Below are 84464 nucleotides of genomic sequence, written 5' to 3' on the forward strand. Positions count from 1 at the left end.
ATGTATAGTGTGGGGTGGACGGTTTTTCTCCTTCCCAACAATATCACTACAGGTGGTGTTCCTGGTATTGCTTCTATAGTATATTTTGCATCAGGTTTCCCTGTTCAGTATACATATTTTGCAATAAATGCTTTCCTCCTGATGGCGTCTTTGTTTATTCTGGGATGGAAATTCAGCGTAAAGACCATCTTTGCTGTTTTGACTATGACCTTAGTTCTTCCAATTATTCAGAGCATGACAAGTGGTGTAAACTTACTTCATGATCAACCTTTCATGGCATGTGTTATCGGAGCTTCTTTCTGTGGAGGTGGAATAGGAGTTACATTCTCAGCAAATGGTAGTTCTGGAGGTACAGATATTATTGCAGCTATAGTAAACAAGTATCATGACATCACACTTGGACGCGTTATTCTTTTTACTGATATGATAATAATCCTATCCAGTTATTTCGCTCTTCATGACTGGGAGAAGGTAGTTTATGGTTTTGCTACTCTCTATATAAGCAGTTTTGTGCTAGACCAGGTTGTGAATAGTGCACGTCAGTCGGTGCAATTCTTTATAATATCAAACAAATATCAGGAAATAGGACATAGAATTAATAAGGATCTTCACCGTGGCGTTACCTTCATGGATGGAGTGGGATGCTATACAGGTTGTGATGTAAAAATGATGTTCGTTCTTGCCAAAAAGAGGGAGTCGACTACTATATTCCGTCTAATAAAAGATATTGATCCCAATGCTTTTGTATCACAGAGTGCCGTAATTGGTGTCTTTGGTGAGGGCTTTGATAGGATAAAGGTAAAATAATCATACTTTAAGAGGGAGTATTATTTACTGTAAAGCCTGCATTTTTGTGGTTTCATCCCATATAAAATGCAGGCTTTTTCTTTAATTATTTATTTTGAAAAATCACTATTCTACTGTTGCTTACCTATGCATTCTTCAAAATAAATGTCTGTCTTTATGTTTCTAATGCATCGTAGAGATATTCAACTCATTGCGATATTATTATTCCCTCTTGATTCTTCTCTTTCTGATTCTGTATGATATCTATTGTAACATTCATGAGAATGTTAAGTCAGAAATCTATTATCAGATTATCAAGTTCTGTAATCATCATTAGAAACTCACCTTGAGACCGGCAAAATAACATCTTGGTGATCCTGGACCATACATATAACCCGAATCACGTGTGGCTCCTTTGTCGAAGTCTTTTTGGAACTCATTCAAAATATTCTGAACTCCTGCATTAAGTTGAATACAGAGACCTGCGTCTAGGTCAAAATCGTAAGCCACCTTTGCACCGAGCTCGAAGAAAGATGGAGATTTTACCATTTCGTCGGCAGTGCCATTAACTTGTGACCATAGATGTGGTACATACATTCTACCTGTGTAATTGCCATTCAGTGAGAATGAGAGAACTTTTGATGGTGAGTAGCTAGCTGTAAAATATCCATATAGGTTAGGGGTACGTAGGATATCTTTAGTTGTTCTCTCGTCATCCGACAGTTTGTTATCTGCACTCCATTCCTCAGCCTCGTCATAACGACTTCTTTGGATTGTTATACCTGTCTGTAACTGGAAAGTATTTTTGTATGCTATATTAGCCTCTGCAGTTATACCATATACCTTTGCACCCGATCCGTTGCTTCTTGTCTGAATAAGATAACCGCTTCCGTTAGCATCCATAACAGGAGCCGAGAGTACAAATGGGTCATTCAGCTTTGTGTAAAATCCCTCTATAAGAAGATTTGTCTGAAATATACCTATCATATGATACATATCTACAGATGCATTTATACTATGTGATTTCTCTTCTTTAAGATTTTTTGCACGTTCAATTCTTAAAAGATCACCTCCGATATTACTTATATGAAGGTCCTCATCGAAAGCTTGTGGAGCTCGGAATCCTTCAGCATAGCTTAAGCGTATGTTGATATTTTCTAGTGGGTTATAGCGTAGGTTGGCACGTGGACTTAGTATAGCTTTCTTTGTGATACTGTTCTTGTCTAAGCGTCCTCCTAATAGAATACTCCACTTTTCATTCTTCCATTCACTTTGAAGATATGCACTCGAAATATTTATAATCTGGTCAGTAGGAGAAGGAGTATACTTTGCTATTAGTGCTTTCAGTACGTCACCGGTGGCGTTAGGATTCTCTTGTAGTGCCTTATCTCTATATCTCTCTGTATCTGTTCCCTTGTCGTGAAGAGCATCACGATTATATTCAAGTCCAGCTGTTATGCTGGCAGGCATGAATATTAACTTGTCTATGTTGCGTATATATTGAGCACCTATTACAGAAGTGAGGTCGGATGTCTTACCGTATGCACCATAATAGCTGTCACGTTTTATATCTTGTGCAGCTGCATATGCATTGAAATAATTCTTTTGGTCGGCTGAGAATATTGAGAATTTCACACCTCCTGTATTTATTGAGTGTTCTGTCTGCTCTACAACTCCATCCACTCCGGTGCCGTTAAGCTGAGGGTTTACAGCGATATGTGGTGCCAGGTCAAGTCGGCTACCACCTCTTCTGAACTCCTCTATGTGATGATATTCTAAAGATATTTTTGAGTATGTGCCTGTCTTATAGTAAGCATTCATACCTACTGTCTGATTCTTCATCTTCGATGACTCAGTAAAGCCGTCTCCATTGTAGTCCCAAGCAGACTTTTCACGGTTGAGGCCATAAATGTATGCCCCCATTTTATTATTGTCAGATACAAGTGAGAGGTTTAGTGATGTATTGTTGTCGAACGAGCTGCTTCCATCGATATTTGTAATTGAGTGAGCAACAGATCCTGAGTTACGCATAGGTTCCTTGGTGATTATGTTTACTGTTCCAGCTATTGCTGAAGAACCGAAAAGGGCAGAACCGCCACCTCTTACCACCTCTACACGTTCAATCATATTTGCAGGGATATGTTCAAGTCCGTAAACACCGGCAAGCGATGAGAATATAGGGCGTGAATCAATAAGTATCTGTGTATATTTACCATCCAAACCATTTATTCTTACCTGTGTGAATCCGCAGTTCTGACAGTCGTTTTCGACTCTTACTCCAGGTTGGAAGGTGAGTCCCTGTGATAATGTCTGAGAATTTGTAGTCTCAAAAAGTTTCGTACTGATAACCTTTACAAGAGTAGGGGCTACACGACGTGCAGTCTCGTTTCGGTTGGCAGATACCACTACTGCGTCAAGAGCGATTATATCCTCTTCCACCTGGAAATTTAGTTCATGCGTTACTCCTTTCTTACAGATTACCTTCTGACTTATGGTTTTGTATCCCACGGAAGATATCTCAATAGTGAACTCTCCTTCAGGAAGATTTTTAAGGAAATAGTGTCCTGTAAGGTCTGTCAGTGTACTAATTGTTGTATTCTTTACAGCGACAGTAACATAAGGCATATGCTCCTGAGTCTTCTTGTCGATGATGTGTCCTACTATATTAGCATCCGATTTGTTGATTGTCTCTTCTATTGGGTTATCTACTTTTGTTGCATAAGAGTATTGAGCAGGGAAAAAAGTGCATACTATTCCCAGCATCATTAGATATATTTTTTTCATGTTTAATATAAGATGTGATGTTATTAATCTCTTCAGACATAAGTCTGAAAATATGTCCCTTAATATTTAAGCATGAATTGGAGGGCTGCGAGGATTAATAGCATTGAAGGTAGCATGAATGATGAAATCCACTCTTTTATAGAGAAGTAACCCTATAAATATGAATAATGCTACTGGTAGTGCAAAAGATAATATTGAACCATCGCTCTCAATATTCGAGAGTATGGATATTGTTTTAAATTCTGTTGTTGAATGATGGTGAGGAGACTTAAATGGGTGAGAGTGGACAATAATAATATTATTTTCATTATGCATATGCAGAAATAGAGTCTTAGACCCAATGAATGCAATATAGATAATGGGGAGTAATAGTTTGATTATATTTATTGTCCGACTTTTCAAAATGATATATTTTCTTTATGAATAGGCTGGTAGCTTTATATCATGTTTATTTGTTTTTCTTAACCTTTGCAAAGGTAGAAAATAATATCTTATTTAGATTTGTTCTTAATAAGATTTGACGAATTAATAAAAAAACTCTATTGCCAGGAGATGAATATTTTGACAATAGAGTTGAATATATAGTTTATGATATTTTTATAATCCCAACTTCTTGCGTATGCTCCTTGGAATTGCATCCTTATGAACCATAATATAAATAGTCTTTGCTTTTACATAACTCTCGGACATATTCAGATAGCCTCCGAAGTCACTTCTGTCTGTTCCCCAAGAGTTCTTTGTTATATAATATTTTGTTCCGTTCTGATCTTTTGCAATGCCTGTTATATGCATAAGATGATCATCGGTAGTAACAAAAGATTGAAATCCTTTCTCTCTCACTTCAGGTGTAACATCTATTTCAGGGTATGGCTGTTTGAACTTGAAAGCATCTTCAGGTTTCATTTCATTACCAGCCTGTCCCAGTCTTGCTCTATCAGTCTTACTCATCTCTTCAACCTTTACTGTTGTAGGGTTTATAGCCACACCATTCTTATGAGAAAAGCCTTTTTCGCTTACGTCTCCATCCCAACATATTGTGTATCCATTTTTTAAAGCAGAGTCCATTACTTCCATCATCTCATTAAGTGGTAGGTTGTACATTCTCTCATGTTCCCAGTTATCTGGTACTTCTACAGCAAACTCACTATAAAATGGCTTATGTGTGAAACTTGTAAGTTCTATATAGTCGTCCATATTCAGTCCGAGTGAATTAGCAAATGTTTTTGGAGTGTACTCCTTTCCTTTATATTCAAATTTCTCAGGAACTTTGCCAAAGTAGATATCGAATATGCTATTAATTATTTTGTTGTATTCAGGACTTCTCTGTTTCATTTCAACAGCTTTATTGGCTGTTGATGTAATGTATTCTACCATCTCAAAATGGTTATGTATATCAGAATTATAGTTGATGCCATGGTAAACCTCTTCGGGTACTATGCCAACTTGCTTATATGCATTTTTCCATGTATGTGAAAGACTGCCCTCGCTTATATTTCCTTTGCCTCTGCGAAGGTAGTTGTCATCCAGCTGATTCATATATTTCTGTCTGACAATAAACATTTCCGATAGGTCATACTCTCCTTTACCAATTCTCATAAGTTCAGCTTCCATAAACGATGATGTAGCAAAACACCAGCATGTGCCCGAAGCAGCCTGATTCTTTACAGGTGTCACCTTATTATTGAATACTGTTGTGAATTTATAACCATCTTCTTGTGCTTCTACATTAACTGCTGATAAGAAAAGAAGTGCTGTGCAAAATAATTTTAAATATAATTTCATAATAAACTCTCTTATAATCTATTAAATACTAATTATGACTTTTTAATGAATTAATCACTTTTATTTGTAAAATCTGTTGTAAAATTATGTATAATATTTATTTTTAAGTTTAATTAGGCTATTGATTTTAGTTTTAATAGTATTTTTGCAAGACAAAAAACTATTTATGTAATTTAGTGGTATGATTAAGAGAAGTACTATAGAGACAGCACGGACGTTATCTAGTTTATATTATGCACTAAGCAAAGAAAGCCTATTGACTTTGTCGGACATCCTTGTCTACAAAAAATGTCGCAAAGGAGAGCGATTGATAGATGAAGGAGATGTCTGCAAAAATTTAATATTTATTGAGAAAGGCTTAGTTAGACAGTTTTATTACAAGAACGGCAAAGAGTTGACAGAACACATCAGCTATGAGAATGGAATAGTAATGAATATTGAGAGCCTATTCCAGCAAGAACCTTCACGCCTTATGATTGAGACTTTGGAAGCGTCTAATATTTGGTTAATTCCTTTAAATGATCTTGAGAGGATATCCGACTCTTTCGTAGATATACAAAGACTATATCGAACAATACTGAAATCGTCACTTATTGAATCACAGATTAAAGCCGATATACTTAGATTTGAACCAGCCAATGTAAGGTATCTTAAGCTGATGGAATATCATCCTGAAATACTTAAGAGAACCCCATTAGTATATGTCGCTTCTTTGTTGCAGATGACACCTGAGACACTTAGCCGTGTTCGCTCATCTCTGCTTTAATCAGAATTGGTAAATTAATCCAAGGCGAGTTTCGAAAGTCTTATAGCTTACATCTTCTTTATATGAGTAGTGACTTTTTCTCACGAAATATGAAGCTTCGATATTTGCTTTTATATTATTATTCAGATTAAGGTTTATCTGAGGGTTAATTATAGCCAACATTACATTACCTTTATCTCCCTGAGCATTCAGATAAAGAGGATTTGTTGTGTTCAAATCTTTATTTTCATAACCTTTCCATGTGAATATATTGAGTAATGATACGTTCAGAGAGAAGTTGCCATATCTGCCGAAGTCAATATCAGTATCGTTCTTAAGACTATATCCACTTCCCATATTATAGTTTCTGTCTATCACATTATAATAGTCACTAAGGCTTCCTCCAAGTAAAACAGCGCTGATATAAATACTCTGCTGAAGACCTAACATGCTGTTATATCTAGGTAATTTATAAATCATTCCAGGTCCTACACTTGCTGCCTCTGATATTTTATATGGTATGTTCTCTGAATTATGTAACACCGCTTCAGAATCATAATAGTTGAAGTGCTGGAAGATTCCGAATGATATATTCATCTCACTCGATTCCTTTACATTCGTTCCCCAAATGCGTCCCAAGAGATTAATCTTGTTTATCAATGGTTGATTCAAAGATAGACCTAATGATACATTTGCTGTGAAGTAGTCGTATGGGCTGTTGTCCTCTTTATCTAAAGGATCTCCATAAACAGCCTTCAGGTTGATGTATGGATTATATTCTCCTTTAAACATATGGTTGTCATCAGCCAGATATCTCATTCCAAATCCCATAGAAAATTTTACAGGTATCTTTTCGTAGTCATGGTATTTATAATATGAGTGTCTCACTCTCCACATATCTCCGTTAATCAATCTGTTCAATCCTCTTATCGGACAGATCAATGTACCTAGGAACTCTCTTAAAAATCTTTCTCCACCTCTTTTTGAATCGTTAAGTACCAACGATGACATACGATGGGTAAATTCACCGAGGGCAATGCCACCTAGCGTAGTAGCCATAAGGTCATTGATGGCTGCCGGCTCTCTTTCGGCGGTAAATTCCCACATAAGGCTACCGGCAAGAGAGTAGGGAGCAGATTCCCAAAATGACAGACCGTTACTACGCGCAGTATTGAAGTAGAGGCTTCCATGATAGGGATGAGCAAAAAGATTTGTCGAAAACTGGTCATTATCCCATACAAATCCATAATTTATGTTATGTCTTATGGTATTGATGGTTATCTTGGCAAAATTCTCATTCATTACATATCTATCGAAAGCCCAGACACCGAGATTTAATCCAAAAGTCTCTACTGCAGCCTTGAAAGGGTACTTTTTATTCATTTCAGGACTATTAAAGGCAAAAAGGCTGTCTCTATTCTCTGTTGTCAGTGAATATGTATTATTGCAACTGATAAAGAGAATAAGAGATAATAAGGATAATTTGAATTTCATATCAAATTTAATGGGTTGATAATACTATTATCAAAATAATACAACACCTAGTGAGAAGATAGGTTTCTTTTCGTAGAATTTATTCTCATCGTAATATCTAGTCATGCTATATCCACCTGAAGCAAAGATACTGATCTTCTTCTGTAGCCTATATTCAAGATTTACTTCTCCCTGGAGAGAATACATTCTCTTTGGAGTCTTTTCATTTTCATTGCTGAAACTTTCGATATGATAGAAACCTAAGTCTCCGCTTATCTCAAGATATTTTGCTATAGGGAAGTAGAGTCCGGTCTTGTAGAAAACAGCTCCTGAGAACTTATCATTAAGTCCCAAATATTGTGTTCCAACACCTATAATGCTGTATGTCTTCCTGTTCTTAAAGCGTGCAGCGATATTCATTTTACTGGTGTTACCAGTGAAAGCCATCAACTGTATTCTTGTCTTAGGGTTGACATTTACCAGTCCAATTTTATGAGTTGTTGAGTCTTTGCTGTAATTTACAACCCCAACCTGAAAGCCATTGCTTTTTCCTGTACTCATATTCAGAATTCCTATCTGAACACCGTCTATTCCACCTGCATAGTTACCTGGTGCAAGCTGTACTCCTTTAGTTCTGCCCTGACTTATATTGGTAATACCTGCCAACTGGAATGCTCCTCTTGTATTTACCGCAATATTTACCGCTCCTGCAAGTTGGAAACCTCTTAATGTATCAGCAGCAATGTTTGTAAGAACTGTTGCTTGCACTCCTCTTACCTCTACACCTACGTTACTTATAAGAGATAGTTGTGCTCCTTTATTCTCTTTTCCTGCAATGTTAAGTATTGATGCTACCTGAAGTCCGTTTAATCTGTTTGCAGTAGCGTTCATAAGACCTGCCAATGCTATTCCTTTTTGGCTTATGCCGGATACATTTGCAAGACCACCAATATGCAAACCATCCATCTCCTTTCCGGATACATTCATAAGACCACCTATAGCAAGTCCGTTGGATCTATTACCAACGATATTGGCAAAGAGAGATGCTTGCATACCATTTGCCTCTTTACCGGTCACATTGATAAGTCCGGTGACCATTACTCCATTTGCCTTGTTGCCTACAATGTTGGTTATGCCACTAAGCATAACACCATTGGCTCTGTTTCTAGTGATATTTACAAAACCAGATGCCTGGATTCCTGTCATATTGTTCTTTACAGCACTTGATATGACATTTAAGCCTATGCCTCTCTGATTATATAAATTAGAAATCAGACCTAAGTTAAAATAGGATGTTTTGACGCTATCTCTGTTTGATGAGATGTTAATAGCTATATTTGGCGCCTCTCTTTTTGACTTGTTTATCTGCTGTGCAAAAACAAAATTAGTGCTAACTGCAAGGCATGCAGTTAACACTAATGTATATCGTAACGAATTGATTCTCATAAGATGTCTTTTCGATTATCATATTTTTTGTTATAATTCCTGGTATAAGAAACGCTTAATGCTCTTTTTAGGAGTCTTTTCAAACTCTTCCGGATATATTCTAACTCTAGAAATCTGAGAGTAAGATGGAAGTTCTGAATTAAGAGCAACTCTATTTGTTTCCATTGCTGATTCTATATCTTCATCTTTCATACCATGTGCATATGCATCATCAAAATCAGGATATATTAATGCAGCAAGGCGACCGTCATGTTGCTGTATAACGATGCTTTCTGCAACATATGGCATATTATTTAGCTTATCCTCAATCTCCTCTGGGTATATATTCTGTCCTGATGATCCTAGTAGCATGTTCTTGCTTCTTCCTTTTATTGTAACGTTACCTTCTTCATCAATTACTCCAAGGTCACCTGTGTGCATCCATCCATCTTTGTCGATAACTTCAGCTGTAGCTTCAGGGTTCTTGTAGTAACCAAGCATTACATTAGGTCCTTTACATACTATTTCACCTACAATATTATGTGGATCCGGGCTGAGGACTTTTACTTCCATTCTCTTAACTGCCTTTCCACATGAACCTGGTTTGAATTCTTTCCAATCTTCATAACAGATGATAGGAGCGCACTCAGTCATACCATATCCCACTGTATAAGGGAACTCGATACTTCTTAGGAACTGCTCAATTTCCTGGTTGAATGCTGCACCACCTACGATAACTTCGTAGAACTCTCCTCCGAATGCATGAATCATCTGCTCACGTACAGCAGCTTTAATCTTGTCATTAATGATAGGTACTTTAAGAAGTATCTTCATTGTTGGAGTCTGTAACTTAGGAAGAATGTTTTTCTTGATAATCTTTTCAATAATCAATGGAACGGCAACAACCAAGTTAGGCTTAATCTCAGCAAATGCTTGGAAGATAATCTTAGGACTAGGCATTCTAGTCAAGAAGTAGATGTGGCATCCCACGCAGAATTCATAAATAAATTCGAAAGATAGGCCGTACATATGTGCCATAGGTAACATAGATACAAGCTTATTTCCTGGCTTAAGCTGTAGAACATCGAAAGCAAATTGTGTATTCGACCACAATGCTCTGTAAGGTATCATAACGCCCTTCGAATAACTTGTAGTGCCTGATGTGTAGTTGATGACTGCAAGAGTCTCAGGTTCGTCTTTCTTGTATTCCACATGTTCGCGTCTGAAATTCTTAGGGAATTTCTTTCCGAAGAGCTCATTAAGGTGATTACGGGCAAAATCAAGTTTATCGCTTCTAGATACTAATACAGAGTAGTCGTTCATAAGAACCACTCCCTCGATATTTGGCATCGCATTTTCATTAAGACCTTCCCAAACCATATCACCTACAAAGAGGAGTCTTGACTCAGAGTGGTTTACAATGTTATGAACGTTGTCCGGTTTGAATTCGTGAAGTATAGGTACAGCAATGGCGCCGTAGGTAAGTGTTGCAAGGAATGTAACACCCCAATGTGAACTGTTACGTCCGCAAATGGCTATTTTGTCGCCCTCTTTAATTCCACTTTGTTCAAAAATAATATGTATTTTCTCTATTTTTCTTGCTACATCTTTATACTGAAGTGTTGCCCCATTGTAGTCTGTCAAAGCATCCAAATCCCAGTTGTCTTTTATGCTTTGTTCAATAAAGGAGATAAAACTTTGCTCCATTTTGTTATAAATTTATTCTTTATAAATTATTGCACATTCTAGGTTAGAATGAGCAAAGATAAGACTTTCCATATGGTATACAAAAAAATAGAGTGATAAATTTATGCCCTATATCTTATATAACAACAATACTGCTGTTTAGACTAAAGAAAGAGTCATAAACAGCAGTATCGCTTATATTAAGAATGATTATTTCGAGCTGAAATACTTCATGAACTGCGTTCTTTCGAACGGATTAGCATTCTCATCAGCTTTCAAATTCATCAAACCTTTGAATTGACCAATATTCTCATAACCCTTGCTATCCATCCAAGATGACATATCTGCTATCATCTTATCTATCTCATCATTACCTTTCTTATATATCACACTGCACAGCTCAACGGCTGCAGCGCCGGCAAGGATAGATTTGATAATTGCTGCACCTGAGTTTACACCGCCTGAGATAGCAAAATCCTGCTTAGGCAATTCACCTGATGCTATAGCTGCCCATCTAAGACCATTAGAGAGTTCAGAACCATTACTGAACACATCTGCAGTGGTATATTCAAGTGTCTTGATATTTATATCGGCTTGGTAGAATCTGTTGAACAAAACTACACCTCCAGCACCATTAGCATGTAATTGGTTTATCAGGGCAATAGGGTTGGAGAGATTTGAAGCCAGTTTCACTATGACAGGAATAGATACACGCTTTTTCACAGTCGAAAGGATGTCAATATATCTCTGCTCCATAGTCCCATATCTATACTCTTTCTGAGTCTCTATAGACATAATGTTGAGCTCTATTGCATCTGCCCCTGCATCCTGCATGGTTTTTGCAAACTCAGACCATTCACCTTTGCTGAAACAGTTTATACTTGCTATTATTGGTATCTTACACAGGCTCTTGCACTCTTGTATCAGTTTTACATATTCACTCAATGCATTAGAGCGTACATAGGTCTTTAGATAGTCATCAGCTTCGGGATAATCGTATGATACAATATCTCCCGATTGCATCAAAATCTGTTCCTCAAAAATTGATTTCAGAACAACGGCACCAGCTCCGTGGAATTCAAGTTTCTGCACTTTCTCTGCAGTATCTGTCAGTCCCGAACTACTAATAATAATAGGATTGCGCAAGCTTAAGCCTGCAAAGGTTGTGTTAAGTATGCTCATTATTATAAGGGTTTAGTATATTCTTTCTCCAAAAATTTTGCTTCCTACTCTTACCATAGTGCTTCCTTCTTCAATAGCGATTTCGTAGTCGCCGGACATACCCATAGATATCTCCTTAAAAGATTCTTCATCTTTAAAATACTCCTCTTTAATCTCTTTGAAAAAGGTATGAAGTGAGTTAAACTCTTCTCTTATCTCTTTCTGATCATCACAATTCGTAGCCATTCCCATTACTCCGCATATTCTTATATTGTCAAGCTTCTTCCACTCTTCCTCGTTAAGCATGGTACGGCACTCATCAAAGGAGAATCCAAATTTGGTCTCCTCTTTTGCGATGTGTATCTGCAGTAGGCATGATATGGTACGGTTGACCTTTTTGGCATGTTTATCTATCTCCTTAAGTAGTGATAGAGAGTCTATAGCATGAATCATAGTGACATAAGGTGCCATATACTTTATCTTGTTACTTTGAAGATGACCTATAAAGTGCCATTCTATATCTTTGGGGAGCGTTTCATATTTTTGAGCCATTTCCTGCACTTTACTCTCGCCAAAAATGCGCTGTCCTGCCTCGTATGCCTCCATGATGGATTCATTCGGATGAAACTTTGATACAGCAACAAGTGTTACATCTTTTGTAATGCCTGCAAGTACCTCTTGTAAATTTGCTTTAATGCTCATTGTCTTATAAATTAATGTTATTCAGTTTTACCTGCATCAGGGAATTCTGGTTTTACATTTGGCTCTGCCTCATAAGGGTAGATATCCATAAGTTGTGTCTCTGCAACAGATGCTATAACATAATCGGCCATAGTACCTTTCATGCCCTCATCAAGTTTCTTAACTGCATCGCGAAGATCGGCTGACTGTACAAGAACAGTTGTCGATGTTTTCTTCTCAGCTCCGCTCTTCTCATCTAGAGTAATGAAGAAAAGCTTACATTTAAAATATCTGTCGGCAGCATCCTCTTCAGATTGGAAAATTTCGCTGTAATTTGCTCTTTTTATATCAGAAACCGTAAATTCTCCACTAATATAAGGTGTTATCTCTTCAATTATTCTAGCTTCTGCTTCAGTAAAACTAAGTGCATCTACAAGATATGGTTCAGTTACTTTCTTGTTTACTCCATTTTCCATCACCTTCTCGTAGCGAATTTTGCATTCAAACCATGTATGCATCATAATTGTTCAATATTATTTTGTCTACGGCAAAAATACCGTAGTCCACTTTGTTAGTAATTTTGATTTGTTAAATGCGAAGGTACAAAAAAGTTTTATAGAATTTTTCAGCAAAATCTATTTCTTCTTTAATTCTTTCAAACGAATCTGAGTCACCTCATCTATAACTTCCTTTGATAGTTTGGTAGTGTATGAGAAATTTAGGTTGTATTTTACTGCTAACTTCTTTTGTATCATATCAAGTTTTGAGAATTGTTTCAAGCTCACTTGTTGGAATTTTTCCGGTGTAGCATTAAGCATCTCTTTAGTGTATATCGCATTAATTGCTTTTACAGCATCTTTCCTGAACTCATCTTTGAATATCTTCTCCACCTCATCTTTTGGAAGGTTTTTTAATGAAGATATAGTATCTATTTCAGTGGTAGTAATGGCGCTAACCTGCTCTCGGGCCTTTTGCTCAGTTTTATGTCTCCTGTTTGTCTCTTCACGAAACTCATAGTTCTCTTTCCTCTCTGCTTCATCTTTCAGTGCAATATATCCAATGGACAGTAGTGCCAAAATTGCAAATACCTTAATAGCTATTGATGCTATATCAGCAATGTTTGTTCTTTTGAAATCTTTTCTGAGTTCATGAATATTGGCATACCTTTTCGACTGGTCAGCATTGGTAGCCTTGTTGATAATATGTCTTATCCAAGGGGTTACATTTGAGTAGCTGTATATGTATTCTATAATTTTGCCAATTGAATAGATATCGTTCTTCTCGTTTGGTACGTTGTCCTCATTGAAGAGAGCTGGGTCAGAATATATTCCGCTGAATGTACAATAAGATATATCCTTGCATATATAGCTGCTCAGAGGGTTGAAAAGTGTTACTATATGATTACCTTTTCTGACATACACAGTTGCCGGGTTGATGTTAAGATGAAGTGTCCCGTTCTCATGCATGTATGCAACAGCATCGATAATCTGATTGACAATATATGAACTCTCTTTTTTGTTGTTGATATTGAAAGAGGTTTCCAGTAATGCTTTATAGAGTGGAATAGCAGGAGAGTAGCTAAATGCTACATAATCACCAGATTCATCACTGTGGAGTCCTTCATAGTGTGGCAGGTTTCTGTGATTGAGCTCTTTCCCAAGTTTTATTTCATTATTAATGCAGTGTCTGTATTCTTTAATTGAATATAGATTACTGTTGCATCGGCGTAAGAAAAGTCTTTTGCCATCTTTGTCATTAATAATTAGTAGACTATCCGAAAAATTACCCATTTTTAATTAATTAGCGCATATTTGATACAAAAATATTATTTTTTTTATTACTATAAAGCATAATGATAAAATAGTCACCTATTTTTCGCTCTCTTTTTATTGTTTTGTTAATTCGTAAAGTCTATCTTTGCACTTCGGTTAAACAAATTTATTATTTATGCCCACAATCTCAATTCGGGGAAATGAAATGCCCGCTTCTCCTATTAGGAAATTGGCTCCATTGGCTGAGGAAGCGAAAAAAAATGGTGTCAAAGTTTATCACTTAAATATTGGTCAGCCAGACCTTCCTACACCACGAGCGGCCCTTGATGCGATACGAAATATTGATCGTACGGTTTTGGAATATAGCCCAAGTCAGGGTTATAGAAGTTACCGTGAGAAACTTGTCGGCTATTACAAGAAGTATGATATCAATCTTACTGCAGATGATATTATCATAACAACAGGTGGTTCTGAAGCTGTACTTTTTGCTTTCATGAGCTGTCTTAATCCTGGTGATGAAATTATTGTCCCAGAACCTGCTTATGCTAACTATATGGCATTTGCTATATCTGCAGGAGCTGTGATTCGAACAGTGACAACAACTATTGAGGAGGGTTTCTCTCTGCCTAAGGTTGAGAAGTTCGAGGAGCTTATTAACGAACGTACAAAAGCTATTCTTATATGTAATCCAAATAACCCTACTGGATATCTATATTCTCGCCGTGAGATGAATCAGATCAGAGATATGGTAAAGAAATATGATCTTTATCTCTTCTCGGATGAGGTTTATCGTGAGTTTATATATACCGGTTCTCCTTATATATCTGCTTGTCATCTTGAAGGAATCGAGAATAACGTTGTTCTTATCGACTCGGTATCTAAGCGTTATTCAGAATGTGGTATACGTATTGGTGCATTAATCACTAAAAACAAGGATGTACGTAATGCAGTCATGAAGTTCTGTCAGGCTCGTCTTAGTCCTCCACTTATTGGTCAGATTGCTGCTGAGGCTTCTCTCGATGAACCGGAAGAGTATGCTCGCGAGACATACGATGAGTATGTAGAGAGACGTAAATGCCTTATTGATGGACTGAACAGAATCCCGGGAGTCTATTCTCCAATTCCTATGGGTGCATTCTATACAGTAGCAAAACTTCCTGTTGATGATAGCGAGAAGTTCTGTGCATGGTGTCTTAAGGAGTTCAACTATGAGGGAGAGACTGTTATGATGGCTCCTGCTGCAGGTTTTTATACCACTCCGGGTGCCGGAAAGAATGAAGTGAGAATTGCATACGTTCTAAAGAAAGGGGATTTGATACGTGCTCTGTTCATTTTAAGGAAAGCTTTAGAGGCTTATCCTGGAAGAACTGATGAATAATATGAACTGGAGATTATTTGTTGCAAAACGAATTTATAACAGTAACGAGGGTAGGAAAGAGGTCTCTAAACCTGCTGTAAGAATCGCTATATCGGGTATAGCTGTGGGAATGGCTATAATGATTGTATCTATTGCAGTAGTAATAGGTTTCAAGAATGAAGTGCGCAATAAAGTTATCTCCCTCGGTTCGGATATCCATGTAGTCAATTTTGATGCTCAAAGAACTTATGAGTCTACTCCTATAGTTACATCCGACAGTCTGATGCAGGTTGTCAGAGATACTCATGGCGTAAAGCATGTTCAGCGTTATTCCACTAAGCCTGGAATGATAATGACCAATGATAACTTCCTTGGTATGGTGCTTAAAGGGGTGGGACAAGAGTACAAAACGGAGTATCTTAAAAGTCATCTCATTGCAGGAGAAGTTCCTCAATTCAGCAGTCTAAGAGCATCCAATGAAGTTGTTGTATCAAGTACTATTGCCGATAAGTTGAAATTATCTGTTGGTGATAAGATATATACATATTATATTGATGACAGTAATGTAAGGGCTCGTCGTTTTAAAGTTTCCGGTATATACCGTACAAATTTCTCTTCATTCGACAATATCTTTATTATTACAGACATTTACACGGTTAACAAGCTCTGTGGTTGGGAGAATACTCAATCTACCGGTCTTGAGGTGTCAGTAAAAGATTATTCCCAACTTGATGCCACAGCCGATAATATCCGTTCAAAGATAGATACGAATATGGATTATAATGGAGGTGTATACTTTACTCAGACTATTGAAGAGGTCTCTCCACAGATATTTGCATGGCTTAATCTGCTTGATACAAATGTTTGGGTGATATTGATTCTTATGATGGGTGTAGCAGGATTTACCATGATATCCGGATTGCTAATCATTATTCTTGAGCGTACTAATATGATAGGAGTGTTGAAAGCACTCGGAGCTACAGATGGAGCTATAAGAGGTATCTTCTTAAACTTCTCTATATTCCTCATCGGCAAAGGCTTGATATGGGGTAACATTGTCGGTTTCTCTTTATGCGGACTACAGTACTATTTTAAGATATTCAAACTTGATCCGTCAAACTATTATCTGGAATATGTGCCTATAGAGTTCAACTGGACCTACTATATTCTTCTTAATATTGCTGCGTTTGTCATTTCTGTCCTGATGCTTGTTGGTCCCTCTTATTTAATCTCAAGCATACATCCGGCGAAATCAATACGTTTTGAATAAAAGCTATTTATAATATATAAATGAAAAGCGCCATATCATTTGAATGATATGGCGCTTTTATTATATGTAGATATCTTATAGGCTATCTCCGAAGTCTTCACGGAACTTAGCAGCCAACTTCTCTTGCCAGTTGCCTACTGCCTGAAGACGACCAAAGAAGAAACGAAGAACTTCAGGTTCTTCTTCCCACTTCAAACCACCGATTAAATCGCGGTTGTCATACAACCATTTTACTCTGTCTGCGCAATATTTTATCTGAGAAAGAGTGAACACACGACGAGGACAAGCAAGACGCAACAGCTCAAGTTCTGCATAGTTCTCACTACCGTCAGGGTTACGTTGCTCTGATATAGAACCTCTCTCCATACCGCGTATACCACCGGCGATGTAAAGAGCAGTAGCCAAAGCTCCTGCAGGATATTGTTCATGAGGAATGTTTGGTAAGAACTTGGATGCGTTGATATGCGCTCCTAAACCACCTGCTGGTTTAACCATTGGAACTCCATAATCGTCTAACTCTTTAACGAGATATTCAATAAATAGTGGTCCTTGGTTGATAATCTCTTCATCCATACTTTCGTAAAGTCCCACAGCCATAGCTTCCATAGCGCGTACTTCCATACCTCCATATGTTAGGAATCCTTCATATAAAGGAATAAGAGTTTTCATCTTAAGGATTAATTTCTCATTGTTTGAAACAATTGCTCCACCTCTTGAGAATCCCATTTTGCGCGCAGAGAAATATATGATATCCATTGCATCAGAAATCTTACGTGTTATTTCTGCAATGCTCATATTTTTAGCTTCCTCTTCGCGAGTCTTTATGAAATAGAGGTTGTCTTGTAGTAATGATGCATCCAAAACAGACATTATACCATTTTCTTTGCAAATAGCTGCTACCTCTAACATATTTTCCATTGAAAGTGGTTGACCTCCAACAAGATTTGTTCCGGCTTCTATACGTACAAATGGGATATGTTCAGGACCTACCTCTTTAATCAGTTTCTTAAGACGTTTGATGTCAAAGTTTCCTTTAAAAGGTAGCAAGATATCTGGGTCTAATCCCTCTTCTGTTATAAGTTCCTCTACACGACCTCCTAAGCGAGTGATATGTGCTTTAGTGGTAGTAAAGTGGAAGTTCATTGGGATAACGTCTCCTTTCTTTACAAAAGTCTCTGCTAAGATATTTTCACAAGCACGACCTTGATGAGCAGGAAGAAAGTATTTTGTACCAAATACATCTTGAAGTGCTTTAAGAAGACGGTTACATGTTTCTGATCCTGCGTATGAGTCGTCAGCAATCATAGAAGCAGCAACTTGTCTGTCACTCATGGCATTAACTCCCGAATCGGTAAGCATATCCATGAATACATCTCTATTTTGCAATAAGAATGTGTTATTACCTGCTTCTGTAAGATTTTTTACTCGTTCCTCCACGTTTGGTAAGAACAATTTTTGTACTACACGTACTTTGTGCATCTCTAAAGGTACCTGCTGATCCTCCTTGTAGAATTTTACTACTGACATGATGTTTTTTGTTTATTAGATATAATGTTGTTAACTATTTGTAATGTATTGTATTGCCAAAGATATAAAAATGAATCTAAAACAAACAGAAAAGTTTCAGTTTTTATATTAAAAGGGTGGGAATGATAAATTCTTTGTATAAAAATCCAAGAAAATGGACCTTTGAGCTGATAAAAAATAGCTGTAAATCTAAATTTACAGCTATTTTTTGTAGTGCCTACGGGAATCGAACCCGTATGTCATGCGTGAGAGGCATGTATCCTAACCATTAGATGAAAGCACCATACTGGCGGAAGCTGGGGGATTCGAACCCCCGGTACGGTTACCCGTACGTCAGTTTAGCAAACTGGTGGTTTCAGCCACTCACCCAAACTTCCTTCCTTTGTAGCGTTATCTCTCAAACGCGGTGCAAATATAGAGCCAAAAAATGATTTGTGCAAGTCTTTACCTCACTTTTTACTAAAAGAATTTAGTGTCTTATTTTAACATTTTGATAATGAGCATATATAATATAAAAACTACTGAATAATAGATTGCTATTTTTTGCCCGCTTAGGTGAGGATACCTCTTTACCGCTATTTTGTCCACCTATTCATTAATCTGTTTATGTAAAATATTTAATTTTTGTTTCTATAATATAAATACTAGCTTTTGCGAAATAATTTCCAATGGAAAATTTGTTTGCATTGTATTAATATATATATATTTGTCAATAATTTCCATTAGAAAATATTAAAAGGCAAAAATAATGAAATACGTTGTAGTTGGTGGTGTAGCGGGTGGAGCAACCGCAGCAGCCAGATTGAGAAGAATTGACGAAAAAGTAGAAATCGTACTTTTTGAAAAGGGCGATTATATTTCGTATGCCAACTGTGGACTGCCATATTATATTGGTGGTGTTATAGAGGATAGGAGTAAGCTCTTTGTGCAGACCCCTCAGGCATTCTCGAAGCGATTCAACATAGATATACGGGTTGCATCTCAAGTTGTCTCTATAGATCGGGCAAACAAGAAGGTCTCCGTCAGAACAGCAGATGGTAAGGAGTATGAAGAGAGTTATGATAAGTTGCTTTTATCTCCGGGAGCAAAACCTTCTGTTCCACTTATACCTGGAATTGACAATGAGTTTATATTCACACTTCGTAATGTCTCTGATACAGATAAGATAAAGAATTATATCACAACACATGAAGTCAAGAATGCTGTAATCATTGGTGCAGGATTTATAGGCCTTGAAATGGCCGAAAATCTCCATGAGGCAGGTGCACATGTCTCAATTGTTGAGATGACTCCTCAGGTTATGGCTCCGATAGATTTTTCAATGGCATCAATTGTTCATCAGCACCTTATTGAGAAAGGAGTATCACTCTACTTGGAGAAGACAGTTGTAGGATTTACAAAGAGAGAAGGCGGCGGTGTAAAAGTGTTACTTAAATCAGGCGAGGTTATAGAAACCGATCTTGTTCTCTTGTCTATAGGTGTAAAACCCAACAACGAGTTAGCTGTAGCTGCAGGTCTCGAGATAGGTGGAACAAAGGGTATAAAGGTTAATGAATACCTTCAAACCTCCGATGAGGACATTTATGCTGTTGGTGATGCTATAGAGTTTCCACATCCATTGACCGGCAAACCATGGTTAAACTATTTAGCAGGTCCGGCAAATCGTCAGGCCAGAATAGTTGCCGACAACATGATTTATGGTAACAAGACTAAGTATGAAGGGGCAATAGGCACATCTATAGCGAAAGTATTCGATATGACAGTGGCAATTACCGGAATAGCAGCAAAGAGACTCGGATGCGACGGTATTGAATATATGTCTGCTACAGTACACCCTAACTCACATGCAGGATACTATCCGGATGCATTCCCACTAAGCCTTAAGCTTACATTCGATAAGAATAGTGGTAAGGTATATAGTGTTCAGGCTGTAGGATACGATGGTGTTGACAAGAGAATTGATGTTGCTTCTCAGATAATTAAAAGAGGTGGTACAATATACGATATTATTGAGATAGAGCAGGCATATGCGCCTCCATTCTCATCTGCTAAAGATCCTTTGGCGTTAGCCGGATATGTTGCGACAAATATACTCGAGAAGAGAATGAATCCACTTTATTGGAGGGAACTGCGTGATGCAGATATAAACACGGTTACACTTATTGATGTGCGTACAGCTGATGAATACGAAGTTGGACATATCGACGGTGCTATCAATATACCTGTTGATAGTATGCGTGAGAGAATGAGTGAAATCGATAGTAGCAAACCTATATGGTTATATTGTGGAGTAGGACTAAGAGGATATCTTGCTTCTAATATTTTATTACAGAATGGCTTCACCAATGTTAGAAACTTGGTTGGTGGATTGAAAACATATAAATCCTCTACTGCGGAACTTCCGGTTCCGGCAAACATATATAAAACATTTAAATATAGTGAAGAGAAGAGGTTTCAGATTGATAACCTCAGGGTAACAGAGTTGTATAAAGAGGACGGGGATGATGATAAAACAGCATCATCTATAAAGATTGATGCATGTGGATTATCATGCCCCGGCCCTTTAATGAAACTCAAAAAGAACATGGAGGTTCTTAAAAAAGGCGATATACTTGAGGTTACTGCTACCGATGCAGGTTTCCCTAGTGATGCTCGTTCATGGGCTGAGACAACAGGAAACGAGTTTATCTCTTCTTCTGAGAACGCAGGTAAATATGTTGTGAAATTGAAAAAAAATGAGACTATGAAGGTAGTAGAACAGCAGAGCAATGCTCAACTTGGCAAAACTTTTATTATGTTTAGTGATGATCTTGACAAAGCATTAGCTACTTTTGTATTAGCTAATGGTGCATCGGCTATCGGTGGTAAGGTTTCAATATTCTTTACATTCTGGGGATTGAACGTTATCAAGAAAGTTGAGAAACCAAAAAGTGAGCACGATATCTTTGGTAAGATGTTTGGTATGATGTTACCTTCAAGTTCTTTGCAACTGAAACTATCGAAGTTGAATATGTTCGGTATTGGTTCGCGTATGATGAGATATCTCATGAACAAGAAGAAGATTGATTCACTCGAGTCTCTACGTCAGCAGGCTATTGACAATGGAATAGAATTTATTGCTTGTCAGATGTCAATGGACGTGATGGGAGTAAACAGAGAGGAATTGCTCGACAACGTTGTCATTGGTGGAGTTGGAACATATATGAACCGTGCTGATAAGTCGAATATTAACTTGTTTATTTAATTAATGGAGAAAATAAAATCTTTGTGTGTTATGAGAGACCTTTTAAAAGCACTCTCTAAACTTGAGAATCAGCTTGTAGAAAAGCATGGGGTGTGTCTAAATGAGGCTATGGCCTTGTGCAGCCTTTATGACGGAACATTGAGCGCAAGCGGTATCTCTGAGATGATAGGACTTGCCCCTTCGCATACATCAAAAGTTATTCGTTCAATAGAGGAGAAAAAACTTATTAAACGAAGCTTGGGTAAACAAGACAAACGTACTATGTATTTTCACCTGACAGAGAGTGGTAATGATATTATTGCTAAGATTAAAGGCGATGGGATAGAAATTCCCGATTTCCTTGTTCCTCTGTTCAAGGAGTATAAAGAATAAGATTATTTAATAGTTTGATATCCTTAAGTTTAGAATCTATATTTTAAACTTGAGGATATTTGTTTTATGCTTTAGGATATTAATCCTAAGCCTTAGGATTAATATCCTAAAGCTTGGGATAAAGAAAAATAAAAGATTTTGGAGGAAACACCTACCATATAACTGTAAAACTGATTTATTATTTTACTGATAATGATGCCAGATAATCGTAATGTTCGCCCTCTTGTATGAGTTCTGTCTTGAATCCATATTGAGACGCGTAGAGGCTCAGAGTAGGGTAATCTATATAAAGCCAGTCAAACTCTTCTCCCTCGATATCCTTATATTTCATGCTATATCTTATCTCACCATAGTAGTCGCCTGCTATATCAATCAGATAACTGCCATCCTCATCTTCAAAGAGATATTTCAGATCGCTTGAGTCCATTATAATCTTTCCTTCCGGAGATAAAAGCTCTTTCATCCTATTGAAGAACAGCTCCATATTCTCAAGCTTTCCTATAATACCCGAACCATTCATAAGCATTAGTATTGTGTCGTAGTTCCCTACGAAAGCTTTATTGAATAGATTGGCATTAATAACAGTGTCAACACCTCTCTTTTCCATAATTTCGCATGAAATTGTGGAAATCTCTATTGCAGTCACATCCTTTCCCATCTCCTGAAGAGCAAGAGAGTGGCATCCGCTTCCGGCACCCACATCGAGAATCCTCCCCTGAGCAATCTGAAGCGCCTTTTGTTCAATAGGCGACATCTCTTTAAATGTTCTGAAAAGCTGTGCTACAGGTATCTCATCTTCATCAAAATCATCTGACATGACTCTAAGTTTGTATGCGCGTGATGTGTTGAAGTAATCAGCTATTGCGGCACCCATAGGGTCATTCTGTGGTGAAACGGTATTTTTAATCATATTATTAATGCTTCGTTTTATGTGGCAAAGATACTATTTTTATAATGAAATAATATAACCGACATCATCATAGGAGATAGGTGTGAAAACATTCGTTTCCCATACTTATGGGCAAATAGGACAAAACGCCCCCTTATCAGAAACATATAGTGACTTATCATTTTCTGCCAATATGATATATTTGTATCAAGAAAAACATGATTATGAATATAATAAAAAGAGTGAAAAACATTGTAGCAGCAATAATGCTTCTTGCTGCTCTATCATTAAATGCGCAAGGGTATAAAAACCCTATCATAAAAGGCTTTCATCCCGACCCAAGCGTATGTAGGGTTGACAGTGACTATTATCTTGTGACGAGCTCCTTTGAATATTTTCCCGGGGTTCCTATTTATCATAGCCGTGATATGGTAAACTGGGAGCAAATTGGCAATGTGTTGTCACGACGTTCACAACTTGAACTGTCAAAAAGTGGTGTATCCGGTGGAATATATGCTCCGACTATAAGATACAATGACGGTGTATTTTATATGATAACCACTAATGTAAGCAATAAAGGCAACTTTTTCGTCTATACCACAGATCCAAAAGGGGAGTGGTCTGAACCTGTCTGGCTTGAGCAGGGAGGAATAGATCCTTCATTATATTTTGAGGATGGAAAGTGTTATATGACAAGTAATCCTGATGATGCAATATGGCTCTGTGAGATAGACAAGAAGAGTGGCAAGAGACTATCTCCTTCTAAGAAGATATGGTCAGGAACAGGTGGCAGATATCCTGAGGCTCCTCATATATTTAAGAAAGAGGGATATTACTATCTATTGATTGCCGAGGGTGGTACTGAGTTCGGACATAAGGTAACCATAGCACGGAGTAAAAATATTTATGGTCCGTATGAGTCAAATCCTGGTAATCCTATAGTTACTCATTTCCGACAGATTGCTCAAGGCAATCCTATACAAGGAACAGGACATGCCGACTTGGTGCAAGCTCATGATGGTTCGTGGTGGATGGTGATGCTCGGTTTCAGAGTACAATCTGGTGCACATCATTTGCTAGGCCGTGAAACGTTTCTTGCCCCTGTTGAATGGAACTCAGAGGGGTGGCCGGTAGTAAACGGTAATGGCACTGTGAATATTGATATGAGCAATGTAAAAACTCTACCTCAGATAAAGATGGGTACAAGTAAAGACTGGGACTTCAATGACGACAAGCTTGGTGTTGAGTGGAACTACCTGAGAAATCCTGATTTCAGCAAATATTCGCTTACAGAACGTAAAGGTTCTCTACGTATCTATCCATCTTCTACATCTATTGATGAGTTAGGTTCTCCATCTTTTGTAGGCTATCGTCAGCAGGATATTAATTTCCAGGCTACCACATGTATGGTAGTAACCAATCCTGACGAGACCATGAGGTCGGGTATGACGATATATATGAATAACAGTGGGCATTATGATCTCTACCGACAGGGAAATAGTCTCATGCTAAGGTATCGCCTTGGATTGCTGTCACATGTGAAAAATATATGTCAGCTTAATGACTCTGTACTCTATCTTAAGGTTATAGGCAGTGATGCGAAATACAACTTTCTGTATAGTAAAGATGGGACAAACTATATTAAAGCTGGTGAGATGGATACACGCTTTCTGAGTAGCGAGACTCTCGGAGGTTTTACAGGAATATATATTGCTCTCTTTGCGGAATCGGATAAAAACGACTTAAAATTGAATGGTAATGTATCGGCATCTGAAAAGAGGATATCTAAATCATATGCAGACTTCGAATGGTTTAAGTATATGGAGCTAGTACCTGAGTTATCTCCTAAGATGTTCTCGGGAAACAACAACCCTTTGCTTGATTTTCATTTCACTGCCGATCCTACAGCAGTTGAGTATAATGGTCGCCTATATGTATATGCCACAAATGATCATCAGCAGTATCAGGGAGTTGGAAAAGATGGAAGGAACAGCTATGAGAAGATAAACTCGCTTGTGATGATGTCGACAGATGATATGGTTAATTGGACCTATCATGCTTGATTGATGTAAAATCTCTCGCTCCATGGATTATAGCCTCTTGGGCACCATCAATAACTTCCAGAAAGGAGAAAGATGGAAAGACACATTTCTATCTCTATTTCTCCAACAGTGGCTCAGGTACAGGAGTATTGACCTCAACATCACCTGTTGGTCCATGGAAATCCCCACTAAAGAAGAGTCTTGTTGATACATCAACACCTAAATTGGGTAACTGCTCTCATCCTTTTGATCCGGGAGTGGTGATAGATGATAAGGGAACAGGATGGCTCACTATAGGAGCTAAAGATGTACGTGTAGCAAAGCTGGGTAAGGATATGATAAGCATTGACCGACCTATATCCGTCATTAAGGCACCTTATCACTTTGAGGCAAATGAACTCAACTTTATCAATGGTACATATGTCTACACTTATAATACAGACTGGACTCCTCACAAGGATTGTTCACTAAAAGAGAATACTAGATGTACCATGGCATATATGACTAGTAAGACTCCTCTAATTACAGATAGTTGGGAGTTGAAACATGACTATTTCAGAAATCCTGGTGATCATGGAATGAATTACAGTAATAACCATACTCATCTGCATAAGTACAAAGGAAAGTGGTATCTATTCTATCACTCTATGACATTACAGAGCAGTTTCAATACAGACGGAGGTTTCCGCAATGTTTGTGTAGATGAGATAAATGTTGACGAGAATACTCCTTATATCTATGAAACCAAACCTACCATGCAAGGGGTGAACCAGATAAAGAGTGTCAACCCATACATGCTTCAGCAAGCGGAAACAGTGGCAGCTACTCAGGATATAGTGTTCTCACCTCAAGGTAGAGCAGGTAATATGATAGCAAAGGCTACTAAGGAGAGTGGAATGATTAAGGTACGTGGAGTAGAGTTCGATAAGAAGGTCAATAAATTTATTGCTCTGGTCTCGGGAAAAGGTGTTTTGAAAGTTAAAGCAGATAGTCCGCAAGGTGATACTTTGGCAGAGGTAATGGTTGACTCATCTGTAGAGAAGCAGGTTACTATTCCGACCAAATTTGTAAAAGGGAGGCATGATCTTTTTTTCATTCTAGATGGTAAGGAGCTCGCTTTTGACGAATGGAAATTTAAATAAATGCGTTTTTTTTCGTTACTAATTATAATAAATAGTATTGGATAAAGAAAGCCGGCTACTCATTTTAGAGTGGCCGGCTTATTATATTATTTAGCCCAAGGCATCCATTTGTTATAGTCAACATCCTTGAACTTCTCAGCTTTCATGACATTGGTATCAACATCCTTCTTTCCTAGCAGGAACTTATCTACAAAAGCTTCCACCTCGGGATATTGGGTTTTTGGCAGTTGACAATGCATATGTCCTCCTTCTATTGAGAACCCCATTCTGTCAGCTATGCCGAAAGCCTCCCACACCTTGCGTGCAGCATGACATGATACATAGTTTGATTCATCTGCTAGCCACTCATAGTCAGTGTTGCCAAGGACAAGCAGAGCACGTGGAGCAACCAATGCAGCAAGCTGATGGTGGTCGATAGGCAACTTGCTCACATTCTTCTCAGAGAAGCGTCGCATGCTCTCAAGGAACCATTGATAGTTTGTTCTTCCCAATGTCTCAACATTGCCCAAAGTTTCAGAGACGCGCCATGCGTCAACCCCGCCACCTCCGGGTTCCTGAGCAATGACAAGTGCAATGCGCTCATCAAATGCTCCTGCAAAGAGAGCCATTTTACCGGCGAAAGAGCATCCTGATATAGCTAAATGTTTCATATCTATTTTGCTCTTCTTGCCAATAATTTCAAGTGCATCAATTATTCTGCTTACTCCCCATGGCCAAGCACAATATGCTCCCATATCTATCTGATCAGGATATAGTTTGTTGATAGGCTCATTCCCACGTTTCTGTGTATGGGTCATAACTTGGGTGAAGTTGAATGTAATCTGTGCTATACCTCTAGACTCGAATATAGCTGGCGGAAGGCTACCTGTCCCCATTCCTATACCTATGATAGCGGGAAAAGGTCCTTCTCCTTTAGGATATTTGATAAATGATTTCAATCGCAGTGTCTCTCCGTTCTCTGTGATATCTACTATAAGAGTATCATTCTTAAGTTCAGCCTTTATCTGTTCCTTTTTCACTACAGGTTTCTTTCCAATCTCATAGTACTGAATGCGCTGCATAATCTCTGCTCTATGCTTTTCCCAATCCTTGAACTTGGTAGATCTTCCATTGCCATTTGCCCAAGCAAAAGGATCTGGCAGAGTTTCTATTGATGGTAGTTTTTCGAAAGATGGCTCCTGAGGTACCTTGTATGATGCTGCGCTGTTTTCGCAATCATAAACCAGAGGTATGTTCTTCTGTGCAGATGCCACCGATGCCAGCATGAAGCAGGCCATTGTTGATAATAATATTCTTTTCATATGTATTTAGATTTGTCTTTTTAGTTAAACAAATGCAAGTTAAGTAAAAAATATTGTTGTTGTTATTTTTTCTATTGCTTTTGTAATGTGATAGTTTTAGACTCTTTTTTTTACAGAGTGATTAATCGTAATTGTGAATTTTAAGTAAAATTGACAATTACAGATGGAAAACATACATAATAAAGAAATAATTCATAAATTTGGTGCACCTGATTAAAATCTATTATATGAAAACTAAATTATTATTGTTGTTTCTATTTTTTTCTACATTCAACCTATATCCTTCAAGTACTGATAAGAAGTTCTACAATATTAATGTGATGCATGGTGTCTCTCTCAGAGAGATGGCTTCTGTTTGTAAGGATAAGGATGGATTTATATGGGCCTCTTCAAAAACAGGAGTTATCAGAGTCAGTGACAGAAATTATAAAATATATCATCTTCCATTCAAATCATCCAATATTATTAACGTAAGGTTATCATGCGAGAACGGCATGCTTATAGCATTTACCAATAATGGTCAGATATTCCGGTACAACAAGCTCTACGATCGTTTCGATTTCTTTATGGATCTTCGTAAAGAGCTTGATGATCATTTTATCAGTATAGATTATATCATTATTGATAAAGACGGATCTTTTTGGATGAATACTTCGGCAGGTTTTTGTCACTATGATAAAAAGAGGCTGAAAAGGATGAATAGGAATAAGCTCTCCGTGAAGTGCATACGAAGATTCGATTCAGAAAATATATTTGTTGCTCAGCAGGAAAATATTTATCTTATGAATACCTCTACATTTAAGTTGAAGGAGCTTTTTAAATATGGCAGAAAGTTAAATGTGAGCAGCATCTTTTTTGATAAGAAAAAGAGAGTAATTTGGTTGGGTACTTCAACGGATGGTCTATTCTATTATGATATGGCTACAAAAAAGCTAAAGTCCGTAGAAGAATTCCCGAAGCAACCTGTAACTGTAATAACAGAGAGCCCTGATGCCACTTTGCTTATTGGCATTGATGGAAAAGGAATGTTGGAGATGGATAAAGAGAGCAAGTCTATACTTAAAATATTCAGAGAGGATGTAGATAACCCATATTCTTTACGTGGCAATGGTGTATACGATATCTTTTGCGACAATAACAGAAGGGTTTGGGTGGTGACCTATTCAGGAGGACTATCATATTTGGACTGGAACTCTACTCTAATAAATCAAATTTCACATCAGATTAATAATCCTAACTCTTTAGGTAATAATGATGTAAACAATATCATAGAGGATAGCAAAGGTGATATTTGGTTTGCTACCAACAATGGTATATATAGATGGAGAGTTGCCTCAGACAGGTGGGATAGCTACTATAAAAACAAAGAGAACCAGGCACAGGTATTTCAGACATTATGTGAGGATGATGAGAATAGAATTTGGGCCGGAACATACTCCTCAGGCTTTTATGTCCTTGATAGAGAGTCGGGTAGAGAACTGGCACAATATCCTAATAGTCAGACACCGAATTTAGCATCATGTAAATTTGTGATGAACTTGTACAAGGATAGTGATGGTGATATATGGATTGGTGGTGTGACTAATCTGATAAGCTATTCAAAGAGTAAGAAGGAGTTTCGTGTCTACTCACAACAACCTATGCGCTCGTTTATGGAGTTTGCACCTGGAAAGATCCTGTTGGGTTGTACCTACAGCCTTATTCTTCTTGATAAAGCCAGTGGTCATATAACATATCTCACAGAGTGTCTTGCACAGGATATAATTGTGAGAGGTGATGATATATGGGTGGCAACCGCCGGAGACGGTTTGCTGCACTATAACTATAAGACAAAAAACACCAATAGGATAACAATGGAGGCAGGACTTCCATCAAATTTTGTCAATAGTCTGACTTATGATAATGGATATATATGGCTTGGCACGGAGAATGGTCTATGTAAATACAATCCTAATGATAATTCTGTGAAGAGTTTCTATAATAATATGGCTTTTGCAGGTACATCATTCAATAACACAGCTGTATGTAAACTGAGAAATGGTGAACTTATTTGGGGTACAAACAACGGTGCTATTATGTTCAATCCTAACAAGCTAGGTAAATCACTGATAAAAGGAAAAATCTTCTATGAGAATATAACCATAGCAGGAAACTCTATACGTGAGAATAAAAAACTGCTTAACGGCATTCCTGTAAATGAGCAGACTGATTTATCATTTAAGTCAGATCAGAATACAATATCTCTTGATCTATTGGCACTAGGAGTATCTTCGGGTGAGGTGAAATTTTCATGGAAAATGGATGGACTTGATACTAAATATTCAAATCCATCAAACCAGCATATTATAACTTATACCAATATACCTAACGGTAGCTATAAGCTAATGATTAAGATGTATAATAATTCCCTCTCACAGGTTATCAGTGAACGTGAACTTAACATAACTGTAATTCCTCTTTTCTGGCAGACATGGTGGTTCCGGCTGATTTCGATTATCATATTTGCAGGTATAGCAATATTCCTCTTCAGGTTGTATATCATCCGACTTAAACAGATTCACAACGAAGACAAGATCAGATTTTTTACCAATACGGCTCATGACCTCAGAACGTCAATAACTCTTATTAATGCACCTATTCAGGAGTTGAATAAGGAGGAGGGATTATCGGGTAAGGGACACTACTATCTAACACTTGCAGTTGAACAGGCAGAACGTCTGTCGAATGTTGCCACACAACTGCTGGATTTCCAGAAAGTAGATGCTGGCAAAGGCCAACTTTTCCCTGTTATGGTTGATATAGTATCTCTAATTTTCAGAAGAAAGACGATGTTTTATTCTACTGCGATGAAGAAGAATATAACAATAAACTTTTCATCTAACAGGGAAGAATACTTTACTGCTGTAGATAAATTGAAGATAGAGAAGGTTATAGATAACCTATTGTCGAATGCAATAAAGTATTCATTTGATGATAGTAATATTGATATTAATATAGAGTGTACAGACTATTCGTGGAAGATGGAGGTTACCGATAATGGATTGGGTATATCCGAAAATGCTCAGAAGAGACTCTTCAAGGAGTTTTATCGAGGAGATAACAGCATAAATTCACATATGGTTGGTTCGGGTATAGGTCTTCTGTTGGTAAAGAACTATGTTATCATGCATGAAGGTACTGTATCACTTCGTAGCAAGGAGAATGAAGGGTCTAAGTTTACTATAACTATACCATATAAGGAGGTTTCTGATAAGGAGGCTGCCAACTCTACTGATTTTTCAGATGTCTTTTCCGAGAAAATCTTCACAAAATCAGCTGAGCCAATTAAGCAAGATGCCGGATTGAAGAGGACAAAATCAATATTAATTGTTGACGATAACTACGATTTGAGACAATTCTTAAAATACTCTTTAGAAGATGAATATAGGATATTGGATGCAGAAAATGGATTAACTGCATGGGAGCTTATTAAGAGTGAGTCACCCGATATTATTGTGTCGGATGTAATGATGCCTGAGATGGATGGCTTCGAGCTATGTAAGCTTATAAAGTCTACATTCGAGACATCTCATATACCGGTAATACTTTTGACTTCTCTCTGCGAGCGAAGTAATCAGCTTGAAGGACTTGGACTTGGTGCTGAGGATTATGTTACGAAACCTTTTGATGTATTACTTCTTAAGCAGAGAATTGAGACCATAATCCGAAATAGGGATATTGTAAGATCAAAAGCTATAGAACTTGTAAAGTCGGATGCTGATGAAGAGGAGAGGATATTGCCAAACCAACTCAACGATAACTTCGTTAAGATGGCTGTGGATGTTATAAAGGAGAATATCAATAACATAGATTTTGACAAAGATAGCTTTGCCAGGGAGATGAATGTCAGTCCTTCGCTTCTTTATAAGAAACTGAAATCGCTCACAGGACAGTCGCCTACGGACTTCATTAAGGATATCCGTATGAAACATGCCATGGACCTGCTTAAATCTAACAGATACTCTATTACTGAGGTTAGCGAGATGTGCGGATACAGTTCAATAAGCTATTTCAGTACCGTATTCAAAAAGAATTATGGTAAGTCACCTACAGAGGTCTTACCAACAGAGTAGATAAGATTGCCATTACTTGCCACTCCCTCTATGGTGAATCCATAATTGGTAGTGGCATCTGCTGCATAGAAACTGATGTGAGCTTTTCCATTTTCATCAGTTACAACAGATGGATTCCAATATATTGTAGTACGTAAATCAGGGGTTGTATTGCCTTTTTTAGCTTCTGTTTCGTATGTAGGAGAGTAGAACTCTACATATTGCTGATATCCTATTGGTGCTGCTACCTGCATATTCGAGTTTAGTCTGTTTCTCTGAACAAATCCCTTCTTTGTATTTATAATCAATGCCCCATTGGCAGCTGCAGAGCCGTAAAAAGCTGCAACAGATGTTGCCGGTGAGATGAACACCTCCTTAACATCCTCTACATTTATCCTCTGATAATCGAAGCTCTCCTCTGGTACATTATCCAAAATTACCATTGGAGTTTTTCCTCTGTATTGCACCTCATCACCTATTGTGCTGACTCCAGGGAGACGTCTGAGCAGATCGAATATGGAGACAAAGTGTCCCTCATTCACATCGTCCTCGGTAAGTACTTTTGATGTAAGTGGAGAGTAGAAAGGTGATTCACTGAATACTGTACTTTTCTTTTTGGCTGTAACAACAATCTCAGCCAGATTGTAAACTCTCATTCCATTCTCTATGGTGTATTTCTGATCCATCTTGGTAAGATAGCTCTCTTTAATTTTTGGCTCTTCGAAAGGCGGCAGAGAGAATAGTCGAGGCTGCGGGTACGATTTTAATGAATCCAACTCTATGAATACTTTTGAGGATCCTTTTTTGTTCTGTGCCTGCACAATGAAGTGTGAACCATTCGGATAATCCAGTTTATCAAAGAAAAATTTACCTTTTCCATCAACTTCTGCCATCTCTGTGCCTATAAGTGAATCCTTGACAGCCAAAAGTGATATCTTTCCTCCTTTTAGAGCAGAGAAATATCCATTCACCTTTCCGCTGATTTTCTCTCCAAGTTCAGGCTCATATCTCAGGCTATTAGTGTTGTTACCTTTAATTATTTCCGGAATGTTATATCTCCTCCATCCCTGAGTCATCATAAGCAGGTCGAGCAAAAAAGAAGAATTCTTATTATCATTCAGATAGGATAAAGGTGATTCAATATATCCCTTCAGCTCTGATGTGAGGAGCATAGAAGAGACAATATTTGATGTTGTATCCTGTTGTACATCTTTCATGTCGGTGACAGATATTGAGAAGTTGCCCTTTAAAGGAGAACCTGTGAAATCGGATAGGGCAATATCCATATCTATCTTATCACGTTTATTGTAGCTGTTCTTGTCAAATATAACAGATGCCTTTGCCAGACTCTGTTGAGGCAGTGAGAAGACCAGTCTTTCGCTATGTATGTTCCTATTACCATCAATGAGTAAAAAGTGTGTTATCCCGGCAGGGAAAAAATCCTCGTCGAAATCTAAAAAGTTACTGTTTGCATCCCATGGTTGTGCATAGAGCACCACTCCACGTATATGAGCGACCAACATCATTGATGGTGGTAATGTTGTCTCTTCGGATTTGGCTATGCTAACACGCAACTTCTTGTTTGTCCATGCAGTATTTATTGCTATTGCTTCAGGCTTAGCCATAGGCAGATCGAACTCAAGGCTTTTGCCGGAGTCGTCGATGCATATAGCATGGTAACGCTTTCCCTTTTCATAATGCATTCTGAAAATCCCATTCCAAGATGCAGTGTACTGAAGTTGGCACATTCTTGATTATTCTCATCCACGACGGTACCTTTTATCTCCTTCGACAAGCCATTAGTTCCTACAGCTTTGAATGCAATCTTTATATCGGTCGAGTATGGGGCATTACCTCCCTCAGGAAAGAAGTCCACCTGGAAAGGGCGTTCCTGTTGAGGTATCCTTACGTAGCTGTTTATTGGTTTCCCATCATAAAGTGTCTTTAGAAGGAACATTCGCGATGGATCAATCTCTTTCTTTCTAAAGCTGTATTGAGCTTTACCATCTATAAATGTAAGTGAGATGTTCTTTTTAAAGTCTGGAGATATTATAGAGTTTTCGGGTATTATGTTTGTGTTGTCTCCATTCTTGAGGTATTTTATTTCGGCTATGATATTCTTTTCATCAGAAGAGAACTTAACATTGTGTCTGACCAGTTTTGAGTTTGGGTCGGAAATAAATATCTTTTTATTGAAGAAATAGTCCTGTCCAATATTCTGCATGAACCAGGTATATGCTTCTAATGAGTAGTATCCTTGTGGTGAATTTTCCTCTATTCTGATGCTTCCATAAAAATATCCTTGTGAGTCGGGTCTTACCTTGACCCTTTCTAAAAGTTTGCCCGATGGACTTGTGAGTGTAACATATACATATCTGCTTGCATTTGCCTGTTTTAACAATAAAGCATCGACTAGATGTGCTCTGAACCACATTGTCTCACCCGACATATATATGTTTCTGTCTGTTTGCAGATATATTTTCTCTTGTGGAAAATTATATAGTTCCCTATTGAAATTATTGATAATAGTATCTGGTACTATTCCTTGAGCAGATAAGCTGTTCATGAATATAGTTGCCAGGAATAGTACCAGAATACTTTTTTTCATGGTATAGAAAGATAAATATTAATAATCGTATTTTCTATTCTCATCCATCCAGTCATTTATCAGACGGACTTGATCATCATTTTCTCTCTCTTTGTAGACAAATCCTCTAACCTTCTTTGTCTCACCATTCTCTTTGAATGTATACCATATGTCGTATACCTTCATCTCAGGATAATATTTACCACCTCCGCTTATGAGTTCAAATTGATCCCAAGTTTTTAGTGTTACTGAGTTATCCGAGTTGACTGTCATAGTGAAGCAATATTTTGGTCTGTAGTCAGTAGCGCCTTTAGACCACTCATTCTTCTGATGATACATACGCACTGTATTGCCATCTTTTACAGCCTGAAGAGTACGAGGTAACTTATATACTGTAGAGTCATTAGGATTATCCACAGACTTTATAATACCGTCCATATAGTATTGTCCTGAGTAGTTATTCATCAGGTTCAATCTGTATAGAACTACTGTATCCTCTTTTACTAGATCGAAAGCAGATGATTTATCAATTTTCAATGCAATCATATAAAGTGAGTCCACATGCAGTGTTGATGGATTGATTAATATAGGATATGTTCCATATGTATCACCCTTCTTAACAATTGCATTTTCTTGTGGAAAATTGTATATGCCTTCATGAAGAGCTCTGTACATGATATCGTCGGAACCACGTTCCTTTTTATTGTACTGCTCAATCATTGAAGGTACATTAAGAATTGAGATAGTGACATCCTGACTTGTAGGTTGTGATCCGCTTATTGCAATAGATGCATAAATTGTATCGTTCTCGTAACCTATATTTAGCTGTTTGTCAACAATCTTATCTTTTGCACCAACAAGGTATACAGACTCAGGCCACAAAGCCTCTTCCATAGGGATCTTGCTATCGCAACTTGCCATTAATACGGTAATCAATGTTGCCGAAAGTATAGCTATTTTTTTCATATCTTAAATTATTAGCTTTAGAATTAAATTACCATCCTGGGTTCTGTACCAGTTTACCATTCTTTCTAAGAGTACCTCTGTCGATAGGCCATAGATACATCTTGTTTGCGAACATACGTTTCATTGTCTTTTCAGTGTTCCATATTCTCTCAGTATAGAACTGTTCACGTTGTGCCTCTCTTGCACTTACATCAAGACCTCTGATAGGTTTGTTGTATTCATTGTAAGCGTCTTTCCAACGTCTCAAATCCCAGTATCTTTGTCCTTCGAATGCAAACTCGATCTTTCTCTCATGTTTGATAAGAGCTCTCATTGTCTCTTTATCAGATGCTTCTGCAGCAGTGATGCCTGGTTGTCCTGCACGATAGCGTATCTGGTTGAAGTACTTAACAATTTCATCAACATTTCTAGTGACTGATACATCACCTTCAGTGTATGGAGAATCCAATTCATTCAAAGCCTCTACATATCCTAATAGAACCTCAGCATAGCGAACGATAGGGTAGGTCTTTGCCTTCATCACACCATTCCAGAAGATACAGTCGTCCTGGTGAACATACTTCCTGTTTGTGTAACCGGTTCTGTTTCTGTTGTTGTTATTGTTCATATCTGATGCAGAACCTCCATAGTAGTAGTCAGCTTTATAGTTCTTAGTACCTGCAGAAGCACCATCTCTATGAGATGTAGTAGGCCATATACATGCATTGAAACCAATTGTTGCATAGAAACGTGGCTCACGACCGTCATCACGGTGTGCTCTGTCGCCTGATAGAGGATAATCAAGTGAGAATGTTTTATCCTGACCTACAGGTTTCCAAGATTTCTCTTCATCTGTAGCTTCGCTGAATGGTCTACCATCAGCCATACGATAGTCGTCAATCATATCAAGAGTGATACTGAATGAAGAGTTACCACCAAGTTTAGCCGGCATGATAAGACGGTAGTCACCATTTCCCTGCATAGAGTTTACACAGTAATAGATATACTCTTTTACAATATATGGCTGGTAAGTACCGTCGAACAGAGTTTTATATGATTTATAAGGGTCTATATTACCTGCACCATCAGGGAAGTTTGCACTTGACACATTAGCTGGGAGAGGTGATGTACCTGTTCCCTTGTCATTATTGATGATAGGTACAGTATGAAGAGCATACTTGTTCATATCAATGACTTTTTTGAATGAGACTGCAGCTTTTCCCCATTTGCTGTTGTCTTCAGTCTGAGAGATAAAGTTTCTACCCTGACTATCTTTCCAATCAGCGTAATAAGTGTTACCGTTGAATAGCGGACTTGCAGCATATAGCTGTGTGCGAGCCTTAAGAGCTAAAGCAGCACCTTTAGTTGGTAAATACTGCAATGATTCGATACGGTCAGATGGAAGATTCTCGGCAGCAAGTTCGAAATCTGAACAGATTTGCTCAACACACTCGTCGTATGTAGAGCGTTCAAGTGATGCAGAAGCTACGTCGGCGTCAGTATCATAAGGAGTCTCAGGAAGAATAACTACCGGTCCGTACAATCTTACAAGATAGAAATAGAAATAAGCTCTTAGGAAATATGCTCTTCCTTTGAAATCACGAGCTTCCATCTCAGTAAGTTCCAGATTTTTGGCAAGGTTTGTAAGGACAATGTTTGCTTTACGTATACCTTTATAGCACTGAGACCAAGGGTTATATCTAGTGTCTGTCTCTTTTACCTCATCATAAAGTATTACGTTACCTGGAAGTTCAAAAGGAATGATAGCTTCGTCAGTACCAAGTCCACTTGGCAATGTTGATGCATGTCCCCACTCACTACCAGTCAGTAAAGATTCATTTGGCAACAGATTTGATGCACCGTTAATATATTGTTCTGTTCTGGAACGTGACAAAAATATTGAGTCCAATGTTGTCTGATCGTACACATATTTCTCTATATCAAGATAATTTTCGCATGAGCTAAATGTGAATATAGAGCCAAATATAGCGGCTGAAAAGGCTAATTTGCCTAAAAGCCCTAATTTCTTTTTATTATTATCTGATTTAATCATAATTGATTTTCCCATTAGAATGAAAGATTAAGTTGCAGAGTATAGATTCTCTGTATTGGATATGAATTACCATTACTGATACCCTGGCTTGGATCAAGAAGTTTATCATTAGACCATAGAGCAAGGTTTTCACCTATCAAACTGAAAACAGCTTTCTGCATTCCAAGTCTCTTAAGAGTTTGTCCTTTAAGAGTATAAGATAGTTGAACATTCTTCAAACGAATGTAGCTACCATCCTGAAGCCAGAATGTAGAGTTTTTATTGTTATTACCACTGTTTCCGTAGTATAGACGTGGATATTTTGCGTTAGGATTTTCTGTTGAAGGGTCTCCTGAAATCTCTCTGGCAATCCAACGGTTTGCAGGGTCATTTACATCTGTTATAATATTACCTGTGTGCTGTCCTGCGAATGGTCTGAACATGTTATCACCTCTGAAGTATGTAACGCGGCTTACTCCTTCGAACAATACGCTGAGGTTGAAGCTCTTCCAGTTGAACTCTGTTGCAAAACCGTACTGGATTTGTGGAACAACAGAATATTTCAAAGGTACCTCATCATCGTAGTTGATTATACCGTCACCATTAACATCCTTATATTTGATATCACCAGGAAGGTAGCTACCGAAGTCCTGACGAGGACTATTCTGAATATCTGCCTTATCCTTAAACAGTCCAAGAGCTATAAGACCTCTGTTGATACCGCTCTGGTAGCCTACAGCTGATTGATAATCAAACTTTTTGATATCCTCTTCGTAGTTTGTAATCTCATTCATTGACTGAGTATAGTTCGCACGTACAGTAAGATATTTCTCATTATCACCAAGAGGTTGAGTATATGAGATGTGACCATCAGCACCCCAGCTCTTCATTTTACCAACGTTAGCCCAAGGAAGAGTTACAAGACCCATCTCTTCAGGTACGCTCTGACGTTGCTGGTAGATACCTGAACGGATATCTTTAAAGAAGTCGATAGTCATATCGAATCTCTCTTTGAAGAAACGTGTGTCGATACCGAAGTTATACTTTATAGCCTTTTCCCAACGTAGATTACTTGAACCAACTTGTGTCTCTGTTACACCGGCACCGTTATTCCAGATACCTGAACCACAGCTGTTGATTAGAGTCAGATATGGGAAACGTACAGAGTCATTCCAAGTAAGGCGGTCATTACCTACAACACCATAAGATGCTCTGAACTTCAAGTAGTTGATAAAGTTGTTTTTATCGCGGAAGAATTTGTACTGAGTAGGAGCCCATCCAACAGATACAGCTGGGAACCAACCGAATTTCTTTCCCTTCTCGAATGCCTCAGAACCTGTATAACCAACATTGAACTCAGCCATATAAGTATCATCATAAGAGTATGAGAAACGGCTTGCATAACTGTTATATCTCTTAGGAATAGCAGTAAGCAACTGAGTATATCTTGAAGATTCATAATCTTTCCAGTAAGCATTAACCAATGCACCAACACGATGTACTTTGTTGAATACACGGTCGTAGTTCAAACGAAACTCATAGTAGAATGTACGGTCGGTATATTTGTCGCTACCATAATATGGCTCAACAGCTTCAGAAACTTTCTCAAGATCAAGAGAACCGTCACGTTTACGACCATTAGCATAGTAGATAGCAGGCATCTTCTCACGTATCTGTGTATGTGAGCTGTTAGCATCAATATTAACCAATCCCATGATAGACAATCCAGGAGTAATAACTTTCAAATCCTGGTTAAGTTGCATTGTTATCTTGTTATTATTAGAAAATAACTTTCTGTATCCAGTCATATTAAGCAGTACGTATGGACTGATATTTGACTTGTCTGTTCCATAACCAGGAGCCTGGCCTGTTGTATACATAAGAGGTACAGTAACAGGAGTAAGGCTTGACTGAGCTTGCCACAAAAGTTGGCTGTCGTTTCCAAAACCTGGATAGTTCTGAGTTACCAATACTGTCTCTTCATTAAGAGAAAGAGTAGTAGTAGGAGTCACGTTTACGTCTACATTGGCACGGAAGTTGAACTTATTATAGTTAACGTTAGTGTCATATTTATTAAGGCCTTTATCTTGTTTGAAGATAGCATCTTTGGTTGTATAACCACCACTGATATAGTAACGAGCGATCTCACCACCACCCGATGCACTTAGGAAGTACTGTTGGTTCCATGTATAGTCTTTCAATATAACATTTCTCCAGTCAACATCTGGATGTAAGTTTGGATCAAGATGGTTTTTGTAAAGAGCAACGTCTACATCTGAGTAGATAGGAATACCACCACGAGTTACAGAAGCTTCGTTAGCAAGAGTTGCATAATCACCTGCAGATATGTATTCAGGCATACGTGGAGAGTAAGAGATACCGGCATTAGCTTTGAACTGAAGGTTCAATTTACCGGCTTTACCTTTTTTAGTTGTAACAAGTACAACACCGTTAGCACCACGGACACCATAAACAGCAGTAGAAGAGGCATCCTTTAAAATAGAGAAACTTTCAATATCTTCAGGATCAAGAGTATTAAGGTTACCCTCGATACCATCAATCAAAACCAAAGCACCCTGTCCGGCACCGAAAGTACTGATACCACGTATCCAGAATTCAGAGAAATCCTTACCTGGTTCACCTGTACGTGTCATTGAGATAACACCCGGTACACGACCTGCAAGCATATTTGTTACTGAAGCAGCAGGAGATTTAAGTGAAGAGAGGTCAACGCCGGTAATAGCACCTGTTACGTTAATCTTTTTCTGAACTTTACCGGATGCTGTGACAACGACTTCGTCCATAGTTGTTGCGTTTTCCTTCAGGACTATACGCATACGTTCGTTATTCTTATTTATCTGGAATGTCTGTGGACTATATCCAATATATGAAACGACCAGGGTCTGTTTTGCGCTAATTCCTGTTATTTTGAAATGTCCATCTAAGTCTGTGATGGCACCTTTCGAAGGCGCTTCTTTAATAGCCATGGATACACCGATAAGTGGTTCACCCTTTTCATCCATTACAATACCTGAAACATTGAACTGCTGTGCAAGTGCTGTAGTGAAAGATGTTATCCATACCATTAAAAGTAGTAATATATGTTTTGTTTTCATCTTTATCAATTTAATAGGTTATACTATATTACTCAATAGTCATCTTACGAATAGCACGTGAATTCTCTTCACCTATGAAGAAATTCTCTTCTGAGTCTATGGCAATTGCCAAAGGACAGTCGAAGAAACAATCAGTAGGGAAGCCGTTAACCTTTCCTGAACGGTCTGGTGTACCTGCTACTAGAGTGACTAATCTACCTTTAATCTTTACAATACAATGAGCATTTCTCAAGCATACATAAAGTTCACCATAGCTGTTTACAGCCATACCACAAGGTTGTTTCAATACAGCATCATTTAATCTGTCACCAAATGCAGAAGCCATCCATCCCGGCTTGAAACCTGCATAACGTTCAACCTGCCACTTATTATCGCTATCTTTCCATAACTTCAAGATACCGTTATCATCAGGATATGAAGCAAAGAAACACTTATCGAATTTGCTATAGGTCAAATAGTGTCTCCATTGACCGGTGTTAAGGCCATTGAATGCAGGAAAATCACCTTTATTTATTACTTTTTTGTAACTCTTATCAGAGATGTTGATCTCATAGAGACCATCTCCTGACATACAGTATAAAAGGTTATTATCTTCAGCATAAGTCAATGCTCCTTGGCTATCACCCTGGAATGGAACTGAAAGGCCAATAGAGTTCAATGTCCATCCATCTTCACGTGTTGCTGTGTATATAGCTCCACCGTTACGAGGCATTAATGCAATCTTGTTTCTAGAGTTATCTACAGCAATAGAGCCCATGTAACCTACATTAATAAGACGCATAACCATATTGTCATCGAAAGAGACAAAATATGTTCTGTCATTCCATCCTCCTACAACGAAGATCAGGTTATCCTGTTTTTTACCTCCTACAGCGACTAAGTTTGATGAATATTCAATTTTTGTCTCATCAAGAAGGCTTTGGTCTTTCCAACTGCCGCTCCAGTCATCCAATTTACCTACAACAGATTTTACAGATTGAGTCTGATAATATTTGAATTTTGCACTCTCAGATTCATAAGGTTGTCCGTCTACTTCTACAGTAATCTTGTTGAATCCCGGTTTCTGCTTTGGAATCAATCCATAAAGTTCTCTACCATCGCAGCTTACTAATACTGCTTTCTTATCACCGAAGAATACTTTAATCTTGCTTGTGTCACTAGGAAAATTACCTTTGATAATGAAATTATCATTGATTCTTCCCCAATCAGGAGTGATTGAGCTGAAAGCAACTTCTTTGCTTGAATCATAATAATCGCCTTTATCCGGCCATTTTTTTATCTCTTCATCAGCATTATTACACGATGAGAGTAGAAAACATGCGAAAAGGAAGAGAAAATTTAGCTTTTTTGTTTTCATAATATTAAGTTCTGGGGTTGATGTTTTTCATAATCAGAGCGTATCATACCACCCCTGTTATGTATAGATATGCTCCATGTTTGTTAAGGAAATGTATTAAGGGGGTCTATCTTAAATTACATTTCATAGAGATGAATGGGCAGACTTCATCCATCATTAATAATTTTGTTCATACATAATCAGATTAGATTTAACAAATGGTTATTGTGCGCATACATAAATAGTATGCCATCTTTTAATGACGATAAAAGTAAATACCAAGTGTAAAACCAATTTTATATAATAGATATATCTTTTTTGAATTTAGATATTAATGAGATTTTAACTATTTCGAATTCTGAAATCGTTGAAGAAAAATATATGTTCCTTATAAATAAGCAGACAAATAGTGTGTTGTAAATAGCTGATAAACAGTGGTGTAAAAATGCAATATCTAATATCTAAAATCATATATCTATAATTGAAAATGGCTGTGATTGTAGATGCTTATATTTGCATAACTTAAATTTAATCTGTCTTAATTTATTATTAAAAGAAAATGAAAAACACGCTAATTTGTATGTTATGTACTCTCTTCACTTTAAGTTTCTTCTCCTGTTCGGATGAGGATATAGTGAAGAAAGAGACTCCACCTGTAGTTATTGATGGGGTTGACAAATCAAAGCATCAGATTTATCTCTGTTTTGGTCAGTCTAACATGGAAGGTAATGCAGCTATTGAGCAAATAGATTTAGAAGGAGTAGATTCTCGTTTTAAAGTTATGTGTGCAACAACTTCCGACGAATCACACAACTCACGTAAAATGGGAGAGTGGTATACTGCAACTCCTCCACTCTGCAGATGGGAAACAGGTCTGACACCTGTTGACTATTTCGGTCGTAAACTTGTTGAGAATCTCCCTTCGGATGTAAAAGTGGGAGTGATAGTTGTAGCCATGGGTGGAAGCGGTATTGATGCTTTCGACAAGGATAACTACAAGAGTTATTATAACAGTGCCGATGCATGGCAGAAAGGACTTATGGATGCATATGGCGGTTCTCCTTATTCACGACTTGTAGAAATGGCAAAAAAGGCTCAGGAAACTGGAGTTATTAAAGGTATCCTTCTTCATCAGGGTGAAAGCAATAATATGCAACAGGATTGGCCTACAAAGGTTAAGAAGATACGCGATGATCTTATGAATGATCTCAAACTGTCAGCCGACAGCGTACCTTTGCTTGTTGGTGAGATGCTTGACAAGGACCAGGGAGGAGTATGCTGGGGTATGAATGAAATCATAGCAACAATTCCACAAAAAATAGATAATTCACATGTCATCTCATCGAAGGATTGTCCTGGTAGAGAGGATCATCTGCATTTCACAGCAGAGGGCTATAGTAAGATAGGTCGCCGTTATGCAGATCAGATGCTTACATTGTTGGGTATCCGTAAGTCAGACTTATCGCCATTGAAAGTGGTAGGACGTTACCTTAAAAATGAGGATGGTAAGATTGTCAATCTTCATGGTTTTGCACAGACATATAGCCCTTGGTTTAATGAGGAGGGTAGAATATGGAGCAACTATGATGTTGCAGCTTGTCTTAAATACAACCAGGGACTTATAGATCGTATACTTTCAGCAGGATGGAAGATGGATTTCGTACGTCTTCATATGGATCCGTACTGGTCTAATACACCTGGAGTGAGAGTAACAGGGGAGAATGATATATCAGCCTTCTCAATAGACCGCTTCAAGAAATATCTGGATGAAGTATTTATTCATATGGCTAAATATGCCAATTCAAAGGGTCTATATGTAGTTATGCGCCCACCGGGAGTGTGTCCTGAGAATATATATGTAGGAGATAAATATCAGAAATACCTTATAGATGTATGGAGTGTAGTAGCTCAGCATAAGGATTTGCAGAATAATCCGGGTATAATGTTTGAACTTGCCAATGAACCAGTAAAGATTCTGGGAAGAGATGGCAGCAGTACACTTACACGTGATGAAGAGTTCAGAGATATAACTGCATATTTTCAGACTATAGCAGATGCTATACGAACTAAAGGTGCAAAAAATATATTATGGATTCCCGGATTAGGATGGCAGTCTGAATATAGAGGATTTGCTAAATATCCTGTTACAGGAGATAATATAGGTTATGCAGTGCACGTTTATCCCGGATGGTTCAACAGTGGATCGGGATATGAGGCATTCCAAAGAGGATGGGATGAGCAGGTGAAACCGGCTGCCGATATTGCACCAATCATGGTTACTGAGATGGATTGGGCTCCAGAGAAGTATAACTCTTCATGGGGTAAGGCTTTAACAGGAGTAGTAGGAGGCGAAGGATTTGGTGCCAACTTCAAGTATATCACAGACAATGCTGGAAATGTAAGCTGGTTGCTCTTTACAGGACCAAATCTGTTGGCAAACTTCCAAAATATTCCGGGTATTCCTGGAGCATATACATTCCTTAATGACCCAGAAGCATGTCCATGGCCAATATACCACTGGTATAAGGATTATGCAGACAATAGCGGAGGAGTTATAAACAGTGCTTTAGATAAACTTGAGATAGTTGGTTTGACAAGTACCTCAATATCAATTCTTACAGGAGGTAGCCGTTCAATTATCCTTAAAGCCTATTATAAGAATGGAGCAGTAGATATAGTAACTTCAAAGGCAACATATACCAGCTCTGCTGCAACAGTTGCTACTGTTACCGATGGTAAGATAAAGGCTTTGAAAGATGGAGTGTCAACAATTACAATAAATTATCAGGGACCTCTTGGCGATAGTAAGTCGTTGACACTTAGTGTGACAGCTTCTACATTCCCACTTACAGCAGATGGATTTAATCCAAGTATCTGGGAAAAGGGTACCTTCAATGCTGCAACAAAAACTTTGGTGACAGGTCAGTATGGTTTCGGAGGGTGGCAATACTCAGAAGGAGTAAACCTCTCTTCATACAAACGTCTGGTAGTTGAACTTGGCAATGACAATACTTGTCAGGCATCATTCAGGCTATTTGACTCAAATAACTATTGGGGCAGCGCTGCAATGTACAGTTTTGGCTCTTCACGCACTCTGACTATAGACCTTCACACTATGGTAAGAGATTCTGATAAGAGCCCGGTAGATCCATCCCATCTCTATATCATAGGATTCTGGTCTACCGGTGGAAAAGATATTGTTATAAATAGCATAAGATTGGAAGAATAAAATATTTGATTCATGAAAAGAGATAAAATAATTGCTATTGCTATCGCACTGTTTCTAAATGCAGGAACGATAGCTGCTCAGGAGAGACTCTATCCCAATACATTCTCATTGGGTGATGTCACTCTTCTTGATGGACCGTTCAAACATGCACAAGAGTTGAACCTCAAGGTATTATTGAAGTATGATGTGGATCGTCTTCTGGCACCATATCTTAAAGAGGCAGGATTGCCAAAGAAAGCTGAATGCTTTCCAAACTGGTCAGGACTTGACGGACATGTAGCCGGACATTATCTATCTGCGATGGCAATGAACTACGCATCAACAGGTAATCAGGAGTGTAAAAAGCGCATGGATTACATGATTTCTGAGCTGAAACGTTGTCAGGACAAGAATGGTAATGGCTATCTGGGAGGTGTCCCTGATGGCATGCAGGTGTGGGAAGGAATCAAGAGTGGCCATCCTGAACAGATATGGAAACTGTGGGCACCATGGTATAATATCCATAAGATGTATGCCGGACTGCGTGATGCATGGCTTTACACCGGTAACGAGGAGGCACGTACAATGTTTCTGAAACTATGCGATTGGGCAATAACAATTATTTCCCCATTGAGTGATGCTCAGATGGAGGCTATGCTCGAAAATGAATTTGGTGGGATGAACGAGAGTTTTGCTGATGCTTATCAGATGACTAAAGATGAGAAGTATCTTATCGCAGCAAAACGTTTTTCTCATAGATGGTTACTTGACAGCATGGTTAAAGGGGTGGACAACCTAGATAACAAACATGCAAATACTCAGGTACCTAAGGTAATAGGTTACGGAAGGGTTGCTCAACTCGACAATAATGCAGATTATAAGAGAGCTGCAACGTTCTTCTGGGACTGTGTAGCTAACAGACGCTCACTCTCTTTCGGAGGAAATAGTCGCAGAGAGCATTTTCCCTCTAAAGATGATTGCATAAGCTATGTAGAGGATCGTCAAGGCCCTGAGACATGTAACACTTATAACATGTTGAAGCTTACAGAGGACCTTTTCCGTATGGATCCTAAGGCTGAATATGCAGAGTTCTATGAACGTGCACTATTTAATCATATACTCTCCTCTCAACATCCTGAACATGGAGGCTATGTATACTTTACATCGGCAAGACCATCTCATTATAGAGTATATTCAACTCCTAACTCAGCTATGTGGTGTTGTGTTGGAACAGGTATGGAGAACCATAGCAAATATGAGGAGTTTATCTATACACACTCTGGTGACTCACTATTTGTGAATCTATTCATCGCATCCAACGTGCAGTGGAAAGATAAGAATGTTTCATTAACACAGATGACGCAGTTCCCTGACCAGTCGACAAGTAGATTGATTGTTAATGTAAAGAAACCAACTCGCTTTAAGCTACTTATACGTCGTCCGTCATGGGTGAAGGGTGATATGAAGGTGATCTGCAATGGAAAAGATTATGCAGCAGGTGTAAAAGATCCTTCGTATATTGTTATCAATAGGATATGGAAAAATGGTGAGAGTGTGACATTAGATATGCCTATGGGTATATCTGTTGAGTCTCTTCCAAATGTTCCAAACTATCTTTCACTGAAATATGGTCCCATAGTACTTGCTTCACGTAATGGTACACAGGATCTTGTAGGTCTTAAAGCAGATGATAGCCGTTTCGGTCAGATAGCCGATGGCCCGCTGGTATCAATATTTGATGCTCCATATATGCGTGGTAGCCGTGAAGAGATTGAGAAGAAATTGAGTAATATCAAACCTGTAAAAGGTGAACCACTCTGTTTCACAGTGCCTGATCTTTTTGGAGGTGATAAGTTCTCGAATATGAAGCTCGAACCGTTTTTCCGTGTACACGACTGTAGATATTGCGTCTACTGGTTAAGTATGGACGATGATGCATACAACAAGTTCCAATCGGATATGCTAGCAAAGGAGAAAGCGAAGATGGAGCTGGACAGACGTACTATAGATCGTGTTGCTCCTGGTGAACAGCAGCCGGAGACTGACCATGCCATGAAAAATGAACGCTCATCAAGAGGATATTATGAAGGAGAACCTTGGCGTGATGCAAGTGGAGGAGGGTATTTCTCATATATGATGAATACCAACAATGAAGATAATCTATCATTAATGGTACGCTATTGGGGTAATGAGAATTCTGGAAACCGTACCTTTGATATTCTTATTGACGGAAAACTTCTTGTCACCGAGAATACAAAGAACAAATGGAGAAAGAATGAATTTGTAAATGTGGAATACACTATTCCTGCTGAGATGATTAAAGGTAAATCAAAGGTTGAAGTTAAATTCCAACCTAAAGATGATGCTGTTGCCGGCGGAATATTCTATGTGAGATTACTTAAAAAACAATTATAAACTCAAAAACAACAAGATGCGAAAACTATTATTTATTGCTGGTCTGTTCATGCCAATGTTGGCTTTGGCACAGACGGTAGCTACAACATCGTCACACAGTGTAACCAGTCCTGACGGTAAACTTGTAGTCAATGTAACCTCACAAGATGGTAAGCCATCTTACAACATTGTTTACGGAGGAGTAGAGTTTCTCGGGAAATCACCACTTGGCGTTAAGTGTGACCTTGGCGATTTTACAAGCAATATGACTCTTGAGAGTGAAAAAAGTGAGAAGTTGGATCAGAAATACACTGTACCTACTATTAAGAGCCGTAATGTTCACTATGTAGCCAACGAAACTATATATAAATTCACTCAGAACGGTAAACTAGTGTATGATATTCAGTTCCGTGTAAGCAATAATGATGTGGCATTCAGATATCATATCTATCCTCAGAAGAACAAACATTGCTGTGTGATTAATCAGGAGTTGACAGGATTTACATTGCCTGATGGTTCTACAACATTCCTTTGCCCTCAGAGCAAACCTATGCAGGGTTTTGGAAACTCATCTCCAAGTTATGAGACATCATATACTGTAGACGATGTGTTAGGAAAAAATGGTTGGGGTGAAGGCTACACTTTCCCATGCCTTTTCCGTAATGGAGATAAAGGATGGGTACTTATTTCAGAGACAGGTGTAAGCAGTAAATATTGTGCCAGCCGACTAATGGGAGGTAACGGCAATACATACTCTATAGGTTTCCCAAATCAAGGTGAGTGTAACGGAAATGGTACAGCAGCTCCTGGTCTTGCTCTTCCTGGCGATACTCCTTGGAGGACTATAACTATCGGCAAAACACTTGCTCCAATAGTTGAGACAACAGTACCTTTCGATGTTGTTGAACCTCTGTACGAAGCATCACAAGAGTATGTTTATGGTAAGGGAAGTTGGAGTTGGATTATCGGCATGGATTCAAGCTGTAACTTCGACGAACAGAAGAGATATGTAGACTTTTCGTCAGCTATGGGCTATCAGTCAGTTCTTGTTGATGCTCTATGGGATGTACAGATTGGAAAAGAGAAGATGGCTGAACTATCTAAGTATGCTAAGAGCAAGAATGTAGGACTTTTCCTATGGTACAACTCTAATGGCTATTGGAACTCAGCTCCTCAATCTCCACGTGGTATCATGGATAATGCAATAGAGAGAAAGAAAGAGATGAAATGGCTTAAGAGCATCGGCGTTAAGGGTTTGAAAGTTGATTTCTTCGGAGGTGACAAACAGATGATGATGCAGCTATATGAAGATATTCTTTCGGATGCAAATGAGTATGGGCTTATGGTAATATTCCACGGATGTACACTTCCAAGAGGCTGGGAACGTATGTATCCTAACTTTGTTGCTTCTGAGGCTGTGCTGGCAAGTGAGAATATGCATTTCGGCCAGGGCAGCTGTGATGCTGAGGCTTTCAATGTATGCCTTCACACATTTATACGCAACACAGTAGGAAGCATGGACTTTGGCGGCAGCACCTTGAATAAGTTCTATAATGCTAACAATGACCGTGGAACACGTCGTATGACATCCGATGTTTGTGCTTTGGCAACAGCTGTACTTTACCAGAGTGCAATGCAGCATTTCGCTATGGCTCCAAATAACCTTACAGATGCTCCTGCATGGGCTATTGACTTTATGAAACGAGTTCCAACACAGTGGGATGAGGTAAAATATATAGATGGCTATCCAGGCAAATATGTTGTAATGGCTCGCCGTTGTGGTGAAAAATGGTATATTGCAGCAGTTAATGCTCAGAAAGAGGCTTTGAATATCAAGGTTAAGCTACCTATGGTTGCTGCAGGAAGTGAGTATATGGAGTACACTGACAATGATAAGTTGGAAGGAACTGTTAAGAAAGTGAAGATGAACAAGAAGCAGGAGGTTAAACTCTATATTCCATGTAATGGTGCTTACTTGGCTGAGACGGCAGAATAATAAGGAACAACAATTTATATTATGAATAATTTTTTATCAAAAAGTATACTCGGCTTAGCTTTGGGAATTACAGCTACAGTTGGAGTAAATGCAGCAGGCACTTTAAAAGCTGACAAAAACAGTGCCGAGTTTTCAAAATTCATCTATCAAGGAAAAGATAGAGTTTATCAGGAGAACCCATTAAAGGAGGGAGAGTTTTATAATCCAATCCTTCAGGGATGCTATCCTGACCCAAGTATATGTCGCAAGGGCAACGATTACTATCTTGTAACATCCACATTTGCAATGTTCCCGGGTGTACCTATCTTCCATTCTACAGATCTTGTAAACTGGAAACAGATTGGTCACGTACTCGATCGTAAGTCACAACTCAAGGTTGAGGATTGTGGTATATCAGCAGGTATCTATGCACCGACTATCCGTTACAATGCAAACAATGATACATTCTATATGATTACTACACAGTTCTCAGGAGGTTTTGGTAATATCGTTGTTAAGACAAAAGATCCTATGAAGGGATGGAGTGATCCTATAAAGCTTGCTTTCAATGGTATTGACCCGGACATCTTCTTCGATGATAACGGTAAGGCATATATAGTACATAATGATGCTCCGGACAGAGGCAAGGAGTTGTATGAAGGCCATCGTGTAATTAAAATTTGGGAATACGATGTAGAGAAAGATTCTGTTATTCAGGGAACATCAAAGATTATCGTTGATGGTGGTGTAGACATTACAAAGAAACCTATCTGGATTGAGGCTCCTCACATGTATAAGAAGAATGGTAAATACTATCTTATGTGTGCTGAAGGTGGAACAGGAGATAACCATAGTGAGGTAGTATTCATCAGTGATTCACCAAAAGGCCCATTCAAACCTTGGAACAACAACCCAATACTTAGTCAGCGTCATCTTCCAACAGATCGCCCAAATAAAATTGACTGGGCAGGACATGCAGATATCGTTGAGGGACAGGATGGAAAATATTATGGAGTATTCTTAGGTATACGTCCTAACACAGCTAACATGGTGAATACAGGTCGTGAGACATTCATCCTTCCGGTTGACTGGAGCGGTACTTTCCCTGTATTCGAGAATGGTCTTATTCCTATGGAGTGCAAGATTAAAACACCGGCTGGTGTTGTGAACCATCAAGGTAAGGACGGATTCTTCCAGAATGGTAATTTCACATTTACAGAGAATTTCACCTCTGCTAATTTGGACTACCGTTGGGTCGGTCTTCGTACAGATCCTAAGGATATTGTTACTATAGGCAAGAAGGGTGGACTAAAGATGGTTACTTATGCATCAAACATTAAAGAAGTTAAGCCAATCTCTGCACTTTTCTATCGTCAGCAGCATGCACGTTTCTCAGCACAGACAACAGTTAACTTCAAGCCTAAGAGTGACAATGATCTTGCAGGACTGACATGTTATCAGAGCGAGCGATTCAACTATGTATTCGGTATTACCAAAGAGGGCAAGAAAGATATATTGATTCTTGCAAGAACAGAGAGAGGCAAGACAACAATAATCGCTAAGACAGAGGTTGATGTTAAGCAGCCAATCACACTCTATGTAGATGGTATGGACAATGATTATAAGTTCAACTACTCTGTTGGTGGTGAAGTTATGAACTTGGTGGAACTGTTTCAGGAGATATTCTCTCTACCAATAGAGCAGGAGGTTTCACCGGCGCAATGATAGGACTCTACACTACAAAAGGAAATACAATAAAATAGTTTAGTTCAAATTAATTTTGCCATTATAGGGGCTCTCTTAGAAATAGGAGAGTCCCTATTTTTTTGAGTGTTATTTTAGATACGAGTACAAAAATGTAGTATGCGATGAAGTCTAGATACTATTAATAATTTCTACTATTGTAGATTTCCCTAAACTATACAGAAGCTTACTATGGCTCACTTCGTAACATGGGGAATTTAACAAATTCTATTTCTTCTTGATTAATAATATTATCTTTGTCTCATGCAAAGAAAAGTGATGATCAATTATTTTTATAGTTCAGAAAAATGAATCATGATTCATTGTTCAACCGATCACGATTCATTGTTCAACCGATCATGATTCATTGTTCAACCGATCACGACATATTTAGCATCACAGATAATAGACCGATTTCTGAGCCCTCGCTATCTGGTATAAGTACTATTAGTAATTTCTACTATTTAGGATGAATACTATAAATTAAAGAATAATATTATGACCGTATGTGGTTAATGAATTAGAGAACTTATTCATTAACCACATTGTCGAAGTTCTCCTTTGCCCATTTAATCAAACTTTCAAGGCTCGGCATAAGACTTTTCCCAAGATCAGTCAGAGAATACTCTACACGCGGTGGAACTTCAGGGTAAAGTTTTCTATTCACTAAATTGTTCTTTTCAAGATTCTTTAATGTCTGTGAGAGCATCTTTTGAGAGCAGTCAGTCATGTTACGACGTAGCTCATTGAAACGCATCACTCCTCCATCACACATGTGCAAATGATATAATACAATTAATGACCACTTATCTCCGAACTTAGCAACTACGTGGCGTATCGGGCATGCGAGATATGCCAAATTCACTCTCTCTTCTTCTTTTGTTTGCATAATATATTGTTGTTTTCCATGTAAAGGTACTTTTTGTAATCAGGTTACTAAAAGTTACTAAGTTAACATTGGTTAATGTTGTAAGTTGTTTCTCTTTGTTTTTCAATAATTCCTACTTTTTGGTAACTATATAACACTTTTGTAACCTCTTGTAAACTATTATATTATCTTTAAATTTGCATTGTCGGAAATAAAGATGTGTTACTAAATAAAATAGAATAGTAATAGATCTATTAACTCCGAATTTTAAAGTAATCATCAATAACAGTTCATAAGAAATTAATATTATGAGTAATTTTAAGAAGACAACAGTAGATATGAGTGCGTCACGCACTGAACTACATGACTTGTTGAACCTTACTGGTTCAGAGGTATCTATAAACAACCTACCTGCTGGTGCAAAGGTCCCGTTCGTTCATATACATAAAAAGAATGAGGAGGTATATGGTGTTCTCGCCGGTAAAGGTTTTATGAATATAGATGGTGAAGATATCGCACTAAATGCAGGTGACTGGTTACGTGTGGATCCTTCGGCAAAGCGTCAGTTGCGTGCAGCAGAAGATAGCGCAATCACAGTGCTATGCATTCAGGCACAGGCAGGATCGCTGGCAGATTATTCACTAACTGATGGTGTAATAGTATGATGTTTGGATTTATGCCACTTTATACATATTGCTATAATAAAGAAAAACTCATCAACCGAAGTCGATGAGCTTTCTTTATATTGATAAATTTCCAATTATTAATGTAGGTTCAGCTATCCCTCTCTCTCCAACTCTTGCACCTCTTCTTCTGTCAGTTTACGGATATTACTGATATTTACCTTGATAGCCGGTATCTGTATGTTACCTCCAAGTTCGTTACCGATGCTGAAAGCAATGTATAGATCTTTGCCTTTGCGGCTTAATTTACCAACTCTTCCAAAGAAAGCGCTATCACTGTTTGTGTATACCACATGTTCATCTATGCAATAGTCGAAAGAGTCATATTCAAGTTCTCCTGAGCATATAGATGTGGCAAACATGAAGTTTGTCATAGCATTCTCATTTATGGTGACAGGTCTCATCTTGCCATCAAACTTGCTCTTCATTACCGCTCTTGATAAATTGGGAATACCATATTTAATATTCTTATCAATAATAGGAAGGTTGCTTATGGTTGTCTTTAAGAACAGATAACCATGACATAACAGTTTGATATGCTCTACACCATTTCTGTCCGTATACTTTCTTTTAGGCAGGAATGGGAAACATGGACGAGCTTCTCCTCTTCGTATAGCATCAGCCATATCTATATTCCAGTTGCATAGTATGTCATACCACTTTTCTTCATTAAATGTGCGCAATACCATCCATCTTGTCTTCTCACGATATAGTTTTTCCTCTTCTTTCTTCTCCGTTGGCTCTTTGTATGTGCCTTTAGGGACAGGAATAAATATATTAATATTTTCCAGGAGTTTTATGTAGAACTTGTCAATAGGAGCTTTCTGAACCTTTTGATAATAGCCTTTAAAATCTTTCATATGAAGATAATCTATAGAACACTCTTTAGCTTTAGAAGGTATGCTATTTGTAATTCTGATCTCTCCGTTGTAATTGTGTAAAATCATCTCTGTCTGTCTTATAATAAGGTCATCATATAAAACAGGTACGTTGTGATTGTCTCGTGAAAGCTTATATATATTGCTATCTTTTTCTTTTTCAAGGAAGTTAGTTATAGTATCAATATCAGTATTTACATAGAGAAATTGTACATAATTGCTAGCTAAAAATTGTAGGCAACTGGCAGGATATGTTTTATCAGAAAGATATACAAAAGATATGGAAGATTCAGTAAGCCTATGCTTTGCTTCTTCAATAAGTCCTTTGTTTCTTACTTTTAGCCTATACCAAGGTTGATTATCTGTGTTTTTACTAATCATGGAGCTTAAATAGGTTACAAAAAGTCTATTTTACTTTCCGTATGCAAATTTACTACATTCTTTTATGAACTTGAACATTATTATTCATTTTATTATGTTCTACAATCTATTTTGTAGTAAAATAGATGATTTTGAATATAAAAACTAACTGATATACTGATGCTTAAGATTAATAAGATTTTTTTAATAATAGGAATCAAACATAAAAATATGCCTTCTGTTTTTTTATATTTCTTGCGATTGCAGATATAAATAATATATCGGTTTGATTGAATGTCTGGTTGCTTTTTTATATCAATTCTGAAAATAAAGGTAAATAGACGGTCATGAAACATCTTTTATAATATAGAAAAAGAGAATGTAAAGTATGATTTTTTATTTTATTATCCAGTTTATTGCTTATAATGAGCTAGTTATTCAAAAAAAATATTTACTTTTATAAAAACTATTTGTACTATAATCTTATGTTACGTCTAATACTATTTCTTTCTTCGCTTTTGGTAAGCATAAACTTGTTCTCTTTTACTTCAGAGATAAAAACAATCAAATTAAACGATGGAGAGAAAATCTCTGCTCGTTTGGCTCTTCCTGATAGTAGAACAGATAAAATTATCATCTGCATTCATGGAACAGGGCCTAATACCTATCTCACCAAAAGAACAAACTTCAATTTCTATGATGAACTGGCAAAAGGGTTTTGTGAGAATGGGGTAGGGTTCTTTACATACAGCCGTCGTGGATGTAAGAATGGAAATGTTCCACCATATTTTACTGATGTAGACTCTTTACAATATTCTAAATATACTCCATTACAAGAGGTACAAGATGTGGAGTGTATGATAAAATCTATATTGAAAGACAAGAGGTTTAAAAATAGCAAGATAATACTCTATGGATTAAGTGAGGGGACAATAATTGCATCGATGATTGCTGAAAGGAAGAAAGTACGGGTCGATGCTATCTTACTACATGGATATTGTAATGAGAATCTGTTAGACATAATAAAATGGCAGAATGAGGGAAATAGTACAATGGTAACTATAAATCCTATATTCGATAAGGATGGAGATAAAGCTATCAGTAGGGCAGAGTATGAAAATAAAGATGAATTAGTTTCAAAGTATAGGAAAGCAATCTTTAAGGACATTGCTTTTGATAAATATGATGTCAACAAGGATAGTGTAATAAATATAATTGATATTACGAAGTTGCGTGCTCCTTTCCATGCCGAACTGTTGAAAAGGGTGAGTGATAATGACTGGATGTGGATAAGGACAAACTATTTCAATGTGACTCCTCAATGGTTTACTGAGCATTTTGCTATTGAGGCTAACAAGACAAGGCTATTGAGAGTGGATATTCCTATACATATATTCCATGGAACTGACGATGCTAATGTCCCGGTTGAAAGTGTATACGATTTACAGAAACGATTTGATATATGCCATAAAACCAACTTGACAATACATATTTTCGAAAAACATAGTCATGATCTTAATTTCTATGATATAATAACAAAGAAGGATTGGTCGCAGGGACATAAGGCAATATTTAAAGTGGCCGAAGAGTTGTAAAATGTTTTTGTGTAAAAGAAATTCATTCTACTCTTTTTTGATTACTATTCTACTTTTTTCTTTACTGAAGCATAAGTAATTTTCTACTTACATAATTTTCAGGAATATAAAATATGCATTACAATATTTATTGTAATCGCCTTATATCGTTATGTGAGCTCTATTAATTATAGGAATAAATGACTTTAATGCATTCAGATTATCTCTTATCTCAAATATTACACGATTACTGTCAATAAATACACAACTATTCATTAATCTACCAATAATTTTACGGCACAAATGGTATTTTTCATAAATAATATCAAGTGGTTAAAATTAAGTGTCTATCTGTTGTATCCTTTCTTTGCTCCATAAAAGCATTGAAAGGTGCAATAGATAAATTTGAAGAAATTATTAATAGTAAATTTATCTTATCATAATTAATTACATGAAACTAATCTGTCAAAATTCAAGAATAGTAGGAGCTACTATTTCTTTATTCTATTTCTTTATATTTTTTATTGCTTCTGCCCAGAATCAAGAGTTTGATAAGATTTATCAGAAGATTCCATTTAAAATGGATAAAATAAAGGCTCCGGCTATTCCGGATTATTCTGTTAGTATAGTTGACTTTGGAGCTAAAGCGGATGGTGTTACATTGAATACAAAGGCCATAAATGATGCGATTAAATCAGTTGCTCAAAAAGGAGGAGGAAGAGTTGTAATACCAGAGGATTATGGCTTACAGGACCTATTGAACTATTAAGTAATATTGAGCTCTATACTGAGAAAAACTCTTTGATCTTATTTACTACAGATCACTCACAGTATCCAATAGTTAGTACAATTTTTGAGGGGTTGGCAACATACAGATGTCAGTCGCCTATATATTCTCGTAATGCAAGTAACATTGCAATTACTGGATATGGAGTGTTTGACGGTAGCGGTGATAGCTGGCGTCCAGTTAAGAAGGATAAGATGACTGATGGTCAATGGAGAAATCTCCTGAAGAAAGGTGGAGTGGTTGACACCAATGGAAGGATATGGTATCCAAGTCAGAGTTCATATAAAGGTTCTTTAGCTACAACAGATTTTAATGTTCCAAAAGGAGTTAATACTGATGCGGAATGGGATAGTATTCGTGATTGGTTACGCCCGGTGCTTTTGAGTCTCATTGAATGTGACAAAGTACATATTGAGGGAGTTACTTTTAAAAATTCTCCAAGTTGGTGCATACATCCTTTAATGTGCAAAGATGTTGTAATAGATAAAGTTAAAGTGTTCAATCCATGGTACTCTCAGAACGGAGATGCATTGGACTTGGAGTCATGCAACAGAGTATTAGTAAGCAATTGTGTTTTCGACGCAGGTGATGATGCTATCTGTCTTAAATCCGGAAAAGATGAACAGGGAAGAAAAAGAGGTGTACCATGTCAGAATATTGTTGTAATAAATAATACTGTACTTCACGGACATGGTGGATTTGTTGTAGGCAGTGAGATGTCGGGCGGTGTAAAGAACATATTCGTAAGTAACTGCTCTTTCTTAGGTACAGATGTTGGTCTCAGATTCAAGAGTAACAGAGGAAGAGGTGGTGTTGTAGAGAATATCTTTATAGAAAATATCAATATGATAAACATCCCTAATGAAGCAATCTTATTCAACCTATACTATGGGGGAAAATCCAGAGAAGAGGAGGCTAATGATAGTACAGTGGAAGAATCTGCTGAAATCTATCCTGTTACAGAAGAGACTCCTTGTTTCAGAAATATAGATATAAAGGATGTGACCTGCTATGATGCCGGAAGAGCTATGCAATTTAAGGGACTTCCAGAGATGAGGATTGATAATGTAAAGATGGAAAACATTAATGTAATGAACTGTACTGATGGTATTGAATTGGATGAAGTGAGCAATGCTGATTTCAAGAATATCAATATAACTCTCAAAAAAGATGGCGAAAAGATGAACATACAAAATTGCAGCCGTATAAATATTAATGGGAGAGAGTACAATAAGATTGGCAAGAAAAACCTAATGATAGGTCTTTCAGATAAACAACGATAAGAGATAACTCTTATATTAACCTTCAGAAATAATATAATTTATCTACAAAATAATGAAAAGCACTTTTATATCAGCCTTACTATTAGCCATCTCTTTAGGGGCAAATGGTCAGAACTATGTTTCAAAAGTATGGGTGGCAGACCAAGGGAACGGTACATACAAGAATCCAATACTATATGCTGATTATTCAGATCCTGATGTATGCAAAGCAGGTAGTGACTATTATATGACTTCATCAAGTTTCAACTGTTTGCCAGGACTTCAGATTCTACATTCTAAAGATCTTGTAAACTGGGAGATTATTAATGCAGCAATACCAACAGCTTTAGATCCGGTAACTGATACAAATCCTCAGCATGGTAACAGAGTGTGGGCTCCAAGCATACGTTTTCACAATGGTGAGTTCTATATCTTCTGGGGTGATCCTGATCAGGGAGTGTTTATGACACATACATCTGATCCTGCTGGTAGATGGAGCAAACCGATTCTTGTGAAGGCGGCGAAAGGTATTATCGATACAACTCCACTATGGGATGAAGACGGTAGGGTATATCTAGTTCACGCATTAGCAGGAAGTAGAGCCGGCCTGAAGAGTGTAATTGCTATATGCGAGCTTAACGATAAGGCAGATTCAGCTATAACTGCATCAAGAATAGTTTTCGATGGTCATGAAGGAAATCCAACTTGTGAAGGACCAAAACTCTACAAGAAGGATGGATACTACTATATCTTCCTCCCTGCAGGAGGTGTGACTTTCGGTTGGCAACTTGTCCTTAGATCAAAAAATATTTATGGTCCTTACGAGAGCAAAACTGTAATGAGCCAGGGTAAAACAAATATTAACGGCCCTCACCAAGGTGGATGGGTTACTACTGACAAGGGTGAAGATTGGTTCATCAATTTCCAGGATAAAGGGGCATATGGTCGTGTTACTCATCTGCAACCAATGAAATGGGTAAACGGATGGCCTGTAATAGGCATTGATAAGGATGGAGATGGATGTGGTGAGCCTGTTACGTCATACAAAAAGCCAAATGTAGGAGCTAACTACAGCATCTGCACTCCTAAAGAGAGCGATGAGTTCAACTCAAACGATATGGGCGAACAGTGGCAATGGCATGGTAACATTGATGAAAAATGGGCTTTCTGGGATGCTTCGAAAGGAGTAGCACGACTATACTCTTTCCCTGTTCCTAAGAACTACAAGAATTTGTGGGATATATCAAATCTTCTTCTTCAGAAGACACCTGCTCCTAATTTCACTGCTACAACCAAGTTAACTTTCACTCCTACAACAAAATATAAAGGTGAGAGAACAGGTTTGGTAGTTATGGGAATGAATTATGGCACTTTGGCTTTGGAGAACAGAGAAGATGGCATCTATCTCTCTCAGATATCATGTATCAATGCAGATAAAGGAGAGAAAGAGAAAGAAAATGCATCTGTAAAAATAGAAAATGGTAAACCTGTCTACCTCAGAGTGAACTTCAAGAGTGAAGGCGATAAGGTGATGTGCAACTTCAGCTATAGCCTGGACAATAAGAAGTTTAATAAATTGGGTGTTCCTTTTCAGGCAAGAGAAGGTTTGTGGATAGGAGCTAAGGTGGGTATATTCTGTACTCGTCCTTCGATAACTATAAACGATGGCGGATGGAGTGATTTTGATTGGTTTAGAATTGATGAATAATTTATTATGAAAAAAAGATTTTACAATAGAGTTATTATACTTGCTCTCTTAATATTAATTCCTGCATTAGCTATATGTAAAGGCGGCAGTAAGATAGATAAAGAGTTCAAGAAAAGCATTAAAATAGAGAGGAGTATAAAACGTACAAGCTTCCCTGCGAAGAGTTATAACATTGAAGATTTCGGAGCAGTAAAGGAGAGCAAGGATAAGCCGGCTCATATTGCAATTAATAAGGCTATTGATCTGTGTAGCGAGAAAGGCGGAGGTTCAGTAATAATACCAAAAGGAATATATTACTGTGGTCCTATAACATTGAAAAGTAATGTAAACCTACATTTTGAAGATGGGGCTGTATTGAAATTCCTTACAGACCCAGATCTATATTTCCCAGCAGTGCTTACAAGATGGGAAGGACTGGATTGCTATAATACTCATCCGCTTATATATGCAAATGGTGAGACAAATATTGCAATAACAGGAAAAGGTATTATTGATGGTCAGGCAACTAATGATAATTGGTGGGCAATGTGCGGAGCTCCTGCTTACGGATGGAAACCGGGAATGATTGCACAGAGAAATGGTGGAAGAGAGAAGCTTCTAGCTTGGGCAGAGATGAAAGTACCTGTTGAAGAGAGAAGAATGGTTAAGGAGGATGGAATGAGACCACAACTTATCAATTTTATACGCTGCAACACAATCCTGATTCAAGGAGTTACATTGCTTAACTCTCCTTTTTGGGTTATACATCCACTATTCTGCAAAAATTTGATTGTAAGTGGAGTAGATATTTTCAACAGAGGACCTAATGGCGACGGCTGTGATCCTGAGTCATCATCCAACATTCTTATTGAAGGATGTAAATTTGATACAGGAGATGACTGTATAGCCATTAAATCCGGAAGAAATGAAGATGGTAGAAAATGGAAGGTGCCAAGTGAGAATATTGTTGTAAAAGATTGTCTGATGAAGAACGGACATGGAGGTCTGGTAATTGGTAGTGAGATTTCGGGTGGAGCTAAAAATATATTCATCGAGAATTGTAAAATGGACAGCCCTCAACTCGACAGAGTTGTAAGAATAAAGACCAGTACATGCCGCGGTGGAATAGTTGAGAAGGTTTATGCACGTAACATAGAGGTAGGTGAGTGTAAAGAGGCTGTATTGAGGATAAATTTAAGATATGAGGAAAGGGAGAGATGCAACAGAGGATTCACACCTATAGTTCGTGATGTTCATCTTGATAACATTACATGTCAGAAGAGCGAATATGGAATAAAGATTATTGGCCTCGATAAACCTGATTATGTATATAATATAAATGTAACAAATTGCAGCTTTAATAATGTGAAGAGTGGCGGAAATGATATCAAGGGAGCCAAAGATGTTAATATCAGCAACCTGTTAATCAACGGCAAACCTTCAAAATAGATAAGTGGTAAATTAATATTATAGCTCTCTTTACAACATATTTGTTGTATATACTTTGTATAACACTTAATTAAAATAATCATTATGATAACCTTGAGAAAAACACTTTTTTTGTTTTTTACTCTTTTTGTTGCAGGGAGCTCCTTTGCACAGAAAAGCAGTAACAAATTATGGTCCGTAAGAATGGCGGAATCAGAAATGAGCCGATACCCTCAGTCTTGGCAACTGGACTTTCAGACAAGATTGAAATGGGACTATTGTCATGGTCTTGAACTGCAGGCTTTTCTTGATTTATATGACGCATATAATGATAAGAAATACTTCGATTATGCAGTTTCTTATGCTGATACAATGGTCTGTGAAGACGGTAGCATTAAAACCTATACACTTAACGAATATAATATAGATAGACTTAACTCAGGTAAGATACTTTTCAGAATCTATGAGCAGACAAAAAATGATAAGTACAAAAAAGCTTTGGACCTGCTTCGCTTACAACTTGATACTCATCCGCGTAATGCTGACGGAGGATTGTGGCACAAGAAGATATACGAAAATCAGATGTGGCTCGACGGGCTCTATATGGGACAGCCTTTTTATGCAGAGTATTCATTACGTAATAACCGTGTAAATGATTATAAGGATATAATCAACCAGTTTGTTACTGTAGCTCGCCATACTTATGATGCAAAGAATGATGTTTATCGTCATGCTTGTGATGTTAGCCGCAGAGAAAGATGGGCAGACAAGGTAACAGGTCAGTCTCAGCACTGTTGGGGAAGAGCTTTAGGTTGGTATGGTATGGCATGTGTAGATGCACTTGATTTTATACCACAGCATGAAGTTGGACGTGATTCAGTCATCTCTATATTAAACAATATCGCAAGAATGATTAAGAATAGACAGGATAATAAATCCGGTGTTTGGTATCAGGTTATCGACAGAAGTGGAGACAAAGGAAATTATCTTGAATCATCTTGCTCTACAATGTTTGTTTATACACTTCTAAAAGCTATAAGAAAAGGGTATATCTCAAAAGAGTATCTTCCTGTTGCCGAAAAAGGATACAAAGGGATAATAAAAACCTTTATTCGTGAAGAGGAAAATGGAAATATAAAGATTATAAATGCCTGTGCTGTTGCCGGACTTGGAGGAAGCAGTTATAGAATGGGTGATTATAACTATTATATAAATGAGAAGATAAGAGAAAATGATGCAAAGGCAGTGGCTCCATTTATAATGGCTAGTCTTGAGTGGGAAAGATTAAACAAATAAACTGCACGATAATGAAGAAGATTATATTGCTGATTCTTTGTGCCATTCTATCAGTTCCGACTTTCGCAGATGGAGCTGATACTATTGTTGTTGCCAGAGACGGATCAGGAAAATTTCGCACTGTTCAGGAAGCTGTTGAGAGTGCTAGGGCATTTATGGACTATACTGTAACTATATTTGTCAAGAAGGGAGTATATAAAGAGAAAGTAATTGTTCCATCATGGCTTGAGAATATTGAAATAATAGGTGAGGATAGGGATAACACAATTATTACCTACGATGATCATGCCAACATCAATAAGATGGGGACATTCAGAACCTATACAGTAAAGGTTGAGGGAAATGGAATCACCTTTAGAAACATTACTATAGAGAACAATGCTGCTCAGTTAGGACAGGCTGTTGCACTTCATACTGAGGGTGACAGACTGAAATTTATTAATTGCCGTTTCCTTGGCAATCAGGATACTATATATACAGGTACTCCTAAGACAAGACTCTATTTCAAGGATTGTTATATAGAAGGAACTACAGATTTCATCTTTGGACCATCTACTGCTCTTTTCGATGATTGTGTAATTCATTGCAAGAGGAACTCATATATCACTGCCGCATCTACTCCTAAAGATGTGAAGTATGGATACATATTCAGAAAGTGCAAAATTACAGCTGCTGAAGGAGTCAATAAGGTATACCTTGGACGCCCTTGGCGTCCATATGCTTATACTCTCTTTATGGAGTGTGAGCTAGGCAATTTTATACTACCTGAAGGATGGCATAACTGGGGTAAGAAAGAGAATGAGCAGACAGCAAGATACCTTGAATATAAAAATTACGGTGCTGGTGCTGATAGAAAAGCAAGACATCAGTGGAGTCGTGAAATTAGCAAGAGTGAGATGAAGGATTTATCGATAGGCTCAATATTCTCAGTCAACGACAATTGGAATCCATTAAACTGATTTATTTCCATAATATAATGATTAGCTTTTTTCTGTCTAAATGATATGAAAAAAGGGAGTCTATGGTAAATTACTTAATACCATAGACTAAATATGCTATATTTAATGAAATATTTTAACGAAAGTTCAAAAATTCCACATAAAAGCCTAAAAAAACTACATCGAAAGAGTTCTATATCGATATTTTTGGAATAATTAATAAAGTTGACAGACTTAATTAAAACTATAAAAACACAGTTTATGGATCAAAAAGTATTATTTAGAAGATTAGCTTCAACACTTTTGTTAAGCTTGCTTTGCCTAATTTCTTTTGCTCAGGGACATAATGCTATCGGTATTATAAAAGATACTGCCGGCGAACCTATGATAGGTGTTAATGTCACTGTTAAAGGAACTACTAACGGAACCGTCACAGATCTGGATGGTAAATTTACAATTCAAAACGTACCAAATAATGCAACTCTGGTCGTTTCGTATATCGGATATTTAACTCAAAATGTCAGTTTTACGGGACAGAAGAACATTAATATCATCATGAAAGAGGATAACAAGACTCTTGATGAGGTAGTTGTTATCGGTTATGGTACAGTAAAGAGAAGAGATCTTACTGGTTCTGTTGCTTCTGTATCAGGCGAGAAGTTGGCTGCTAACCCTGTAGCTAACGTTGCTCAAGCATTGCAGGGACAACTTCCTGGTGTTTCTGTTATCTCTCAGGACGGTCGCCCTGGAGCTGCTATGTCAATCCGTGTACGTGGAGGTGGTTCAATAACTCAATCTAATGACCCTCTATTTATTGTTGACGGAGTTCAGGTAAGTAATATCAACGATATCCCTGCAGACAATATTGAGAGCATCGATGTACTGAAAGATGCAGCTTCAACTGCTATTTATGGTGCTCGTGGTGCTAACGGTGTTATCTTGGTTACTACTAAAGGTGGTCAGGAAGGTAAAGTTACTGTAAAATATAATGGTTACTTCCAGATCAAGGAGAACCCTGAAGTACTTGAAACTATGAGTGCATACGACCATGTATATACAACTTGGGCTTATGCAACTGCTTATGGTGAATCATACGGTGAAGGTATAGCTGAATATTACGGCTTAGGCTCAAAGTATGGTAACCACCTGAACGATTATAAAAATGTGACTGCACATAACTATATCAATGACCTTATGCAGTCTGCACAATCATGGAACCATGACCTTTCATTGAGTGGAGGTACTGATAAGACTAAGTTTTATGCCTCTTTAAACTATATGGATGATGAGGGTATCCGTGTTAAATCAGGTTTCAGCCGTTGGAATGCAAACTTCAAGATTACACAGAAGATTAATAAAGCATTGACATCTGACTTTGATATACGTTACTCAGAAACTAAGTTAGATGGAGCAAGCTTCGGTAATGCTACTTCTGCTTACACATACAGACCAATCGATGAACCATTAGGAACAGGTGAGTTTGGTTTGATGGGTAATGGTAGTGGTAACGTTGAATCTGTAAACAATCCGGTTAATGTTCTTAATAACAGTGATTATATCAGAAATAATTATCGTATCCATGGTAGAGGCGCTCTTACATGGAATGTAATTAAAGGTTTGATTGCAAAAACAGAACTTTCTCTTAACAGAAACTGGAGTGAGACAAAGACATGGAATCATGCATTGACAGAGAATGATTACAGCAATGCTAAATTAAAGAAGGGTGATGGCTACGGAGTACGTTGGGCTACAACTCTTAATTATGAAGTTCAAGGTTTAGGTGATGACAATAGCCTCTCTTTCCTTGTTGGTAACGAGATGCTTGCTTCAAAATCTAACTCTTCTGAAATATATGGTTATGCATACCCTTATTCCTTTAGTATGGAGGATGCATTTGGTATGATAAGCAATACTAATGCTGACAAGGATCATGGTAAGGATTATTTCTCAACTACGGTTGGTACTCCTAAAAAGACACTCTCTTGGTTCGGTCGTGCAAACTATTCATATAAAGGTAAATACCTGTTGACTGCTACTTTCCGTGCTGATGGATCTTCAAACTTCGCACCTAACCACCAGTGGGGTTACTTCCCTGCAGCTGCTGTGGCATGGCGTATCTCTGATGAGTCATTCCTAGAAGGTGCAAAAGATTGGTTGGACAATTTGAAACTTCGTGTATCTTATGGTACTTCAGGTGCTGATGAAATTTCTTCTTCTCTATGGAAAGAGACATGGACTACTAAACAGCAATTAATAGATGGAAATCAGGTTACTACATATATCCCTGGTGAGATGAAGGCTAATCCTGATTTGAAGTGGGAGACAACTATTTCACGTAATATAGGTCTTGATTTCGGTTTCTGGAATAATCGTCTTCGTGGTAGCATTGACTTGTACCGCAATTCAACAAAAGATATTCTTATGAAGGTTCCTACAGATGCTTCATCTGGTTATAGCTATCAGTTCCAGAATGTTGGTGAGACTACAAACAAGGGTCTTGAACTTGCTTTGGGTGCTGATCTTGTAAGATCTAAGGACTTTAACCTCGCATTAAACGTAACTTATAACTATAATAAGAATAATGTAGAAAAGCTTCTTGAAGGTGTTATGGCCGATACAAATACAGGATGGGGTTCAACAATGCGTAAACCAGCATACGACTATATCATCCGTGAAGGTAAGCCTGTTGGAACAATTCAAGGATTCAAAGCTATCGGATTCTATACTGTTGATGACTTCAATTACGAGAATGGTAAATATGTTTTGAAATCAGGTATTCCAGACAATAAACTTGTGAACTATCCAAATGGTGTCAATGTTTTGGCTCCTGCAGGACAGATTGCTATCCCTGGTGCAGTGAAATTTGCTAATGTTAATGGTGATGACGTAGTAGATGCAGGTGATGCAACTATTATCGGCGAATGTATGCCAAAACATACCGGTGGTTTCACATTAAGCGGTAACTGGAAATCAATAGACTTCTCTGCAGGCTTTACTTATCAGATTGGTGGAGATATCTATAATGCAAACTCTATGCACTCTATGATGGGTAATAAGGATACATCATTCGGCCAGAACCGTCTTGGTTTCATTGCAGATACATACAGATATTATGATGTTGATGCTAATGGTAACCTTGTATTTGTACCAGAACCTGCAGCACTTAGTGCACTGAATGCTAATGCTAAATATGCTACATTCTTCTGTGAATATGGTCTTACTACTTCAGAGTTTATTGAAGATGCTTCTTACCTCCGTCTTAACACACTTACATTGGGTTATACATTCCCTAAGTCTTTGATGAAGAAAGTCGGAATACAGAATGCACGTCTCTACTTTACAGGAAACAACCTATTATGCATTGATGGTTATTCTGGTATTGATCCTGATGTTAATACAGGAAAAGACGGTGTCAATGGATTCCCTACTCCAAGTTATGACTATCAATCTTATCCGAAAGCTAGGACATATACTTTCGGTGTTAATTTAACATTCTAAAAATGGAGGCAAACAGTATGAAAAAAATATTATATTCAACATTATGTATAGCAGCTCTGTTTACTGCTACTTCTTGTAACGACTATTTGGATGCAGAGTCTCCTTCTGTTGTTGATGCCGATTTTGTCTTCTCAAATGATGTAACAACACGTGCAGCACTTACCGGAGGATATTTCGACTGGAGAACAGTAGCCAATGGTCAGGTGTTTGGAGATGGTAACTTCTATGCTCTTGATGCTTGCGGTTCGGATATTGAACGTCATCCTGAGGGTTACAATAATCAGTTGCCACGTCATATACCGGAATCTTTCTATGAGAATGGTACAGCTATGAGTTCATACTATCCTGACTCATATCTTAACTATTTCAAAGATGATGATAAAAATGCATACAACATGCTATTTGGTGTTGTAGGTAAAGCCAATGCTGTTATTACTGCAATGGAGAACTCGAAGAACTTCGAATCTATAGAAAAAGCTACAACACCTACTGCTCTTAGCCAGATGTACGGTGAAGCTATTGCTCTTAAGGCAACAGTATATCGTGAACTTATTAAGTACTACGGTGATGTTCCTTATATCGATAAGTTCGGTGAGACTGCAAAGAACCTCTCTCCACGTGACTCAATATATGATGTACTTATAGCAAAACTTGAGAAGGTAGAGAACCTTATGTTCCCTATAGGATCTATTCCGGGAATTGAGGCTGCCAACAAGAGCTATTTCTCTAAAACTTATGTTCAGGGACTTATTGGCCGTTTGTGTCTTGAGGCAGGTGGATACCAGACTCGTCGTGACGATATTAAACCTGTAAGTGGTGCCGGAACTGCACTTACTATTGAGACTAAAGGCCAGGCTCATGATGGAGCAACTTACGGAAGACGTAGTGACTGGAAAGATCTTTATACTAAAGCTAAAGGTGCATATTCACGTCTGTTGGCAAATCCAGGAAGAGCAATATTCCATCCTACAGACCCTCGTGGTGCTAAAGATGGTAAGGGACGTGTACTTGGTAATCCATACCAATATTTCTTCCAGCAGATGCATGATGATGATTTAGCTTATGCTGATGAGTCTATATATGAATATCCACAACAGCAGGGTAACGATAGTGATGCACGTTCATATGCTCACGGACGTCCTTGTACCGGTAGTAACAACCAATACCCAAATAAGGCTTACGGTCAGGCTCGTATAAATCCTGCATACTACTATGGTATGTTCGATCCAAATGACATGCGTCGTGATGTAGCTGTAACTGTTACTGGTAGTGTGGGTGCTAAAGGTGTTGAGCAGATTTTGGCTTTCACTCCTGGTGCTCAGGCTAAGGGTGGTGGTCCTTCATTGAATAAATGGGATGAGAACCGTCAGAAAACTGTTTGGATTGCTAAACAACGTAATTCAGGTATCAATGGTCCATATATGCGTATCTCTGAAATCTATTTAGGATATGCTGAAGTTTGTGCTGCACTTGGTGACGATGCTACTGCAAAACAGTACTTGGTATCTATTCGTGAGCGTTCATTCCCTGCTGGAAAGGCTAATACAGATGCATTTATTACAAAATGCGGAAGCATGCTTGATGCAGTTATTGAAGAACGTGGCTTCGAATTTGCTGGTGAGGGCGACCGTCGTTTCACACTTATCCGTACAGGTATGCTTGCTGACAGAATCCAGAAAATTAAGGAACTTACTAAGAGTATGATGGATGGATTAGCTAAAGATGGATACTATAGATTCGATAATGGTAATGTTATCTCTTCATATATCTGGACTAAGAACGTAGATGCTAAAACTCAATATGGTTATAGATTAACAGCTCAGGCTCCTGATAACAGTGATCCTGTATTGTTCCCAGGTTGGAGAGGACAGAATGATGCTTGGGAATCTTATGGACTCGACTATAAGACAGATAAACCTCTTACAAACGTTGCTATAAAGGGTCTGTTTACTCCTGTAACAGAAGATGATGCAACAATGAAGGGCCAGGGTTATACAAAAGTTAGCTGGGGTGCTGACCTTTTGAAGAACAAAACAGAATATTATGATAATCTGTTCAAAGGTTTTGAACCGGGTAATTATGATAAAGCTCCTATCTATTTGATCGCACTTCCTCCTAACACAGTAGGTGCTGGTTATACAAATGGCTATGGATTCGGTAAATAAATAGATCTTTTAATGTTTTAGAGGCCGCAGGAGTGATCTTGCGGCTTCTTCTTTTTATAAAAAAGATAGGACTAATGTGAACTGAGATGTAGTAAGTTTATTCCGGAACCTAAATATTTTTGTGGCAGAATCATGTAACGTCAATCTGAATGTATTTTATGTTAGTTTCTGAACCTGAATATTGTTGTGGAGGTGAATTTCTCTCCGGGACGTAACGCTGTACTTGGGAACTGAGGCTTATTTGGACTGTCTGCAAAATGCATTGTTTCAAAGCAGATGGAGTTTCGTCTGACATATGTTATTCCCGATTTTCCAATTATTTTAGAATTATGTCCATTGGCAGTATATATGTGAAGACCTGGTTCCGTGGTATAAACTTCCATCACTCTTCCGCTTTTTTTATCTTTTATTCGTGCAGCCATCTTATCGATATCACCATTACTGTTCAATTTCCATGTATGATCATATCCGCCTGTAACTTTCAATTGTTGGTTATCATCATCTATATTATCACCAATATGATGCATACATCTGAAATCAAAAGGACTATTCTTAACTGATATCATTCTGCCGGTAACGCATTTATCATTATCATATTCAGCTATGCTGTCGCCGTAGACGAATAACTTCTGGTCGGTTATGCTCTTGTTAAGATCCCCTGATATATTGAAGAATGAATGGTTAGATGGGTTTAGGACTGTTGGTTTATCTGTTGTTGCCTCATAATTTATTATCAGCTCATTGCGTTCCGATAGTGTGTATGTGACAGAGATGTCTAAATTGCCCGGAAAGCCATTCTCTCCGTCAACAGATAGATAAGATAGCTTAACCGTGTTGCCATTGGTCTCTACAATATTCCACACTTTATCAGCAAAGCCTGGTGTTCCGCCATGAGCACAATGTCCATTTCCACCTGCTTGCAGTTTGTATTCGATACCGTCCAAAGTGAACTTCGCACCTAGTATTCGTCCGATATATCTTCCTACCAATGCTCCGAAGTTTTGTTTTATTTTCTGATAGTCCGCAATGCTGTCGAATCCGCATACTACATCTTCAAAATTTCCATTCCTGTCGGCTGCCATTATGGAGACAATTCTTGCTCCATAATTGGTAACATAAACCTTCATACCCTTACTGTTGGATATTTTAATGAGTGAGATATCCTTTCCATACAGTGAGGATTCAAAGTTTTTATGTTTAATATTCGATGGTATGTAGAGAGTATTCTGAGCATACGATGATGTAATGCATGAGAAGGCGAGTATGTATATTATTTTTTTCATCCCTGTAAAAATAAGACAGGTCATCCTAAATTAAATAAGATGACCTGTGGTTATAAAGCATCAAAATAGTTATTCCATGTTATTTCTTCAGAAAGTCGTGACGCATCGGACTGAATGTATCTATTAGAACACCAGGTTCAAGGCATACGCAACCATGAACAAGATCAGGAGTTTTGAATAGACAGTCGCCTTCACTTACAACCTTAGTAACTCCATCTATAGTAAATTCAAATTTACCACTAGCTACATAGGTACACTGACTTTGATAATGACTGTGTACTTTTCCGACAGCACCTTTTTCGAATTGAACCTTTACCATCATTAGTTGTCCGTCATATCCTAAGATTTGTCTTTTTACACCGTCACCAAGATCTTCCCAAGGAGTTTCCTTGCCAAAAATAAATGTAGCACTTCCAGTTCTTTTCATTTCTGTTTTCGTATTTGAGTTTTTGTCAGCTGTTTGAGCCTGTACATTTGTATAAGCAATCAAACTTAAAGCACATGCTGTAATGATTGATTTAATGTAATTCATTGTACTTATAACGTTTAAATTAAGTGATTCAAATATAGCTTATAAGAACAACAAAAAAGAATCATGGGACCTTATAATCTCAGTAATGCCAATTATTGCACTATTTCAAACAAAAAATACCATTAAATAGCCAATTTCTTCCGTCCAAAATAGGAGATATTATATTACTTTGCAACAAACCTAATTGGATACATAATGAAGCGTACACATCTTTTTTTATATCTTCTTTTGGCAATCATTCCAGAGTTTGCCTTCTCACAATCGTTATATAAGAATCCTATTCTTGGAGGCGATTATCCGGACCCTACAATACTTCGTGATGGTGATGATTATTATATGACACATTCTGCATTCGACTATCAGCCGGGACTTACCGTTTTCCACTCTAAGGATTTGGTTAATTGGACGCCAGTGAGTTATGCACTGAAAGAGTATTTAGGTTCAGTATGGGCTCCCGATATCTCAAAATACAAGGATAAGTACTATATCTATTTTACAGTTGCTTTCCCCGATAGAAGAAAGAACTTTGTTACCTACGCATCATCTCCTGAAGGACCATGGAGTGATCCTATAGATCTTAAGATAGGAAACATAGACCCATGTCATGTAGTTGGTGAAGATGGTAGCAGATGGCTCTTCATGAGTGCCGGAAAGAGGGTAAGGCTGACAGACGATGGACTTGCTATTGTTTCTGGAACAGAGGAAGTGGTATACAAAGGATGGGAATATCCTGAAGATTGGGTTACTGAAGGTTTTTGTCTAGAGGGTCCTAAAATAAAGAAGTTAGGTGAATACTATTACTATCTGAATGCTGAAGGTGGTACTGCAGGTCCTCCTACAAGTCATATGATTACTGTTGCCCGTTCCAAATCGTTAAACGGCCCATGGGAGAACTCTCCATACAACCCTTTAGTACATACGTATAATAAGGCGGATAGATGGTGGTCAAAAGGCCATGGCTCTATAATAGATACACCTTCCGGGAAACTTATGGTTGTATACCACTCTTACGAGAATGGTTTTTATAATTTGGGACGTCAGACATTGATGGAACCGGTATACCTTACTGAGGATGGTTGGTTGAAGAAATATGAAGATGTGGATATTGAGAAACCTATCAAAGCACCTCTGGCTATTGCAGATAATAAATCTGACAGATTAGCCAATCTAGATAAATTCCGTTTGGGTTATGAATGGAAATTCTATAAATCATTCGATGCAAGCAGAATATCTGTAGATAAAAACAGACTATCATTGAAGGCAAAAGGAGTTGACGTAGCATCTTCTGCTCCAATTATGTTTGTTGCAGGTTTGCATGCTTATGAGGTAGAAGCAGAGATAGAACTCTATGGTGATGTAACAGCAGGTATTGTGCTATATTACAATAGTGGCTTCTTTATGGGAACAGGTTTCAATAAAAATGCTCGTACCCGCTACCGTAAAGGTGATGAGAGAAGAGGAGGAAGACATGAAAATGCGACCAAAATGTGGCTTCGCATAAGGAATGATAACCATATTGTGACAGGCTCTTTCAGCTATGACGGTAAGAAATGGGAGAGAGAGACATGGGGTATGGATATCTCAGGATATAACCACAATACACTCTATGAGTTTCAAAGCGTGTTACCGGGTCTGTTTGTTTACGGAAATGGTAAAGCAGAGTTCAGCAATTTCAAGTTTACTCCTTTAGATTTATAGACATTAGAAATAACATATAAAACACAACAGCAGTTTACTGTTGACACATTATAATGATGGGCTGCATAATAAACTGCATAATAAACGTAACCATGAATCTTAAATCAAAATTAATCCTATTACCTCTTTTCATTGTACCTGTTGTCACCGTTTATGGTCAGACAAATAAAAAAGAGAATCAGGTTATTGCAACAATGAAAAGTGCTACAAGATATATGATGGATGTAGCAAGCTATAAGGGTGGATTCGTATGGAGCTACCTTCCTGATTGTTCAAGAAGTTGGGGAGAGTTGGAAGCAAAACGTACCATGGCATGGATTCAGCCTCCAGGTACACCGGCTGTAGGCCACCTTATGCTGGATGCTTATCATGCAACAAAGGATGAGTATTATTATGAAAGCGCAAAAAAATAGCCAATGCTTTGATATGGGGACAACTTCCATGTGGAGGATGGAACTATGTATTCGATTTTGCCGGAGAGGAGTCATTGAAAAACTGGTATGCAACAGTAGGCAAAAACGCATGGCGTCTTGAGGAGTTCCAGCACTACTATGGGAATGCAACTTTTGATGATGAAGGAACAATGCAGGCAGGTAAATTCTTACTTAGATTATATATAGAGAAATATGATCCGGCTTATCGTCAGCCATTGGAAAAGGTTATCGATTTTGTACTTAAGAGTCAATACCCAATCGGTGGATGGCCACAAAGATATCCTTTGATGTATGATCATCCTTTCAAAGGAAATGTAGACTACTCATCATTTATTACTCTAAATGACGGAGTTATTCCTGAAAATATAGATTTCCTTATTAATTGCTATAATTCCTTGGGAATTCATAGCCTTAAAGAACCGATTCTTCGTGCTCTTAATCTTATGATTGTCCTGCAGCAAGGTGCTCCTTATGCAGGATGGGCAGATCAATATTTTGTAACAGATCTCAAACCTGCTCATGCACGTACTTATGAACCAAGAAGTGTAAACACAGGTACAACTGCCAGAATGATAATGAAGATGATAGAGTATTACAAGCTTACTGCAGAGACCAAGTTTCTCTCTGGCATACCCGCTGCGATAAAATTTTTGGAATCAATGAAACTGCCTGACTCGGAAGTAGCAAAGTGGAAAAATAGACCTCGTAGCAGTGATTATATACTTGTTCCACGCTTTATAAATCCTGAGACAGGCAAACCTCTTTATGTACATCGCAATGGTAGTAATGTTTTTAATGGGTATTACTACACAGATCAGAATATCGAAGGTACAATAGCTCATTATAGCTCCGCTGCTTATATAAATGTAAATGATCTGAAGAAGGCTTATCAAGAGGCTCTCTCACTGCAGATAGAGGAGATTAAGAAGAATTCGCCTCTCATCAATAATGAAGGGTTTGAAATTGATAAATATTATTACTCATCGAGGAGTGGAAAAGATGAGAAATCTATAGATACAATCATTAAAAGTCTTAATAATAGCGGTTACTGGTTAACTCCGATAAAACAGATATCAAATGTTTACAAAGAGTATACAGATGGAATCGATGTAAAGAGCAGTGATAAGAAGTTTGCTGAAACAATGGTAGGTGATCAATTCGATACATCTCCTTATACAAGTGAAGAGCCAGTAATGGGAATATCGACAGCTACGTATAATAATAATATGACTCAACTTATTCAGTATCTGAAAAAATAGTTATGACTAGAAGAATAATATCTCTATTTATTTTTATGAATATCTCTTGTATAGGTGCTTTACATCTATACTCCCAAGAGGTAAAAAGATATGAAACTCAGAATGACATGCCTCTCTTTTATCAAAAGATGAAAGAGAGGCTTACCTATCCCTTGTCGTTTGACAAGAGTGATAAACCTTTTAAGCAGTGGAGGAAAGATGCAAGAGCTGTTTTGATGGAATGTATAAGTCCTTTGCCTCCTAAAGCAGCTTCTTACGATATGAAGGTAGTTGATGAAGAAAAGCGTAAAGGATATAAAGCACAAAAGGTGGAGTTCAACATATCTGATTATAGCAGAACTCCTGCCTATATCCTTATACCTGATGGTAAGGGACCTTTTCCTGCCATACTTTTACTTCACGATCATGGAGCACACTTCTCAATAGGAAAGGAGAAGATGATAAGACCTTTCAATACAGATTCATTGACTATTGCTGATGCTGATAACTGGTGCGACAAATGCTACGATGGTCAGTATGTTGGTGATTACCTTGCATCAAAAGGTTATGTAGTTATGTCTGTCGATGCTCTGTTCTGGGGTGAAAGAGGACGTAAGGAGGGAATACGATATGATTCTCAGCAGGCCTTGGCAGCAAATATGTTACAGTTAGGTATGTCATGGGGCGGATTGATAGTAGGTGACGACATTTCAAGTGCCGATTTTCTGGCATCTCTTTCATATGTCGATAGAAAAAGGGTTGGCTCTATGGGCTTCTCTATGGGAGCACACCGTTCCTGGATGCTTTCGGCAGCTTCGGATGTCGTCAAAGCTTCTGCATCTGTATGTTGGATGAATACAACCGACAGTCTGATGACATTGACCAACAACCAGAACAAAGGTGGTTCTGCATATTCAATGATTATACCGGGAATTAGAAATTATATGGACTATCCACATGTAGCATCAATTGCCGCTCCAAAGCCTACACTATTCATTAATGGTAAAAGAGATAAGCTTTTCCCGGTTAAGGGAGTAGAAGATGCCTTCATGACAATGCACAAAGTGTGGAATTCATGCGGAGCAAATGATAAGTTACAAACTCATATCCTTGATATTCCGCATTTCTGTAGCAAAGAGGTACAGAAGATGATACTTGATTTTTTTGATAACAATTTAAAATAAAATATATGAAGATTAGATATTCAATCCTTTTGATATTTTTCTTGGCTTTATCTTCTTTTAAGTCAGAAAAACGGATTACAGTATTCACAATTGGTGATTCAACCATGGCAAATAAGTCATTGAATGGTGATAACCAGGAGAGAGGATGGGCTCAGATGCTACCGGGTTTCTTTACAGAAGATATAGTGGTTGACAATCATGCCAAAAATGGTAGAAGTTCCAAGAGTTTTATTGACGAAGGATTGTGGGATGAGGTGCTAAAGCGTATCAAACCGGGTGACTATCTGTTTATCCAGTTCGGACATAATGATGAAAAACCTAAAGCTGACAGACATACTGAACCTGGTGGATCTTTCGATAAGAATCTTGAAAGATTTGTAAAAGAGGCTCGCGATAAGGGAGCTATACCGGTACTCTTCAATTCAATAGTAAGACGTCATTTTGCATCAGGAGACACTTTAACATTGACAGACAACTACAGAGGTAAAGATAATACAGTGTTGAATATAGCTGGAGGTGATACCCTTATTGATACTCATGGAAAGTATCTTGACTCTCCAAGAAACGTTGCAAAAAAGATGGGAGTAGCCTTTATTGATATGAACAAACTTACTCATGATTTTGTGGAGAAGATGGGCAATGAGGAGTCTAAGAAGTTATTTATGTGGATTCCTGAGGGAAAATATGTCTTCGCTCCACAAGGAAAGAAGGATAATACACATCTTAATATATATGGTGCCCGTAAGTTAGCTGCATTAGCTGCGAGAGCTATCGAGGAGAAAGTTCCTGCTCTAGGAAAGTATATACGTTATTATGATTTCGTGGTTGCTAAAGATGGAAGTGGTGACTTTTTCACCGTTCAGGATGCTATTGATGCCGTTCCTGATTTCAGTAAGAACAGAAGAATAACAATTCTTGTAAAGAAGGGTGTATACGATGAGAAATTAGTTATACCTGCTTCAAAGATCAATATCTCAATGATTGGTGAAGAGGGAACAGTGATAACTCATGATGACTATGCCTCAAAGAAGAATATATTCGGTGAAGAGATGTCTACTTCTGGTTCATCAACATGCTATATTTATGCCCCAGATTTCTATGCCGAGAATATAACATTCCGCAATGGTGCAGGAAGGGTAGGACAGGCTGTGGCTTGCTTCGTCAGTGGTGACAGAGCTCATTTTAAGAATTGCCGATTCATTGGCAACCAGGATACCCTCTATAATTATGGTAAGGATAGCCGACAGTATTATGAGAACTGCTATGTTGAAGGAACAGTAGATTTTATTTTTGGAAAGTCAACAGCTCTTTTCATGAACTGTACCATAAAAAGTCTGAGTAACGGTTATGTTACTGCCCCTGCTACTGAAAAGGGTAATAAGTATGGTTATGTATTTATTAATTGTGATTTAACATCGTCAGATGGTGTGGACAATGTCTTTCTTTCACGTCCTTGGCGCCCCTATGCACAGGCTGTATATATAAAGTGCAACATGGGTTCTCATATCTCTCCGCTAGGTTGGAATAACTGGAATAAGAAGGAGGCAGAAGAGACTGTTTTCTATGCTGAATACAAATGTGTTGGAAAGGGAGCTGAAACATCAAAGAGAGCAAGTTTTGGCAGACAACTAAACAGTGACAAGGAATACTCTCCTGAGAAAGTCCTTGCCGGAGAAGATAATTGGAATCCGTTAAAAAAATAGCAATTTGTTTTTGAATAGTAATAATAGATAATTTCTTTCTATATTTATGCTAGAAAACTATGAACTAAATACAATGAAGAGGAGACTTATCTGTTTATTATCGCTTATATCTTTTATAGGTTCTGCTATTGCTCAGCCAAATTCAATATTTACACATTATTCTTCTGAGGATGGACTTTCAGAAAACTCAATCATGAGCATGGCTCAGGATCAAAATGGCTTTCTGTGGTTTGCTACTTGGGATGGTGTTGATAAATTCGATGGATATGACTTTAAAGTTTATAAAACCAGAAAGGGAAATGATATAGGTTTATCTAACAATCGTATAGACCTTGTAAAAGTAGATAAATATAATTTTGTATGGCTTCTTACGTACGATAAAAGGGTATTCAGATTAGACAATAAGAAGGAACGTTTTCAGAAGATTACTTGTGAGACTGAGAATGGAGAGATGGATTGCATGGATATAAGGACTCTTCCAGGAGGTTCTGTATGGGCTTTGTCAGAGGGATATGGAGCTATTCGTGCTATAACTGATAAGAAGAATTACACCATCAAGTGGAAAGCATATGCCATAAATCAGAAAGATGGATATAAGTCGAGAGTAAGGGATATTATTGAGGATATTAAAGGTAATGAGTGGCTCATTACTGACAATGGATTATTGAAGATATGTAAGAAAAGTAATGGCGTAACCTATTATTTTGTTGAGAGGAAACATGTGAAAAAGGAGAACAAGCAATCCTTCTTCTCTAGTTGCATGACAAAAAATGAGATTTATTTTGGCTCAAGCAATGGTCGTGTGTGGAAGTACTCTATTAAAAATGATGAATTTACTCTTATTACTCTGCCATTAAAAGACAATATTATTGCAATAAACAGATTGAAAGATGGAAGTATTGTGTTCACATCTCCTTTCTCAGGATTTATTATAAGAGATACTAAATCTGGTCAGGATATTAAATATGACACCTCTTCATTAAAAGGATTCGAGAAAGATCAAATCCAATCAGTCTATGTAGATAAGCATGACGAGATATGGTTTGAACTCATAAGTAAAGGTAAGGTATCCCATTTTAATCCCTATAATAAAGTATTCAAGACAGAAAATATGTTTGTAGGGACAAAAGGAGCTGACAGGTCATATCCTTCATTTCATATTTGTGAGGATATAAATGATAATCTATGGGTACATCCTAACGGAGGTGGATTGGGATGGTTCGACAGAAAAGCCAATGTGCTCAGACCATTTTATAATGATCATAAGTCATCCGACTGTATGTTCTCAAACAAGATTCACTCCATGTTAGCCGATAAGCAGGGCAATCTTTGGATTAGTACACATTCAAAAGGTCTTGAAAAAATCTCTTTCTACAATTCACAGTTCAAAGTAAATAGTTTCTCAGGCAATAAATTCGATCTCAATGAAAATAGTGTCAGAATGCTGTTTCAGGATAATTTGGGAAGATTATGGGTAGGTAAGAGAAATAGTAAAATAGAATTGTATTCTGCCTCAAATGAATATATTGGATATTTAACAGAATCCGGAGCAATATCAAAGACCGGACCATGGATGGATGGAGTTGCCTATAATATTATTCAGGACAAAAAAGGTAGAATATGGATAGCTACAAAGGGACGAGGTCTGGTATTGCTTAATTATGTAGACAGAATGCAATATAGCGTTACCAGATTTGAGTTTGACAGTAATGACATCTATAGCTTGAGTCACAATAATGCTTATTCACTTTATGAGGATAGGAATGGAAGAATTTGGGTTGCTACCTTTGGTGGTGGATTGAATTACATTCAAGAGAATAGGGATGGTAAATGTATTTTTATAAACAGCCGAAATAACCTTAAAGGTTACCCAATAGATAAATGTTACAGAGTAAGACATATTACCTCTGACATGAAAGGGAATATTTGGGTGAGCACTAATGATGGCGTAATTCGTTTCAAAGATGATTTTAAATCACCTGAACATATTAAATTTTACCTTTACGGAAATATTCACGGGAAAAAAGATTGCCTAAGTAACAGCAATGTTTATGAGACTTGTGTCTCTAAAAAAGGTGAGGTCTTTTTCGCCACATTTGGTGGAGGATTAAATAAGCTTATCTCTATAGATAAAAATGGTATGGCAAGTTTCAAGACTTATACCATCAACGATGGTTTGCCATCGGATATTCTTTTATCTATTGAGGAAGATTATGCTGGAAACTTATGGTTTAGCACAGAAAATGGTTTGTGTAAATATTACCCTGCAACAAATCGCTTCGAGAACTACAACGAAAGAGATTTCGGTAAAAAAATAAGATTTGAAGAGGGCACATCTATTAAGCTCGCTAACAATGATATAATCTTTGGTACTTCAAATGGACTTATCTCATTCGATCCTAAGCACCTCTACAAGAGTACATTCATCCCTCCAATGGTATTTACTAACTTTAAGGTATGCAATAAGCTTGTAATCCCTGGTGATAATAGCAATATACTTCAGAATAATGTAAACACAACAGATAAGATTACCTTGAAGAGGGATCAGAATATATTCTCTTTATCGTTTGCTGCTCTTGACATGGTAAATAGTGATAATATAAAGTATGCATATTACCTTGAAGGTTTTGATAAAGATTGGAACTATGTACTCAAGCAGCGTACAGCTACTTATACCAACTTGTCACCTGAAGTATATTATCTACATGTTAAATCTACGAACAGTGACGGTGTATGGGTCAACAATGAAAGAGTAATAGAGATAGAGGTATTACCATCCTTCTGGGAAACTCCTATAGCGATATTTCTTTATGTCATCGTTGGTTTGGCAATATTCCTTTTAAGTGTATATATATTGTTTACAATATTCCGTTTAAAGCATGAAGTGTCGGTTGAGCAAAAGATATCAGATATAAAGCTTCGTTTCTTTACAAATATATCTCATGAGCTCAGAACTCCACTAACGCTTATATCAGGACCTTTGGAATTTGTACTGAAGAACAAGACTCTGCCTGATGAGGTTCGTGAACAGCTACATCTGGTTGAGAGAAATAGTGATAGGATGCTCCGTCTGGTAAATCAGATTCTTGATTTCCGCAAGATTCAGAAGAATAAGATGACTCTGAAAGTTGAATATATCAATGTAGTTCCTTTTGTGAGACAGATTATGAATAATTTCATCTCTATGGCTGAGGAACATCATATTGATTTCATCTTTGAAAGTGAGAAACGAGAACTAAATATTTGGGTTGATACAGATAAGCTTGAGAAGATTGTTTTCAATCTGCTCTCTAATGCGTTCAAATATACTCCTAAAGGAAAGATGATAACATTGTTTGTCCACGATAATGAAAACAATGTTGCAATAGGAGTTCAAGACCAGGGTATAGGAATACCTGAAAATAAGAAGAGCTCTCTGTTCGTCCGCTTTGAGTCTCTTTTGGATAAAGATATGTTCAACCAGCAGAGTTCAGGAATAGGACTATCATTGGTTAAAGAACTTGTTGATATACACCGTGCTAATATTGTAGTGAATAGTAAGGTTGGTGTAGGCAGTACTTTTACTGTTGAACTATCAAAGAATAAAGATGTTTATGATAACTATGCAGAGTTTATTCTGAATGATGGTGTCAAGCTGTCAGAGAGCGAGGACCCTGATAAAGATGGATTGCCTGCATGTGATGAAATTCAGGTAAACAACGACTATAAGACCATGCTTCTTGTTGAGGACAATATAGAGTTACGCTTTTTCTTACGCACCATATTCTCTTCTCAATATAATGTTGTTGAGGCGGCCAATGGAAAGGAGGGAATTGATAAAGCTCAGAAGTATATCCCTGATATTATAATTAGTGACGTTATGATGCCTGAGTTAGATGGAATGGAGATGACAAAAGCTCTTCGTGATAATATATCTACCAGCCATATTCCAATAATACTTCTTACAGCCAAGAGCGATATGGACAGCAAACTGCAAGGAATTGCAGAGGGAGCTGATGATTATATAATAAAACCTTTCAGTGCCACTTATCTTCAAGCTCGTGTAAACAACATTATTGAAATAAGGAGTAGATTGCAGAAACTCTATCGTGATACATTAATGAATCCTTCATCAGAAGAAGATCAATCAGACGAGAAAGAGTCTAAGATGTCTGCTAATGATAGGCGCTTTATGGACAAGCTCATGGAACTTATGGAGAAGAATATGGATAATGGAGATTTGGTTGTCGATGATCTTGTAAATGAGTTGGCTGTAAGTCGCTCTGTCTTCTTCAAGAAGATCAAGATGCTTACCGGCCTTGCCCCAATAGAGTTTATTAAGGAGATGCGTATCAAGAAGGCAGCCCAGTTAATAGATTCCGGAGAATATAATATTACTCAGGTATCATATATGGTCGGTATCAATGATCCACGTTATTTCAGTAAATGCTTCAAATCCCGCTTCGGAATGACTCCAACAGAGTACAAGCAGAAAAATGGGTTGTAAATAAATGGCTTTCTCTCATCGGCTAAAGATAGTATACCTCAAAAAGTGATTTTAATAATTTCAAAAAGAAAACATTATAGTATATTCGTTGGATTCGAAAAATAATAATTATTTTTGCACACTAAAAATAACAAAAGTAGAGCAGAGCCTAATGAAAAATACAAGATTAAACTTGCTGAAATACCTTGCAATATTTGTTACAGTTTGTATATTTTTCTCATGTAGTAAGGATGATACTTCTGATAACGATGCTGATTACAATTTACTGGGCATTACCTCCATTACAATTAATAATAGTATAATTCCTATCAAAAGTGACGGCGTTTTATTTGATCTGTCTGATTGTAAAGATATAGCAACCACAGGAATGCTCAGTGAGCCAAATAAAAAACATGTAGAAGTTGATTATGCTATACTAACTAAAGATCCTGAGGCTTCTTCAGCTCAAATACAAAGTAAATATTCGGATGTGTCTGTTACTATAGACAAAATATCGACTAGTACTTCAGTAAAAACTTGGATTATTAAAATAACACGAAAAGGTTATTTGGAATCTATTACATACAAATTGGCTTTTTTTTATCCAAGTCAAATCTGAAGAAATAAAGACAATAGAATTAAACTCAAATTAAGAGTATAGAGTTCGGTACAATACCACTCTATACTCTTAAATTTTTATTAATCTGTCCAACTTTTTGTGGTCATATCATAATAACAAGAGTGTTTATGAAGGAATTAATTATTTTCGATCATCTGAAGATAATACGAATGAAGATAATTATCGCATATCCTCAGAAATTGACTATTCAAGAGTATTATCTCAATATTTTAAATTAAGCGCAGGAGCAAATTATTTACATACAAATAATCGTAATCATTTTTTATATTTAGAAGAAGAGAATAGGTATAAATATTTAGATAATAGTATTACTGCATATCTTGACTTTAATATTGACATTAAGAACCTATCTTTCTTATTGGGCATAAATTATTTCAATCAAAATAAACGGTTTCAAGATGAAGTTATTAATATTAAGTCTTCATACTTCTTCCCTAAACTATCAAGCATTTTTAGTATAAATTCAAATAACAGTTTAATGCTTAACTGTTATTCTACTCAAACGCTACCCACCTTATGGCAGCTTATAGGCATCCCTATTAATATAACTCCCAATTATATTGTTAAAGGTAACCCTTACCTTAAGCCGGAAAATATTATGAATGTTTCATTAGAATACGACTATACAAAAGGTTCTACCTTTTTTCAGCTACACTCTTCTATGATTATATAAAAAATAGCATTGTTGATGAGTACAGTGAAATTGATAATGTTCGTTTGTTGTCAACTAAGACAAATTTAAATCGTATCAGCAGATATGGCCTTTCTTTATCACTTAACTATGATCTGTTCAATTGGTGGTCTGTTCGTTTAGGAGGTGATGTTGTGAATAGATTTATTCCTGAAAACAATTATTATAAGAAAAATAGTCTCTCTGTAAATTCTAACATAACAAACGTATTTTTATATAAGAGTTTTATGCTCGCTTTAAAATATGAATACAATGATAAACGTTTGGTTTATAACGGATATTATAAACCTTGTAATAGTAGTTTGGCACAACTTAGATACCAACTGAAAATGGGAAATATACTTTCATTTAAAAAATTGCTGGATTCAGGATATTCAGAAATAAATAAGTATCAGTGGAAAGGTTATGAGATATCATCTGCTTTTTTCTCTCTGATAAAAGAACAAAAAATTAATGATGAAAATTTAATTACTAAATCTTGCACTACAATATGCAAGTCAGGCGGCGGCAATGCAATACTGGATGTAATAGAAAAATTTAATGGTTTATCATGTAAAATACTATTTGATGGCAATTTTACGATTTTTGGAAATAGCATCAGTGGTGACACTTATGCTAACTATACTCCTTCTACAGATTACTATATCATAGAAAATGCTAATGGGTTAGCTGTTAATTTAAAGACGAAAGAAATTAAATCAGTATCAATTGCTTCATCACAAGATTTATTTAATGAAATATCGTCTGAAAATACCTGCTTGTTGTTGGTTAATCTATGGGGTAGATTAATGTCACCAATAGCTTCTATACAAAATGAACTTTCATATTTACAAGGTATAAAGGGATATATAGATACAAGTATTCATAGTTTAGATACTAAAATAGATAAAAATAATTTTGTAACCGTAGAAAGTGTAGTAGATACAAAAATTATAGGCATAAATCCTGGCACTGTTTTTAGTATTATAGGTTATAGTGGGTATGAAAAAGAATCAATTGAAAAATTAGAGGATAAAACCTTGTTCGACACACCATATGTTGAGCAACTAAAAACTACATCCTACCGTGACTTATTAGTATATAAGAAGGAAGGAATAAGTAAGTGTGGTATGGTTAATTTTTATTTTAAGTACCGCTGTGATATATCTTTTGCAGCTACTATTTATTTTAAAAAGAATGGAAATTGGCTTAACAATGACAATGCTGTTACTGTTGAGTTTGCTGCCGATATGTCTATTCCACAGACAAAGATAGCTAAAATTAGTAGAAAATATGAAGAAGGAGCTGATACTGCTTGCATATACTTCGGAAATGGTGGAACATCAGGATTGTTAATAGGAAAAACCTTGCAGATAGGTTGGTTTAACTGTTTATTAACAAGTGCCACACAAGATTCAATAAATTCTCAAAAAATTATAAAAGTAGCATCAGATGGCTCAGGAGATTATACTTCTGTTAGAGCAGCAGTTCAATCTATAACAGATGCATCTAATAGTAAGCCATACAAGGTTTTTATAAAAAATGGTGAATACTTTGAAATGGACATAAAGACAAAAGATTATGTAGACATTGAAGGGGAAAGTAGAAATGGAGTTATATTAATAGCCGATGGACTAAGTGAGAGATTGTCAGGAAGTAATTATAGTTTTTATGCAGAAAATTATAGTAATGTAGCAATTAATACAATTCCAAAAGCCTATAAACACCTTTTTTTACATACCTCAACTTCTTCTATAAGCAATCTTACAATGAAAGTCAACAATTGTAAGTATGTTATACATCAGGATTCAGGACCTGGAAATTATACAGCTAAGGTTAAAAACTGTAAGATAATGCGATGTGAAGATTACACAACAAACAATAGTGATTATGATAAGGACTTGAATCATTTAATTGGTGTTGGAGCAGCAAATGGAGAGTACCAAGAATATTATGATTGTGACTTTTACTTTATGACAAAAAATATATCAGCCTCAGATTTTGCTAAATATAATCCTTCGTGTATATTGTGGCATAATTGGAATAATCAATCAATAGCAGCTGGAGCCAAATTAGAGAATTGTAATATATATAATTGTAATATCGCAAAAATATATGAATTGGGTAGTACACAAAATGATGTAATTACATTAAAAAATGTTCATACAGATGATGAACATTTTGGCATATATTATTTATTAACATCGGGATATTACAAAGAAAATGGTACAGTAGTAACAGATGTTACCAAGATTCCTTACTGCATCAAATTAGAATTAGATAATACTTATCCTAATTTTATAGTACAATCAGAAGATAGATTAAAT

51 protein-coding genes, 2 tRNA genes and 3 pseudogenes are annotated in these 84464 nt (G+C 37.3%); 31 read left to right on the forward strand and 25 right to left on the reverse strand.

The window, feature by feature from the left end; all coding sequences use genetic code 11:
• A partial coding sequence (locus JCM15092_RS06785; RefSeq protein ID WP_024994004.1) for a YitT family protein occupies positions 1-807 on the forward strand: 807 nt, incomplete at its 5' end.
• Positions 808-1119: 312 nt separating this feature from the next.
• On the opposite strand, the gene JCM15092_RS06790 is transcribed toward JCM15092_RS06785, so the two are convergent.
• From JCM15092_RS06790 to JCM15092_RS06800, 3 genes and pseudogenes are all read right to left on the reverse strand, one after another.
• The gene (locus JCM15092_RS06790; RefSeq protein WP_024994005.1) at positions 1120-3570 is read right to left on the reverse strand and encodes a TonB-dependent receptor; all 2451 of its coding nucleotides are present in this window, start codon (positions 3568-3570) and stop codon (positions 1120-1122) included.
• 273 nt (positions 3571-3843) lie between these two features.
• A pseudogene (locus tag JCM15092_RS18055) lies at positions 3844-3972 on the reverse strand (DUF8478 family putative metalloprotein); the annotation flags it as partial.
• A 195-nt stretch (positions 3973-4167) separates the two neighbouring features.
• Positions 4168-5352 (reverse strand): C1 family peptidase, encoded by a 1185-nt coding sequence (locus JCM15092_RS06800; protein ID WP_024994006.1) that lies wholly within the window; start codon positions 5350-5352, stop codon positions 4168-4170.
• Between the two features lie 181 nt (positions 5353-5533).
• Here JCM15092_RS06800 and JCM15092_RS06805 point away from each other — a divergent pair, with 181 nt between their 5' ends.
• Positions 5534-6118, forward strand: coding sequence for a Crp/Fnr family transcriptional regulator (locus JCM15092_RS06805; protein WP_034541683.1), 585 nt, complete (start codon positions 5534-5536; stop codon positions 6116-6118).
• Here JCM15092_RS06805 and JCM15092_RS06810 read toward each other — a convergent pair whose 3' ends face one another.
• The 7 genes from JCM15092_RS06810 to JCM15092_RS06840 form a co-directional block, all read right to left on the reverse strand.
• The gene (locus JCM15092_RS06810) at positions 6119-7591 is read right to left on the reverse strand and encodes a DUF3943 domain-containing protein (RefSeq protein ID WP_024994008.1); all 1473 of its coding nucleotides are present in this window, start codon (positions 7589-7591) and stop codon (positions 6119-6121) included.
• A 30-nt stretch (positions 7592-7621) separates the two neighbouring features.
• Positions 7622-9016: an LA_2272 family surface repeat-containing protein gene (locus JCM15092_RS06815; RefSeq protein WP_024994009.1), complete on the reverse strand. Its 1395-nt coding sequence runs from the start codon at positions 9014-9016 to the stop codon at positions 7622-7624.
• 30 nt (positions 9017-9046) lie between these two features.
• The gene (locus JCM15092_RS06820) at positions 9047-10702 is read right to left on the reverse strand and encodes an AMP-binding protein (protein ID WP_024994010.1); all 1656 of its coding nucleotides are present in this window, start codon (positions 10700-10702) and stop codon (positions 9047-9049) included.
• A gap of 189 nt (positions 10703-10891) precedes the next feature.
• A complete protein-coding gene (locus JCM15092_RS06825; RefSeq protein ID WP_024994011.1) occupies positions 10892-11863 on the reverse strand; it encodes a dihydroorotate dehydrogenase-like protein in 972 nt (323 codons plus the stop codon).
• Positions 11864-11875: 12 nt separating this feature from the next.
• A complete protein-coding gene (locus JCM15092_RS06830; RefSeq protein ID WP_024994012.1) occupies positions 11876-12544 on the reverse strand; it encodes a YggS family pyridoxal phosphate-dependent enzyme in 669 nt (222 codons plus the stop codon).
• A gap of 17 nt (positions 12545-12561) precedes the next feature.
• A complete protein-coding gene (locus tag JCM15092_RS06835; protein WP_024994013.1) occupies positions 12562-13047 on the reverse strand; it encodes a DUF4494 domain-containing protein in 486 nt (161 codons plus the stop codon).
• Positions 13048-13158: 111 nt separating this feature from the next.
• Positions 13159-14313, reverse strand: a complete 1155-nt coding sequence (locus JCM15092_RS06840) for a protein kinase domain-containing protein (RefSeq protein ID WP_024994014.1) — start codon at positions 14311-14313, stop codon at positions 13159-13161.
• A gap of 157 nt (positions 14314-14470) precedes the next feature.
• On the opposite strand from JCM15092_RS06840, the gene JCM15092_RS06845 reads away from it, so the two are divergent.
• Complete coding sequence (locus JCM15092_RS06845; protein ID WP_024994015.1) at positions 14471-15673, forward strand: pyridoxal phosphate-dependent aminotransferase; 1203 nt, start codon at positions 14471-14473, stop codon at positions 15671-15673.
• A 1-nt stretch (position 15674) separates the two neighbouring features.
• The gene (locus JCM15092_RS06850) at positions 15675-16922 is read left to right on the forward strand and encodes an ABC transporter permease (protein WP_024994016.1); all 1248 of its coding nucleotides are present in this window, start codon (positions 15675-15677) and stop codon (positions 16920-16922) included.
• 75 nt (positions 16923-16997) lie between these two features.
• Here JCM15092_RS06850 and JCM15092_RS06855 read toward each other — a convergent pair whose 3' ends face one another.
• From JCM15092_RS06855 to JCM15092_RS06865, 3 genes are all read right to left on the reverse strand, one after another.
• Complete coding sequence (locus JCM15092_RS06855) at positions 16998-18449, reverse strand: tryptophanase (protein ID WP_024994017.1); 1452 nt, start codon at positions 18447-18449, stop codon at positions 16998-17000.
• A 211-nt stretch (positions 18450-18660) separates the two neighbouring features.
• Positions 18661-18732: transfer RNA gene (locus tag JCM15092_RS06860), tRNA-Glu, on the reverse strand.
• 4 nt (positions 18733-18736) lie between these two features.
• Positions 18737-18826, reverse strand: a tRNA-Ser gene (locus tag JCM15092_RS06865).
• Between the two features lie 371 nt (positions 18827-19197).
• Here JCM15092_RS06865 and JCM15092_RS06870 point away from each other — a divergent pair.
• A complete protein-coding gene (locus JCM15092_RS06870; protein WP_024994018.1) occupies positions 19198-21693 on the forward strand; it encodes an FAD-dependent oxidoreductase in 2496 nt (831 codons plus the stop codon).
• Between the two features lie 30 nt (positions 21694-21723).
• Positions 21724-22065: a MarR family winged helix-turn-helix transcriptional regulator gene (locus tag JCM15092_RS06875; protein WP_034541686.1), complete on the forward strand. Its 342-nt coding sequence runs from the start codon at positions 21724-21726 to the stop codon at positions 22063-22065.
• A gap of 178 nt (positions 22066-22243) precedes the next feature.
• Here the strand turns inward: JCM15092_RS06875 and JCM15092_RS06880 are convergent, their stop codons facing one another.
• The gene (locus tag JCM15092_RS06880; protein ID WP_024994020.1) at positions 22244-22975 is read right to left on the reverse strand and encodes a class I SAM-dependent methyltransferase; all 732 of its coding nucleotides are present in this window, start codon (positions 22973-22975) and stop codon (positions 22244-22246) included.
• A 203-nt stretch (positions 22976-23178) separates the two neighbouring features.
• On the opposite strand from JCM15092_RS06880, the gene JCM15092_RS15265 reads away from it, so the two are divergent.
• Positions 23179-25017 carry a glycoside hydrolase family 43 protein gene (locus JCM15092_RS15265; RefSeq protein WP_185091806.1) on the forward strand — a complete coding sequence of 613 codons (1839 nt, stop codon included), beginning with the start codon at positions 23179-23181 and terminating at the stop codon, positions 25015-25017.
• Positions 25014-26138: a glycoside hydrolase family 43 protein gene (locus JCM15092_RS15270; protein ID WP_051532496.1), complete on the forward strand. Its 1125-nt coding sequence runs from the start codon at positions 25014-25016 to the stop codon at positions 26136-26138. The genes JCM15092_RS15265 and JCM15092_RS15270 overlap by 4 nt, the downstream gene beginning before the upstream one ends.
• 86 nt (positions 26139-26224) lie before the next feature.
• Here the strand turns inward: JCM15092_RS15270 and JCM15092_RS06895 are convergent, their stop codons facing one another.
• The gene (locus JCM15092_RS06895; RefSeq protein ID WP_024994021.1) at positions 26225-27439 is read right to left on the reverse strand and encodes an alpha/beta hydrolase family protein; all 1215 of its coding nucleotides are present in this window, start codon (positions 27437-27439) and stop codon (positions 26225-26227) included.
• A gap of 227 nt (positions 27440-27666) precedes the next feature.
• Here JCM15092_RS06895 and JCM15092_RS06900 point away from each other — a divergent pair, with 227 nt between their 5' ends.
• On the forward strand, positions 27667-31551 hold the full coding sequence (locus tag JCM15092_RS06900) for a hybrid sensor histidine kinase/response regulator transcription factor (RefSeq protein WP_024994022.1): 3885 nt from the start codon (positions 27667-27669) through the stop codon (positions 31549-31551).
• Here JCM15092_RS06900 and JCM15092_RS16830 read toward each other — a convergent pair.
• The 6 genes from JCM15092_RS16830 to JCM15092_RS06925 are packed head-to-tail and all read right to left on the reverse strand — an operon-like array spanning position 31512 to position 41567.
• The gene (locus tag JCM15092_RS16830; RefSeq protein WP_235782295.1) at positions 31512-33233 is read right to left on the reverse strand and encodes a TonB-dependent receptor plug domain-containing protein; all 1722 of its coding nucleotides are present in this window, start codon (positions 33231-33233) and stop codon (positions 31512-31514) included. The genes JCM15092_RS06900 and JCM15092_RS16830 overlap by 40 nt on opposite strands.
• Positions 33134-34138 (reverse strand): MG2 domain-containing protein, encoded by a 1005-nt coding sequence (locus JCM15092_RS17520; protein ID WP_051532498.1) that lies wholly within the window; start codon positions 34136-34138, stop codon positions 33134-33136. The genes JCM15092_RS16830 and JCM15092_RS17520 overlap by 100 nt, the downstream gene beginning before the upstream one ends.
• An 18-nt stretch (positions 34139-34156) precedes the next feature.
• Entirely contained in the window at positions 34157-35083 is a 927-nt protein-coding gene (locus tag JCM15092_RS15280; protein ID WP_034541688.1) for a BT_3044 domain-containing protein, read from the reverse strand.
• Between the two features lie 28 nt (positions 35084-35111).
• A complete protein-coding gene (locus JCM15092_RS06915) occupies positions 35112-37130 on the reverse strand; it encodes a RagB/SusD family nutrient uptake outer membrane protein (protein ID WP_235782296.1) in 2019 nt (672 codons plus the stop codon).
• A complete protein-coding gene (locus JCM15092_RS06920) occupies positions 37130-40210 on the reverse strand; it encodes a SusC/RagA family TonB-linked outer membrane protein (RefSeq protein WP_024994024.1) in 3081 nt (1026 codons plus the stop codon). The genes JCM15092_RS06915 and JCM15092_RS06920 overlap by 1 nt, the downstream gene beginning before the upstream one ends.
• 28 nt (positions 40211-40238) lie before the next feature.
• Positions 40239-41567: an IPT/TIG domain-containing protein gene (locus JCM15092_RS06925; RefSeq protein ID WP_024994025.1), complete on the reverse strand. Its 1329-nt coding sequence runs from the start codon at positions 41565-41567 to the stop codon at positions 40239-40241.
• Positions 41568-42105: 538 nt separating this feature from the next.
• Between JCM15092_RS06925 and JCM15092_RS15285 the strand changes: the two genes are divergently transcribed.
• From JCM15092_RS15285 to JCM15092_RS15290, 4 genes and pseudogenes are all read left to right on the forward strand, one after another.
• Positions 42106-44775 carry a sialate O-acetylesterase gene (locus JCM15092_RS15285; RefSeq protein WP_235782297.1) on the forward strand — a complete coding sequence of 890 codons (2670 nt, stop codon included), beginning with the start codon at positions 42106-42108 and terminating at the stop codon, positions 44773-44775.
• A gap of 12 nt (positions 44776-44787) precedes the next feature.
• On the forward strand, positions 44788-47169 hold the full coding sequence (locus JCM15092_RS06935) for a glycoside hydrolase family 127 protein (protein WP_024994027.1): 2382 nt from the start codon (positions 44788-44790) through the stop codon (positions 47167-47169).
• 16 nt (positions 47170-47185) lie between these two features.
• Positions 47186-49144, forward strand: coding sequence for a glycoside hydrolase family 97 protein (locus tag JCM15092_RS06940; protein ID WP_024994028.1), 1959 nt, complete (start codon positions 47186-47188; stop codon positions 49142-49144).
• 21 nt (positions 49145-49165) lie between these two features.
• A pseudogene (locus JCM15092_RS15290) lies at positions 49166-50886 on the forward strand (glycoside hydrolase family 43 protein).
• A 509-nt stretch (positions 50887-51395) separates the two neighbouring features.
• On the opposite strand, the gene JCM15092_RS06950 reads toward JCM15092_RS15290, so the two are convergent.
• Entirely contained in the window at positions 51396-51755 is a 360-nt protein-coding gene (locus JCM15092_RS06950; RefSeq protein WP_024994029.1) for a winged helix-turn-helix transcriptional regulator, read from the reverse strand.
• A gap of 287 nt (positions 51756-52042) precedes the next feature.
• Here JCM15092_RS06950 and JCM15092_RS06955 point away from each other — a divergent pair, with 287 nt between their 5' ends.
• Positions 52043-52399 (forward strand): cupin domain-containing protein, encoded by a 357-nt coding sequence (locus JCM15092_RS06955; RefSeq protein WP_024994030.1) that lies wholly within the window; start codon positions 52043-52045, stop codon positions 52397-52399.
• Positions 52400-52512: 113 nt separating this feature from the next.
• Here the strand turns inward: JCM15092_RS06955 and JCM15092_RS06960 are convergent, their stop codons facing one another.
• The gene (locus JCM15092_RS06960; protein WP_024994031.1) at positions 52513-53676 is read right to left on the reverse strand and encodes a hypothetical protein; all 1164 of its coding nucleotides are present in this window, start codon (positions 53674-53676) and stop codon (positions 52513-52515) included.
• Between the two features lie 464 nt (positions 53677-54140).
• Between JCM15092_RS06960 and JCM15092_RS06965 the strand changes: the two genes are divergently transcribed.
• From JCM15092_RS06965 to JCM15092_RS07000, 8 genes and pseudogenes are all read left to right on the forward strand, one after another.
• Positions 54141-55250, forward strand: coding sequence for an alpha/beta hydrolase (locus tag JCM15092_RS06965; protein WP_024994032.1), 1110 nt, complete (start codon positions 54141-54143; stop codon positions 55248-55250).
• A 430-nt stretch (positions 55251-55680) separates the two neighbouring features.
• Positions 55681-57299: pseudogene (locus JCM15092_RS15295) on the forward strand (glycoside hydrolase family 28 protein).
• A 52-nt stretch (positions 57300-57351) separates the two neighbouring features.
• Positions 57352-58986, forward strand: coding sequence for a glycoside hydrolase family 43 protein (locus tag JCM15092_RS06975; RefSeq protein ID WP_024994033.1), 1635 nt, complete (start codon positions 57352-57354; stop codon positions 58984-58986).
• Between the two features lie 6 nt (positions 58987-58992).
• Positions 58993-60414, forward strand: a complete 1422-nt coding sequence (locus tag JCM15092_RS06980) for a glycoside hydrolase family 28 protein (protein ID WP_024994034.1) — start codon at positions 58993-58995, stop codon at positions 60412-60414.
• A gap of 84 nt (positions 60415-60498) precedes the next feature.
• Positions 60499-61689: a glycoside hydrolase family 88/105 protein gene (locus tag JCM15092_RS06985; protein ID WP_034541690.1), complete on the forward strand. Its 1191-nt coding sequence runs from the start codon at positions 60499-60501 to the stop codon at positions 61687-61689.
• A gap of 11 nt (positions 61690-61700) precedes the next feature.
• Complete coding sequence (locus tag JCM15092_RS06990) at positions 61701-62648, forward strand: pectinesterase family protein (RefSeq protein WP_024994036.1); 948 nt, start codon at positions 61701-61703, stop codon at positions 62646-62648.
• A gap of 240 nt (positions 62649-62888) precedes the next feature.
• Positions 62889-66125, forward strand: coding sequence for a SusC/RagA family TonB-linked outer membrane protein (locus tag JCM15092_RS06995; RefSeq protein WP_024994037.1), 3237 nt, complete (start codon positions 62889-62891; stop codon positions 66123-66125).
• 17 nt (positions 66126-66142) lie between these two features.
• Positions 66143-68290 (forward strand): RagB/SusD family nutrient uptake outer membrane protein, encoded by a 2148-nt coding sequence (locus JCM15092_RS07000; protein WP_024994038.1) that lies wholly within the window; start codon positions 66143-66145, stop codon positions 68288-68290.
• Between the two features lie 161 nt (positions 68291-68451).
• Here the strand turns inward: JCM15092_RS07000 and JCM15092_RS07005 are convergent, their stop codons facing one another.
• Together JCM15092_RS07005 and JCM15092_RS07010 are read right to left on the reverse strand one after the other, a co-directional pair.
• Positions 68452-69573: an aldose epimerase family protein gene (locus JCM15092_RS07005; RefSeq protein ID WP_024994039.1), complete on the reverse strand. Its 1122-nt coding sequence runs from the start codon at positions 69571-69573 to the stop codon at positions 68452-68454.
• Between the two features lie 79 nt (positions 69574-69652).
• Positions 69653-70105 carry a cupin domain-containing protein gene (locus JCM15092_RS07010; protein ID WP_024994040.1) on the reverse strand — a complete coding sequence of 151 codons (453 nt, stop codon included), beginning with the start codon at positions 70103-70105 and terminating at the stop codon, positions 69653-69655.
• A 195-nt stretch (positions 70106-70300) separates the two neighbouring features.
• Between JCM15092_RS07010 and JCM15092_RS07015 the strand changes: the two genes are divergently transcribed.
• From JCM15092_RS07015 to JCM15092_RS17820, 9 genes are all read left to right on the forward strand, one after another.
• Positions 70301-71803 (forward strand): family 43 glycosylhydrolase, encoded by a 1503-nt coding sequence (locus JCM15092_RS07015; RefSeq protein ID WP_024994041.1) that lies wholly within the window; start codon positions 70301-70303, stop codon positions 71801-71803.
• 92 nt (positions 71804-71895) lie between these two features.
• Complete coding sequence (locus JCM15092_RS17525; protein ID WP_051532500.1) at positions 71896-72216, forward strand: hypothetical protein; 321 nt, start codon at positions 71896-71898, stop codon at positions 72214-72216.
• Positions 72217-72224: 8 nt separating this feature from the next.
• Positions 72225-73496 (forward strand): pectate lyase, encoded by a 1272-nt coding sequence (locus JCM15092_RS15300; protein ID WP_051532501.1) that lies wholly within the window; start codon positions 72225-72227, stop codon positions 73494-73496.
• Positions 73497-73498: 2 nt separating this feature from the next.
• The gene (locus JCM15092_RS07025) at positions 73499-74659 is read left to right on the forward strand and encodes a dienelactone hydrolase family protein (protein WP_024994042.1); all 1161 of its coding nucleotides are present in this window, start codon (positions 73499-73501) and stop codon (positions 74657-74659) included.
• Positions 74660-74664: 5 nt separating this feature from the next.
• Positions 74665-76362, forward strand: coding sequence for a pectinesterase family protein (locus JCM15092_RS15305; protein ID WP_034541693.1), 1698 nt, complete (start codon positions 74665-74667; stop codon positions 76360-76362).
• A gap of 73 nt (positions 76363-76435) precedes the next feature.
• Positions 76436-80848 carry a hybrid sensor histidine kinase/response regulator transcription factor gene (locus tag JCM15092_RS07035; RefSeq protein WP_024994043.1) on the forward strand — a complete coding sequence of 1471 codons (4413 nt, stop codon included), beginning with the start codon at positions 76436-76438 and terminating at the stop codon, positions 80846-80848.
• 151 nt (positions 80849-80999) lie between these two features.
• Entirely contained in the window at positions 81000-81446 is a 447-nt protein-coding gene (locus tag JCM15092_RS07040; RefSeq protein ID WP_024994044.1) for a hypothetical protein, read from the forward strand.
• Positions 81447-81543: 97 nt separating this feature from the next.
• Positions 81544-82140 carry a TonB-dependent receptor domain-containing protein gene (locus tag JCM15092_RS17905; protein ID WP_024994045.1) on the forward strand — a complete coding sequence of 199 codons (597 nt, stop codon included), beginning with the start codon at positions 81544-81546 and terminating at the stop codon, positions 82138-82140.
• The coding region (locus JCM15092_RS17820; protein WP_262501374.1) for an outer membrane beta-barrel protein at positions 82083-84464 on the forward strand (2382 nt) is incomplete at its 3' end. The genes JCM15092_RS17905 and JCM15092_RS17820, both read left to right, overlap by 58 nt.

It is taken from the genome of Phocaeicola paurosaccharolyticus JCM 15092 (assembly GCF_000613805.1).
GTDB lineage: Bacteria > Bacteroidota > Bacteroidia > Bacteroidales > Bacteroidaceae > Phocaeicola > Phocaeicola paurosaccharolyticus.

Coding starts and splice junctions, on each gene's coding strand:
- JCM15092_RS06955 (WP_024994030.1), top strand. CDS start 52,043: ATGAGTAATTTTAAGAAGACAACAGTAGATATGAGTGCGTCACGCACT.
- JCM15092_RS06990 (WP_024994036.1), top strand. CDS start 61,701: ATGAAGAAGATTATATTGCTGATTCTTTGTGCCATTCTATCAGTTCCG.
- JCM15092_RS06855 (WP_024994017.1), bottom strand. CDS start 18,449: ATGTCAGTAGTAAAATTCTACAAGGAGGATCAGCAGGTACCTTTAGAG.
- JCM15092_RS06815 (WP_024994009.1), bottom strand. CDS start 9,016: ATGAGAATCAATTCGTTACGATATACATTAGTGTTAACTGCATGCCTT.
- JCM15092_RS06980 (WP_024994034.1), top strand. CDS start 58,993: ATGAAAAAAAGATTTTACAATAGAGTTATTATACTTGCTCTCTTAATA.
- JCM15092_RS06810 (WP_024994008.1), bottom strand. CDS start 7,591: ATGAAATTCAAATTATCCTTATTATCTCTTATTCTCTTTATCAGTTGC.
- JCM15092_RS06790 (WP_024994005.1), bottom strand. CDS start 3,570: ATGAAAAAAATATATCTAATGATGCTGGGAATAGTATGCACTTTTTTC.
- JCM15092_RS06915 (WP_235782296.1), bottom strand. CDS start 37,130: ATGGGAAAATCAATTATGATTAAATCAGATAATAATAAAAAGAAATTA.
- JCM15092_RS06805 (WP_034541683.1), top strand. CDS start 5,534: ATGATTAAGAGAAGTACTATAGAGACAGCACGGACGTTATCTAGTTTA.
- JCM15092_RS06830 (WP_024994012.1), bottom strand. CDS start 12,544: ATGAGCATTAAAGCAAATTTACAAGAGGTACTTGCAGGCATTACAAAA.
- JCM15092_RS15265 (WP_185091806.1), top strand. CDS start 23,179: ATGAATATAATAAAAAGAGTGAAAAACATTGTAGCAGCAATAATGCTT.
- JCM15092_RS06935 (WP_024994027.1), top strand. CDS start 44,788: ATGAAAAGAGATAAAATAATTGCTATTGCTATCGCACTGTTTCTAAAT.
- JCM15092_RS06995 (WP_024994037.1), top strand. CDS start 62,889: ATGGATCAAAAAGTATTATTTAGAAGATTAGCTTCAACACTTTTGTTA.
- JCM15092_RS15305 (WP_034541693.1), top strand. CDS start 74,665: ATGAAGATTAGATATTCAATCCTTTTGATATTTTTCTTGGCTTTATCT.
- JCM15092_RS06975 (WP_024994033.1), top strand. CDS start 57,352: ATGAAAAGCACTTTTATATCAGCCTTACTATTAGCCATCTCTTTAGGG.
- JCM15092_RS16830 (WP_235782295.1), bottom strand. CDS start 33,233: ATGCATTATGAAAAGGGAAAGCGTTACCATGCTATATGCATCGACGAC.
- JCM15092_RS06800 (WP_024994006.1), bottom strand. CDS start 5,352: ATGAAATTATATTTAAAATTATTTTGCACAGCACTTCTTTTCTTATCA.
- JCM15092_RS07040 (WP_024994044.1), top strand. CDS start 81,000: ATGAAAAATACAAGATTAAACTTGCTGAAATACCTTGCAATATTTGTT.
- JCM15092_RS15280 (WP_034541688.1), bottom strand. CDS start 35,083: ATGAAAAAAATAGCTATACTTTCGGCAACATTGATTACCGTATTAATG.
- JCM15092_RS06960 (WP_024994031.1), bottom strand. CDS start 53,676: ATGATTAGTAAAAACACAGATAATCAACCTTGGTATAGGCTAAAAGTA.
- JCM15092_RS06920 (WP_024994024.1), bottom strand. CDS start 40,210: ATGAAAACAAAACATATATTACTACTTTTAATGGTATGGATAACATCT.
- JCM15092_RS06880 (WP_024994020.1), bottom strand. CDS start 22,975: ATGATTAAAAATACCGTTTCACCACAGAATGACCCTATGGGTGCCGCA.
- JCM15092_RS17520 (WP_051532498.1), bottom strand. CDS start 34,138: ATGAAAAAAAGTATTCTGGTACTATTCCTGGCAACTATATTCATGAAC.
- JCM15092_RS06940 (WP_024994028.1), top strand. CDS start 47,186: ATGCGAAAACTATTATTTATTGCTGGTCTGTTCATGCCAATGTTGGCT.
- JCM15092_RS06965 (WP_024994032.1), top strand. CDS start 54,141: ATGTTACGTCTAATACTATTTCTTTCTTCGCTTTTGGTAAGCATAAAC.
- JCM15092_RS07005 (WP_024994039.1), bottom strand. CDS start 69,573: ATGAAAAAAATAATATACATACTCGCCTTCTCATGCATTACATCATCG.
- JCM15092_RS07025 (WP_024994042.1), top strand. CDS start 73,499: ATGACTAGAAGAATAATATCTCTATTTATTTTTATGAATATCTCTTGT.
- JCM15092_RS06845 (WP_024994015.1), top strand. CDS start 14,471: ATGCCCACAATCTCAATTCGGGGAAATGAAATGCCCGCTTCTCCTATT.
- JCM15092_RS06825 (WP_024994011.1), bottom strand. CDS start 11,863: ATGAGCATACTTAACACAACCTTTGCAGGCTTAAGCTTGCGCAATCCT.
- JCM15092_RS06950 (WP_024994029.1), bottom strand. CDS start 51,755: ATGCAAACAAAAGAAGAAGAGAGAGTGAATTTGGCATATCTCGCATGC.
- JCM15092_RS06870 (WP_024994018.1), top strand. CDS start 19,198: ATGAAATACGTTGTAGTTGGTGGTGTAGCGGGTGGAGCAACCGCAGCA.
- JCM15092_RS07015 (WP_024994041.1), top strand. CDS start 70,301: ATGAAGCGTACACATCTTTTTTTATATCTTCTTTTGGCAATCATTCCA.
- JCM15092_RS06875 (WP_034541686.1), top strand. CDS start 21,724: ATGAGAGACCTTTTAAAAGCACTCTCTAAACTTGAGAATCAGCTTGTA.
- JCM15092_RS06850 (WP_024994016.1), top strand. CDS start 15,675: ATGAACTGGAGATTATTTGTTGCAAAACGAATTTATAACAGTAACGAG.
- JCM15092_RS06900 (WP_024994022.1), top strand. CDS start 27,667: ATGAAAACTAAATTATTATTGTTGTTTCTATTTTTTTCTACATTCAAC.
- JCM15092_RS06820 (WP_024994010.1), bottom strand. CDS start 10,702: ATGGAGCAAAGTTTTATCTCCTTTATTGAACAAAGCATAAAAGACAAC.
- JCM15092_RS06985 (WP_034541690.1), top strand. CDS start 60,499: ATGATAACCTTGAGAAAAACACTTTTTTTGTTTTTTACTCTTTTTGTT.
- JCM15092_RS17525 (WP_051532500.1), top strand. CDS start 71,896: ATGAATCTTAAATCAAAATTAATCCTATTACCTCTTTTCATTGTACCT.
- JCM15092_RS06895 (WP_024994021.1), bottom strand. CDS start 27,439: ATGAAAAGAATATTATTATCAACAATGGCCTGCTTCATGCTGGCATCG.
- JCM15092_RS07010 (WP_024994040.1), bottom strand. CDS start 70,105: ATGAATTACATTAAATCAATCATTACAGCATGTGCTTTAAGTTTGATT.
- JCM15092_RS07000 (WP_024994038.1), top strand. CDS start 66,143: ATGAAAAAAATATTATATTCAACATTATGTATAGCAGCTCTGTTTACT.
- JCM15092_RS06925 (WP_024994025.1), bottom strand. CDS start 41,567: ATGAAAACAAAAAAGCTAAATTTTCTCTTCCTTTTCGCATGTTTTCTA.
- JCM15092_RS06840 (WP_024994014.1), bottom strand. CDS start 14,313: ATGGGTAATTTTTCGGATAGTCTACTAATTATTAATGACAAAGATGGC.
- JCM15092_RS07035 (WP_024994043.1), top strand. CDS start 76,436: ATGAAGAGGAGACTTATCTGTTTATTATCGCTTATATCTTTTATAGGT.
- JCM15092_RS15285 (WP_235782297.1), top strand. CDS start 42,106: ATGAAAAACACGCTAATTTGTATGTTATGTACTCTCTTCACTTTAAGT.